Origin of the sequence: Salinispirillum marinum (genome assembly GCF_042650105.1) — a bacterium.
GTDB classification, from domain to species: Bacteria; Pseudomonadota; Gammaproteobacteria; order Pseudomonadales; family Natronospirillaceae; genus Salinispirillum; species Salinispirillum marinum.
This window is the reverse complement of sequence record NZ_JBHSAL010000002.1, coordinates 1-115,343: the sequence shown is the minus strand read 5'-3', so window position 1 is coordinate 115,343 and position 115,343 is coordinate 1. Positions and strand designations below refer to the sequence as shown.

General features: G+C 53.1%; 92 protein-coding genes and 4 tRNA genes. 36 read left to right on the top strand and 60 right to left on the bottom strand.

The window, feature by feature from the left end; genetic code table 11:
* Nucleotides 1-181: 181 nt before the first annotated feature.
* Entirely contained in the window at nt 182-1,156 is a 975-nt protein-coding gene (gene cysB / locus ACFOSD_RS07685; protein ID WP_380695181.1) for an HTH-type transcriptional regulator CysB, read from the bottom strand.
* A gap of 78 nt (nt 1,157-1,234) precedes the next feature.
* Entirely contained in the window at nt 1,235-1,705 is a 471-nt protein-coding gene (locus ACFOSD_RS07680; protein WP_380695179.1) for a hypothetical protein, read from the bottom strand.
* Between the two features lie 350 nt (nt 1,706-2,055).
* On the opposite strand from ACFOSD_RS07680, the gene ACFOSD_RS07675 reads away from it, so the two are divergent.
* The gene (locus tag ACFOSD_RS07675) at nt 2,056-3,126 is read left to right on the top strand and encodes a 3-deoxy-7-phosphoheptulonate synthase (protein WP_380695177.1); all 1,071 of its coding nucleotides are present in this window, start codon (nt 2,056-2,058) and stop codon (nt 3,124-3,126) included.
* Between the two features lie 190 nt (nt 3,127-3,316).
* Here ACFOSD_RS07675 and ACFOSD_RS07670 read toward each other — a convergent pair whose 3' ends face one another.
* Entirely contained in the window at nt 3,317-4,156 is an 840-nt protein-coding gene (locus tag ACFOSD_RS07670; protein WP_380695175.1) for a hypothetical protein, read from the bottom strand.
* A 145-nt stretch (nt 4,157-4,301) separates the two neighbouring features.
* Between ACFOSD_RS07670 and lexA the strand changes: the two genes are divergently transcribed.
* Nucleotides 4,302-4,946, top strand: coding sequence for a transcriptional repressor LexA (gene lexA / locus ACFOSD_RS07665; protein WP_380695173.1), 645 nt, complete (start codon nt 4,302-4,304; stop codon nt 4,944-4,946).
* A 39-nt stretch (nt 4,947-4,985) separates the two neighbouring features.
* Here lexA and dnaQ read toward each other — a convergent pair whose 3' ends face one another.
* The 3 genes from dnaQ to ACFOSD_RS07650 are packed head-to-tail and all read right to left on the bottom strand — an operon-like array spanning nt 4,986 to nt 6,935.
* Complete coding sequence (gene dnaQ / locus ACFOSD_RS07660; protein WP_380695171.1) at nt 4,986-5,690, bottom strand: DNA polymerase III subunit epsilon; 705 nt, start codon at nt 5,688-5,690, stop codon at nt 4,986-4,988.
* A 16-nt stretch (nt 5,691-5,706) separates the two neighbouring features.
* Complete coding sequence (rnhA, locus tag ACFOSD_RS07655) at nt 5,707-6,138, bottom strand: ribonuclease HI (protein WP_380695169.1); 432 nt, start codon at nt 6,136-6,138, stop codon at nt 5,707-5,709.
* Nucleotides 6,138-6,935, bottom strand: coding sequence for a class I SAM-dependent methyltransferase (locus tag ACFOSD_RS07650; RefSeq protein WP_380695167.1), 798 nt, complete (start codon nt 6,933-6,935; stop codon nt 6,138-6,140). The genes rnhA and ACFOSD_RS07650 overlap by 1 nt, the downstream gene beginning before the upstream one ends.
* A 224-nt stretch (nt 6,936-7,159) precedes the next feature.
* On the opposite strand from ACFOSD_RS07650, the gene ACFOSD_RS07645 reads away from it, so the two are divergent.
* Nucleotides 7,160-8,953 (top strand): LysM peptidoglycan-binding domain-containing protein, encoded by a 1,794-nt coding sequence (locus ACFOSD_RS07645; protein ID WP_380695165.1) that lies wholly within the window; start codon nt 7,160-7,162, stop codon nt 8,951-8,953.
* 18 nt (nt 8,954-8,971) lie between these two features.
* Here ACFOSD_RS07645 and sohB read toward each other — a convergent pair whose 3' ends face one another.
* Nucleotides 8,972-9,991 carry a protease SohB gene (sohB, locus tag ACFOSD_RS07640; RefSeq protein ID WP_380695163.1) on the bottom strand — a complete coding sequence of 340 codons (1,020 nt, stop codon included), beginning with the start codon at nt 9,989-9,991 and terminating at the stop codon, nt 8,972-8,974.
* A gap of 103 nt (nt 9,992-10,094) precedes the next feature.
* Between sohB and ACFOSD_RS07635 the strand changes: the two genes are divergently transcribed.
* Nucleotides 10,095-10,406: an SCP2 sterol-binding domain-containing protein gene (locus ACFOSD_RS07635; RefSeq protein WP_380695161.1), complete on the top strand. Its 312-nt coding sequence runs from the start codon at nt 10,095-10,097 to the stop codon at nt 10,404-10,406.
* Nucleotides 10,407-10,480: 74 nt separating this feature from the next.
* Here ACFOSD_RS07635 and ACFOSD_RS07630 read toward each other — a convergent pair whose 3' ends face one another.
* Nucleotides 10,481-11,095: a hypothetical protein gene (locus tag ACFOSD_RS07630; protein ID WP_380695159.1), complete on the bottom strand. Its 615-nt coding sequence runs from the start codon at nt 11,093-11,095 to the stop codon at nt 10,481-10,483.
* Between the two features lie 2 nt (nt 11,096-11,097).
* Nucleotides 11,098-12,759 (bottom strand): hypothetical protein, encoded by a 1,662-nt coding sequence (locus ACFOSD_RS07625; protein WP_380695157.1) that lies wholly within the window; start codon nt 12,757-12,759, stop codon nt 11,098-11,100.
* Nucleotides 12,760-12,947: 188 nt separating this feature from the next.
* Between ACFOSD_RS07625 and dusA the strand changes: the two genes are divergently transcribed.
* Both dusA and ACFOSD_RS07615 read left to right on the top strand, forming a co-directional pair.
* Nucleotides 12,948-13,961: a tRNA dihydrouridine(20/20a) synthase DusA gene (dusA, locus tag ACFOSD_RS07620; RefSeq protein ID WP_380695155.1), complete on the top strand. Its 1,014-nt coding sequence runs from the start codon at nt 12,948-12,950 to the stop codon at nt 13,959-13,961.
* Nucleotides 13,946-14,782, top strand: coding sequence for a DNA replication terminus site-binding protein (locus ACFOSD_RS07615; protein ID WP_380695153.1), 837 nt, complete (start codon nt 13,946-13,948; stop codon nt 14,780-14,782). The genes dusA and ACFOSD_RS07615 overlap by 16 nt, the downstream gene beginning before the upstream one ends.
* Nucleotides 14,783-14,801: 19 nt before the next feature.
* Here ACFOSD_RS07615 and sthA read toward each other — a convergent pair whose 3' ends face one another.
* From sthA to ACFOSD_RS07570, 9 genes are all read right to left on the bottom strand, one after another.
* The gene (gene sthA, locus ACFOSD_RS07610) at nt 14,802-16,199 is read right to left on the bottom strand and encodes a Si-specific NAD(P)(+) transhydrogenase (RefSeq protein WP_380695151.1); all 1,398 of its coding nucleotides are present in this window, start codon (nt 16,197-16,199) and stop codon (nt 14,802-14,804) included.
* A gap of 114 nt (nt 16,200-16,313) precedes the next feature.
* Entirely contained in the window at nt 16,314-16,541 is a 228-nt protein-coding gene (gene nqrM / locus ACFOSD_RS07605) for a (Na+)-NQR maturation NqrM (RefSeq protein WP_380695149.1), read from the bottom strand.
* Between the two features lies 1 nt (nt 16,542).
* Nucleotides 16,543-17,574, bottom strand: a complete 1,032-nt coding sequence (locus ACFOSD_RS07600) for an FAD:protein FMN transferase (protein ID WP_380695147.1) — start codon at nt 17,572-17,574, stop codon at nt 16,543-16,545.
* Between the two features lie 81 nt (nt 17,575-17,655).
* Nucleotides 17,656-18,882 carry an NADH:ubiquinone reductase (Na(+)-transporting) subunit F gene (gene nqrF, locus ACFOSD_RS07595; RefSeq protein ID WP_380695145.1) on the bottom strand — a complete coding sequence of 409 codons (1,227 nt, stop codon included), beginning with the start codon at nt 18,880-18,882 and terminating at the stop codon, nt 17,656-17,658.
* A 15-nt stretch (nt 18,883-18,897) separates the two neighbouring features.
* Nucleotides 18,898-19,512, bottom strand: coding sequence for an NADH:ubiquinone reductase (Na(+)-transporting) subunit E (gene nqrE / locus ACFOSD_RS07590; RefSeq protein WP_380695143.1), 615 nt, complete (start codon nt 19,510-19,512; stop codon nt 18,898-18,900).
* On the bottom strand, nt 19,513-20,175 hold the full coding sequence (locus tag ACFOSD_RS07585) for an NADH:ubiquinone reductase (Na(+)-transporting) subunit D (protein WP_380695141.1): 663 nt from the start codon (nt 20,173-20,175) through the stop codon (nt 19,513-19,515). It lies immediately after the preceding gene.
* Between the two features lie 2 nt (nt 20,176-20,177).
* The gene (locus tag ACFOSD_RS07580) at nt 20,178-20,957 is read right to left on the bottom strand and encodes a Na(+)-translocating NADH-quinone reductase subunit C (RefSeq protein WP_380695139.1); all 780 of its coding nucleotides are present in this window, start codon (nt 20,955-20,957) and stop codon (nt 20,178-20,180) included.
* A complete protein-coding gene (locus ACFOSD_RS07575) occupies nt 20,944-22,152 on the bottom strand; it encodes an NADH:ubiquinone reductase (Na(+)-transporting) subunit B (protein ID WP_380695137.1) in 1,209 nt (402 codons plus the stop codon). Before ACFOSD_RS07575 ends, ACFOSD_RS07580 begins: the two co-directional genes overlap by 14 nt.
* Nucleotides 22,153-22,154: 2 nt before the next feature.
* Nucleotides 22,155-23,492 (bottom strand): Na(+)-translocating NADH-quinone reductase subunit A, encoded by a 1,338-nt coding sequence (locus ACFOSD_RS07570; protein ID WP_380695135.1) that lies wholly within the window; start codon nt 23,490-23,492, stop codon nt 22,155-22,157.
* Nucleotides 23,493-23,786: 294 nt separating this feature from the next.
* Between ACFOSD_RS07570 and mfd the strand changes: the two genes are divergently transcribed.
* Both mfd and ACFOSD_RS07560 read left to right on the top strand, forming a co-directional pair.
* Nucleotides 23,787-27,296, top strand: a complete 3,510-nt coding sequence (gene mfd, locus ACFOSD_RS07565; RefSeq protein ID WP_449329093.1) for a transcription-repair coupling factor — start codon at nt 23,787-23,789, stop codon at nt 27,294-27,296.
* The gene (locus tag ACFOSD_RS07560) at nt 27,293-28,207 is read left to right on the top strand and encodes a CsiV family protein (protein WP_380695131.1); all 915 of its coding nucleotides are present in this window, start codon (nt 27,293-27,295) and stop codon (nt 28,205-28,207) included. The genes mfd and ACFOSD_RS07560 overlap by 4 nt, the downstream gene beginning before the upstream one ends.
* Before the next feature lie 30 nt (nt 28,208-28,237).
* Here the strand turns inward: ACFOSD_RS07560 and ACFOSD_RS07555 are convergent, their stop codons facing one another.
* The 4 genes from ACFOSD_RS07555 to ACFOSD_RS07540 form a co-directional block, all read right to left on the bottom strand.
* Nucleotides 28,238-28,993, bottom strand: coding sequence for an S-methyl-5'-thioinosine phosphorylase (locus ACFOSD_RS07555; protein WP_380695129.1), 756 nt, complete (start codon nt 28,991-28,993; stop codon nt 28,238-28,240).
* A 24-nt stretch (nt 28,994-29,017) separates the two neighbouring features.
* Entirely contained in the window at nt 29,018-30,217 is a 1,200-nt protein-coding gene (locus ACFOSD_RS07550) for a GGDEF domain-containing protein (RefSeq protein WP_380695127.1), read from the bottom strand.
* A 28-nt stretch (nt 30,218-30,245) separates the two neighbouring features.
* On the bottom strand, nt 30,246-31,370 hold the full coding sequence (locus ACFOSD_RS07545; protein ID WP_380695125.1) for a phosphoserine transaminase: 1,125 nt from the start codon (nt 31,368-31,370) through the stop codon (nt 30,246-30,248).
* A 71-nt stretch (nt 31,371-31,441) separates the two neighbouring features.
* Nucleotides 31,442-31,517: transfer RNA gene (locus ACFOSD_RS07540), tRNA-Arg, on the bottom strand.
* A gap of 122 nt (nt 31,518-31,639) precedes the next feature.
* Between ACFOSD_RS07540 and ACFOSD_RS07535 the strand changes: the two genes are divergently transcribed.
* Complete coding sequence (locus ACFOSD_RS07535) at nt 31,640-32,182, top strand: YecA/YgfB family protein (protein WP_380695123.1); 543 nt, start codon at nt 31,640-31,642, stop codon at nt 32,180-32,182.
* 204 nt (nt 32,183-32,386) lie between these two features.
* On the opposite strand, the gene ACFOSD_RS07530 is transcribed toward ACFOSD_RS07535, so the two are convergent.
* The 3 genes from ACFOSD_RS07530 to dsbD all read right to left on the bottom strand — a co-directional run bounded on the left by ACFOSD_RS07530 (nt 32,387) and on the right by dsbD (nt 35,049).
* Nucleotides 32,387-32,689, bottom strand: a complete 303-nt coding sequence (locus tag ACFOSD_RS07530) for a BolA family protein (protein ID WP_380695121.1) — start codon at nt 32,687-32,689, stop codon at nt 32,387-32,389.
* 10 nt (nt 32,690-32,699) lie between these two features.
* Entirely contained in the window at nt 32,700-33,212 is a 513-nt protein-coding gene (locus ACFOSD_RS07525; protein ID WP_380695120.1) for a 3'-5' exonuclease, read from the bottom strand.
* 64 nt (nt 33,213-33,276) lie between these two features.
* Nucleotides 33,277-35,049 carry a protein-disulfide reductase DsbD gene (dsbD, locus tag ACFOSD_RS07520; protein ID WP_380695118.1) on the bottom strand — a complete coding sequence of 591 codons (1,773 nt, stop codon included), beginning with the start codon at nt 35,047-35,049 and terminating at the stop codon, nt 33,277-33,279.
* Between the two features lie 187 nt (nt 35,050-35,236).
* Here dsbD and ACFOSD_RS07515 point away from each other — a divergent pair, with 187 nt between their 5' ends.
* The 7 genes from ACFOSD_RS07515 to ACFOSD_RS07485 all read left to right on the top strand — a co-directional run bounded on the left by ACFOSD_RS07515 (nt 35,237) and on the right by ACFOSD_RS07485 (nt 44,774).
* Nucleotides 35,237-35,584, top strand: coding sequence for a hypothetical protein (locus tag ACFOSD_RS07515; protein WP_380695116.1), 348 nt, complete (start codon nt 35,237-35,239; stop codon nt 35,582-35,584).
* Between the two features lie 75 nt (nt 35,585-35,659).
* Complete coding sequence (locus ACFOSD_RS07510) at nt 35,660-37,510, top strand: sensor histidine kinase (protein WP_380695114.1); 1,851 nt, start codon at nt 35,660-35,662, stop codon at nt 37,508-37,510.
* Nucleotides 37,507-38,868: a sigma-54-dependent transcriptional regulator gene (locus ACFOSD_RS07505; protein WP_380695112.1), complete on the top strand. Its 1,362-nt coding sequence runs from the start codon at nt 37,507-37,509 to the stop codon at nt 38,866-38,868. Before ACFOSD_RS07510 ends, ACFOSD_RS07505 begins: the two co-directional genes overlap by 4 nt.
* Before the next feature lie 219 nt (nt 38,869-39,087).
* Complete coding sequence (locus ACFOSD_RS07500; RefSeq protein WP_380695110.1) at nt 39,088-40,047, top strand: TAXI family TRAP transporter solute-binding subunit; 960 nt, start codon at nt 39,088-39,090, stop codon at nt 40,045-40,047.
* 75 nt (nt 40,048-40,122) lie between these two features.
* Nucleotides 40,123-42,144 (top strand): TRAP transporter permease, encoded by a 2,022-nt coding sequence (locus tag ACFOSD_RS07495; RefSeq protein WP_380695108.1) that lies wholly within the window; start codon nt 40,123-40,125, stop codon nt 42,142-42,144.
* 90 nt (nt 42,145-42,234) lie between these two features.
* On the top strand, nt 42,235-44,232 hold the full coding sequence (locus tag ACFOSD_RS07490; RefSeq protein WP_380695106.1) for a methyl-accepting chemotaxis protein: 1,998 nt from the start codon (nt 42,235-42,237) through the stop codon (nt 44,230-44,232).
* A gap of 20 nt (nt 44,233-44,252) precedes the next feature.
* On the top strand, nt 44,253-44,774 hold the full coding sequence (locus ACFOSD_RS07485; RefSeq protein ID WP_380695104.1) for an Lcl C-terminal domain-containing protein: 522 nt from the start codon (nt 44,253-44,255) through the stop codon (nt 44,772-44,774).
* A gap of 483 nt (nt 44,775-45,257) precedes the next feature.
* Here the strand turns inward: ACFOSD_RS07485 and ACFOSD_RS07480 are convergent.
* Together ACFOSD_RS07480 and ACFOSD_RS07475 are read right to left on the bottom strand one after the other, a co-directional pair.
* Nucleotides 45,258-45,345 (bottom strand) — tRNA-Ser (locus ACFOSD_RS07480).
* 115 nt (nt 45,346-45,460) lie between these two features.
* Nucleotides 45,461-46,024, bottom strand: a complete 564-nt coding sequence (locus tag ACFOSD_RS07475; protein WP_380695102.1) for a nitroreductase family protein — start codon at nt 46,022-46,024, stop codon at nt 45,461-45,463.
* 203 nt (nt 46,025-46,227) lie between these two features.
* Here ACFOSD_RS07475 and ACFOSD_RS07470 point away from each other — a divergent pair, with 203 nt between their 5' ends.
* Nucleotides 46,228-47,634, top strand: coding sequence for an adenylate/guanylate cyclase domain-containing protein (locus ACFOSD_RS07470; protein WP_380695100.1), 1,407 nt, complete (start codon nt 46,228-46,230; stop codon nt 47,632-47,634).
* Between the two features lie 240 nt (nt 47,635-47,874).
* Here ACFOSD_RS07470 and queF read toward each other — a convergent pair whose 3' ends face one another.
* The 7 genes from queF to glk all read right to left on the bottom strand — a co-directional run bounded on the left by queF (nt 47,875) and on the right by glk (nt 56,481).
* Nucleotides 47,875-48,690, bottom strand: a complete 816-nt coding sequence (gene queF, locus ACFOSD_RS07465; RefSeq protein ID WP_380695098.1) for an NADPH-dependent 7-cyano-7-deazaguanine reductase QueF — start codon at nt 48,688-48,690, stop codon at nt 47,875-47,877.
* A gap of 7 nt (nt 48,691-48,697) precedes the next feature.
* Complete coding sequence (locus ACFOSD_RS07460) at nt 48,698-49,468, bottom strand: ABC transporter permease (RefSeq protein WP_380695096.1); 771 nt, start codon at nt 49,466-49,468, stop codon at nt 48,698-48,700.
* Nucleotides 49,468-50,388, bottom strand: a complete 921-nt coding sequence (locus tag ACFOSD_RS07455; protein ID WP_380695094.1) for an ABC transporter ATP-binding protein — start codon at nt 50,386-50,388, stop codon at nt 49,468-49,470. Before ACFOSD_RS07455 ends, ACFOSD_RS07460 begins: the two co-directional genes overlap by 1 nt.
* Nucleotides 50,389-50,413: 25 nt before the next feature.
* Nucleotides 50,414-51,682 (bottom strand): DUF4032 domain-containing protein, encoded by a 1,269-nt coding sequence (locus tag ACFOSD_RS07450; protein ID WP_380695092.1) that lies wholly within the window; start codon nt 51,680-51,682, stop codon nt 50,414-50,416.
* Between the two features lie 128 nt (nt 51,683-51,810).
* Nucleotides 51,811-52,905, bottom strand: coding sequence for an ABC transporter ATP-binding protein (locus tag ACFOSD_RS07445; protein WP_380695090.1), 1,095 nt, complete (start codon nt 52,903-52,905; stop codon nt 51,811-51,813).
* A 364-nt stretch (nt 52,906-53,269) separates the two neighbouring features.
* Nucleotides 53,270-55,468 (bottom strand): 4-alpha-glucanotransferase, encoded by a 2,199-nt coding sequence (malQ, locus tag ACFOSD_RS07440; RefSeq protein WP_380695088.1) that lies wholly within the window; start codon nt 55,466-55,468, stop codon nt 53,270-53,272.
* Nucleotides 55,465-56,481 (bottom strand): glucokinase, encoded by a 1,017-nt coding sequence (glk, locus tag ACFOSD_RS07435; protein ID WP_380695086.1) that lies wholly within the window; start codon nt 56,479-56,481, stop codon nt 55,465-55,467. Before glk ends, malQ begins: the two co-directional genes overlap by 4 nt.
* Before the next feature lie 222 nt (nt 56,482-56,703).
* On the opposite strand from glk, the gene hexR reads away from it, so the two are divergent.
* The 5 genes from hexR (at nt 56,704) to aceF (ending at nt 64,860) form a co-directional block, all read left to right on the top strand.
* Nucleotides 56,704-57,549 carry a transcriptional regulator HexR gene (hexR, locus tag ACFOSD_RS07430; protein ID WP_380695084.1) on the top strand — a complete coding sequence of 282 codons (846 nt, stop codon included), beginning with the start codon at nt 56,704-56,706 and terminating at the stop codon, nt 57,547-57,549.
* Between the two features lie 167 nt (nt 57,550-57,716).
* Entirely contained in the window at nt 57,717-58,745 is a 1,029-nt protein-coding gene (gene gap / locus ACFOSD_RS07425; protein ID WP_380695082.1) for a type I glyceraldehyde-3-phosphate dehydrogenase, read from the top strand.
* A gap of 189 nt (nt 58,746-58,934) precedes the next feature.
* Entirely contained in the window at nt 58,935-60,380 is a 1,446-nt protein-coding gene (gene pyk, locus ACFOSD_RS07420; protein ID WP_380695080.1) for a pyruvate kinase, read from the top strand.
* Between the two features lie 161 nt (nt 60,381-60,541).
* Complete coding sequence (aceE, locus tag ACFOSD_RS07415; protein WP_380695078.1) at nt 60,542-63,199, top strand: pyruvate dehydrogenase (acetyl-transferring), homodimeric type; 2,658 nt, start codon at nt 60,542-60,544, stop codon at nt 63,197-63,199.
* A 44-nt stretch (nt 63,200-63,243) separates the two neighbouring features.
* Entirely contained in the window at nt 63,244-64,860 is a 1,617-nt protein-coding gene (aceF, locus tag ACFOSD_RS07410; protein ID WP_380695076.1) for a dihydrolipoyllysine-residue acetyltransferase, read from the top strand.
* 64 nt (nt 64,861-64,924) lie between these two features.
* Here the strand turns inward: aceF and ACFOSD_RS07405 are convergent, their stop codons facing one another.
* The 8 genes from ACFOSD_RS07405 to ACFOSD_RS07370 form a co-directional block, all read right to left on the bottom strand.
* Nucleotides 64,925-66,244, bottom strand: a complete 1,320-nt coding sequence (locus ACFOSD_RS07405; protein WP_380695074.1) for a M48 family metalloprotease — start codon at nt 66,242-66,244, stop codon at nt 64,925-64,927.
* A 102-nt stretch (nt 66,245-66,346) separates the two neighbouring features.
* Complete coding sequence (locus tag ACFOSD_RS07400) at nt 66,347-66,901, bottom strand: DUF1415 domain-containing protein (RefSeq protein WP_380695072.1); 555 nt, start codon at nt 66,899-66,901, stop codon at nt 66,347-66,349.
* Nucleotides 66,902-66,917: 16 nt separating this feature from the next.
* Nucleotides 66,918-67,535 (bottom strand): PAQR family membrane homeostasis protein TrhA, encoded by a 618-nt coding sequence (trhA, locus tag ACFOSD_RS07395; RefSeq protein WP_380695070.1) that lies wholly within the window; start codon nt 67,533-67,535, stop codon nt 66,918-66,920.
* A 155-nt stretch (nt 67,536-67,690) separates the two neighbouring features.
* On the bottom strand, nt 67,691-68,293 hold the full coding sequence (locus tag ACFOSD_RS07390; protein ID WP_380695068.1) for a hypothetical protein: 603 nt from the start codon (nt 68,291-68,293) through the stop codon (nt 67,691-67,693).
* 63 nt (nt 68,294-68,356) lie between these two features.
* Complete coding sequence (gene recD / locus ACFOSD_RS07385; RefSeq protein ID WP_380695066.1) at nt 68,357-70,444, bottom strand: exodeoxyribonuclease V subunit alpha; 2,088 nt, start codon at nt 70,442-70,444, stop codon at nt 68,357-68,359.
* Nucleotides 70,444-74,028 (bottom strand): exodeoxyribonuclease V subunit beta, encoded by a 3,585-nt coding sequence (recB, locus tag ACFOSD_RS07380; RefSeq protein WP_380695064.1) that lies wholly within the window; start codon nt 74,026-74,028, stop codon nt 70,444-70,446. Before recB ends, recD begins: the two co-directional genes overlap by 1 nt.
* Nucleotides 74,025-77,288 carry an exodeoxyribonuclease V subunit gamma gene (gene recC, locus ACFOSD_RS07375; protein WP_380695062.1) on the bottom strand — a complete coding sequence of 1,088 codons (3,264 nt, stop codon included), beginning with the start codon at nt 77,286-77,288 and terminating at the stop codon, nt 74,025-74,027. The genes recB and recC overlap by 4 nt, the downstream gene beginning before the upstream one ends.
* A 33-nt stretch (nt 77,289-77,321) precedes the next feature.
* Nucleotides 77,322-78,872: a diguanylate cyclase domain-containing protein gene (locus ACFOSD_RS07370; protein ID WP_380695060.1), complete on the bottom strand. Its 1,551-nt coding sequence runs from the start codon at nt 78,870-78,872 to the stop codon at nt 77,322-77,324.
* A 203-nt stretch (nt 78,873-79,075) separates the two neighbouring features.
* Here ACFOSD_RS07370 and ACFOSD_RS07365 point away from each other — a divergent pair, with 203 nt between their 5' ends.
* On the top strand, nt 79,076-79,552 hold the full coding sequence (locus ACFOSD_RS07365; RefSeq protein ID WP_380695058.1) for a DUF4442 domain-containing protein: 477 nt from the start codon (nt 79,076-79,078) through the stop codon (nt 79,550-79,552).
* 11 nt (nt 79,553-79,563) lie between these two features.
* Here ACFOSD_RS07365 and ACFOSD_RS07360 read toward each other — a convergent pair whose 3' ends face one another.
* Nucleotides 79,564-80,001, bottom strand: a complete 438-nt coding sequence (locus tag ACFOSD_RS07360) for an acyl-CoA thioesterase (RefSeq protein ID WP_380695056.1) — start codon at nt 79,999-80,001, stop codon at nt 79,564-79,566.
* A gap of 40 nt (nt 80,002-80,041) precedes the next feature.
* Here ACFOSD_RS07360 and ACFOSD_RS07355 point away from each other — a divergent pair, with 40 nt between their 5' ends.
* Both ACFOSD_RS07355 and ACFOSD_RS07350 read left to right on the top strand, forming a co-directional pair.
* Entirely contained in the window at nt 80,042-80,500 is a 459-nt protein-coding gene (locus ACFOSD_RS07355) for a hypothetical protein (protein WP_380695054.1), read from the top strand.
* A gap of 137 nt (nt 80,501-80,637) precedes the next feature.
* On the top strand, nt 80,638-82,776 hold the full coding sequence (locus tag ACFOSD_RS07350) for a sensor domain-containing phosphodiesterase (protein ID WP_380695052.1): 2,139 nt from the start codon (nt 80,638-80,640) through the stop codon (nt 82,774-82,776).
* Between the two features lie 7 nt (nt 82,777-82,783).
* On the opposite strand, the gene ACFOSD_RS07345 is transcribed toward ACFOSD_RS07350, so the two are convergent.
* On the bottom strand, nt 82,784-83,653 hold the full coding sequence (locus ACFOSD_RS07345; RefSeq protein WP_380695050.1) for a LysR family transcriptional regulator: 870 nt from the start codon (nt 83,651-83,653) through the stop codon (nt 82,784-82,786).
* A 143-nt stretch (nt 83,654-83,796) separates the two neighbouring features.
* Between ACFOSD_RS07345 and ACFOSD_RS07340 the strand changes: the two genes are divergently transcribed.
* Complete coding sequence (locus tag ACFOSD_RS07340) at nt 83,797-84,567, top strand: ferredoxin--NADP reductase (RefSeq protein WP_380695048.1); 771 nt, start codon at nt 83,797-83,799, stop codon at nt 84,565-84,567.
* Nucleotides 84,568-84,724: 157 nt separating this feature from the next.
* On the opposite strand, the gene ACFOSD_RS07335 is transcribed toward ACFOSD_RS07340, so the two are convergent.
* The gene (locus tag ACFOSD_RS07335; protein WP_380695046.1) at nt 84,725-86,137 is read right to left on the bottom strand and encodes an IS1182 family transposase; all 1,413 of its coding nucleotides are present in this window, start codon (nt 86,135-86,137) and stop codon (nt 84,725-84,727) included.
* A gap of 93 nt (nt 86,138-86,230) precedes the next feature.
* Nucleotides 86,231-87,607: a DEAD/DEAH box helicase gene (locus ACFOSD_RS07330; protein WP_380695044.1), complete on the bottom strand. Its 1,377-nt coding sequence runs from the start codon at nt 87,605-87,607 to the stop codon at nt 86,231-86,233.
* Nucleotides 87,608-87,902: 295 nt separating this feature from the next.
* Between ACFOSD_RS07330 and ACFOSD_RS07325 the strand changes: the two genes are divergently transcribed.
* Nucleotides 87,903-88,445: an Lcl C-terminal domain-containing protein gene (locus ACFOSD_RS07325; RefSeq protein WP_380695042.1), complete on the top strand. Its 543-nt coding sequence runs from the start codon at nt 87,903-87,905 to the stop codon at nt 88,443-88,445.
* A gap of 234 nt (nt 88,446-88,679) precedes the next feature.
* Nucleotides 88,680-90,233 (top strand): methyl-accepting chemotaxis protein, encoded by a 1,554-nt coding sequence (locus tag ACFOSD_RS07320; RefSeq protein ID WP_380695040.1) that lies wholly within the window; start codon nt 88,680-88,682, stop codon nt 90,231-90,233.
* Here ACFOSD_RS07320 and ACFOSD_RS07315 read toward each other — a convergent pair.
* Entirely contained in the window at nt 90,205-91,107 is a 903-nt protein-coding gene (locus ACFOSD_RS07315; protein ID WP_380695038.1) for a LysR family transcriptional regulator, read from the bottom strand. The genes ACFOSD_RS07320 and ACFOSD_RS07315 overlap by 29 nt on opposite strands.
* A gap of 98 nt (nt 91,108-91,205) precedes the next feature.
* Here ACFOSD_RS07315 and metE point away from each other — a divergent pair, with 98 nt between their 5' ends.
* Nucleotides 91,206-93,515: a 5-methyltetrahydropteroyltriglutamate--homocysteine S-methyltransferase gene (gene metE / locus ACFOSD_RS07310; protein ID WP_380695036.1), complete on the top strand. Its 2,310-nt coding sequence runs from the start codon at nt 91,206-91,208 to the stop codon at nt 93,513-93,515.
* A 169-nt stretch (nt 93,516-93,684) separates the two neighbouring features.
* Complete coding sequence (locus ACFOSD_RS07305; RefSeq protein ID WP_380695034.1) at nt 93,685-95,448, top strand: sensor domain-containing diguanylate cyclase; 1,764 nt, start codon at nt 93,685-93,687, stop codon at nt 95,446-95,448.
* Here ACFOSD_RS07305 and ACFOSD_RS07300 read toward each other — a convergent pair.
* Genes ACFOSD_RS07300 through ACFOSD_RS07285 form a run of 4 tightly spaced genes read right to left on the bottom strand, consistent with a single transcriptional unit; the run spans nt 95,445 to nt 102,451 of the window.
* Entirely contained in the window at nt 95,445-96,692 is a 1,248-nt protein-coding gene (locus ACFOSD_RS07300) for a mechanosensitive ion channel family protein (RefSeq protein ID WP_380695032.1), read from the bottom strand. The genes ACFOSD_RS07305 and ACFOSD_RS07300 overlap by 4 nt on opposite strands.
* Nucleotides 96,693-96,702: 10 nt before the next feature.
* A complete protein-coding gene (locus ACFOSD_RS07295; RefSeq protein WP_380695030.1) occupies nt 96,703-100,350 on the bottom strand; it encodes an ATP-binding protein in 3,648 nt (1,215 codons plus the stop codon).
* A gap of 2 nt (nt 100,351-100,352) precedes the next feature.
* Nucleotides 100,353-101,069 carry a DUF4194 domain-containing protein gene (locus ACFOSD_RS07290; protein WP_380695029.1) on the bottom strand — a complete coding sequence of 239 codons (717 nt, stop codon included), beginning with the start codon at nt 101,067-101,069 and terminating at the stop codon, nt 100,353-100,355.
* The gene (locus ACFOSD_RS07285) at nt 101,069-102,451 is read right to left on the bottom strand and encodes a Wadjet anti-phage system protein JetA family protein (RefSeq protein ID WP_380695027.1); all 1,383 of its coding nucleotides are present in this window, start codon (nt 102,449-102,451) and stop codon (nt 101,069-101,071) included. Before ACFOSD_RS07285 ends, ACFOSD_RS07290 begins: the two co-directional genes overlap by 1 nt.
* Nucleotides 102,452-102,689: 238 nt before the next feature.
* On the opposite strand from ACFOSD_RS07285, the gene bcp reads away from it, so the two are divergent.
* Nucleotides 102,690-103,166, top strand: a complete 477-nt coding sequence (bcp, locus tag ACFOSD_RS07280) for a thioredoxin-dependent thiol peroxidase (RefSeq protein WP_380695025.1) — start codon at nt 102,690-102,692, stop codon at nt 103,164-103,166.
* Nucleotides 103,163-103,534 (top strand): dihydroneopterin triphosphate 2'-epimerase, encoded by a 372-nt coding sequence (gene folX / locus ACFOSD_RS07275; protein ID WP_380695023.1) that lies wholly within the window; start codon nt 103,163-103,165, stop codon nt 103,532-103,534. The genes bcp and folX overlap by 4 nt, the downstream gene beginning before the upstream one ends.
* Here the strand turns inward: folX and ACFOSD_RS07270 are convergent.
* On the bottom strand, nt 103,531-104,424 hold the full coding sequence (locus ACFOSD_RS07270) for an NAD(P)-dependent oxidoreductase (protein WP_380695021.1): 894 nt from the start codon (nt 104,422-104,424) through the stop codon (nt 103,531-103,533). The genes folX and ACFOSD_RS07270 overlap by 4 nt on opposite strands.
* Nucleotides 104,421-105,809, bottom strand: a complete 1,389-nt coding sequence (rmuC, locus tag ACFOSD_RS07265; protein WP_380695019.1) for a DNA recombination protein RmuC — start codon at nt 105,807-105,809, stop codon at nt 104,421-104,423. The genes ACFOSD_RS07270 and rmuC overlap by 4 nt, the downstream gene beginning before the upstream one ends.
* Nucleotides 105,810-105,909: 100 nt before the next feature.
* Between rmuC and ACFOSD_RS07260 the strand changes: the two genes are divergently transcribed.
* The 4 genes from ACFOSD_RS07260 (at nt 105,910) to ACFOSD_RS07245 (ending at nt 109,471) form a co-directional block, all read left to right on the top strand.
* Nucleotides 105,910-106,236 (top strand): hypothetical protein, encoded by a 327-nt coding sequence (locus ACFOSD_RS07260; RefSeq protein ID WP_380695017.1) that lies wholly within the window; start codon nt 105,910-105,912, stop codon nt 106,234-106,236.
* 1 nt (nt 106,237) lies between these two features.
* Nucleotides 106,238-107,215, top strand: a complete 978-nt coding sequence (locus ACFOSD_RS07255) for an asparaginase (protein ID WP_380695015.1) — start codon at nt 106,238-106,240, stop codon at nt 107,213-107,215.
* A 66-nt stretch (nt 107,216-107,281) separates the two neighbouring features.
* On the top strand, nt 107,282-108,451 hold the full coding sequence (locus ACFOSD_RS07250) for an MFS transporter (protein ID WP_380695013.1): 1,170 nt from the start codon (nt 107,282-107,284) through the stop codon (nt 108,449-108,451).
* Nucleotides 108,452-108,760: 309 nt separating this feature from the next.
* Nucleotides 108,761-109,471, top strand: coding sequence for an SDR family oxidoreductase (locus tag ACFOSD_RS07245; RefSeq protein ID WP_380695011.1), 711 nt, complete (start codon nt 108,761-108,763; stop codon nt 109,469-109,471).
* Here the strand turns inward: ACFOSD_RS07245 and ylqF are convergent.
* The 7 genes from ylqF to ACFOSD_RS07210 form a co-directional block, all read right to left on the bottom strand.
* Entirely contained in the window at nt 109,457-110,368 is a 912-nt protein-coding gene (gene ylqF / locus ACFOSD_RS07240; RefSeq protein WP_380695009.1) for a ribosome biogenesis GTPase YlqF, read from the bottom strand. The genes ACFOSD_RS07245 and ylqF overlap by 15 nt on opposite strands.
* Before the next feature lie 49 nt (nt 110,369-110,417).
* On the bottom strand, nt 110,418-111,302 hold the full coding sequence (locus ACFOSD_RS07235) for a 1-aminocyclopropane-1-carboxylate deaminase/D-cysteine desulfhydrase (protein WP_380695007.1): 885 nt from the start codon (nt 111,300-111,302) through the stop codon (nt 110,418-110,420).
* A 6-nt stretch (nt 111,303-111,308) separates the two neighbouring features.
* Nucleotides 111,309-112,070 carry a hypothetical protein gene (locus ACFOSD_RS07230; protein ID WP_380695005.1) on the bottom strand — a complete coding sequence of 254 codons (762 nt, stop codon included), beginning with the start codon at nt 112,068-112,070 and terminating at the stop codon, nt 111,309-111,311.
* Nucleotides 112,071-112,168: 98 nt separating this feature from the next.
* Nucleotides 112,169-114,184, bottom strand: a complete 2,016-nt coding sequence (locus tag ACFOSD_RS07225; RefSeq protein WP_380695003.1) for an FAD-dependent oxidoreductase — start codon at nt 114,182-114,184, stop codon at nt 112,169-112,171.
* A 143-nt stretch (nt 114,185-114,327) separates the two neighbouring features.
* Entirely contained in the window at nt 114,328-114,888 is a 561-nt protein-coding gene (locus ACFOSD_RS07220; protein ID WP_380695001.1) for an Lcl C-terminal domain-containing protein, read from the bottom strand.
* A 123-nt stretch (nt 114,889-115,011) separates the two neighbouring features.
* Nucleotides 115,012-115,088: transfer RNA gene (locus ACFOSD_RS07215), tRNA-Asp, on the bottom strand.
* 5 nt (nt 115,089-115,093) lie between these two features.
* Nucleotides 115,094-115,169: transfer RNA gene (locus ACFOSD_RS07210), tRNA-Val, on the bottom strand.
* Nucleotides 115,170-115,343: the final 174 nt, after the last annotated feature.

Genomic DNA, 115,343 nt, shown 5'->3' with positions numbered 1-115,343 from the left:
TTTCTCAATCTGTCGGTGTTAAAAATGGTTTCAAAATGCTCACTTACAGTTAGTAAGCTGCGCTTCCTCAGCCATTTTTGCCTAGCCAGATTTTCGCCTTAGTGGTTTTACGAACAATGACTTTTTCTCAATCTGTCGGTGTTAAAAATATTTTCTGAATATTCACCTACTACCAGCAGCGTCAGAAGGTCGGCAAGGACACGTGCTTAAACAGTTCATCGACATCGGCCTTTGTGCTGCAAGCCATAGCCTGATCAATGAGGTTTTTGGTCAGGTGCGGGGCAAAGGCTTCGATGAATTTGTACATGTAGCCGCGTAAAAACACCCCTTTGCGCAACCCGACTTTGGTGACACTGGCTTCAAACAAATGACTGGCGTCCAGGGTGACCAAGTCGCTGTCTTGCTCGTCGTCCATGGCCATACTGGCGACAATACCCACCCCCAAGCCCAGACGAACATAGGTCTTGATGACATCCGCATCGGCGGCGGTGAACACGGTTTTGGTTTCCAAGCCGCGGCTGCTGAAGGCCTCGTCGAGCTTGGAACGTCCGGTAAAACCGAACACATAGGTCACCAACGGAAATGCGGCAATGTCCTCTAAGGTGAGTTGAGGCTTGGTCGCTAACGGGTGTTTTTTCGGTACGATGATGCTCCGGTTCCAGCGGTAACAGGGCAACATGATCAGGTCGTGGAAGTGCTCCATGGCTTCAGTGGCGATCGCGAAATCCGCTGTACCGTTCGACGCCATTTCGGCAATTTGCATCGGCGTACCCTGCTGCATATGCAGGGAAACGTCGGGAAACCGCTTAATAAACCCTTCGATAACGTGCGGCAGTGCATAGCGTGCTTGGGTGTGGGTGGTCGCAATGGACAAACTGCCCTTGCTTTCATCACTGAATTCCTGAGCAACCTGCTTGATGCTTTCCACTTTTTTTAGCACTTCGCCCACCACCTGCAGAATGGCTACTCCGGCCGGCGTGACGCGGGTGAGATGTTTACCGCTGCGCGCGAAGATCTCCACACCCAGCTCATCTTCCAACAGGCGAATTTGCTTCGAAATACCCGGCTGCGAGGTATAGAGCACCTGGGCCGTTGCCGACACGTTTAGATCGTGGTGGGCAACTTCCCAAATGTACCGCAGTTGCTGCAACTTCATGAACCAAGCCCTGTTATAAAAACAGAGTTAAATATGCTTTTTCAGCATACAGAGGTCAACCGCTTTTGTAGGACTCGCCTAAATTCCAAACAAACCAAAGAAGCCTTGGTCGCTGTTCAGGCGAAACTCGGTAATTTCCAGCGTTACGGCCGAAATGTTGCAACGGCTCCACAATTCCAGCGGTACACCGCTGCGATCCGTGGGGCGCATGAACACGTCCATGAAGATCACGTATTCATTTCGGTCTGCATCGAAGCGCGATGAACGCGTATCAAAGCGCGTATTCATCAGTTGACTTCCCGCATCTGACATCACACGGGCTCGGCAGACCACAAAGGCATCCTGCATGGGAATGATATTGGGCGATACCTGTGGTGGCGGGCTAATGCCCAGCATGTCGGTCACAAAATTACCTTTCCCGGTCGATTGCGACAGCGCAATGGAACGGAAAAACAGGGTCAACGCCACGGCAGCAATAATCACAGCGATGAAGGCGCCGATCAAAAACAACAAGTCGCGTCGGGCGTTATTGGCTTTAGCTTTTGACATACTGCTATGGACTCCATCAATACCGATGTATTGAAACAACCGTCAAGTTCCGCAAAGGCAACTTTGTCTGAATTTCTACCTCTATCGATTTTTCCGTTCACTGTTAGAAAATTGATCTATTTTTTCACTATCCAATCGATAGACAGAATTTAGCATATTCCAATGAAATAGCCAGACCATACCCTGTGAGGCATTGAACGATGATGATAAAATGGCCGCTCAAGAGAGCAACAGGCAAGTCGGCAAACGTGTCGATTTCGCCAGTCATTAAAAAAGCCCAGCGATTGAAATGTGTGCACTGAATTATATTCAGCCTGATCCAACTGGTGCGAATAACTATTGGAAGCAAGATGACCGTTATTACCGAAAACCTCAATGTTGAGTCGCAGGAAGTTCTCATAACGCCGGCCGAACTTAAGCGTCGCATCCCCTTGACCGATGCTGCGGCAAATACCATCAATGCCGGTCGAGTCGCCATCAACAACATTTTGAAGCGCGAAGACCATCGTATATTTCTCGTGGTAGGCCCTTGCTCTATCCACGATATTGATGCGGCCAAAGACTACGCCCAGCGCTTCAAGAAGCTGGCCGAAGAAGTCTCTGACACCCTGTTGCTGGTGATGCGGGTGTATTTTGAAAAACCACGGACAACCGTGGGCTGGAAGGGTTTGATCAATGACCCCTACCTGAACGACACCTTCAAAATTGAAGATGGACTCGCCATAGGTCGCCAATTGCTGTCTGACATCGCCGAAATGGGTGTGCCAACCGCGACCGAAGCGCTTGACCCTATTTCGCCACAGTACATGCAGGATTTGATCTCCTGGGCGGCCATCGGCGCACGTACCACCGAATCGCAAACCCACCGCGAGATGGCCAGCGGCTTGTCGTCCGCAGTGGGTTTTAAAAATGGCACTGATGGCGGTTTACAAGTCGCTATTAATGCGCTGATGTCAGTGAGCAAACCACACCGCTTCCTCGGTATTGATGGCGAAGGTCAGGTCGCCATCATTCATACGAAAGGCAACCCGCACGGACACGTTGTACTCCGCGGTGGTAGTGGCAAACCGAACTACGATTCAGTGAGCGTTTCACTGTGCGAACAGGAAATGCGCGCCTCCGGGCTACTACCCAACATCATGGTGGATTGTTCACACGCCAACTCGAATAAAGACCCCGCGCTTCAGACACTGGTAGCCGAGAATGTCGCCAACCAGATTCTAGAAGGCAACCAATCCATCATTGGCTTGATGATTGAAAGCAACATCAATTTTGGCAGCCAGAAGTTGTCGTCCAACCGTGCGGAGATGCAGTATGGCGTGTCGGTGACCGATGGTTGCATTGGCTGGGACGCAACGGAAGACAGCATTCGGAAAATGCATGCCAAGTTGAAGGATGTATTGCCGAAGCGCATGGCCTAGATTCTTCCTGTTCTAGGCAGTAGGTGTACCTAGGGGTATGCCTCAAGGCGCGATCAAATGCGCCAGCATTTGACACCGCCCTTAGGCGCCCACAGGGCGAGAAAAATGCTTAAGCATTTTTCTCGGTCACTCCCGGCCTGCCGTGGAGCGCCGGAGACACACCCCTAGGTACACCTACTGCCTGACATACCTACGGATCCAGCTCATCCAACCAATTGGCCCACAGCGCCGGAGACACCTTACCGGGTGGATAGTAGTCGGCTTTGGTTTGATACTCAGCATCACCCAAGCTGGACATCCACTTGGTCAACGGCTTTTCTAACGCCGGATCTTCAATAACCCGCAAACGACCGGGAAACACGCCGGACTGCCAACGACCCAATAAGGCACGCTGCCCCAACATCAGTTCATCAAAGAGATGACGATTCAAGCTTTCATGCCCGGTTCGATGCTTCACCCCGCCACGCGTTGATTCCAAGGCATGGCTTTCCCAGTTCATGCGCGTGACGTAAGTCGCGCAGCTTAGGCGTCCGAGCGCGGGATACCATAAAAGTGAACCGACAATCGGTAATGTTTTTTCATACGCCATGGCTTTCACCCAGACTTGCGCGGCGGAAGACTCGGCGACAATCTTCACCGGCGAATCACTTTGCTCAACAATGAAATCCAATGCCGCTGGCACATCGCACCACGCCAGCAAATGCAAACGGTTACTTGACCATTGCTCGTTAAACACACTGGCGCCATGGCCCCGCCATTCAAGGAACCATAGATCATAGCCTGCGTTTAATAGGGTCTTTACCCAAAGTTCAGCATAGGCTAACCATTCACCACGACCATGTAAGAAGGGAGGCAACCAAAGAATCGGCTTGCCTTTTTTTGTTGGGTCAACACTGAACCGTGTTAACGCAAAAGACACGGTTGGATCGCCCGAATTATTGGGCTTTAACAGATAGGTATCCTCATTCCACTGCGGCTTAAGCTCCGCAGTGAGCAAAGTCACCGGAAATAAATCAGAACTGCTTTTCATTGCGGGGAACTCACTCCTTCACCTTCACTGCTTGAAAAAACATCCAGGCTATAACGTAGAGACAACCGATTGAACGTTGACATCATTTCGATCAACACTATACTGTATATGCAAACAGATATGGATAAATAAACAGGTCGATAACATGATAAAACTTACCGCACGGCAGCAACAAGTACTCGACTTCATTCGCTCATATATGGACGCGCACAGTATGCCACCGACGCGCGCGGAAATCGCGCGTGAACTCGGCTTTAAGTCAGCGAATGCAGCAGAAGAGCATTTAAAAGCTCTGGCTCGTAAAGGCGCCATTGAAATGATTCCCGGCGCATCACGTGGTTTGCGTTTACCCGCACTCGAAAATGACGAGTCAATCAGCAACACCACAGCCATGGATCCTGCGCATGCTGGCCTGCCCGTGATTGGCCGTGTAGCGGCGGGCAGCCCTACCCTCGCCGCAGAACATATTGATGAATACTGCCCGGTAGCACCTGACTTCTTTTCTCCCCGTGCCGATTTCTTACTGCGGGTAAATGGCATGAGCATGAAAGATATTGGCGTATTTGACGATGATTTGGTGGCAGTCGCGAAAACGGCTCAAGTGAGGGATGGCGATATCATTGTGGCGCGGATCAATGAAGATGTGACCTTGAAGCGATATTTTCGAGAACAACAATGCATCCGTTTGGTGGCAGAAAACGAAGCGTTTGACGACATAATCGTAACCGACGAAGACGTTTTCGCCATTGAAGGCAAGTACGTGGGCGTCATTCGACGCCAACTGCATTGATAGAAGGCAACACGTTATTAGGGATGTGTTCTTTCCGCATCAACGCCAGAGAGCACCTGCGGATTTCTTGTCGATAAGCGATAAGATCCTTTCGTGCTCGGCCAGTTCAGCCGCACTAGCCGTTACCACCCGTAAGTCTTCTTGATTGACGGACGCCTTCAACATTGCTGAACTGGCCGTTTGCTGTGCATCCCCGTGATGCTCGGCCGCCAGTTCAAGAGTGGTTTGACCGCCGGTCATGAACAAATACACGTCCGCCAGAATTTCAGCGTCCAATAACGCCCCATGCAGTGTCCGGTGGCCATTATCGATGCCGTAGCGCTTACATAGTGCATCAAGATTATTCTTCTGGCCGGGGTGTTTTTGCCGCGCCAAATAGAGTGTATCCAGCACTGAACAGGACTTCTGCAAAGGCGCTGCTGAAGATTTTAACAAACGCAATTCATGGTTCAGAAATCCCATATCGAAAGGTGCGTTATGGATCACCAACTCGGCGCCCGACACAAATTCCAAAAACTCATCAACAATGCTGGCAAATCGTGGTTTGTCCTGCAAAAACTCATTGGTAATACCGTGTATGGCAATGGCATCCGCAGGCACGTCACGTTCGGGGTTGATGTAACAATGAAAATGTCGCCCGGTATGTTTTCGACCCACCAGTTCTACGCAGCCTATTTCGATAACGCGGTGCCCTTGTGACGGGTCCAAGCCTGTGGTTTCCGTATCCAGTACAATTTGTCGCATGGTTCAATAATCCCCGTTAGATATATTCTTGCGCACCCATATTCGCCAACGCGTCAGCTTTTTCATTACCCGGATTCCCGGCATGACCCTTCACCCAAAACCACTGCACATCGTGTTGCTGCACCAGAGCATCCAGTTGACGCCATAAATCTTCATTTTTGACAGGTTTCTTCGCCGACGTACGCCAACCGTTTTTCTTCCAGCCGGCCAGCCAACTCTCGATACCGTTTTTTACATACGATGAGTCGGTGTACAGTTTTACTTTACTGGCCCGCTTCAGCACGGCTAGCCCTTCAATGGCGGCGCGCAGTTCCATTCGATTATTGGTGGTTTGAGCTTCCCCGCCGTGCAGCAATTTTTCATGCGCACCGTATTGCAAATAGGCTCCCCAACCGCCGGGCCCTGGATTGCCTTTGCAGGCTCCATCGGTATAGAGCACAACGTCCATTATTGGGTTACCTGACCGCGTCGTTTTGTCATAACTTTATCCTTCATAAACAGTGCTGGTGACCAGCGATGATCATGTAACATTTCTAACTGATTTTTCCGCACCACCAACAAATAACCCGCACCCGCGATGGGTAGGACATTCCGTATCAGCGCATTGAGAAACCGAACTCTACGCTTCCAGGATGCCTGTGTCATGGGTGGCCAGTGGTAGTAGTACTGCGTGTTTAAAGGCTCGCAATCGAGCAACCGACACCAATCAGCCACCCGGTTGGCACTGATAAATTGCCCCGCCCAGGGCATGGGTCGATGCCGTCGGAAAATGCGGGATACCCCCCAAAAGCCGAACGGATTAAACCCCATGATCATCAACTGGCCGCCCGGGCGCAAGGCCTGCACCGCTTCACGCAGAATACGGTGCGGATTTTCCGAATATTCCATAACATGATGCAGAATCAACATATCGACCGAGGACGCCTGTAACGCCAGATGTTCAGGGTCTGACTGAATGACCGGGCACACAGCCCGGTTGTCGTGTCGGGCCAAAATCGCCGCCACTTTGTTTTTGGTTTTCCGCACATCAAATAACGGGCGATATAACCCGCCATCAATTTGCACCAAAAAAGGATGATATCCCGCACTGAGCATCGGCGCTAAAACGCCGCACTCGGTGCGGTAAAGGGCTTCGCCTAACTCTGTTCGATACCAGGCGTTTAATTGTTGTTCAGGGATTTTCGCCTGACCGACCGGTTTAATCCAGCGCTGTTTAAGTGCAGTAAGCCATGTCGAAAAACGCATGTAATGCCCAAGTTGAGTGTAAAATCAATGCGACCGCTTCAGGCTCAACCTTGACGCTCACTGGCCGATACTGAACAATGTAGACCGCATTCAGGTTTATACTTGATGCACTATGGTATACCAGCCAACCGGAAGGCGCATCTGATAATGCCTGCGCACCGGTGGACCTCCATTGAGCATCCTCAAAACGACGCTCAATCCATGTATAAATGAAGGTTGTTTCTGTGCGATTACCCAACACATTTCGCGTTATCCATGTATGGCCGGTTGCCTTTGCACTGACGTTCGTCGGCTGTCAGACCATTTTACCGGATACTGCACAGGTATCCGATGCTTCACCGGCCATAATCGTTGAACCCACTATTTTACCTACCCCGCCAGAACCCGTCGTCACGGAACCGGTGGCTGTCGAACCCATGAAGCCTGTGCCCATCATGGAAATCAATCCACCGGTCATCGAGCGAGCCGTTCTAGCGCCCGCACCGGAATATGCGGAAGACCATATTCTGGAAGACGTTTCCTTGCTGTTTCCAGAACGGTTTAATACGACGTCTGCGTTTGACTGGCCTCGCCAATTATCGGCGTATGAACGCGATCTATGGCACGAAATGCGCTCTCGGTTCACCATGAATCTGGACATCGATGATGCCAGGGTGGACGCCGAACTGCGTTGGTACAGCCGCAATCAGGGCTATTTCGACCGGGTTGCTAATCGTGCGCGCCGTTACCTGCCCTATGTCTATCAAGAAATTCTTAATTCTGGCCTGCCCATTGAAATTGCTTTGCTGCCGGTGGTCGAAAGTGCCTATGACCCTTTCGCCTATTCGCATGGCCGTGCATCCGGCATGTGGCAATTCATTCCCGGCACCGGAACCTATTATGGTTTAAAACAAGACTGGTGGTATGACGGTCGACGCGATGTAGTGGCTTCCACCGGCGCAGCCATCGCGTTCTTGCAAGACCTTGGACGCCAATTTGATGGCGACTGGGAGCTGGCACTTGCCTCTTACAATTCCGGTGCCGGGACAGTACGTCGTGCGCAACGCATCAATCGTGAGCGCGGTCGGCCAACCGATTTCTGGCACTTGAATCTCCCGGCTGAGACACGGGCCTATGTACCCAAAATGATTGCCCTGGCGCGCATTGTGGCTGACCCATCCGCTTACGGACTGACGTTACCCGTGATGAGTACCGATCCTTACTTCGATGTGGTCGATATTGAAGGTCAAATGGATTTAGCCCAAGCCGCTCGTCTGGCGGACATTTCTCTGGATGAACTGTATTTATTGAATCCCGGTTACAACCAATGGGCAACCCACCCCGACGGTCCGCATTATTTGCTCGTACCAAAAGAAGCGGCCCCCATACTGCGTGAAGAGCTGGCGTATTTACCACCCGAGCAACGGGTTAACTGGGCACGGTATCAAATTCGTCCGGGTGATTCGCTCATCACCATAGCACGGGCACATCAAACAACGGTTGAAGTGTTGCAAGATGTGAACAATTTGCGCGGCAGCATCATTCGTGCTGGCGATCATCTTTTCATTCCAACCGCTACGGCGGCCTCCACGGAGTATCGGTTTAGCGCCGATCAACGTCTGGATAGACGGCAAAATCAAGCACCCGGTAATGGTCTGGAACGCATCGACTATGTTGTGCAAGCGGGGGATTCTTTTTGGGAGTTGTCGCGCACCTACAACGTAAACCTGCGACAGCTCGCCCAGTGGAACGGTAAAGCGCCGACGGATCCGATCATTGTCGGTGATACCCTGGTCATATGGACCACACCTGATCGAGCAGCTCAAATGCAAGTAAGCACTGGTCCAGCCAGCAGAAGCGTGATACGCCGGGTAGGCTACACGGTACGAAACGGAGATTCACTGCATCGCATCGCGGATCGATTCAATGTGTCGGTCAATCAAATTCAGCGCTGGAACCCCGATGCCGCAAGCCGCCAGTACCTGCAACCGGGGCAGTCGTTGACACTCTATGTCGATGTCACCAACGGCCCCCAATAACGCAAGGCTTAAACTACGCTACTGAAAGGGCATGGAGCGCCCGGCCAGCTTGCCGTAGAGCTGGTCAACAAACAGCATGGCTGCCGCACTGAGTTTTTTCGCCAAGGGTTGCGGTGTTTCAAAGCTGACGCGATAGACCTGATGGGTTTCATGAAAGCCCTGCAACAAATCGTCGCTGGTCGCCAGTTCATCCACCAATCCACGCGCCAACGCATCGGTGCCAAACCAGAATTCGCCCGTCGATACGGCATTAATGTCCAACGCAGGACGCGCCTTGACAACATGATCTTTAAACAATCGATGTATGTTCTCTAAGTCCTGCTTGAATTTTTCCCGCCCTGCTTCCGTGTTTTCACCCAATACCGTTAAGGTCCGTTTAAACTCCCCGGCAGTATGCAGCTCAATATCAATGTCATTGCGCTTTAGAAAGCGATGCAGGTTAGGCAATTGCGCCACGACACCAATAGACCCCACCACCGCAAAGGGCGCGGCAACAATGCGATCAGCCAAGGCCGCCATCATGTAGCCACCGCTCGCGGCCACTTTATCGACCGCGATGACCAACGATAATTGCTTGGCTTTGAGCCGAGCGAGTTGCGACGCGGCGAGGCCATAGCCATGCACCACACCACCAGGACTTTCCAAACGCAGAACAACGGTATCTTGCGGCGTAGCCATATGCAGTACCGCCGACACGGACTCCGCCAGCGCATGCACCTGTGACGCCTGCATATCGCCTTTAAAGTCCAGTACCCATGCCTTGGGCTTCGCTGGATCTTCTGAGTTTTTCGCCGCGGCTTTTTGCGCTTTTTTCTCTGCCTTGCGCATGTTCTTGAGTGCTTTTTTATCGGTTACCAAGGCTTCTGACAGACGTTGTTTAAGCTTTTCCAACTTTTTGCTGACATTTTCGACCCGAATTTTGCCCTTCTCTTCATCCGACTGACGCCGGGCCATGCCCGCCAGCAACCCGATGAGGAGCGCCAATGCCACCACAATTGTGACGGTTTTCAACAGAAATATCAGATATTCAGACCACATGTTTCCTCCAGTTATTAATCCATCACGTTATTGCACGCATGGCTTGGTATTCGTCTCCCGGTGCGTTTAAACTGGTGTTTAAAACAACCGTATAAGAGGCATTATGACCGATCTCAACGAACAATTTTCCGCCTTCCAATCCCGTTTCAACGCCGATGCGGCCGATGATATGGAAGAAGTGTTCCAGTTTGATGTAGAGGGCACCACCTTTTACCTGGCCATTAAAGACGCCGCCTGCCACATGGGTGAAGGCGAGCACGATGACCCCAGTGTCACCCTACGCCTCAACAGCGACACGATGAAGGACTTGATGGCGGGTGAAACCTCTGGCATGCAAGCCTTTATGAGCGGCAGCCTTAAAGTGGAAGGTAACATGATGCTGGCGACCAAACTGGGCGATTTATTCGGGCTTTAATGCGGCCGAATGTCAGTACCGACGACACGATACTGGCCTTGCGGTGCCGACGCCGCAAGGCCAACGCCAGAAGCTCAGCGCCGCAGTGCCTCCTCAGCCGGCTCATTGACGCCGCGTAACACCAATCGATCACCCTGCCAGTCCAAAGAAAAAATCGCCTGCACCGTTAATGGCAATAAGGGGGTGTAATGTTCCTGACGGACAAACATTTGCCCTAACATCCACTCACCCAAGCGTGTAAACCAAGCCACTCCGGGTGCCTGTCGTTGTGCGGCTAACTCATCTTCCATCAATAGAAAGCGTGCTTCTATACGTGTCAATTGCACCACAGGCAGGGTTTCACCGGCAACAAGCCAGCGCGGTACATCATATTGCACCGCAACGGCGCGCCATAAGTCACCTTCGAGATCATAGCTCTCCGCCAGCCGCTCTTGCGCAACGGTCACTACATACTGTTGCGGAGCTTCATCACGTACCGTAATGGTACCCAGGAAGGTCGATCCTGAAGCCAACTGGTAATGAATTAAAGTCAGGGTTGCTAAACCCAGCAATAAGGCACCGAGCAACAACCCCAAGCCAAACACGCCAATGAAAAACCCTTTCCACCAGGCAAACCGCAGCAATATCCAAACGGCCAACACCAACGCTAAGACCGCCGGTACGACGAAAAGAATGACCAATAAGGTCATGATTAGGCTCCTTTTAAACGGCTGGGCAATTGCACTACACTGGCTCGTGCCATGCGCAAGAGGTCCGGGTTGTCCTGCCCATTCAGTAAACTTTCTAAATAAAGTTCCAGGCTGCTCAATGCATCAGCAAAGGCTTCCAATTGATCGTTGGTGACCCGAATGTGATTGTTCTGCAAACCCACCACAAAGCGCATACATTGCTCAACGATCATCACAGCATCGGCTGCCTGCAGGAACATCAACGCACCTCTTATGCCGCTCAACGTGCTGGGCACATTCGCCAGGTGCATGCTGTCGTGATCGTTTTCCATATAGGCTGTAATGGCTCGTTTAGCCACTGTGAGTCCCGCCTCCGTTTCGTCGAGTACGGCGGCTTGCGCCGACTCCAACATAACGCTACGTGCACCGGTTGCTTCATCCGCAGCAGAATCTCTAATGCCTTTTTTGGTCAACCTATCCAAGGCTGATTCCGCGTAGAGTACGGCATTGGCAATGGTCATCAAGTCTTCGTGTTGTGCGGCGATATTATCCGGCCAGTCCTTAACCATCGTCCACATACGCCGGATAACATTAGCCGGGCTCATTAACCCCACCATTTCCAATGTGTCGGCAACTCGCACCAAATGGTCACGCAAGGTATGTGCCGAGAACGCTCCTTCAGGACGCGCCGCACTGTCCACCATATCCTGCACCTTCATGAATTCTTCGTGCAAGGCGAGAGAGACGCTGTGCAACACGGAGGTACCTGGCGCCGTCAATAATTCACGTTGCTCGGCAAGGTGACGGGCGCTGTAAGGTAAGGCAATGTGCGGGTGCTGTTGCTGGAATGTCATACAAGCGGGCGAGGCATCGGCGGATAAGGCAATGAAATACAGGCTATCCTGCACTAATGCATTAATGGGCGTCGCGGTCAACTCGGGTACTTCGCCGCTGATCAGTTTGCGCAATTCACGATCCAGTTGACCATACCAGCGACGGCGGACCGCTGATAACGTGGTCAACTCTTGACTGGCCAAGCCTTCGGCGGCTAATGCTGCCAACTCCCAGAAGCTCTGCAGCGGCGTGTCCAACATTTGCTTTTGGACTCTCGTCAATGCCAGAGCCATGTACTTGAGGGCTCGTCGCGGCTGTTGTTCCCGTAGGGCATACAACAGTCCTGCCTGAAACATGTGTCGATAGGTGCGCAGACTACCTCGGCCTTCATCCGACAATGCAAACACCGTAGGGGCGTCATTCGTCGGTTCAAAGCGAAAACGGTGAAAACAACCTTCACGCAATAGAGATGCATTTCGGGCGCGCCGAAGCTCATTCAGCATTGGCAGTAGAATTTCTGGCAGAGGTGCTTTATTGAGTTCTTGGAATTCCAAATATTTCTGCAGAATGACCAACGTCCGGGTAATGACGTCATACGCCTGTTCCTGACCTTCTAGACGGTCAACCGGCAAGAACTGCATCAGGTGCACACTTTCTTCACACAACAACGAGGCACCTTGATGCTCCAGCATAATAAATATGCCGCGTAATTGTTGAAATGCATCAACCGTGCTTTGCCAGTCTTGCAAACTGTGTGAATACGACAGGTATTGCTCTAAGGAACGCTGTGCTTCCTCGACGGTTTTTGTCAGTTCTGTTTTGAGCGCCAAAAAGGTCGCACTGTTTGCCATATTCTAGATTCCATTACCACGCGTGTCGCTCAGGCATCGTACCATGTTGAGCTGAAAGTCTGTCAGTATGTTGACCTGTCTTATCGGTGTTGTGAAGCGCTGTAGGCCAAAATAGGCATATCTACCCTATGCCCTAAGGCCACTAAGCATTAGAATAGCCGACTTAGCGAAAAATTACCGAGATCAACGTGCCCCAAGCTATAAATCGTCGTTTTGCCACCGCCCCTATGATGGATTGGTCCGATCGGCATTGCCGATATTTTTGGCGTCAATTCAGCCAGCATACCTTGTTGTACACGGAAATGGTGACCACTGGCGCCCTCATTCATGGCACCGACATTGAACGTTTTCTGGCCTACGATGAAGCAGAGCACCCTATTGCTCTGCAACTCGGTGGTCATGCTGCCGATGACCTTGCCCATTGTGCACGCCTTGCCGAGCAGTGGGGCTACGACGAAGTGAACCTCAACGTCGGCTGCCCCAGTGACCGGGTACAAAACGGCCTGATCGGTGCCGTATTGATGGGACATGCCAACTTGGTCCGTGATGGCGTAAAGGCTATGCGCGATGCGGTCTCCCTGCCGGTTACCGTCAAACACCGCATCGGCATCGATGATCTCGACAGCTATGAATTCCTGTGCGACTTTATTGGCACGGTGGCTGATGGCGGTTGCGACACCTTTATTGTGCATGCACGGAAAGCCCTGTTGCAGGGGTTAAGTCCCAAACAGAATCGTGAAATTCCACCACTGGATTACGCCAGGGTGTATCAACTGAAACGCGACTTCCCACATTTGACCTTTGTGTTGAATGGGGGCATTGCAACCTTAGAGGACAGTAAACGTCATCTGGATCATGTTGACGGCGTTATGATGGGGCGCGCCGCCTGGCATAACCCCATGCTGTTGGCGCAGGTTGACCAAGCGTTAATGGGCAGCACACAGCCTTCACCGAGCGCGCACACCGTAGCGGAGCGCATGCTTCCGTATCTAGAACAACAACTGGCGTCCGGGGTGCGACTCAATCACTTGCTCAAGCCCTTATTCAACCTGTTTCATGACCGGCCAGGGGCCCGACAATACCGGCGCTATTTGAGCGAACATGCGCACCAGAAAGATGCGACGTTGGATGTTTTCCTCAGCGCCTTGGCGAAGGTACCTGAAACGTTTTCAGAACCACTAGAACCATGTCCCGCGAACTGACCTACTTGTTTGATGACTGGCTGGTCGTTACCCAGCAATTAACGTTAAAAATCCGGCAAGAAGTCCCACAAAGCTGGATGTGGGGCACCGTGCACCACAACGAAACCATCAAACGGCTGTGTCAGGCGTTGGAAGATATTTGGTATTTGGATGGGCAAGACGGTCGGGCCACCCGACACCACATCGGTGTGGTTAAAGTGAGTCCGGCAATTATGCGTATGGTGGTACGGAGCAACGACTTGAAGGCTCGCTTCCATCAACACTTGCTGGAACTGAAGAAAAATAAACCGGAGTTGTGGCCGGAAACCTCCGCCCGTTTGGTCAAGCGCTCCAGCCATGTGCAGGGCGCTCTAGAAAAAGAAGGCATGGTCCGCCTTCACCTAAAACAATTTAGCCGCAGCCTGCCCGTCGTGACCGAGGTACCCAAAAAAATCACCTTCAACTGGTACAGCAGCGGGCGCAGCATTAAGCGGGTCACGCGCGATCAAGTGTTGGAAAAATTGTTTAAACTGGGCCTGGAAAAAACCCATATCCGGTTGGAATATCAACGCGTCGCAAGCCTTCCCGAACACGAGCCTCTAGCGCAAGTACAACAGCAAGCGCCGCTGATTCGCGCCAACCTACGGTACAACAGTGACGCCCGCGAAGCGTTCAATGTCGCCATGCCAATTTTTATGCCGACGGACGACACCTTCGCCTTTCCTGACATAACACAACCCCCCGATACACCGCCAAAGCAGCGGCAACGGGCCGTGCGCAGTGACCAGAAACTGGATCTCGAACCCTTTGTTTCCAGTCTACGCGTGCATCGTTATCGTTAGGCTTTCGGCCAACACCAGTTTAGTCTTCCAGCCGGTTCAAACCGTTGAGTGCCGCCACCCGATACGCCTCAGCCATGGTCGGATAGTTGAAGGTATGGCTGACGAAATATTCCAGGGTATTGCCGCCGTCCTTCTGCTCCATGATGGCTTGCCCGATGTGCAAAATTTCGGCGGCCTGTTCACCAAAACAATGAATCCCAAGCAACTCCAGCGTGTCACGATGAAACAGGATTTTTAACACCCCAGTGTCTTCGCCTGTGATCTGGGCACGCGCGGTGTCCTTAAAGTACGCTTTACCCACCTCATAAGGCACCTTGGCTTCGGTGAGTTCGCGTTCATTTTTGCCCACCGAACTGATTTCGGGAATCGTGTAGATGCCCGTCGGAATGTCCGTAAAATAGGTTGCGGTGAAGTCATTCACAATGGCTCCGGCAGCGCTCCGGCCTTGATCGTAAGCGGCGCTGGCAAGACTGGGCCAACCGATCACATCACCCACCGCAAAGATGTTGTCTATGCTGGTACGGTATTCTTTATCAACCACTAACTGGCCTCGCGAGTTCGCTTCCAAGCCAATGGATTCAAGATTTAAACCATCGGTATTACCGGTTCGGCCGTTCGCCCACATAAAGGCTTCAGCTTTCAATACCTTGCCACTTTCAAGCGTAAGTTCGATGTGGTCGTCTAGACCCTTCACACTTTTGAAGGTTTCATTATGACGAATCAAAACGCCATGGTTGCGCATGTGATAGCTCAAGGCATCGGAGATTTCATCGTCCATAAAAGCCAACAACCGCGCGCCGGGGTTAACCAGATCCACTTTGACACCCAGGCCGCTGAAGATCGACGCGTACTCACAACCGATGACCCCAGCACCATAAATTACAATGCGACGGGGCGTTTCCGTCATCGTCAAGATGGTATCGCTGTCGAGCATGCGTGGATGGCTAAAGTCAACTTCCGGCGGACGATAAGGGCGTGAACCGGTAGCAATTACGATGTGCTCGGCGCGCAGGATGTCATTGGCATGCTCACCGTCGCGCAATAGCAGGGTGTTCTTATCGACAAAACTGGCATCGCCGTGAAACATGGCAACATGGTTGCGCGCATAGAACCGCGCCCGCATAGCAACCTGTTTGCTGATCACCTGATTGGCACTGCGCAACATGGTTTGGTAATCCAACACCTTAGGCTCAGAAATAGCACGAAACATGGGGTTTCGATTGTATTTCATCAAGGAATCAACCGCATGACGGAGAGCTTTCGACGGGATTGTGCCTTGGTGGGTACAGTTACCACCCACATCAGCCCGACGATCAACAATCGCCACCTTTCTTCCTTTCTTTGCCGCATTCATGGCAGCACTTTCCCCAGCGGGGCCGCTACCAATTACAATGACGTCATACTGATGTTTTGCCATGCTGTCCTCAATGCCTTTTCCAGTTGTCAGGTTCGGTCAGGTCACTGCCCGGAGTGCTTGTACACTCTGAAGGCGTGCCAATCCTTGTTTTTATCTAACGCGTTAAACTCACTTCTACTTCTTGCTTGCGTCGTAGAACTCGCCATTCTGCGGAGTATTCGGACTATCGTCCGCTTCACAAAGCTCGGGATTGCCGCCGCAGATTTCACATTTGCCTTCGATACCGACCGCGGCCAATCCGCCACAACTGCCCGCAATCGGCTTACGCCCGAACATCACACCGACCGCCATAGCACCGACAATCAACAACATAAACGCGAACACCACCAAAAATAACGTCATATCACTCTACTCCCGCACCCAAAAGGTGCTTAAATTCGCCCGTCATTCGTTCTTCAAACCCGTTAGCGCCACGCTCAATCAAATACACCGATAGACCGATGGTTTCCGCCAATGCAAAGGCATCATCCGGTTGCATGACCGTGAGCGCCGTCGCCCAACCGTCAGCCAGCATGGCATTTTCCGCCAGCACTGACACCGAAGCCAGGCGGTGTGTCACCGGAAAGCCTGTGGCCGGGTCTAACGTATGGGCATACCGTTGCCCGTCCACTTCAAAATAATTCCGGTAGTCGCCACTGGTCACGATGGCGGTATCTTCGACCAGCTCAACAATACGATACGCTTGTCGGGATATACCCGGCTCCGGCGTTTCAATACCTACCCGCCAGCCTGTACCGTCGGGTTTTATACCCGATGTGCGCATGTCGCCGCCAATCTCTACCAGAAAGCGATTATAACCCAGCTCTAATAGATATTCAGCGACACGATCAGCACCAAAGCCTTTCGCAATCGCAGAAAGATCGATTTCACGCGGGGCTCGTTTCCGTAAAGCCGGGGGGTCAACCTGCACGTCAATGGCCTCCCAGCCGACCATTGCCAAAGCTTCGGTCAATTCAGCCTCAGTAGGAATTTCTTCCGGGCGGGCGAGCGGTCCAAAACCCCAAATATTGACCAGCGGCAAAATGCTGGGCTCAAAGGCGCCTTGGGTCTGCGCAGCCAAATCCAAGCTGGCTTGCACAACCTTCACCACATCTGCACTGACCGGCACCCACAAGTCAGTCGGGGCACGGTTAAAGCGCGAAACATCGGATTCCGGTTCATAGGTGGACATGGTTGACACCACATCCGCCAAGCGCCGTTGAATGCCCACTTCGAGGCGCAATTTTTCGCGCTCGGGGGCATACACGATGACGGAATAGGAAGTGCCCATCGCCTGACCTTGAAACCGCAGGGGCTCGTCTACCGGGTTTTGACCACAACCCGCCACGATACCCAGAAGACAGACGAGTACAGCGCTACGCAAAAATTTACTCATGATAAGGAAAAATCGATGCTGCGATAGAAAGAGAAAAGCCAGACCCGTTACCGAGTCTGGCTTCGAAGGACAGAAGATCCATCAACCGCCGAAGTCATCCAAGAGGATGTTATCGTCTTCGACACCCAGATCTTTCAGCATTTTGATACAGGCTGCGTTCATCATCGGCGGCCCACACATGTAATATTCAACATCTTCTGGCGCTTCGTGGTCGCGCAAGTAGTTTTCATACAACACATTGTGGATAAAGCCGGTTTTACCCGTCCAGTTATCTTCTGGCAAGGCATCACTTAACGCCAAATGCCAGGTGAAGTTTTCGTTGTCGGCCGCTAATTGGTCGAATTCTTCTACATAGAAGGCTTCACGCAATGACCGGGCACCGTACCAGAACGAAATCTTCCGCTTGGAGTTCAGGCGCTTCAACTGGTCAAAAATGTGTGAACGCATGGGGGCCATACCCGCACCGCCACCGATGAACACCATTTCTGCCTCGGTATCTTTAGCGAAGAACTCACCAAAGGGACCATAAATGGCCATTTTATCGCCGGGCTTCAAGCTGAACACATACGATGACATCTGCCCTGGTGGAAAGTCAGTGCCCGGTGGTGGCGAAGCAATACGAATATTGAATTTCACCAAGCCACGCTCTTCCGGATAGTTGGCCATCGAGTACGCACGGATGACGGTTTCGTCCACCTTGGAGACATACTTGAATACACCAAATTTGTCCCAATCACCGCGGTATTCTTCTTCAATATCAAAGTCAGAATATTTAACGGTGTGCGGCGGAGCTTCCAACTGCACATAACCACCTGCCCGGAAGTCTACATTCTCACCTTCCGGTAATTTTAAGGTCAGTTCTTTAATGAACGTCGCCACGTTAGGGTTGGACACCACCTCACATTCCCAGCGTTTAACACCGAAGAATTCCGGCTCAACCTCAATTTTCATGTTTTGCTTAACGGGCACCTGACACGCCAAACGCCAGCCTTCTTTCAACTGACCTTTGGTGAACGCTGAAGCTTCGGTTGGCAGAGCTTCACCGCCACCTTCCATGACGATACAGCGACATTGCGCACAAGAACCACCACCACCACAAGCCGAGCTCAGGAAGATGCCATTCGCCGCCAAGGTGTTCAGCAATTTGCCGCCCGCCTCGGTTTTGATGGCTTTGTCGTGATCTTCGTTAATTTCAATGGTCACTTCGCCGGTGTTTACCAATTGTGACCGAGCGCTAAGGATGATCCCCACCAAGACAAATACGGCCAGGATAAAAACAGCAACGCCCAAAATAATTTCTAAAGCCATTATGTTGCTCCTCTGTTACAGCGATACGCCGGAGAATGACATAAAGCCCAGAGACATCAGACCCACGGTGATGAAGGTGATACCTAAACCACGCAGCCCCTTGGGAACGTCACTGTACTTCAATTTTTCGCGGATGCCTGCCAAAGCGGCGATGGCTAACGCCCAGCCAACCCCAGCACCCACGCCATAGACCACAGACTCGGAGAAGCTGTAATCGCGTTCCACCATAAACAATGACGCACCTAAAATGGCGCAGTTCACAGTAATCAACGGCAAAAATACCCCTAACGCGTTGTACAGCGCTGGCACGTACTTATCCAGGAACATTTCCATGATCTGCACGATGGCAGCAATAACGCCGATGTAGGTCAGATAACCCAAGAAACTCAGGTCGACACTGGCCAGCTCAGGGCTGATCCATGCCAACGCACCTTCACGCAGTACGCCATTGAAAATCAAGTTGTTGACCGGCACGGTGATCGCTTGTACGACGATAACCGCAATGCCCAAGCCAATGGCTGCATCGACCTTCTTTGAAATCGCAATAAAGGTACACATGCCCAAGAAGAAGGCTAACGCCATGTTTTCAACAAACACGGCCTTAATAAACAGACTGATTAAGGCTTCCATTTAGAGGGCCTCCTTGTTCATGTTAGGCTTAATTTTGAATTCCGCCTCTTCCACTTGATCAGACTTCCACTCGCGCAAGGCCCAAATCAAGAAGCCGATGATGAAGAACGCACTGGGAGGTAATAACATCATACCATTGGCGACGTACCAACCGCCTTCAGATGTCAGAGATAGAATCTCAACCCCAAACAGCTTGCCCGCTCCAAACAATTCACGGAATACGGCCACAATAATCAACACCACGGAATAGCCCAAGCCATTACCGATGCCGTCAAGGAAGGCCATACCGGGCGGGTTTTGCATGGCGTAAGCTTCCGCACGACCCATTACGATACAGTTGGTGATGATCAAGCCCACAAACACCGACAATTGCTTTGAAATGTCGTACGCGACCGCTTTCAAAACCTGATCCACCACGATGACCAAGGAGGCAATGATGGTCATCTGGACGATGATCCGAATGCTTGATGGAATCTGGTTACGAATGGTGGCGATGAACAGGTTTGAGAACGCTGTCACCGTGGTCAGAGCAATACTCATAACGAAAGCCACTTGCAGGCTGGTAGTAACCGCCAGAGCAGAACAAATACCGAGAATCTGCAAGCCTATCGGGTTTTCGTTAAAAATGGGGTTCAGTAATACTTTTTTCACTTGTGGTGACATGATTAAGCCTCCCCTGCTTGCAGGTTATCGAGGAAAGTACGGAAACCGTCTTCACCCATCCAAAATTGAATGAGACCGTCGACCCCACGGCTGGTCAGGGTTGCGCCCGACAAGCCGTCAATGTAGTGATCACGCTCGTAATCGTTGGTACGTTCCACAACACCACGACGAACCGACAAGCCCAGATCACCGTTTTCATCGAACACCTTGCGGCCTACCCACTGCTGCTTCCAGCGTGGATTATCCACTTCACCACCCAACCCAGGGGTTTCGGCGTGTTCATAGAAGCCCAAGCCAGCAACGGTGTTGAGGTCACCTTCTAAGGCGAGGAAACCGTACAGTGTGGACCACAAGCCATAACCACGTACCGGCAGAATCAGCGTTTCTATGCTGTTATCTGCACCGCGCACGATGTAGACCAGTGATTGCTCTTCTAGGCGACGAATGCTCGCCAAGTCTTCACTGGGGTCCAAGCGACGCGATTGCGCAGGGTCTTGTGCTGCTTTGCGTTGATCGAAGGTATCAGGATCGACGTCGACGAATTCGCCGGACGAAAGATCGATAACACGCGTCTCCACTGATTCGAACTGATCTGCAACAGAACGACCGGTTTCGAGCATACCCGCCGCTGACAAGATGTTACGCTTCATGTCTATTTCGACGTTTTGTTGCTGCATGGGGCGCAAGGAAACTGCCGCAGCAGAAACCACGATGGCGCACACCAAACACACCAGAAAAGCAATTTTCAGGGTGTGTTGAATAGAGTCTTTACGCTTGGACACGAGCAGCCCTCCGCTTGATGTTGGCCTGAACTACGTAGTAGTCAATGAGCGGTGCGAATAGGTTAGCGAACAAAATCGCCAACATGATGCCTTCGGGGAACGCGGGGTTTACCACCCGAATCAATACGGTCATGACACCGATCAAGGCACCAAACCAGTATTTACCCATGTTGGTCATGGATGCCGATATCGGATCGGTAGCCATGAACATCATACCGAAAGCAAAACCACCGATGACCAAATGCCAGTACCATGGCAGCGCCAATAATGGATTGGTTTCGGAGCCGATCATGTTGAAGACGGTCGACATCAAAATCATACCGATCATCACCCCGGCCACGATACGCCAGTTAGCAATTCCCATCACCAGCAGCACTGCGCCACCTAACAAGATCAGTAAGGTTGAAGTTTCGCCCATAGAACCTTGCATGACGCCGAAGAATGCATCAAACCAAGTAATGTTATTGGCAAGAATTTCTTGCACGCCACCTTGTTGCGCCAGACTCAAGGGCGTTGCGCCACTGAAACCATCGACCGCTGTCCATACTTCGTTACCGGACATGCTTGCCGGATAGGCGAAGTACAAGAAAGCACGGCCAGTCAGCGCCGGGTTCAGGAAGTTTTTACCCGTTCCACCGAACACTTCTTTACCGACCACAACACCGAACGTGATACCCAAAGCGACTTGCCACAACGGAATAGATGGTGGGCAAATCAAGGCAAACAGCACAGAAGTCACAAAGAACCCTTCGTTCACTTCGTGCTTACGTACGGCGGCAAACAACACTTCCCAGAAGCCACCGACCAAAAAGGTCACCGCATAGACAGGAACAAAGTGCCAGAAACCGTACCAGAAGTTATCCCAGATACTGCTCGGGTCATTACCGGCCAACAGGCCAATGAAAAATTCCCGCCAGCCATCACCCATGCTCAAACCACCGGCAATGGCCGTATTGGCTTGATAACCGATGTTCCACATACCGAAGAACATCGCGGGGAACGTACAGATCCACACCGTAATCATGATGCGCTTCAAGTCCATACCGTCGCGCACATGCGCCGTGGTTCCGGTCACTTTACTGGGCATATAGAGTGCGGTATCGACCGCTTCATATAACGCATAGAACTTTTGCAACTTACCGCCGGGTTCAAAGTGGTGTTCCACTTTATCCAGCATGCTTCTTAATGCCTTCATGCTTAGCTCTCCTGCTCAATTCGAGTGAGGTTCTCACGCAGAATTGGGCCGTATTCATATTTACCGGCACAAACGAACGAACACAACGCCAGATCTTCTTCATCCAGCTCCAGTGCACCTAATTGTTCAGCCTGATCCAAATCACCTACCGCCAAGGCACGCAACAGCTGCGTGGGCAGAATATCCAGTGGCATGATTTTTTCGAACTGACCGAGCGGCAGCATGGCGCGTTCCGATCCGTTGGTTGAGGTGTTGAACGCAAATTTCTTACCGCTGAACAATTTGGATACATAAATGTTCAATACGGAAAAACGATCCACGCCGGCACGGAGATAATGCAGCATAGGACGTTCACGACCTTCAGCCAATACACTGACTTGAGAGTGATAACGGCCTAAAAAGCCCACTTCTGCGAAGGTGGCACGGCCGCCGAACACAGACCCGGAAATCAACCGGCTCTCGCCATCGTGCAGTTCACCCGCAGCCAAATCCACCAGATTGGCGCCGACACAGGTTTTCACCAAGCGTGGCGATTTAACTTGCGGACCAGCCAAAGCAACAATGCGCTCATTGTTCAAACGACCGGTAGTGAACAATTTGGCCATGGCGATCACATCCTGGTAACCCATGGTCCATACGGTTTTCTTGGCCGAAACAGGCTCCAGGAAGTGAATGTGCGTACCCACGTTACCCGCCGGGTGCACCCCGCCGAATTCTTCAACCACAATACCTTCAGGCACAGTGATAGAAGCGCCGGGCTTCTTGCACACGTAAGTTTTACCTTCCGTCAATTTGGCCAACAACGACAAGCCTTGTTGAAACGCTTCGGCGTCATGTGCAATGACAATGGCCGGATCGGCCGCTAACGGATTGGTATCCATTGCACTGACAAAAATTGCCGCAGGCTGGCTTTCTGGGCTCGGCACCTTGCTGTACGGCCGTGTGCGCAGAGCCGTCCACAAACCGCTGTGTACCAAGTTTTCGACAATCTGCTCGCGCGTCAGGCCAGACAACGCACCCGCGTCGTATTGCGCGAACTGCTCTGCCGCATCGCCGTTAATCTCGACAACTAAGGATTGAAAAACCCGGCGAAGCCCACGATTGACAGCCTTAACCTCACCCGCCACCGGCGACGTGTAGGTCACCCCCGGTGTCTTCTTGTCGGTAAACAATGGCGTGCCGATTTTCACCGTATCGCCAACTTTTACCAACATGGTGGGTTTCATGCCGGGGTAGTCATACCCAACCAAGGCGGCTGATTTAACAGCATTGCCCGGTTCAACGGTTTGCTTGGGATCACCAGTAATGGGAAGGTCTAAGCCTTTTTTGATTGTGATCATAGTGTTGCCCGTTAGTGAATGTAAAACGGTAACGACTGGCTGCCGTGGCACTTTATCGGCTTAAGCAGTCTGTCGCGAAATATGTGTGTCGAAGGACGCCGTGCAAGGATCGATGGCACCGAACGTGGGCCAGAAAAACCCTATCCCTCACCCGAAAATTGGGCGTAAGTATAATGGCGCGCGCAGCTATTTGCTACATCGGTTCCGGTCTATTTGCGCGCGAGTGAACCGATTAAGTTACAGGTTAGGCTACAAGCCTGAACATAGGTGCCTTCAGCACTTCGCCCTGTTAGAATGCCCGTCTTTTTTATGCACCTACTACAGCAGCCAAGAGATCACACTGTGCAGATTGACTTACCCACCGCACCTGGCGACCGCCGTCACTGGGGCAATCTACCCGCCAGTGCAGACGCATTGGTGTTGGCCCACATTATCGCTACCCATCCCGGGCAGGTCTTGGTGCTCGGCAGCGATGCGAGCGACCTGCAAAGATTACACAACGAAGTGCGGCTTTTCATGTCGCCGATCGCCGCGCAGCCCGCATGGTTCCCGGATTGGGAAATGCTGCCCTATGATAATTTTTCGCCGCATCAGGATATCATCTCGGATCGCATTGCCACACTCTATCGTCTATTAAACAATGCTTCACGCCCTTCTGTACCGCCCATTTTTACGCCCTTGGCCAGTGCCATGCACCGTTTGCCACCGAAGGTCTATATAGAAGGCAGTGCGTTTATGGTCGCCGTCGGAGACCGTTTGGACGTAGAAGCGCTGCGTCACCGACTGACCGGCGCAGGTTACCAAGCCGTCAGTACGGTCGCTGAACATGGGGAATTTACGCTCCGTGGCGGCTTGGTTGATTTATACCCTATGGGTGCCGATGCGCCCTTACGCGTTGAATTGTTTGACGATGAAGTAGAATCCATTCGGGTATTCGACCCGGACACCCAACGCACCTTGCGTCCTATCGAGCACTTTGAGTTGTTACCGGGGCGGGAATTCCCGACGGACGACGCAGGCATTGCGCATTTTCGCAGTGCGTTTCGGGAACATTTTGAGGTGGATACACGGCGCTGTGATCTCTATCAAGACATGTCGAATGGCCTGCTACCGGCGGGTATAGAATTCTATCTACCCTTGTTTTTTAACGAATTAAACACGCTGTTTGATTACTTGCCAGCCAACACCTTGATCGTGACCTGCGGTGACTTGACCAACGATACCTCGCACTTTCTGACCGATGTCGCGCAGCGCTATGAAAACCGGCGCCACGACACCACACGACCCGTGCTGGCGCCAGAACATATTTATTTACGTCAAGACGAGCTGTTTGGTCAGCTCAAGCAGTTTCCACATATTCGTTTATCGGCGCACGCCAGCGAAGGCGCCGGGCATCGCGCCTTTGACTTTGCGCTGCCGCACCGCTATCTCGTCGATCACCGCGCCACCTCGCCCATGCTCGCCGTGGAAGCCATGTTAATGGAAACCGAGGCACGCGTGCTGTTTTGCGCGGATTCACAAGGTCGCCGAGAGAGTCTGCTGGACTTACTCAGCACCATTCGCGTAACGCCTGCCCTATTTTCCCGTATTGACGACTTCCTGGCCGCCAAAGACCCGATTGGCATCGTCGTCGCGCCCCTAGCGAATGGGATTGAATGGCCAGCGAAACGGTTGCGCCTGATCAGTGAAAGCCAGCTGTTCGGCGACCAAACCGTTACCATGGCGCAGCGGCGGGCGCGGTCCGAAGCCCAGAATGCCGAACTGTTGATTCGAAACCTCACCGAACTGAAACCGCTGCAGCCCGTGGTGCACTTGGACCATGGCGTTGGCCGTTATCTTGGTTTGGAAACCCTTGAAGTCGATGGACAGGCCAACGAATTTTTGATGCTGGAGTACGCTGGGAACGCCAAGCTCTACGTCCCCGTGACCAGCCTGCACTTGATCAGTCGTTATTCGGGTGGCGAAGAAAGCAACGCACCGCTGCACAAGCTGGGCACCGACCGCTGGAGCGTGGCGAAGAAACGTGCGGCGGAAAAAGTGCGCGATGCGGCCGCCGAGTTGCTCGATATTTATGCCCGTCGGGAGGCACAAAAGGGCTTTGCCTTCCCCGCGCCCGGCGAAGATTATCGGCGTTTTGCTGCCAGTTTCCCGTTTGAAGAAACCGATGACCAAAGCATCGCCATCAATGCCGTGATGCAAGACATGATGCGCGCACAACCCATGGATAGGCTCGTTTGCGGCGATGTAGGCTTTGGCAAGACCGAAGTGGCGATGCGCGCCGCGTTTGTGGCCGCGCATGCAGGTAAGCAAGTGGCTGTGCTGGTGCCGACCACCCTGTTGGCCCAACAGCATTTCGACAGTTTTGTCGACCGCTTCGCCGACTGGCCGTTGCGCGTTGAAAGCCTCTCGCGTTTTCGCACCGGCAAAGAAACTGATGCGGTACTGGAAGGGCTGGCCAATGGGCGCGTGGACATTGTCATCGCCACCCACAAGCTGTTATCGAAAGATGTGAAGTTCAACGATCTTGGCCTGTTGATCATCGATGAAGAGCACCGTTTCGGTGTGCAACAAAAGGAACGGATTAAGGCCCTGCGCGCCAATGTCGACATTCTCGCCATGACCGCCACGCCGATTCCGCGCACGCTGAACATGGCCATGTCCAACATTCGCGACCTGTCCATCATTGCTACTCCGCCGGCCCGCCGCCTTTCGGTCAAGACCTTTGTCCGGGAACGTGATACCGCGCAAATTAAGGAAGCGATCTATCGTGAGCTACTGCGTGGTGGTCAGGTTTACTTCCTGCACAACGAAGTGAAAGACATTGATCGTATTGCAGAAGAAATTGCCGCGACCATTCCCGAGGCTCGGGTCACCGTCGGGCATGGTCAAATGCGTGAGCGTGACCTGGAACGCGTGATGTCGGATTTCTACCACAAACGCTATAACGTGCTGGTGTGTACCACCATCATAGAAACGGGCATCGACGTGCCTTCTGCCAATACCATCATCATTGATCGGGCGGATAAATTTGGCTTGGCACAATTGCACCAACTTCGTGGCCGGGTTGGTCGGTCACACCACCAAGCGTACGCTTATCTGATGACGCCGCCGTGGAAAAGCCTGACCGATGATGCCCAAAAGCGTCTGGAGGCCATTACCGAAGCACAAGATCTGGGGGCTGGTTTTATGCTGGCAACGCACGATCTGGAAATTCGCGGGGCAGGCGAACTGCTGGGCGAGGAACAAAGCGGGCATATTGAATCCATCGGCTTTACGCTGTACATGGAAATGCTCGATCAGGCCGTTAAAGCGATGAAATCCGGCAAGTCGCCGCACATCTCGCTCGATCAATCGCATCATGTGGAAGTGAATCTGAATATTCCGACGCTGATCCCGGAGGATTACATACCGGACGTGAACAGCCGCCTCATTCTTTATAAGCGCATCGCCAGTGCAGTGGATGATGCCGCACTGCGCGAATTGAAAGTTGAAATGATTGACCGTTTTGGCCTTTTGCCCGAACCTTTAAAAAATCTTTTCACCGTAACCGCCTTGCGGCACAGACTCGAAGACATGGGTATTGCTAAACTGTCCTTTGGATCGTCCGGTGGGCAAATAGAATTTGCTGCGCAAACCCGAGTGAACCCGATGACCCTTGTGCAACTGGTGCAGACCATGCCCGCCACCTATCGCATGAAACAGGGCGACAAGCTCAACGTTTTGCAGGCCTCGGACGGCGCCGCGCAACGTTTTGCCATCGTCGATGAGGTCTTAGACCGACTCAGCAAAGAGCTGCAACCATGACCTTGAAAACACAGCTATTAGGCACCAGTTTGCTGGCCGCACTCATTTCTTCACCCGTAGGTGCACAAACAGCGCCCACTGAAGACAACCCCAATGCCGGACGTTGGTATCAGGTAGAGATCATCGTGTTTACCCAACGAGCACCTGAGGGCGATAATGAATTATGGCCTACCTTTCCCAACCTTGATTACGGCCTCCCCGCAGCTCAATTGACGATGGCCGATGAGGGCGTGATGGCTTCAACGGAGCTCGCTAACGACACATCTAGTGGTCCGCTCCCGCCCAGCCAGCCAGCGGTCATTTGGCCCAAGATTGACTTAACCACCGGCCAGGAAGTGCCCTTTGTTGAACTACCGGAAACGTTGCTGACCTTAACGGAATCGGCACAAGCCATTGATGCGTCGGCCGGGCGACGCGTGTTGCTGCATACGGGTTGGAACATGCCAGTCTACGGCGAACAGGATAGAACGTCACTGCGCCTGCAAGGCGGGGAAAGATATGGCACCCACCCAGAACTGGATGGCTTTATCCATTTTCATATCGGCCGGTTCTTGCACGTTGAAACCGACCTTTATCACAGTCGTTATGTGCTGACCGACGAGCCACTGGGCGCATTTTTCAGCGAATCCACACCGGCCTTGAGGCCACAGTATTCAACGCACGAAAATTGGCAAGGTTTTACCGATTGGCAACCAACAATTGACAGCAACAACGCAGATCGTTTTACGTTACGTCGCCCAACCTACTATGTACCCGAAGAAAGCGTGCATCTCGCCGAGCGTCGCCGCATGCCAAGTAATGAAATTCATTACTTGGACAGCCCGCGTTTAGGACTGGTTATTCAGTTTACACCCTACACGCCGGTCGAAATTTTCACGCTGAATCCGGACATCACCGTACCCGGCCCCTAGAAAAACAAGGCCGGGTAGCCCGGCGCGACGTCAGTCTTGATGGAACAAACGAACCGCTTGCGCGATCACATCCCGCACATCGGTCATGCCCACATCCAATGCGGCCTGAATTTCCTTCAAGGTAATGACCGAACTGCTTTTACCGGCCGCCGGATTCACGACCAAGCCCAATGAGGCGTAATTGATTTGCAGCTCACGGGCCAAGGCCGCTTCTGGCATACCCGTCATACCGACGATGTCACAACCATCGCGTTCCATACGGGTGATTTCAGCGGCCGTTTCCAAGCGCGGGCCCTGGGTAATGCCGTAAACTGCTCCGTTAACGACTTTCTTGCCGGCATGGTGCGCCGCTTGGAGCAACAATTCACGCAGGCTTTCAGTATAGGGGAACGAGAAATCGACGTGTTTCACGGCCTCCATATCACCTTGGAAATAGGTGTGAATGCGCCCCCATGTGTAGTCAATGATTTGATCCGGCACGACCATCGCGCGGGTAGGCATTGCATCTATAGCAATACTGCCGACGGCATTGATGGAAATAATGTCGGTGACGTACAACTTTTGCAGTGCCCAAATGTTAGCGCGGTAGTTAACCTGATGCGGTGGAATACGGTGCGGATGTCCGTGGCGGGCCAAAAACAAGACGCGATACCCGGCCATTTCGCCTTCAAGGATCGGTGCAGAGGTACTGCCGTACGGCGTTTGGATATCGTGCGCGGTCAGCACCCGGAGTTGTTTCGGCTCGGTTAATCCCGTTCCACCAATGATCGCAATGGTTTTTGTCATCTGTGTTCTCCTGAACAGTCCTGGCTACTGAGCCATCTTAACTTGATTTCGACCCGCTTGTTTAGCACTGTAAAGTGCCTCGTCGGCGCGTTTGAGCAACGATTCTGCGTTATCACCCGACTGACGCAACGCACAACCTAAACTGATGGTGATGTGAACCGTTTTTGGCCCGCCGCCCTTACCCCGCCGGGATTTACCTTCACGAATGTTTTCCGGGCGGTCCAAGCGGCGCAACGCCAGAGGATAGGCTTCTACGCGCTGCCTAGCCTCCTCCAGCTTTTCTTTGATGGCATCAACGCGGTTATGATTAAACACCAAGGTAAATTCTTCGCCGCCATAACGGTACGCGGACACCCCCCGCAGTTCAGCCAAAATACTGCCCAGCAGACGCAGCACTTGGTCGCCGACCTCATGCCCCCAAGTATCGTTGAATTGTTTGAAATGGTCGACATCCAACATGCATACGGCAGAGCGCCGCCCTAAATGCTTTAAATGCCGTTCTAAGGCCCGACGCTGGGGCAACTGGGTCAGCTCATCGACGTAGGCCAAGCGCAGCATTTCATAGGCCAACGTTAACAACAACGTAAGACAAGCCGCCAACACAATCCAACCGGACGCATTCGGACGATCCAACATGACATAGAAAAGTAAGATCGCCAGCCAGACGCCAAACTGCCCCCACACGGCCGCCCGTGCGTAACGAAAGCTAACCAAGCCCAACCACAAAAAGAGCGATGCACTGAACCACCAGATTTGTCCCCAAGTAACATAACCCGTTGTTAACGGGCGCGCGAACAGGAAGTCAGGGATATTCAAGGCACCAAGCCATAGCGCTAAAGGCGCTTCAACCAACGCAATCGGTAAAAAGAAACAGGCAAACACCAGAAGGACGCCGGGAATGGATATCGCATGCGGTACCGGCAAAACCGTTAGCACCAACATAAGAAAGGTCACCAACAGCGGCAACACAAAAAACAGCGCGGCAACCGCGGGTTCCGACATGGGTTGCTGCAAGCCCAGCAAAGCTGCCCAATAATGCCCGGCCACCAATGCCAACCAGACCATCCAGTGCCACTGCCGCATTAACGCGGCGACGCCCGCTACCAAAAACAGAATAACAAAGGGCGTTTCAGGAAATGGTAAGGCCGTAAACAGGGCGTGCGTAGGCCACCCCCATTGCAGGGTAGCCAGCGCCAATACGGGCAAGAGAATAAAAACCGGCAATGCAACTCCTCTTTAATCGTTCACGCGCTTAAGGACGCGCCTGTACTTCTTGATACGCCCAGTCGAGCCATGGCAATAAGATTCGCAGGTCTTGCGCTTCTACAGTTGCGCCACACCAAATACGCAACCCCGGCGGCGCATCACGGTACATCTGAATATCATAGGCCACGTTTTCTTGTTCCAACAGTTTCACCATGCTTTTTATCTGCTCGGCAGCACTGTCCAAGATCAAACAAACCGACGTATTCGAGCGTACACGCGGATCGGTCGCTAAAAAATTGATCCAAGGTCGGATTGCCACAAATTCTTCTAAAACCGCCAAATTTGCCATTGAACGGTCGATTAAACCACGCAGGCCTCCAATGGATTGTGCCCAATTTAAGGCATCCAGATAATCCACCACGCACAACATGGACGGCGTATTGATCGTCGAGCCGCGGAACACGCCTTCCAGCAGTTTACCGCCTTCGGTTAACCTGAAAATCTTCGGCATAGGCCACGCTGGCGTATAGCTTTCCAATCGTTCAACGGCACGCGGCGATAAGATCAACACGCCGTGCGCGCCTTCCCCGCCCAATACCTTTTGCCAACTGTAGGTGACCACATCGAGCTTGTCCCAGGGCATGTCCATGGCAAACACGGCTGAAGTTGCGTCACAAATGGTTAATCCCGCGCGGTCATCAGCTATCCAATCACCATCCGGCACCTTTACCCCGGAGGTCGTGCCATTCCACGTGAACACCACATCATGGTCAAAATTGACGGTCGTCAAATCTGGCAAGGCACCATATTCTGCCGTAATAGCACGCACATTCGACAACTTGAGCTGCTGTTGAATGTCATTGATCCAACCAGCGCCAAAAGATTCCCACGCCAGAACATCCACCGGACGCGGCCCCAACAAGGACCACATGGCCATTTCCATCGCCCCGGTATCCGACGCGGGCACAATGCCCACACGGTAGCCTTCTGGCAACCCCAACAAGGCATGCGTTTTGTCGATGGCCTCGGCCAGAATGGATGCTCCCAGGGTGGAGCGGTGCGACCGCCCGAGACTGCGAGTATCAAGTTCAGATAGCGCATAACCTGGCCGTTTACTGCATGGGCCTGAGGAAAAGTTGGGATTCTGGGGACGAACACTGGGTTTCATCATGTCCTCGTTAGGTGTCAATTGCGTGAACCCGATATACCGGCTTAACGGTTTCACGCATACGGGAAAGCGGATGGTCTCCCCGCCAGGACTCGAACCTGGATTTAACCCTTAGGAGGGGCTCGTTCTGTCCAGTTGAACTACGGGGAGACGTGCAAGGCTGCGAATTCTAGTCGGTATTTTTCGCACATACAAATAGAATACCCCGCGCGATGCGACTACTATAGGCCACCCGAATTTTCACAGCGCCGCTGGCGCGAGGATACCAACCCATGACCGATTTACTCGACGCAATGACCGATGCCCTGGATGACTTGGCCGGGGACGACACACTTGACGGTATTTGTGTCCATGGTGCGCTGACGGCATGGGCCATCAGCGGTGGACAGGCCTTACCCGACAACTTTGCAGAACACGTTTTCGGTGAAGACTTAAGTACCGTGCCCACTGAGGCCTTGCATGCACTGAGTGCGCAATGGCGCGCCATGCTGAACCATATTCATGCGGCCTTGTACGACGACACCGACCTGGAGTTGCCGTTCGACATCACCCTGGACTGGGAAGATTCCGAACAACAGGCATGGGCCATCGGTTTTATGGAAATTGTGTTCTCGCATGAGCAAGCTTTTGCCGACGCCGATGAAGATGAACTGGCCGAGCTCTTACTGCCGATTCAGGTGGCTTCTGGCTTGTTCACAGAGGAGAAAGAATTCGCCGACCTGTATGAAGACGACGACTTGTTGATCAGCTTTCTGAATCAAGTGCCCGAAGTGCTGGTTGACCTGTACCTGCTGTTCAACTCGCCTGAAAAGTAACAGGTGACCAGAAACCTATAGGTATCCGGTACCTAAAAACATCAAAGGCGATAAGCTGGCTAGGCAGAAATGGCCGAAAAAGCGCAGTTTACTGAAGGTAAATATTCGCTTCGCTCACCCTTCGGGCCGACCCATGGTCGTTCTGGCAAGCCAGTGAGCATCTTGCGGCCATTTTTAACACCCCCAGCTTGAGAAAAAGAGGTTTTACGCCCCGCCGCCCATGCAGTTGGGGGACAGGGGCACCTTCCCCTCCCACTCCTGCGGCGCATACGCATGTATCGCCAACGCATGCACCGGCCCTGCCAGTTCCTGTTGTAACGCGGCATAGACCATCTGGTGGCGGCGCACCGGTGTTTGGCCGTGCAAGGCGTCTGCAACAATGGTCACTTTGAAGTGCGTTTCTGAATTTGCTGGCACGTTATGCTTATGACTCTCGTTTTCCACGGTCAGATGCTGGGGATGCAAAGCGTCTTGCAACTTTTCAATAATGCGGTCTTGTACGGACATACTCACTGCCTCAGCGGCCCTGCAATTGCTGCCGGCGCGCCATTTCATGGGTTTGAATGTAAGTTTCTTGCAGCATTTTGGCATCGTGTCCGGCACGGTGCCGACGGCCATCATGGCCTTTGAATAAGGTATCTCGTGTGCTGTCCCACAACACCAGTTGTTCTTCAGACAGAATACGGGTGATGGTGTCGAGCTGAAACGCCTGTCGCCATCCGGCATAGTAAAACAATAAGGATAACCAACTGCTGTCGACACCCCAACCGTCAGAGTATACCGTTTGCCCTTCCAGCAGGATGTTGAGTCGTTCAGCGACTTCCCGTGGCGTGGCCCCATGGGCGTGCAAATACTCTTGACTGATCCCATGCAGGGCTTCCGCATCCTGACTCCAATGGGTCCAGTCCGGGTGCGGTTTGATTAAGAAACTGGACACACTGCCGTCCGGGAGCGCTACACCCACCTCAATCGGATAACTGCCTTTGCCAAAGCCCGATGCTTCTATGTCCAATATGGCGGGTACACGCAACGCCCACTACTCCTCAACATCGATTAATCAGCAAGTATTCGCGTTGAAGGCGTTGAGATCAAGTCTAGAGTGCTTCAATGTGCCGCAAAAATTGTGGTTTGGTCACTTCACCTTGAATGGTTAGGGCATTTAACCATTGCCCTGACGGTGTAAAAAACAACACCGCTGGTGGGCCAAACAGACCGTATTCATCGAGCAGTGCCTGTTGGTCACGCGTATTGTCGGTGACATCAATCTGCACCCACCGGTAGCCGGACAGCAACCCCTGCACATCTTCTTGGGTGAAAATGGTGCGTTTCATCACTTTACATGACACACACCAGTCGGCGTAAAAATCGAGCATAACCGGCTGGTTACTGTTTGCCGCGTCACGCAACTGAGTGCGCAACTCGGCGACATCCTGTACGCGATAAAAGGGGTTTTGTTGTTCTTGGACGGCTTCCGTACCGCCCGCCATTAAGGTTCGAGCCACCGGCCGCAAGGGATCGGTTGCACCGCCTAAAGCCCCCCAAAGCGCAGCGACACCATAGACCAGAATAACCACACCTAAAAATTGACGAACGGGATGTACGGGGGCACGCAACGCCGCGAAGACACCCAAACTGATGGCATAGCCCAGTGCCAAAAAGCCCCATAACGCCAAGGTCAAGACGGGCGATATCCACCGGCTAAGCAGCCAAACCGACACACCCAATAACAATACGCCAAAAAAATTCTTAACTTGATTCATCCACGGCCCGGTACGTGGCAGAAATTTAGCACCACCCACTGCCACCAGAATTAAGGGCACGCCCATACCCAAGCCTAGGGCCAGCAAGGCAAAAAACCCCAGCGCCATATCGCCCGTGGCTGAAATGTATATGAGTGCACCGGCCAAAGGCGCGCTCACGCAGGGTGACACCACGAGAGCCGACAAACTGCCGACGGCGGCCACACTGGCCAAGTGGCCACGTTGAATTCGATTTTGCACGCCTTGAATGGCCGTCGCTATCCCGGCGGGCAATTGCATATTGAACAGGCCGAACATCGCTAACGCCAGCAACGCAAACAGCGCGGCAAACAAGGTAACGACCCACGGCGTTTGCATTGCCGCCTGCACATTGCCTGCTGCCCCCAGTGAGGCGACCAATAATCCAGCCAATGCATAGGTCAGCGCCATCGCGATTACATAGGTCACAGCAATGACTGCCGCTCGAGGCGTGCTGGGCCGCTGTTCACCCATCACCAAGGCCGACATAATGGGTAGCATGGGCAACACACAGGGGGTGAACGTCAACCCAAGCCCAAGCAGAAAGAATAAACCGATGGCCAACACAACCGATCCTTCGGACAGCCAGGTCGCCAAGCCACTGCCGGTTAAATCGGTCGGCAGCGCAGCAGCGGAGGTTTGGGGACGCTCCGGCAACGGATTCACAGTACCAGACGGATCAAAGGTGACCGTTCGGGTTTGTGGCGGGTAACATAACCCGGCTTCGGCGCAGCCTTGATAACGCACAGAAAAGGTCACCGGGCCGGACGACTCGACGGGCAAACGAAGGGTCAAGTAGTCGTAATAGACCAATAAGGTTTCATCAAAAAATTCATCGTATTTTTCGACGACATGGTTGGGCATCTTGGGCGTACCGAGCGTTGCCTCTTGCCCTTCATCCAAGGTGATTTGCGTCGCTTCTTGGTACATGTAGTGGCCGGGTTCAATCAACCAATCCACGACCAATTCGCCGGGCTCCGAATAGTGTGACAGCCGCAAGGCTTCATCGACCGGCAAAAATTGATGGGTTTGCGCCCACGCCCCGGAGAGAGCACTGAAATAAACCAGCAAAAACGCTAAAAATCTCACAATTGACCTCTGGACTGGAAAACGCTGCCTTTCTCGATTGCTGCAATGCTGGCATGACACGCTTTTTAAGGCGAGCATTCTAGCCTAAAATCGTGAACTGGGTCTTAAAGAGGCTTTGTAAATCTGCTGTCAGCGCATACTCTATGGCTCTGGCACCTCACTGGCTGGTAGGAACCCTGTCGATATTATGAGCATGAAAAACCTGAATCCTTTGCGGACCCTGTTACAAGGCGTCGCCGGACAACAAACCACGCTGCCCTACCAAGCGGTGATTAAAGCACTGCAATTGCCGACCCCGGCGATGCGCACCTTAACGCAAGGCTTGGAAATACTGGCATGGGAAGATGCCGTTAATCAACGCCCACTGGTATCTGCCGTGGTGGTGCAAAAAGGCAAGCCCTATCCTCGCCCCGGCTTTTTCGGTACGGCCTATGCCCTGTCGTTGTATGATGGCCCGGATGAAGGTGCCGAAGCGGAAATGTGGCATCAAGACCAGCTAGAAAAAGTGTGGTCTTACTATTCGACCCCGGCTTAGAGAACGTTAGCGCACGCCTAACCGTGAGCTTTGCGATGTTTTCGCGTAGCATGGTCAACATAACGATAACAACGCATGTCGACGATCATGAACAAACAGACGTTTTTGCGTCGCCCATTAAGCGACAGCTATCATCATCTACCCCGCGTCCTATTGGTAACGCTCGCGTTATCGGTGGTCTTGTTGGTGCTTACTAACCGTTGGCTAACCGAAATTCAGGTTGCGCAGACATCCGAGCAAGCCTTACAACGCATGGGGGCTTTTAAGACGTCGTTAGAAGCCACCATTGAACGACATACGTATCTGCCTCGTATTCTCGCCAGTGACCCGCGCATCGTGAATGCGCTAACAACAGATACTGCCTTCGCGCCGGGAGATGCCCGCACCGTGGGCACTTCGCGACTACTGCAAGCGTTTAATCGTGAAGCCCAATCGGACGAAGTATTTTTAATGGATGAAGCCGGCATGACCTATTGGTCGAGCAATTACGATACCGTGAACAGTTTTGTGGGCAGCAATTACGCGTTCCGACCTTATTTCATTTCCGCCATGCGGGGTGAACAAGGGTTTTATTTTGCCGTGGGCGCAACCTCCGGGGAACCGGGCTTGTTTCTCACTGCACCGGTGCGCAGTGACGCGGGGGTAACGCTCGGCGTCGTAGTGGTAAAAATTGACCTGCGGCCCTTGGAGCGCAGTTGGGCGAATTCCGGCGACCCGGTTTGGGTTACCGATCAAGAAGGCATTATTTTTCTGTCATCTTCGCCGCAGTGGCATTATATGGCAACCCGCGCCCTAACCGATGATCATTTGGAGCTGTTGGCCAACACACGGCAATATGGCAGTGCCTCGGTGAAGGAATTGCGTCGGGTCGATGAGTGGACCAGTGAACACTGGCGCGCCTTTGATGTGGGTGAGGATGCGTTAAAAATGGCCTTTGCGGGCGCCATTGAGCAGTACCCTTGGACCATGTATATCCACATGTCCATGGCCGATATCCGCCAACAGGTACGTTTAAAACAGGCCCTCTTGTTGCTCGTCGTGTTCGTTGCTGCGGGCATTTTGCTTTACTCGCGCGAACGCCATCGCCGCCATGAAGCGCAGCGCGCCCTTCAGCAGGCCAATGAAGTTTTGGAACACAGAGTGGAAGAACGCACGCGAGATCTAAAAGAAGCGCAACTGGCCCTGGCGCAAAACCAAAAGCTGGCTGCCTTAGGCCGCATGTCGTCGGCCATTGCCCATGAAATCAATCAGCCAATCACCGCCTTGCGTAATTACACCGCCAGCAGCCAATTGTTATTGGCTCGCAATGCGTTTGATGTGGTGCAACGAAACTTGCAAAAGATGGAAGGCTTAACCGACCGGCTTTCAGCGCTCTCTCGGCAGTTGCGTGTGTTCTCTGGCAAGCGCAACAGCGGCAGTTCCCTCGTATCCTTGCACGCTCCCGTGCACTATGCGCTGGATGTTTTGCAGTCCCGGCTCGAAGAGGGCGGCATTGACTGTCAACTGGCATTGGGCGACGACCAGCATGTACAGGCCAATGCCATGATGTTGGAGCAAATCCTGGTGAACTTGTTGAGCAACGCCATCGATGCGGTAAAAGATCAACCCGAAGGCCGGATCGACATTGCCCTGTTCCGCTCACCGGAAGGTCACAGCACGCTATCTATTCAAGATAATGGCACCGGTATGGATACGGAAATTCAGGCGAAAGTCTTCGAGCCTTTCTACACCACAAAATCGGTCGGCGACGGCATGGGGCTGGGGCTCGCCATCAGCTACAGCTTGGCCCACGACATGGGCGCTGAATTAACCCTGTCGAGTGCCCCGGGACAAGGCGCCTGTTTCACGCTGATGTTTAAATCTTCGGCAGTGTCCGCCACGGATGCCTCAGAGCACGACTCATCTTCTACAGGCCATGCCGCATGAACAGCACGTTACACACCATTATCATTGACGATGATCCGCACGCCCTCGAGTCGCTGGAACAATGGCTGTTTTTGGCGGACATTCAGGTACAGGCATTCACTAATGCACGGGATGCCTTGGCAGTGATCAATGCCGACTTTCCGGGTGTCGTAATCAGTGATATCCGTATGCCCGGCATGGACGGTATGGATCTACTGCGCACGGTCGACAAGCGTATACCGGTGATTCTAATTACCGGTCACGGCGGTATCGCACAGGCCGTAGAAGCCATGAAACTCGGCGCCTATGACTTCATTGAAAAGCCATACAAGCCCGACCGATTGGTGGACATGGTGCACCGTGCCTGTGAACAACGACGGGTTTCGCTGGCCTTAGCACCGCAACAGCCCAATGCCGATGGTGATGCCCTGGCCAATGTCTTAATCGGCCAGTCCGACGCCATGCAACATTTACGACAACAAATTCACTCGCTGGCGCGCGTTAATGCAGATGTGATCGTCTTCGGTGAGACCGGCACCGGAAAAGAAAAAGTGGCGCGCAGCCTGCACGACTTAAGCATTCGTCGCGACCATCCGTTCGTGGCCATCAACGTTGCCGCCGTGCCGGAAAATCTGCTCGAAAGCGAACTCTTCGGACATGAAGCAGGGTCCTTTACCGGGGCGGTAAAAAGCCAGGCAGGCATTTTGGAATCCGCCAACAAAGGTACGCTGTTTCTGGATGAAATTGAAAGTATGCCCATGTCGTTCCAGATAAAGTTGCTGCGTGTATTGCAGGAACGGGAAGTTACGCGCGTTGGCTCACGCAAGTCGACTCCCCTGAACGTCCGCATTATTTCAGCAACAAAAGAAGATCTCCGGAAAGCGGCTACCGCGGGGCACTTCCGTGAAGACCTATACTACCGCCTAATGGTCGCCGACATTCATTTGCCGCCGTTGCGGGAGCGTCCGGGCGATATTCCTTTGTTATTCGGCCATTTTATGCGCGAAGCCGGTACCGCCAACGACTTACCGGTGCCCGACTTGAGCTATGAAGATCTGGTTGCGCTGGAACTTCATGACTGGCCGGGCAATGTGCGCGAACTAAGACATACCGCTGAACGCTACTTATTGACCCACAGCTTTAATGACATTTCTGTACAAGAGCTGCTGCAACTGGGCTCAACCAACCGTTTGGCACCGAGCAGTGAAGAAGGTTCATTGAGTGCCCGCTTGGAGCAAGTAGAGAAAGCCCTCCTGAGTGCGGAATTAGCGCATCACAAGGGCTCTATCAAAGAAGTGATGGAAGTACTGGACTTGCCACGCCGCACGCTCAATCAAAAAATGCAGAAGTACGGCTTACGACGCGAAGACTTTGTATAGCGAGTAATGCCATCCATGAATGAGCAATTTTTTGCTTATTGGCACATCGTAAATAAGCCATTTTTTGCCTACTTTTTCTTCCTATACGCCGTGCAGGCCCGAAATACCCGACTATACTCATTGGCATAGCCTTTGCTATGTACACTGTGGAGGCGGATGACTTGTGCAGGTCAACCGTCCAAGCTTACAAAAACAACAACAATCTTATGGAGACATCCTATGCGCAAATTAAGCGTAGCTCTGTGTGCAGCTCTGGCCATCGGCGTATCGACCGCCCAGGCTCAAACAACCCTGTCCATCGCAACAGGCGGAACTGGCGGCGTTTACTACCCTATCGGTGGTGGCTTCGCTGAATTGATTGATCAACACATCTCCGGCTATACCGGGGCGGTTGAGGTCACCGGTGCATCCGTCGAGAACATGGGCTTAATTCACCGTGAAGACTCGGATATCGCTATTGCATTAGCCGATACCGTGTATCAAGCGTACAACGGCACGGGTCGTTTTGATGGTCGCCCCCTCGATGTATTGGCCATCGCTTCAATCTACCCCAATGCCGTGCAAATCGTTACCTTGGCTGACTCTGGCATATCTTCACTCGAAGACTTGCGTGGCAAACGCGTTTCTGTAGGCGCCCCCGGTAGTGGTACTGAAGTCAATGCACGTGCTCTTTTGGAATCAAACGGCCTGACCTTTGATGACATTACAGCGCAGCGTTTGAATTTCAACGAAACCGCTGATGCCTTGCGTGATGGTGATATTGATGCTGGCTTCTGGAGCGTTGGACCACCAACCAGCTCCATTTTGAGTTTGGCAACGCAACGTGATATCCGTTTGGTCAGCTTAACGACGTCACAAATTCGTAATGCCCAAGGTGTAGAGCCAGTGTTTGCGCCCTACGTACTGAGAGCTGGTTTGTATGAAGGCGTTACCCGACCAACGCAATCGGTTGGTATTCCGAACGTAATGGTGGTTAACCCTGCCATGTCGGATGACCTGGTATATGAACTGACGAAACTGTTGTTCGAAGAAGTCGAGTATCTGCGCTCTATTCACCCAGCCGCTAACGATACCACGGTAGACTTCAGCCTGACGTCAACCCCGATCCCAATGCACCCTGGCGCATTGCGGTACTACGAAGAAATTGGTGCCATCATCCCAGATCGCTTACGCGAGTGATGACACCTGAGCCGACCCTAGGGTCGGCTCTCTGCCCTACCCTTCTTCGCACTATGACCCTTGTGTATTGGGAACATGACCACCATGACAAACTCATCCGTAGTAACTGATCAGGCAGAAGCGGCTTGGCAACCCCCTCAACGCTCTGGTCCAAAACCGATTTTGTGGCTCACGGCCATTTTGGCTGTAGGGCTCTCGTTATTCCAATTGTACAGTGCCGGGATTCAACCCTTAGGCTTGTTCTATCAACGCAGCATTCATTTAGCGTTGATCATGATGTTGGCGTTTCTGATTTTTACACCCTTCGGCAAGCCCCGCGGCCCCATCGGCGCGCTGGTCGATACCGTTTTCTTCTGTGCCGCCGCCTATTCCGGGTTTTATTTGGTCTACAATCTGGATGCTATTTTTGCGCGTGCGGGTTTTTGGTCCCAGACTGACATCATCGTTGGCATCATCACCACCATTACCTTATTAGAGGCGAGCCGTCGTGCGGTAGGCTTGGGCCTGACCATCATCGGTTCCGTCGCCATTATTTATGCACTTGCCGGCGCGCGCGGCACATTACCTTGGATTGGGGAATTCTTACCCGGTATTTTGAACCACCGAGGCTATACGTTAGAGCGACTCGCGGCACAACTGTATTTGGGTCAGGAAGGTATTTTCGGACTGCCGCTGGGCGTCGCGGCGACCTTCGTGTTCATATTTGTATTATTTGGTGCCATGTTGGAAGTCACTGGTGCCGGTAAGTTTTTTATTGATATGGCCTTTGCCGCAACCGGCCGTCAACGGGGCGGCCCCGCTAAAGCCGCAGTGCTCGCGTCTGCCAGCATGGGATCAATTTCAGGCAGTTCCATTGCTAACGTGGTCACCACGGGTGCGTTCACCATCCCCCTAATGAAAAGACTAGGCTTTAAACCGGCTCAAGCCGGTGGTATTGAAGCCGCAGCCAGTACCGGTGGGCAAATTATGCCGCCGCTTATGGGTGCAGGCGCATTCCTTATCGCCGAATATACTCGCGTCCCGTATTTGGATATTGTAAAAGTATCCGTTTTCCCGGCATTGCTGTATTTCGCTACCGTCTATCTTTTCGTGCACATCATTGCCATTAAGCAAGGCATGAAGGGTTTGGAAAGAAATGAATTACCCGTATTGCGTGATGTCATGGCGCGCGGCTGGTTCTTTCTGGCGCCCCTTTTAATGCTGGTGGTGTTATTGGTGATGGGGCTCTCTCCCATGCGCGTCGGTTTCTATGCCGTCACCAGCATCATCCTCGTGGCGGGCCTAAACGGACTTTGGTTAGCTTACCTACGTGGTCAGGCTTCCGGGCAAATCGCTACAGAGCTGGTAGCGGCCATAAAATTAGGCGTAGTGCGCTTGTTCCAAGGCCTTGAACTGGGTGCTCGTAATGCCATTGCGGTGAGTATTGCCTGTGGTGTAGCCGGTATCGTTGTCGCGGTTGTCGGCCTTACCGGCTTAGGCTTGAAGTTCTCATCCATGATGATTGCGTTTTCGGGCGGTAACATCCTGCTGGCCTTGCTCTTGGTGATCATTGCCAGTTTGATCTTGGGCCTCGGTTTACCCGTAACCGCCAGCTACATTGTGTTGATCGTGCTGGTCGGCCCAGCCTTGACCAACGAGTTTGGCATTCCGTTATTGATTGCGCATCTATTGGTGTTCTGGTACTCGCAAGACTCCAATGTCACACCCCCGGTGGCGCTCGCCGCCTTTGCGGCGGCGGCGATTGCGGGCAGTAAAACCATGGAAACCAGCGTGCAGTCGTGGAAATTTGCCAAAGGACTGTATTTGATTCCTCTGTTCATGGTGTTTAACCCTGAAATCATTATGGGTGGCACGTTGCCTGTGCTGCTCTGGAACGGATTCCTGATCATTACGGCCTTGGCAGCCTTTGCCGCGTCTATTGAAGGTTTCCTGTTCACTTGGATGAAACCATGGATGCGCGCCCTATTGGCTCTGGCCGTGATCGGCGTGTTCTATCCATCCTTTATCTCTGAAGTGATTAGCGTCACCGTGATGTTGGTGTTGTTAGCCATTAACTTTGTGCAGCATCGTCGACACCCAGAGGAGGTTACCGCTTAATTTTGTGTTGTGTGTTACCCACCCAATGCCATGCATTGGGTGGGCATTTTTTGCCGAACCAATAACGATAACAATATTGAGGCTATCACTATGTCACTGTCTGTCATTCAGAGGGTGGGGCTGGGCTTCGCTGTTTTGGTGGTCATCAGTCTACTCAACTCCGTGTTTGCCTGGCGCGGTCAACTGGCCATACGTGACCAGTTCAACACCATCGACCAAGTCATCGTCCCGACCCGCAGCGCGATCAATCAACAATTGGAAAGTTTGTTGTTGATGAATCGTATCACCAATCAGTATTTAGCCGAGGACGATGCCGAACGGCTGGTGCCGTTAAATGACGCATTGGAATTGCGCATTGGTGAATGGCAAAACACCCGTGATCAACTCAACGCCGGTGTTCGCCCTGATGCACTGGATCCGGCGTTATATGAACTCGCTACCGCTCAGGTTGAACAGGTGCTTGCCATCACCCGTAATCAGCTTGCGGCGCATCGGCAGCGTTTGGAACAGGAACAAAGTCTGCGCCGCGGTTTAGCCGCCTTCACCGCACAATGGGCGCAGTTCGATAACGGCATGCAAAACCTCCAACGCCTGCTGAATGATAACGACACCATTGGTTTCTTTGTCCCTTATGTGCGTGAGCTGGGGGCAAATATGGATGCGTCCGTAGCCCGTCTGCTTACGGTAGAAAATCTCGATGAAGTGCTGGCCGAAGCCGAAGCCCAAGCGCAACGCGTGGAAGAAATCATTGGCACCCTAGAAGTGATCATTGAAGATGAAGCGCGGGTCGAACGTGACTTGATGCCCTATATCACCGCTTTACGCCAGCTCGTTGACCCCGAACAAGGGGCCTATGCGTTGCAGACCCAACTTATTTCGGACGCCACCGAACGACGTCTTGCCCTGAACTCCCTAGAGGTCGGTGTTGACACGGCGTTGAACGCGTACAGTGAGCTGAACACAGCTCTCTTGCAGGCCAACACCTCCGCGAGTCAAGAAGCGCTAACCAGCCAAAACCGCGTGCAATCCGTTATGTGGTTATTAACAGCGGTATCGACCGGCATCGCACTCTTGGTGGCGTTTGGCGTTGCCCGTGTGATTCGACGGCCGCTCAAAGGCATCATGGCCGGACTGCACCATTTACAGCAAGGCGACTTGACCGAACCACAATTTGGCCGCATCCACCGCGATGAATTTGGCACCATTCAACAAGGCGTTGCTGCTGTTGCTGGTAGCTTTCGGACCATTGTGCAAGGCATTCGTGCCAGTACCGATGCGGTCGACGAGGCGCTCCGTGCCTTGGTGCAACGCAGCCGTGACACCCAAATAATGGTGCAGGACCAACAAGACCAAACCGGTCAAATGGCCACCGAAGTCACCGAAATGGAAGCCGCCATTCGGGAAGTGGCGCGCGCCGCTTTGACGTCGCAAGAAGAAGTGGGTTCCGTCAACGCTATGGCACAAGCCAGCCATGAACAGATGTCGGCCGCCGTAGAATCCATCACGGCATTGAAACGCTCATTGGCTGAATCTTCGGACGTAATTGCGTCGGTCAGCACAGAAAGTGAACAAATTCGTGAAATCGTCACCGTTATCCACGGCATTGCCGAGCAAACGAACTTGTTGGCCCTCAATGCCGCCATCGAAGCCGCTCGTGCGGGCGAACAAGGCCGTGGTTTTGCGGTGGTCGCCGATGAGGTGCGTTCGTTGGCCGAACGTACCCGTCAGTCCACCGAGGACATCGATGCCATGGTGCAACGTCTGCGTGAAAAGGCCAGTGCTGCGGTAGAGCACATGACCACCAACGACACGCAAGCGGATACGGTGGTGACGCAAGCCGAAACCACGGCCCAGTCTTTATTGACCATGCGCCAGGGCCTGTCTCGCATTAACGATATGGCACAGCAGATTGCCACTGCCGCCGAAGAACAAAGCTCGGTGGCCCAGTCGGTCAGTCAACATGTCGTCGGCATCGCAGAGTCAGCATCCAAAGTGGCCGGAAATGCGAACGACAACATCACAGCTTTTGAAGAAGTCGTCACCATCACCGTCGAGTTGAAAGGTGGTGTGGCACACTTTCAGGTATAACGTCGCTCCCGGAGGCTCTTATGTTTGCTGCTTATCCTCGATCGATTATGTTCTGCGGTGTGTTTTTGCTCCATGGCGCGGTATATGCGCAGATCTGTACGCAGGAAAATCCGGATGCGGCGATCACCACACCCACCGAGGATTTCATCCTTCACGACAATGGCACCGTTACCCATATCACCACAGGACTGACCTGGATGCGCTGTAGCCTGGGCCAGACATGGGATGGCTCTACCTGTACCGGATTTCCAGATTCGTTCAACTGGGAAGGATCGATTGCTCGGGCAATGGACGTTACGTTCGCGGGGTACGGTGATTGGCGCGTCCCGACTCGAGAAGAACTCATCAGTCTGATTGAAGAGCGCTGCAATGCACCGGCCATCAACAGTGAAGTGTTTCCCAACACCTCCAGCAGTCGGTATTGGACTTCAACCCCGAACTTGCACAGTGAGCTGAGTGCATGGGATGTGAACTTTTTGAACGGTTATTCTTCGAGCTATTTTCGACGATTGAACTATAAGGTGCGGTTAGTGCGGGACTAATTGACCGCATTAGAGATGAATTTTGGCAAAATGCGGGCGCGCTGTGCGCGGTCTTAGTGGCTGCGCCACTGATCGAACCAGAGGGTTCTTTCCAAGCTCTGCGTGATATTAATAAAAAAGGGTTACCCTAACGGAATTGGGTTATGAATTAACGTTCGAGATTGACCAAGACAATCGCTCACGATTGTCTTGCCCTGCGGGCGCGCTGTGCGCGGTCTTAGTGGCTGCGCCACTGATCGAACCAGAGGGTTCTTTCCACGCTCTGCGTGATATTAATAAAAAAGGGCTACCCTTACGGAATTGGGTTATGAATTAACGTTCGGGATTGACCAAGACAATCGCGTACGATTGTCTTGCCCTGCGGGCGCACTGGCGTGCGGTCCCAATCGCTTTGCGATTGGTCGAACCGGAGGGTTCTTTCCACGCTCTGCGTGATATTAATAAAAAAGGGCAGCCCGTAAGGGCTGCCCTTTTTTATTAATATGGCGGTGAGAGAGGGATTCGAACCCTCGATACGTTGCCGTATACACACTTTCCAGGCGTGCTCCTTCAGCCACTCGGACACCTCACCGGGCGATACAGGTTTGTGCTGAATCGGGCGTGGACTTTACTGGAAGCGCTGCAGAAAAGCAATAATGAACTGCCTTTTGCTTGTTAAATCAGATGTTTAGGTCATCCATGTGCCATCATTCTGCAAACGGTTTGACACAGTCCTGCCACGCAAACGCATCCCGGTTCTTAGCATTGCCCAGTGGTGTGCCGACGTATAAAAAGGCCAGCAAGTGATCGTTTTCGGTCAATCCGAACGCTTCTTTGACCAGAGGATGATAGGCCATGTCACCAGTACGCCACATGCTGCCATAACCCATGGCATCAATAGCCGTTTGCATTAGGCTAACGGCGGCGGCAGTGGAGGCTATTTGTTCAATCTCCGGCACTTTGTCATGCACTTGTGGACAGCAAGCCGCCACAATAATCGTTGGCGCCCGCAACGGGTTTTGGCGCATCTTTTGTCGTTTATCTTCCGCCAAGGGCGTACCGGATGCCTCGGCTGCCTGGACAAATAATTCACCCAATCGCTCGCGCGCTGCACCCGCCACAACGGTCAGTCGCGTGGGTCGAAGATAGGCATGGTCGGGCGCCAACAAGCCTGCGCGTAAAATACGGTTGAGTTGTTCGGTATCCGGCGCCGGTTCGGCCAAGCGGGGCATGGAACTGCGGTTCAGTAATTGCGTTAAGGTATCGTTCATAGTCTCTTTTTCAAATCATTGAGCGGTGTATTCATCCTACCCTATTCCGGTTCTGTCGTTCGAGTGGATATGCTATAAAGACATCATTCAGTAGCGATCATCTTGGCTCATTTTCGCACATCACAGGACGAGACTGCGTTTCTATGAATTCCAAAAGCATGAATTCCAAAAGCACAATTTCCAAGAGCACCGAATCTAAGACAATGGCATCCCAGAACATTGATGAAAAACGGACAGCATCATCCCTGCTTTGGTCATTCACGCTCACCGCATCGACGTTACTTTTCAGCATCCGCCTGTATGCCTATGTTACATTGGCGACCCTCTGGGTCATCGACTGCCTCTCGGCGGAGCGCAATCTGACCTGGCTCGCCTTGTCCGGCGGCTTAATCCTCATTCCCTTGTTGACGCAGCGACTGACGCAAAGGTTACAAACCCATTATCCGAAAGCACGCGCTTCAGGCTTTGCCATCACAGATGCTGCCGTGATGGGCACATTAATCGGACTCTTTAACTTCGACCCAGCACCCACCTTACTGATCGGCGTTCTGGCCAGTGGTATTTTTCTTACCGCCGGTCGCCTGACCACCGTTGCCTGCGCCTATTTGATTTTGGGTGTCAGCGCCCTGTTGGTTCAGCATTTTCTTAACATGGCGTTGTACGACACGCCAACGGCATCTTGGGCAGTATTGAATACCCTGACACTTGGGCTGCTGAGCCTCGGCATCTTGTTGCTGTTGCGTCGTCAAACCACCCAATTGAATGCGGCCCAAGATGCCGCCGTACGCAGCCATGCTGACTACCGCGCGATTTCGCAAAAGCTGGCCAAGTACATTGCACCGCAAGTGTGGCAAACCATCTTTTCCGGGCAACAAGATGCGCGACTGGAAACCACCCGCAAGCCATTGGTGGTCTTTTTTTCCGACATTCAAGGTTTTACCGAGCTGTCCGAGCGCGTCGAACCCGAAGTGCTTACCCAAATTCTGAATGAATATTTTGAAGAAATGACTCGTATCATTGTCACAACGGGCGGTACGTTGGATAAATTTATCGGCGACAGCCTGATGGTGTTTTTCGGTGATCCCGAATCAAAAGGCTCGGCACAAGATGCGCAGGCGTGCATCCACATGGCCATTGCGATGCGCAAACGCATGACGGAATTACGCCGCCGTTGGAAAAAACGCGGCATTGATGCCGAACTGAACGTGCGCATGGGCGTCAACATGGGCTATTGCACGGTAGGCAATTTCGGTTCAGACACCCGCATGGACTACACCATCATTGGCAAGGAGGTGAACCTCGCCAGCCGCTTGGAAAACAGCGCCGGCCCGAACGAAATTTTGATCAGTCAAAGCGTCCATGATTTGATCAAACCCATCGCCGCCTGTCGGCCAAAAGGTGAAATTCGCGCTCGCGGGTTTGCCAAACCGGTGCCCGTTTTCGAAGTGGTAGGCTTGCGCAGAGACTTGGGTGAACAGTCGACCTTTGCCGAGCTGGAGGTTGATGGTTTCAGCCTGCAATTGGACGTGGACAAACTGAAGCATTACGACCGTGAGCGCATCCTTGCGGCCTTGGTGAAAGCGCATAAACATATCAAAGGTAGCGTCTGAGACAGCATTTCGAGACCGTTTTTAACAACGCCAGATTGAGAAAAAGCAGGTTGAATCAGGCACTCAAAACCTCAGAGGCGATAATCTGGCTAGGCAAAAATGGTGGAGGAAGCGCAGCCTACTGATAGTAGGTATTCGCTTCGCTCACCCTTCGGGCCGACCCGTGGTCGTTCTGGCAAGCCAGTGAGCATTTCGAGACCATTTTTAACAACGCCAGATTGAGAAAAAGAGGTTTTGAGCTTATTGACGTGGTAGCCGCCCCATATCGGGCCTGTGCTCCTGCAAACTCCGGCACGGATTTATATCCAACCCCCCGCGTCGCACATACTTGGCCGTTACAGTCAACTGTTCGAAGCTTCCCAGCGCCATCACGTCCATAAAGATGCGTTCTACGCAGTGCTCATGGAACTCGGTATGGTTGCGGAAGGAACACAAGTATTTGAGCAAGGCGGCATGGTCTAGGCCGGGGCCGGCATAGGCAATAAATACCGAGCCCCAATCCGGCTGCCCGGTCACCGGGCAATTTGAACGCAACAGATGGCTGTACAGCATTTCGGCACGATATTCGGGCTGAACTTTCAGCATACTCGAATCGACATCGTAGCTATCCATTTCGATATCCAGGGTATCCAATAAAATACCGGTTGTCGCATCCAGGGGAGCTGCCAGCAAGGGATCATCGACACTGTGCAGGCGCACCTGCACCGGGGCACCACTGACGCGACTCAGATCCTGCACCAACAAATCGTGCAGTTCTTGCGTGCCGGACAAACGCGTCATATTGAACGAATTGAGATACAGCTTGAGCGATTTCGACTCAATGATGTTGGGAGAATGGGCGGGCAATTCAATAATCGCCATAGCGACCTGTGGCTTGCCCTTGGCGTTCAACCAAGACAGTTCATAGGCATGCCACCAGTCAAAGCCATGATAAGGCCATTCGGTGATGCCCAAGGTACGACGATTATCCACCCGAGGTACGGGAAATAACACATCGGGCGCATATTGCTGTGGGTATTCCACCGTTTTGCCCAGCGTACTCTGTTCTACACTCATTGATTGATTATCCTTTTAGACCCTTGCCGCGCTGCAATAACCACAAGGCCCAGGTGATCAAGACTGCCAGAAATACAAACACCATGCTGAAGGCGATCCAGATATTTATGTCACTCACACCCAATACGCCATAGCGAAATGCGTTCACCATGTACAGTATGGGGTTGAACTTACTGAGCGACTGCCAAACGTCTGGCAGCAAATCAATGGAATAGAATACGCCGCCCAAATAGGTCAGTGGCGTTAGAATAAATGTGGGCACAATGGACACATCGTCAAACTTAGTGGCATACATCGCATTGATAAAGCCCCCTACGGAAAACAGTGCCGAGGTCATAATGATGACACTGACCACCACCCAAATATTGTTGATGCTGAGCTGCGTAAACGCTAAGGACAGCAAGGTTACAATGATGCCTACCATGATACCGCGTGCCATGCCACCCGCCACAAAGCCCGCCAATATGATGTAATTTGGTACTGGCGCGACCAGAATTTCTTCAATGCTACGTTGGAACTTGTTGCTGAAGAATGACGAGCTGACGTTACCGTAGGACGTTGTAATGATCGACATCATGATCAATCCGGGCACAATAAACGCCATGTAATCATAGCCACCCATCTGACCAATTCGGCTACCAATCAGGTTGCCGAAAATAACGAAATACAAGACCATGGTGACCGCTGGAGGCAACAAGGTTTGTTGCCAAATACGCATGAAGCGTTTGACTTCTTTGTACACAATCGCACTAAAGGCGACCCAATAATCAGTAAACATCAGAGCGCATCTCCTTGTACGATATCGACAAATAATTCTTCCAGCCGATTGGTCTTTGGCCGGATACTGCTCACTTCCAGACCCAACTCACCCAACAGGGTAAATACATCGTTCAGGCTCTCACTCTTCAAAATCTGGAATTCGAGGCTGTGTTCATCACTGCGTTGCATATGAAAGCGGTCCGGCAACACCAGATCATCCAACGGGGTCTTGATCTCGGCAATGAACGACGCTTTGTTCATCTGACGTAAGAGTGCTTTAACCGTAGTATTGGCAATGATCTCACCACGGTTGATGATGGCAATGTTGCGACACAGACTTTCCGCTTCCTCCAGGTAGTGCGTGGTCAGAATAATGGTCGTACCTTCAGCGTTAATACGCTTTAAGAACTCCCACATGGTCCGCCGAATTTCAATATCAACACCGGCGGTGGGCTCGTCCAGAATGAGCAGCTCCGGTTCATGCAATAAGGCGCGGGCAATCATCAACCGGCGCTTCATGCCACCCGACAACATACGGCCTTGTACATCCCGCTTGTCCCAAAGCTCTAATTGACGCAGATATTTCTCAACGTTCTGTTTCGCCTGTGCACGCGGCATGCCGTAATATCCTGCTTGCTGCATCAAGATATCCCATACCTTTTCAAAGGTGTTGAAATTGAACTCTTGTGGCACCACGCCCAGCTTTTTCTTTACCTCTTCCGGCTGCGTTGCCTGATCCAGGCCACATACCTGCACCTGCCCTGCCGTTTTATTCACCAAAGCAGAAACAATGCCCAAGGTCGTGGACTTTCCAGCCCCATTCGGGCCCAGTAGTGCGAAGAAGTCACCTTTCTTCACGGTTAAATCGATACCTTTCAAAGCGACAAAACCATTATCGTAGGTTTTGGTTAAGCCTCGAATCTCTAATGCGTTTGTCATAGCTACCTGTAATAGTTGCCCGTTTTTAACGGCTTTCTTGAAAAAGATGGGTATCCGATGTCGGTTGAGTCAAACGTGCACGCAATACATTGTTGATGTACGACAGTACCGATGTTTGTAACCCGACGTCAGACTTGGTGCTTTCCGAAATAAACCAGCGGTGTTCTAGTATCTCGTGGTACAGCTCGGCGTCGTCCAAATCACCCCGCAAGGCTTTTGGAATCATATTGATGGACGGCTGAAAGATCTCCGACAACCAGCGATACGCCGCCAGCATTTCCGGCACATTGTGCCCCTGTTCGCCCGACCACCAGGCGCGATAACGGTTTAAGTCGTTCAGTAAGCGGCGCGCTTGGTTCTCTTCCACGCGCAGCCCGGTCAAGTTGTGCAGAATACGCTTGTGATGCCAGGGTTCGACCACTTTGGCGCGCATGCGGATGCGCTGCCCTTCCTCAACCGATTCCAGTTGAATTTCTTCCACATCAAAGCCCATATTGTTAAGGCGCTGAATGCGTTGTTCAACCAAGTACTGTTCATCCCGCCCGAACACTTGCACCGAGGTCAACTCCTCCCACAGCGTGTTGTAGCTGGTCACCAAGGACTCGGCAAGTTCAACAGGGTCGAGCCCGCCCGGCAAGCCCTCGAGCAAAGCCTCAATGTCCATGAGGTCACCCGCCAAATTCGTGAACGCAATATCCAGATCATACTGGCGTCGGCCATCACTGAGTTCGGGCAATAGCTCGCCGGTTTCTGCATCGACCAGATAGGCCGCTAATTGGCCAGCATCGCGCCGGAACAATGCGTTCGACAATGAGCAATCACCCCAGTAAAACCCCGAAAGATGCAAACGGACCAACAATTCGGCCAGCGCATCCAACATGTGATACAACCGTTTTTCAGTGGTACCGCGTTCAATGATGATGCGATAAGGCAGAGCACCTTCAAGATATTCGGTGATCAACAACGCTCGCCCGGTCATGTCCATGCCGTCATTGGGGCGGGTTTTGCCCGACAACGACTTGTCACGTTCCGTCACCACAGCAATGGGTTCCACCACCGGCAGGCCGAGCTCGTTTAACTCACGCAGCAGGCGGTATTCTTTTTCCGCTATATGTTGTGCTAATTCCTTGAGCGCGTATACCTTGTCGCCGCGCGGTACAAAACGCACTACATTGCGGTGGATGCCCCGAACCACGGGCACAAAGAGTTCATCCGGCCATTCAGTAAGGTGTTTTGCCCATGGCAAATCCAGATCCGTAAAATAATGCGCGGGTGAAGATATTTGAAACTTCATAGGGAGTCCCTGCGAGAACCGAGACATAAGATGGGGTAGGACAGTGCGAAAATCAACCCAATCAACGAGGCTTCTTGGTGCACAACAAAAAAGCCGGTCCTATTGACCGGCTTTTGCCAAAGAACTTATTACATGCGCTCTTGCGTATCACCATCGAACAGATGAATGCGTTCCAGGTTGATCTCCACCTTGATTCGATCGCCGTGCGAAGGCACTTTGTGCGCGTCCATTTTAGCAATAACACGCTCTTCCATGCCTTCAACCGCCACATAAACCACCACTTCGTGGCCAAGGGTTTCAACGATTTCCACCGAACCCTCTAGTGTTGCGGTATTTTTCCACTCATGCTCGTCGCCAGGACGCGTGTGCTCGGGACGGAAACCCACATAAACCGATTTACCTGCCGCGCCTTTTGCCGCCTCTTTCCACGCATCCGGCACGGCAAATTTGCCACTTGGCAACTGGATTTCAGCACCATCTGCCGATAGTGTACCCTTGGCGATGTTCATGTTTGGCGTACCAATGAACTGCGCCACAAAGAGGTTGGCCGGGGTATCGTACAATTCCAGCGGTGTACCGACTTGGCGGAGGTTACCATCGTGCAACACGGCGATACGGTCACCCATGGTCATGGCTTCGACCTGGTCGTGCGTTACATAGACCGACGTAATGGCCAAACGTTTCTGCAACTTGCCGATTTCGGCCCGCATTTGTACGCGCAACTCGGCATCTAAGTTAGACAACGGCTCATCGAACAGGAAAACCGAAGGTTTGCGCACGATGGCCCGACCCAGAGCAACACGTTGACGCTGACCACCCGACAAGGCTTTCGGCTTACGATCGAGCAAGTGAGCCATGCCCAAGGTTTGGGCAGCCTCGTTGACCAAACGATCGATTTCATCTTTTGGCAGTTTACGCAGGCGCAGACCAAAGGCGATGTTTTCGCGCACGGTCATGTGCGGATAGAGTGCGTAGCTTTGGAACACCATGGCCACATCACGGTCTTTCGGGTGTACATTATTTACCCGACGTTCACCGATGAACAAATCGCCGGTGGTGATTTCTTCCAGACCGGCAATCATCCGCAAGGTGGTTGATTTACCACAGCCTGATGGCCCAACAAGCACCATGAACTCTTTATCTTTAATTTCAAGATCAAGACCCTTGATGATGTTCACATCGCCGTAACTTTTTACTACTTTATCGAATTTGATACTGGCCATTAGCGTCCACTCATTATTCTTATGTGAATGACGGTGAAACCCATGAATGTCTTCGACATCGGCATTTGGACTTCACCCACTTAACCCTGTGGGCAAGAAAACCCCGGAGGATGCAGCGCTAGCGCACCCTAACGCGGGGTGCCAACTGTGATAAGGACTATGCGCAAAGGGGGTGGGCAATTCAAGTTGATTGAGCCTAAAACCGATCAACCCTGAAAACATCTCCACCCTTTCTGGAACTCCCTCCACCCAAGAAATAAAATCAACCCCGAAAAATTATGCCTTGGCCTGCAATGCCATTAACGTAAGAAAACTCTACACAGGATGTCCGGCCTTCAGTTAATGGCATTAGTTCAACTTTCGCCTATTCAGTCTCCCGCACAACCGTTAAACGGCGACAGAATGCTTGAATATCTGTCTCGGCAAACAAGCTGTCCGTATTGGCCGTTAGCTTGCGGCGCCAGTTAGGGTATTCCGTACTGGTGCCAGGCACGTTAACCGGACGGTCAATCAACAACATATCCTCTAACTGCACCACCACCATTTGCGATGCACCCGAAGCCAAATATTCATGCATCGCAAAACTGAGTGGACGAGTCATTTCTGGCACCGCCTCCAGCTGCCCGGAGACTTCGTCAGGGAGGCGATCATCCGCTGCTAAAGCCTCCAAAATACGCTGTTTAGTTTCATCACGCGCCACCATTTCTACATCATAGGATTCGGGCGTGGGAAACATATTCAATGTACGTCGGAGTGCCAAATCACTCTTGTTCCAATACGCCGCCACCGTGGGCATATCATGATTGGCCACGATGGCCAGAGCCTTGGGAGCGTAATCTTTCGGCGGTGTCACGCCCGCCGGATTGGCTTCAAAATAAAAGACCTTATTCGAGTACAGTTGTGCGGCAGGAAACAACTCAACCACTTCGTCCGGCACGGTGCCCAAGTCTTCGGCAATCACCATGCATTGATTGCGCTGGCTCTCCAAATTCAAGATCCCCAACAGGTCATCAACGTTGTAATGCACGTAAACACCCTGCGAAGCATCTTCACCGGGTGGACACCACCACAAGCGAAACAACGCCATGGCATGATCAATCCGCAACGCCCCGCAGCCCTGCATATTGTTGCGCACTAAGGTAATGAATGTACCGTAGGCGTCCTGCTGCAACTTAACCGGGTCCAGTGGCGGTAAGCCCCAGTTTTGTCCCGTCGGCCCTAGCGCATCGGGCGGTGCGCCTACACTGGCATTGATGCAGTAGCGTTCTTTGTTGGTCCAGATTTCCGCGCCGCCCCGATCGGCTCCTACGGCCAAATCCCGATACAACCCGACCGGCATCCCCTGCGCATCAGCGGCTGCATTGACCGCGCGTAACTGCTCGTCGGCAATAAACTGCAAATACATGGCATAGTTCACGGCCGATTCATGGGTGGCCGCGAATTCTGTCACGGCAGGTGAATGATGATCCCGATAGGCTTCCGGCCACACCGGCCAACCCCAGGCATTGATGTCCAAGGCTTTGAAATGACGCAATAGAGCCTCAAATACCGCATGCTGCCGCAACGGTTCACCGTTGCGCGCCACGAATTCGTGAAAGGCTTGTGCCCGAGCGGTGTTCTTCGCCAAATGGTGGCGCTCAAACAGCGCAAACATGGCTTCGAACAGGCCGTATTTCAATGCACTGACTTGCGGGTAGTCGACCTCTGACTGCTCGCGACAGGCGGCCAAGGCCTGTTGAAACGCTTTTGCATTCACCTTACGTTGTAAGGCTTTCGATGTCTGAAACTCCGGCACGCGTGTCACATCAACATAGAGTGGATTGATGAAGCTGCGGTTGGACGGGCTATAAGGGCTTGCATGCTCCGGGCTGATCGGATACAGGGCGTGAATGGGATTCAACCCAATGACCCCGGCGCCAAGCTGCCCCATGGCGACGATCAGCTCTTCTAAATCCGTGAAATCTCCCATTCCCCAGTTGCGTTCGGAACGCAACGTATAAAGCTGAATAGCCGTACCCCAGACTTTCTTGCCACGCGCCATCTCGGCGTTTTGATAACTGGCAGCGGGCGCGATAATGAGCGATGTGGTGGCCTGCTTGCCGCCGTGCTCAACGGCAAGGTGGTGATAGCCTAACGGCAGATCATGCGACAGGGGTAAAACACGGCGCACATAACGCCGGTCATCGATCCAATATTCACCGGTTTCTTGCCACTGTTCTAGGGTTTCCTGTCCACTGCCACCATCCCTGCCATCTTCCAACGTCAGTTGCCAGCGCACGGGTGACATGACATCCATATCCCAACAATACACCTCAACGCCCCAGTGCAGCGAGCGGGGTGATACAACATACACGGGGCGTAGAAGCCCTTGCCAGGGCGCAGCGTCCAAGGCAAAAATCGCGTCTCGAATGACGTCATCATTGCTTAAGTCGTAGCCCATGGCCCGCAGTATTTTGGCTTGCCGCTCCGCCGGGATAGTTTCTTCATGGCCCAGATAATTGGCGAAACGCTGCGCAATACCGCGATGAAAGGCTAACTTACTGATCAGCTCTGCGTTCGTCATACATTGCCCTCACGCTGGTGCCAGTCGTAGTTCAACACCGCTGCGGCACCCAATAAGCCAGGCTGTTTGGAGACGATGACGTAGGTTGGAATGGCGGCGTTATAGGATTGAAAACGTGCCTTATCTTCAAACCGCTGCCGAAACGGACTGGCACGAAAGAAGTCCATGAAACGTGGCACTATACCACCGGCAATAAACACGCCGCCTTTAGCGCCGAACATCAACGCAACGTCACCGGCGTAGCTACCGACCACGGCGCAAAACCGCGTGAGGGCTTCAACACACACCGGGTCGGATTGAGCCATAGCGGCCTGACTGATGTCGGGGGCGCGCAAGGGTTGGGCCGTCACGCCGCGTAAATCACACAACGCACGATATATATTTTCCAGGCCCATACCGGAGATCAAGCGCTCCGACGAGACCCGCGACAGCTCTTTGCGCAGAAACTGAACAATATGTATTTCAACGTCATCGGTAGCGGCAAAGTGGCTGTGTCCACCCTCGGTTTCCAGGGTTACCGGGCCCGCCGCACCAAACGCTAGGGCGCCTAAACCCAACCCGGTACCGGGTCCAGTGACGACCATCGGTTTACCCACCACAGGCTCTCCGCCACCGATCTTTACCGCTCCTGAAGCCCCTAAATAAGGAATGGAGTTGGCCAATGCGTGGTAGTCATTAATAAAACGCAAGCCAGCAAAACCCAATGCGCGCTGCAACGCACTGACCGAAAACGCCCACGTATGATTGGTCATTTTGATGCTGTCTTGATCGGTTGGGCAAGCTATGGCAATACAACCCTGCGTCGGGCGAGTGTATTGTGCAGGCAATTGAGCTAAGTACGCGTTGATCGCATCCTCTATGGTGACATAGTCCGCACCGTTCAATGTTTGCTCCGCCACCACAGATTGCTCATCCAGTGCGAGCGTTCCGTTTTCCAATGCGACCTTGGGCGCCAATGCAAAGCGCGCATTGGTGCCACCGATATCGGCGATTAAACCGTATTGTCCTGTCATCCTAAGACTCCTGCAGCCTACCTTAATAGTATGCAGGCATCATAGCGACATGCAGCACGCTTCCCAAGGCGGAATTCTCGCCCCACGCCTCCACCCTCAAAGGTTTGAAAAAATGGGCTGTAATTCACTTTCAAAAGACATCACAAACGCCGACAATGTTTCACCGAACCTGAAAGTTAACTACAATTCAGAGGCTACTTACCTCAAACTGGACTATCTGGCATGACCGACGTGATAGAGCTGATCCAAACGCACTTTGCCCAGCTCTCAAAATCAGAAAAGAAGGTGGCTGAAGCCATCCTAGCCGCACCCGAAAACGCCATCCACACCAGTATCGCCAGCATGGCCATACTGGCCGGCGTCAGTGAACCCACCGTCAATCGTTTTTGTCGCAGCATCCAGTGCAAAGGCTTTCCCGATTTCAAGTTACGCCTCGCGCAAAGCCTGGCCAGCACAGGCTCCTTTGTGCGCCGGGAAATTTCAGCGCAAGACGATATGGGTACGGTGGTGGAGAAAGTCATTCACTCCACCATCTCCAGCTTGCAAGAACTGGAGAAACAAATCGATCATCATGCATTGCGGCAATCCGTAGACATTCTGTCTCATGCCAGTCGCATTCATTTCTACGGTCTGGGCGCGTCCGGCCCGGTAGCACACGATGCGTTGAATAAGTTTTTCCGCTTGGGCATGCCGGTGGACGCAACAACCGATTATTTGATGCAAAAAATGACCGCCGCCATGGCGCAGCCGGATTCAGCGTTTGTGGTGATTTCCTACACCGGGCGAACCCAACCCTTAATTGAGGTCGCCGCTGAAGCCGCCACTAATGGCGGCAAGGTCATCGCCCTAACGACACCCGGCTCACCATTATCAGAAGTGGCTACGGTGACGGTCGGTGTGCCGACACGCGAAAATACCGACCTCTTTACCCCCATGGTCAGTCGCATGCTGCACTTGACCCTGATCGATATTTTGATGACTGGCGTGACGCTCGCTAAAGGTGAATCAGTGGAAGAAAACTTCCGCAAGGTCAAAGGGGCGCTGTCCTCCACCCGGCGCATGAGTTGATACAAAAATGTAACAAAACTACATTTATAACGATTAAGACACAGCAGATGTTGGAAATCAGCCGCAGTGAGCGTATGATTATGTAACTAACTTACAAAGTTACACATAACTACAGTCACGGTGCGACCAGCATAAACAGCTCAACGCACCCACAATGGGAGCTCAACATGTCTAACATTCGCGTTGCAATCAATGGCTATGGCCGGATCGGCCGCAACATCCTGAAAGCCCTTTATGAAGCCAAAGCAGCGGGCAAAGATTACCCCATCGAAATCGTTGCGATTAACGATCTGGGTGATTCTAAAATCAACGCTCACTTGACCAAATACGATACCGTGCATGGCCGTTTCGGCTTTCCAGTCGACTTCGACAGCGAAGCTTTGTACGTCAATGGCGACAAAATCCGTACCTTCTCACAGCGCAACCCGGCCGACTTGCCGTGGGGCGAGTTGAACGTCGATGTCGTCTATGAGTGCACCGGCTTCTTCACATCAAAAGAAACCGCTTCAGCACACATCAAAGCCGGGGCGAAAAAAGTCATCATTTCTGCTCCAGGCACCGATGTTGACGCCACAGTCGTTTATGGTGTGAACCAAAGCGTACTGACCAAAGACATGACCGTTATTTCTAACGCATCATGCACGACCAACTGCTTAGCGCCCGTAGCGAAAGTATTGAACGACGCCTTGGGCATTGAAGCGGGTGTAATGACCACCATTCACGCTTACACCAACGATCAACGCCTGTCGGACGTGTATCACTCTGACCTGTACCGCGCCCGTGCTGCCGCGATGAACATGATCCCCACCAAAACCGGCGCTGCTGCTGCCGTGGGCTTGGTTGTGCCTGAATTGAAAGGCAAGTTTGACGGCATGGCGGTGCGAGTACCGACCGTGAACGTTTCTTTGGTGGATTTGTCGTTCATTGCGAAGAAAGCACCGAAAGATGCCGCCGAAGTAAACCAGATCATTGTTGACGCGCTGGCGAAAGACCCTGTCTTGGCCGAGGCCATGATGGTGAACAACGAGCCATTGGTCAGCATTGACTTTAACCACAGTACCTTTACCTCTAACTACGATGCCACCCAAACTCGGGTGCAAGGCAACTTGGTAAAAGTGATGTCTTGGTACGATAACGAGTGGGGCTTCTCGAACAAGATGCTCGACAACACCGTTGCGTTAATGAACGCGAAGTAAGACCAAAAGCCGGCATCGAACAGATGTCGGCTTTTTCTTTTTATTGATTGTGTTTTTCTGTAATCGACAGAATCACGTCTGTCGTTGGCTTAATTCCCAAGCCGCTTTTTTATACACTAGCGCGGGTTTCAGTTCGGCCAGCAACAGAAGTACACGCCATCGTTACTTGATAGAGCGAGTTTGTTTACCATGATGCGTAGAACTAAAATCGTCACCACGCTAGGCCCCGCCACCGACAAACCAGAAATGCTGGAAAAGCTGATTCTGGCTGGTGCCAACGTTGTTCGCCTGAACTTTTCCCATGGCAGCCCTGAAGATCACAAACAGCGCGCTGACTTGGTGCGAAGCATAGCGTCCAAGCACAACCGATTCGTGGGAATTTTGGGCGACTTGCAAGGGCCAAAGATACGCATTGCCCGGTTCAAAGACGGCAAGATCATGGTGAAAACCGGTCAACCCTTTTTGCTCGACCTCGACCTGCCAAAAGATGCCGGAGATGACACCAAGGTCGGTATCGATTACTCTGCGTTGGCGCAAGATTGTGTACCCGGTGACATCTTGCTGTTGGATGATGGTCGCGTCCTCCTTGAAGTAACGCAAGTCGATGGCAATAAAGTGCATACCATCGTCACCCAAGGTGGGCCGTTATCGAACAATAAAGGTATCAACAAGTTAGGTGGTGGCTTAAGTGCCAAGGCACTCACCGACAAAGACAAAGCAGACATCCTGACCGCGGCCGCCATTGGCGTTGATTACATCGCGGTATCCTTCCCACGGAATGCGGAAGATATGGAAGAAGCTCGTGCCCTACTGACAGCGGCAGGTTCTAACGCACAACTGATCGCCAAAGTAGAGCGTGCCGAGGCAGTCAATGATCACGCCGTGTTGGACGGCATTATTCTGGCCTCGGACGGGGTCATGGTAGCCCGCGGTGACCTGGGCGTAGAAATCGGCGACGCGCAACTGATTGGCGTGCAGAAACACTTGATCTCACGCGCTCGTGAATTGGATCGTGTGGTCATCACCGCCACCCAGATGATGGAGTCGATGATCTCTAACCCGTTCCCGACACGCGCCGAAGTGTTCGATGTAGCGAACGCAGTGCTCGATGGCACCGACGCCGTTATGTGCTCCGCTGAAACAGCGGCCGGTGACTACCCGATCGAAACCGTGAACACCATGGTCAGCGTGTGTCTCGGAGCGGAAAAACACCGCAAAGCAACCCGCTCGCGGCACCGTTTGGACCAAGAATTTACCCAGATCGACGAAGCCATTGCGATGTCGACTATGTACGCCGCCAACCACCTGAAAGGTGTCAAGGCGATTGTATGTGTGACTGAATCCGGTTCGACACCATTATGGATGTCACGGATCAGCTCTGGTATACCTATTTTTGCGATGACACGGCACGTAGAAACAGCGCGCAAAGTCACCCTTTACCGGGGTGTTGAGCCTTTGTTCTTAGATGTGACCAGTGTCGCGCCAGACCAAGTGAACCGCTTGGCAATAGACGAACTCAAGAAGCGCGGCGTGGTGAGCGACGGCGACCTGGTATTGATCACCAAAGGTGATCACCTGGGTGTGCATGGCGGCACCAACCGCATGAAAATCGTGAGCGTTGGTAACATTCTGTAAAAACAACAACTAGACTCCTCGGGCATCCTAGTCGCCTTGCGCAACGTGTAGATGCCTTAAAGGAAAGCAGACTGACTACCGATTTTTTCAGAGGCCGAACACACCCTGTGTGCTCGGTCATAGTGGTTTAAAACCCCGCCAACGACGAGGTTAAGCGGAATATGGAACGAGATATTGATCCTATTGAAACGCAGGAATGGCTGGATGCTCTAGCATCGGTTGTTCGTCATGAAGGTCCAGATCGAGCGCAGTATCTGTTGAAACAACTCTCTAATGAGGTGTCCAACACATCGCGGTCCGATGTACCCTTCGCGATCAACACGCCCTTCCGCAACACCATCCCGGTCACCGATGAGGCGAAATACCCTGGTGATTTGGAAATGGAACGCAAAATCCAGGGCTACATCAACTGGAATGCCGTGGCCATGGTGGTTCGTGCCAACAAATCCGGCGATGACTTGGGTGGGCACATTTCGTCCTTCCAATCATCTGCCTTGCTGTACGATATAGGCTTCAACCATTTCTGGCGCGCGCCCAACAACGAGTTCGGCGGCGACCTGATTTACTATCAAGGCCATATTTCGCCCGGTATCTATGCCCGGTCTTTCATTGAAGGCCGCTTGACGGAAGACCATTTGGACAACTTCCGCCGTGAAGTAGATGGCAAAGGCTTATCGTCTTACCCGCACCCTTGGTTAATGCCTGAATACTGGCAATTCCCGACGGTCTCTATGGGTTTAGGCCCGATCCAAGCCATTTATCAAGCGCACGTAATGCGCTATCTGGAAAATCGCGGCAAGATCGAACCCGGCCGTCAGGTATGGGCGTTCTTGGGTGACGGTGAATGTGACGAACCGGAAAGCCTGGGTGCCATTTCATTGGCCGCTCGTGAAAAACTGAACAATTTGAATTTTGTCATCAACTGCAACCTGCAACGTCTTGACGGACCGGTGCGTGGTAACGGCAAAATTATCCAGGAATTGGAAGGCGTCTTCCGTGGCGCGGGCTGGAACGTAATCAAGGTTCTTTGGGGTGCTGGTTGGGACAAACTGCTGGCCCGCGACAAATCTGGCCTCCTGCAGAAGCGCATGAATGAAGTGGTGGATGGTGAGATGCAAGCGTATAAGGCCCATGGTGGTGCTTATACACGCGAACATTTCTTCGGCAAATACCCTGAAACCGCCGAGTTGGTCAAAGACATGACCGATGACGAAATCTATCATTTGGCGCGCGGTGGTCACGATCCTTACAAGGTCTACAGCGCATATAAACAAGCCGCTGAGCACACCGACCAGCCTACGGTTATTCTGGCGCACACCGTTAAAGGCTATGGTGTAGCGGCGGGTGAAGCACAAAATGCGACGCACCAGTTGAAGAAACTGGATGTTGAAGACTTGAAAGTCTTCCGTGATCGTTGTGGTGTGCCGGTCAGTGATGCCGATTTGGAAGCGGGTAAAATCCCCTTCTTCCGCCCGGACGAAAACTCACCTGAATTGCAGTACATGAAGAAGCGTCGTCTGTCGTTGGGTGGATATCTGCCACAACGTCGTCCGAACGCCGATAAAACGCCAAACGTGCCGTCATTGGAGTCCTTCGAAGCCTTGTTGAAAGACACCGGCAAGCGGGAAATCTCTACCACCATGGCGCTGGTGCGCATGTTAGGCACCTTGGCAAAAGACAAAGACATTGGTGAACACATCGTGCCCATCGTACCCGATGAAGCGCGGACCTTCGGTATGGAAGGCATGTTCCGTCAAGTTGGTATTTATTCCGCGTCCGGTCAGCTCTATGTCCCACAGGATAAGAGCCAGGTCATGTGGTACAAGGAAGACAAAACCGGTCAGATCCTGCAAGAAGGCATCAACGAAGCCGGTGCATTCAGCTCTTGGTTAGCGGCGGCAACGTCGTACAGCACCAACAACCTGACCTTAGTGCCCTTCTACATCTACTACTCCATGTTCGGTTTCCAACGTATTGGCGACTTGGCATGGGCCGCTGGGGATATGCAGGCGCGCGGTTTCTTGGTCGGTGGAACATCCGGTCGCACCACGCTGAATGGTGAAGGTTTGCAGCACCAAGATGGCCACAGCCACATTTTGGCCGGTACCATCCCGAACTGTGTAACCTATGACGCTACCTACTCCTATGAAGTCGCGGTAATCGTCCAGGACGGTATGCGTCGCATGGTGACCGAACAGGAAAATGTGTTCTATTACCTGACCACCTTGAACGAAAACTACCAGCATCCGGAAATGCCAAAAGGTGCCGAAGAAGGCATTGTACGTGGTATGTACTTGCTAGAAGACAACGTCGGCAAGGCGAAGAAAGCTGTGCAACTGCTGGGCAGTGGTTCAATTTTGAACGAAGTCCGTGCCGCCGCGAAAATCCTGAAGGACGACTTCGGCGTAAGCGCCGATGTTTGGGCCGTCACCAGCTACAACGAACTGACGCGTGATGGCTTGGCCATTGATCGTCAAAACCTGTTGCACCCTGAAGCTCCGGCACAAGAAGCCTATGTTACTAAGGCGTTGAAAGGTCGTAAGGGTCCGGTTATCGCCTCTTCTGATTACATGAAGAACTACGCGAACCAGATTCGTTCATGGGTTCCTGGCAGCTATACCGTGTTGGGTGCTGATGGCTTTGGCCGCAGTGACAGCCGCAAAAAACTGCGCCACTTCTTTGAAGTGGATCGCTATTGGGTCACGGTAGCAGCGCTCAAAGCGCTGGCCGACGACGGCGTGATTCCTGCGTCCGACGTAACCAAAGCGATTAAACAGTTTGGTCTGGACACAGACAAGCCTAACCCAGTGACAGTTTAACTCTCTGTCGGCCCGCTCGACGGGCCTTCAGTTAAGGAGCTTTTATGGCGACTGAAATTATTAAAGTCCCCGACATCGGTACCAGCGATAAGGTCACCGTGGTTGAGGTAAGTGTTAAGGTCGGTGATGTCATTGCCGAAGATGATACGCTGATCGTATTGGAAACAGACAAGGCCTCAATGGATGTACCCGCCCCCATGGCCGGTAAAGTCACCAAGCTGAAAATCGCCGAAGGCGATGAAATCGGCGAAGGCGATGAGATCCTGTATCTAGAGGTCGAAAGTGCAAGTGCTGCTCCGGCAACAACGCCTGCAGCCGAAAAGCCTGCAGAAAAAGAGCAAGCTGCGCAGCCTGAAACAAAACCGGCAGCGACCAGCAGCAGTGCGGTGAAGCCGGTACAGGTGCCTGACATTGGTACCTCGGACGCGGTCGAGATCATTGAAGTCCACGTGAAAGTGGGCGACATGATTGCCGCCGACGATGCCATTGTCACCTTGGAAACCGATAAGGCTTCCATGGAAGTCCCAGCACCCGAAGGCGGTGAAGTGGTTTCTGTGAAGGTGAACGTGGGTGACAGCGTTAGCCAGGGTGACCTGTTGATTGAAATACGCGGCGCCAGCGAAGGCGCTGCGCCAGTGGACGAAAAACCTGCACCCGTCGCAGCCGTCAAAGACCCCGAACCGGAAGTGCCAGCCGCGGCGAAGGACGTTCATGCGCCTTCTATCGTGTCGAGCGAAGGTGACGAGTTAATTCGCCCCTCCAAGCCTGTACATGCAGGACCTGCGGTGCGTTTACTGGCGCGTGAACTGGGAGTCGATTTGGCACAGGTACGGGGCAGCGGCCCACGCGAGCGTATTCTGAAGGAAGACCTCACGGCCTTTGTGAAGAAGAAAATGCGTGAGCCTGAGCGCGTGTCAGCGGGTGCCGGTATTCCTGCCGTGCCGGATCAGGATTTCAGCAAGTTTGGTTCGGTCGACATCGTTGAGATGGGTCGTATTCAGCAGCTTACCGCGGCCAACATGACGCGTAACTGGCTGAACATTCCACACGTTACGCAGTTTGACGAAGCTGACGTAACCGAGTTAGAGAACTTCCGCAACTCGCTGAAACCGCAAATGGAAAAACGCGGTGTGAAGATTTCACCGCTGGCCTTCTTGGTGAAAGCCTGTGCGGCGGCACTGCATGAGTTCCCGAACTTCAACGTGTCGTTGATGGCCGATGGCAAACACATGGTACAAAAGCACTATGTGAACATCGGTATCGCCGTGGATACACCAAATGGCTTGATTGTTCCCGTGATCAAAGACGCGGACAAGAAGTCTATTTGGCAGATCGCGGAAGAGATCATCGACTTCGCACAGCGGGGCCGTAAAGGGCAGATTAAGAGCAATGAGATGCAAGGTGGCTGTTTCACCATTTCCAGTTTGGGTGGTTTAGGCGGTACGGCGTTCACGCCGATCGTTAATGCGCCCGAAGTGGCAATTCTCGGTGTATCCAAGAATCAGGTGAAACCGTTCTGGACCGGCAAAGAGTTTGTGCCGCGTACCTTCACGCCGTTGTCGTTATCGTACGATCACCGTGCGGTGAATGGTGCAGACGCCGCTAAATTCACCACCTACGTGTGTGAAGCCTTAGCTGATTTGCGCCGTATCTTGCTGTAATAGGCTACGTTAACTCTAATCCGTTGTCGCCCGACAGCGGATTAGAGTGTTTATCTTTTTCCCCTTAGATATAACCCCATTCAGCAAGGCGTGCATAGGCATATTCCGCCTGCTCCCCCTGTTGCACCCGACCTAAGAACGCTTGATAGCGCTGGGCGGCCGCCGGACGTTCACCCTCTTGGTCATGTGTGTAGCCGATCAGGAAATCCGTTCCCGGATTGCCGGGTAGCACCGCCTCATAGGCTAAAAAATCTTCGCGTGCAGCACCAAACTGTTTTAGCCCCAAATGGGCCAAACCACGATATTGTATCGCCTGCCCTTCACCCGGGTAGGCGGCGCGCGCGCGATCAAAATACTCGACAGCTCGCTGCTCACGTTCTTGCATGAGGTAGAACTTGCCGCACAATACCAACCCCGTATAGTCGTTCGGCGCTAGGCGTTCAGCGTCTAACAACCGACTTTCTGCTTGCGTTGGTTCATTCTGTGCCAGTAATCGCTCACCCTCTTGCATGGCCTCTATGGCGGGTTTCAGGGCCCGTACTCGAGCGGTCATATCCATGTAGCGTTCCCGGCCTTCTGATCGGCTCTTAACGCTCGCACTCAAGCCACCATACTGTGCTTGCACATTGGCGTAGCGTTCATCACTCATGGGGTGGCTGGAAAACATCAATTCAATGGCGTTCGGTTTGCGGCTCGACAGCGACCGCAGCATATCCATCAACTCCACCATACCCTTCGGGTTATGATCGGCAAGCACCATGTAATCCATCCCTAACTGATCCGCCTGCCGCTCATTGTCGCGGCTATAGCGTGCCAACAAAGCGCCTGCACCGATTTGCCCGACCATACCGACGGCACCACCCAACGCCGAATCGCCCAGCCCGGCCACGGCTGTGCCGACGGCGGCCTGTGCAAGCATGCCCTGGGTCATGCGCGCGGCCGAATGCCGTGCCGTGACATGGCCAATTTCATGGCCCAATAACGCTGCCAATTCGGCTTCACTCTCTAACTCCAACAAGATGCCTCGGGTAACCGCAATACTGCCACCGGGAAAAGCATAAGCATTAACGTAGTTAGCGTTCACTACCTGGTAGTTGTAGGGCATATTGGGGCGATGCGAGCGGGCATGAATACCACGACCTAACTGACTGACGTATTGATTTAAAGCAGCATCCTGGCTAACGCCATAATCGGCGGAAAATTGCAGTGGGGTTTGTTGCTGGTCAATCGCCACCTCGTCGTCTTCACTCAGCATCATCAACGTTGGTTTACCGGTTATAGGATCAACCGCACAACCCGATAACCAAAGCGGTGTGCTTAATCCTAATGACGCCAGCGATATGGAATGGATGAGACGACGGCGCGACAAAATGATGTTTGACATAGGAACATGGCTTCACTGTGACCTTGATGCCTAGCATCATAGCAAAGTCCTCTGCCCATGCTAGACCGAGCTGGGGTGCCGTGCGAAAAGATGGTCAAAAACCTACGAAAGCCAGGGAAACAGGCGCTGTACTTCTGCCTTAGACAAGCCCTCAACACGGGCAATATTGTGTTCGGGAATATCCAATGTATCGGGATGCCGGGCAATGGCTTCCGCCACACTGGCCGCACGCAACACATGCAAAATGGGGTATGGGGCGCGATTGGTTAAATTTTCGGCATCATCGGGAGCCGTTCCACCAAACTGATAGTGCGGATGGAAACTGGCCAGTTGGTAGGTGTCTGCACGTTCTAGGTGCTCTAGCGCTTCTTCGGCGACATCCAGAAAATCGTTGTAGTCGAGAAAGTCGGGCCACAAATAGGGCAAGACAAGCAATACCGTGTCCAGATCCTGCGCACCGGTATCGTCCAACCGCGTTATTTCCGCCTGCAAATCGGCCAACGCCTCGTCTTCTGAACGCGCCGCACTGACGCGGATACTGACTTGCCCGTCACGCCAGGGCTTATGGGCAAAAGGGCATAAATTCAAACCCAATACCACCTGCGTGAGCCACGCTTCAACGCGCTGCTCTACCAAGGGTTCGTGCTGCGTGATCATCGAAGTTTAGTAAACTCTATAGGACGAAGAAAAGGATCGTAAAGTAATGAAACAAGCTGCCACCCAAGACAAAGAAATGCCAAATACCATGACCGTGCGGAATACGATCACCGAACGCATAAAAAATCACGCCCAGGGTGTAGGTTACACCGCCGGCAACTAGCCCCCAAATACCCAGTTGGGGGAGCGCCGTTAATAGGGGATCTAGCGCAAACACGATACTCCACCCCATGGCCAGGTAGATGATCACTGGCAGAATGCGTTTCCGGTCAAAGGGTAAAAATTCAATCACCATACCCAATACCGCCAAGCCCCAAACAACGCCGAAAAGCGTCCAGCCGGACGGGCCCTGCAAAGTGATCAGGGTAAAGGGCGTATAGGTGCCGGCAATAAGCCCATAAATGGCGAGATGGTCGATCTTTTGAAATAAGGGCTTTAAGCGGCCCTTGACGCTGTGATAGAGCGTTGAAGCCGTATACAACAAAACCAGCGTACTGCCGTAAACACTGACACTGACCACCGCAATGGCCGAGGTTTTCACGGCAGCACTTACCAACAACACCACCAGCCCAATAACGGCCGCAATGGCACCAATCAAATGACTGAAGGTATTCAGCCGCTCACCGTGATACATGTTCGTGTTCTACATTCAGAAAAAGTTGGGGTCTATCATAGAACCCTCTGGGTCAAGTGTCCGTCAATCGCTCGCATTACCAGACGAAATAACTTGTCGTCGCATCACACGCGGCATTTCATGCCGTTAAATCAACAATGACTTCGGCATAGGTATCAAGAGCCCAGCAAGAAGTCGAGAACGCCGCGCTCCTTCGGCGCATCCGTAGAGGCCTCTGGCACTTCGCCAATAGGGGTCAGATTTACCGTCCATTCCGGGCCAACCTCGGCCGCTCGGCTCGCCAAGGCGTCACGACGGCGTTCATCCAGAGGCACGAACGATACACGCATTTGCGTTAAGCCATAATCGCCTTCTCGATGATCCAAGCGCATTTGCTGTGATAACAAGCTGACTTCACCCGCTGGCAAGGCAAACCGAATGTCCAAGGGTTGAATACGCAGTGAATGATCGTTAAAACCAGTGACCCCTGGGGCGGAGCGTGCAGCCCAGCCCACCAATTGATATTCGGCCGGCGGCAAATCCGTGATGACAACATACTGGTCGTTACTGCGCGGTCGCACGATGCTTTGGCGCCGCTCTCCGTCCGCTTGCTCAAAGTGCAACACAAAATAGTAGCCTAAGGTGCCCGGCGTGAATCCGGTTAGCTCCAGCCCCATCAACAAAACAGCATCGGCCGTCTCCTCACGTTCAATCAACGCTTGTCCAGCACAACCGGTCAGGCTCAAACCCATACCGAGCAAAAATAACCAACGCAACATAACACTACCTATAAGACGTTTCTGACTGCGCGCCATACTAGGCGGCGCGTGCGCGCAATTCAATCATTCAGCGGAAAATAGTCGTTCGCCCAATCCTGAGTAACGCCGAACAGGCGTATTCACAGCGGTTTCCCATACCCGGTGCGGACACCAAATATAAAGTTTCTCTTTACTGCGCGTGATGCCGGTATAGACCAGTTCGCGGGACACCAGCCGCTGCGGGCGTTCGGGCATTACCACCGCCACCCGGGTAAACTCCGATCCCTGTGTTTTGTGAATGGTCATCGCATAAACCGTTTCATGCGCTGGCAGTCGGCCGGGTGACAAAATACGAAATTGAGCTTGCTCCGCTGCACCCTGTTCGCCACGGTCAAAATACACCCCCAAACTGCCATCTTCCGTTAGCCAACACAGCCCGACATCGCCATTGAACAGGCGCAAACCATAGTGGTTCTGCGTCACCATGACCGGCCTTCCGGGATACCATTCATTCACTCGCGCGGGAATCAAGCCCAAATATCGTAGGCGCGATTCTACATGCTCATTTAACGCCCCCACCCCTTCAGGGCCGATCCGAGTTGCTGCGAGAATTCGGAACTGCCCCAGCGCATGCCAGGCAGCCTCGATGCTTCTTGCCTGTATGATCGGGCGATAGTAACGCTCGATTAAGTCGTCCAACCAGGCCGACAAACCTCCGACATGATAGGCATGCTGTATGTCATCGTCGTTATGGGTGAGGTTTTGCCAACTGGTTTTGGTGTCTCCAGCAATCACACTTTTTGCCAACCGACCTATCGCACTTTGATCACTGAAGCGATGACTCTTTGTTAAGAACACTACATGATCCAGCGGCAGATGTTGCCCCAGTGCCGCACGTATTTCAGCTGGCGTATTCAGGTCGACCGCCACGGGCTGAACGGGAACTCGGTAACCCGTAAGGTGTTCAATCCATTGAGCATTCTCAACGCTGAACCGAAGGTCCGCCTGTCCACTGCGATCTCGCGGAGCCATATCAGCCAGCACGCTGCCAGCCGCCACGGAAGGCAACTGATCAGCGTCCCCCAGCATGATCACACGGGCGTTTTCCGGCAGGGCCTCCATCAGCCGGGTCATCATCGGCAGATCAACCATGGACACCTCATCCACCAACAGAATATCCAAAGCCAATGGTCGGTCGGCATGATGGCGGAAGCGATAGTCGTTCGGGATAACGCCTAGCAAGCGATGCAAGGTGGTGGCGACATTCGGGATTTGGTCTAACACGCTGTGCCGAATACCGGGCAGTTCCGCCAAACGGCTTTTGGCTTGGTTGATGGATTCGGTTAAGCGCTGCGCTGCCTTGCCGGTGGGGGCCGCCAAACGCACTCGCAACGGCTCGTCGCTCTTGTGCAGGGCCACCATGGCATACAGTATTTTTAAGACCGAGGTGGTTTTTCCCGTTCCCGGCCCACCAGCGATCACGCTCCATTGCCGCCGCACCGCATTGGCGACCGCAATTTTTTGCCAATCCAACGCGGCCGAACCAGGTGCCGTTGGGAAAGCCTCCGCCCCGCCATCCGTCTCGGCATCAAGTTCATCAAACAGTGTCGCTTGCTGCGAAAGTGCCGGGTGTGCTTCGGCTTTTTGCGCTGCGGTTGAGGGAAACAAGAGCGCCAATGTCTCCCGGGCACGCTGGCTATCAATAAAACGTACCGATGTACGCAAGCGCCGGAAATGCTGCGCCAACCGTACCTCGTATTGAAAATAACGGCGTAAATACAACCGGTGTCGATCAAGTACGACAGGCCATTCACCACGTTCAAGCAACCAACCTGCAAGCAGCCCACGCCACGCCACAAACTCCGGTGCAACCCAAGGTGGTTGTGGCGTCTGCTCCGACGCCTGCGTGCGCGGTTCCCACAACACTTGCCCCGCGAGAAGCTGCAAATCCAAACAGGAGTGACCATCACGCAAGGCCCGGCTTAATGCAGCCAGGGTATAAAACAGGATTTCATGGTCGCCTGACGACAAAGACTCCACACCATGACCAGGCAGGGTAAAGAGTTGCTCGGCGAGGTAGTAGTCGATCGCCGCCCAATCTTCGTATTGCGCGCTGAGCTGGTCTAAGGACGGCACATTAAACAGGGCAGAATGGGTGTAAACAGGCTGCATTAAACCACCTCCTCGCCATGCATTAACGCATCAAGCGCCTCAATCATGGACTCGTCTGGGCGGGTGAAGTACACGCCAGACCCCGGTGCTTCGGTACTCATGCCACGTAAATACAGGTAGTACACGCCACCCAAATGTCGTTCCGGACGATAGTCCGGTAGGCGCTGCGCTAAATAGCGATGCAACGCCAAGGTGTAAATCAGATACTGCAGGTCGTACCAGTGACGTTGGATGTTCTCGTGCAACGCGACCGGGTGATAATGCTCCCAACGTTCGCCCAGCCAAGTTGACTTATAATCGCACACAAAATACTGACCGTTATGTTCAAAAATCAGATCAATATAGCCATGCATCATACCTTCCAAGCGCCGCATGGGCATATCGGCCCAAAGCTGCTCTGCCTCTCGGTTTCCCCCGCTACGGTAAGTCCGCAGAAGCCGCATTAAGGCCCGATTCTGGCTGCCCACCAAGGGGAAATAGAATTCGGTTTCACGCAGCGTGGCGCCATAATCGAGTTGTTGCAGAGCCAAGCCATTGGCGTTCAGCGGGGTTGCCAAGACGTCCAAAAGCCAAGTCTGGAGTGCTTCGCTCCGCTCCGGCGAAGCGAAGAAGTGACCAAAATGTGTTTGCGCTCGTTCCGTCACCGCAGTCCAGTTCGGATCGGTGAAATTCAAGTGCTCTAACACATCATGCAAAAAATTACCGGCGCGCGCACCTTTCGGCAGCGCAAAACGCACCGGCACTGATTCGCTGCCCATTGGACGCGCATTGCCTGAGGTGGCATCCAGCGACTCCGATAACGCGTCCTCCGCATCCCGATCGCGCTGGCTTAAGCCGGTATAACCCACCCGTCGCTGCGTCAGCTGTCGGGCCAAGGCCGAAAATGAGTGCAGGCCCCACGACCGATCAATCTGGCTATTAAACACGGATACCTCGGCGCTGTTATCATCCAAGCTATCCATCTTCGGTACGATGACCGGAATGTCGCTGCTGGCGACTTCCAAGCCAATCGATGCTGGCTCTTCTGCAGACCCATTATTGCCCGAATTAGTGGCACGCGCCCCTATGGCACTCGGCTGCAGTTGATGCTCTTTCAGTTGTTGTACCATGGTCGGCCAAGGGTCGGCCTCAGTACCCGCACCGGTACCAGACAGCAAGCCCAAGGCCGAGCGTTCAGGATGCGCAAAGGGTGCCATGCACAAATAACAACGTTGTTCCGCACGGGTAATTGCGACATACAATAAGCGTGCTCGCTCGGCGTTTTCTTCTTCCAGAGCACGCGCTTTGACACTCGCCGCCGTGCCCAGATACCAAACCATCTGTTCATTATCATCATGAAACGCTTGCACGATAGGGCTGCGTGGCTTTCCGGCGTAAGTGGAAAACGGCACAAACACCACAGGGTATTCCAAACCTTTGGCGCTGTGCTGCGTCAGAATCCGAATCAGGTTGGCATCACTCTCGAGACGCAGTTCCGCTTCGGGCCGTGCCACCTCCGAGGCTTGTTGCAAACGCAACCACTCCAACAGTTGCCTCGGCTCGCGGGCTTGCACACTGGCTTGTTGCAACAACTCGATAAGATGGAGCATGTTCGTTAACGCCCGTTCCCGCCGCTGTGCCGGTGGACGGAAACGCTCATGCACCAGAGCCATAGCCATAGCAATAAAGCCCTGCCGCTGCCATTGTTCGCGCCACTTTAACAAGGCTTGGCGCTCTTCTTCCCACGCCGACTCATCCTGTTGCAACAGCAATAGATGCGCCGGACTGCGACCTAACAAGGGTGACACCAAAGCGCGCAATAACCATCGATCGTCTTCCGCATGCAGAATGCCGCTCAAGGCTTGTTCCATCTGCATGGCCTCCGCACTCAACAGTACGTTGTCTCTCGCACTGAGGTACACCGCCGCCAATCCACATTCGCGCAAGGCCTGCTGAACGATCTCAGCTTCGCCGCTACTCCGGACTAATAAGGCAATATCTCGGGCTTCCAGTGGGGTCTCCCCACGTTTTACGCCAGAATTCAGCAGTCGTTGAATTTCGGTAGCACACCAACGTGCCATGGTGAGCCTGAATTCGGCCGTCATGGTTGAGGCTTCACCATCCGCCAGCGACGCTGGGAAATGCACAAATTGCAGGGCGGCTCGAGCTGCTGGATCCGACAGCGGATGTTTAAATGCTTTACTGTTCTCTCCACCAAAGGCCACCGGCAAATAGTCGATACCTGGCCCAAAAGGCGATGGCGCTGTTTCCAATGGGTTGTCAGGCGTTGCAGGCATAGAAAACAGAGGATTGTATCCATTCACCATGGCGGCCGACGAACGGTAGTTGGTCGCCAGATTCCAGCGATAGTCGGCGCTGCGTGCAGCAGCCAGATAGGCAAACACGTCGCCACCACGAAAACTGTAGATGGCTTGCTTGGGATCGCCAATCATAAACAACGTATGTTCTGCGTCTTGATACACTCGGTCGAATATGGCGTATTGCTGCGGGTCGGTGTCCTGAAACTCATCCACCAGTGCGGCTGGAAAACTCGCCCCCAATGCGGCCGCCAGCGCATCGCCCTGATCGCCTTGCAGGGCACTGTACAATTGCCGAATCAGATCATTAAAATCCAGTACCCGCTGTGCCGCTTTGGCTTGTCGAAAATCGTCTCGCAGTTGGTGCAATAGGCCGCCCAAAGCCTCAAATTCGGCAGCCTGTGCCGCATCTTGTGCCAACGACTTTAAGTCTTTGACGGGATTCAACACCGCTTGTATGTCGGTGCGCCCGCGATACCGATTGCCGTTGATGAAATCATTGACCGCCTTCGGCATCGGCTCATCGAGCGGTGCCGCCAACCAGTCCTGCAAAGTGGCCAATTCGTGCGCGCGGAGATCGATTTCACTCTGTTTTTTGCGGTTAGTCACCAACTGTTCGCGCAGAAAATCGGTGTTCTGACTAATCTGGGCGGCCACCTGCGCTTTCTGTTCAGTTAACGCCTGCACCGAGTCGGTCAGAATGGGGGCATCGGACGTCATCAACCGACCAAAAGCCCGATAAAAGGCTTCTGGTGTTGGGTAGCGCCGCGTGAGCAAGCGATAGCGTTCCGGCTCCACGGTCAGACGACGAAAACAATCCGCGATGGTTTGCACGGCTAATTCTGTAGTGTCAGCTTCCATGGTGACATCAAAAGGCATTCCACTGGCGAAGGCTTGTTGAGTGAGTACCCGCTTACAATACCCGTGAATGGTATAAATGGCCGCTTCGTCCAGATGTAACAAGGCATCATGCAAGCGAGCCTGCACTTCTTGGTCATTGAGCCGTTGCCGCAAGGCCTGCACCAAGGGGTCTCGCTGTGTGTTTGTCCACGTTTGTTGCAGTTCCCGCAAATAATCACCGATTCGTCCGCGCAGTTCTTCCGTCGCCGCCCGGGTAAAGGTGACCACCAAAATCTGCTGCACAGACAGTTTTCGCTCCAAGAGCAAGCGCGCATAGAGCCGGGTGATGCTGTAGGTTTTTCCGGTACCGGCGCTGGCCTCGATTAAATGCCGTCCCGTTAGCGCTATCGACTCGACCACTAAGGGCTGCATGGATTGCTTCATCATTGCCTTGCCTCATCGGCCTTAACACGCGGCACGGGTCCATAGGTTTGGTGGGCCAGCATCGGCTGATAAAGTGGCTGCAACAGGGTGTCATCTGTCACAGTCCATTCCGGACTCTCCGCTGGCCAGAATACGTCGAGATACGGGTTAAATTCGGCAGCCTTCTGCCATGCCAGGATGAGGGCATCCGGTTTTGCTTCGGTGTCAGAATACCGCGCCAACGCCAGCGCCGCGAGCAAATGTGACGGCGCTTGTGTCAGCCGTTGCCAAACGTCATACCACGCCTGTAATTGCTGTTCGGCATCGGCCACGGGTGAAAACGTCAAACAATCTGCGACGTCCATGCCATGCTTCGCTTGCGCACGAAAATAGCCTTTGGTGGTGATCGCCGCGCTGCAATTAGCAATGAGGTGATGTAACCACAAACGCAGGGTGTCTTTGGGTTTACAGGTCGCAAAACGCCAAAACACGTTTTGCTGCTCAAGGCGGATGGTTTCACCCTGCAGAGTCAGGTTCTGGTGTGACCAGGAAAGCGTCGTAACGGTGGCATGCTGAACGCCTTCACGACACAGCAATTCGGCAAAGATCTGGGCCTCCTCCGTCCAGGCCATCAACTCATCGTCAAACGTCGGGTTGCTCGGTAAGTGTTGACCCAGTTGATGCCTTTCGAGTACGGGTATGACGTCCTCACCCTGCACATGGGCCTGAATCACATCATCCTGTACGCCATAGCGGGCAAGGTAGTCGGCGACAAAGGGTTCGGTATCGTCCAACTCGTCATCCGCACGCTCCAAATACAAACCAAGACGTTCCTGCGCAAAGGCTTGGGGTGGGTTAGTAAACCAGCGTACCCAATACTCTATGGGCTCCTGCCGTGGTTCGGGCCAGTCGTCCGCTAAGGGTGTCAATTCAGGCAAGTTATCTGAGGCGACCTGTTCTGTTGCTTTGAGTAGGGCAAACCACTGCGCGTCGTAGCTGAACAGCGGTGCACGATAATTGTCCAAGCTGAAAGGCTGCAAAGGCAGTTGGCGTGCCAGCACATTGGGTGCCACGCCATAACCTTGCGCCAGATAGCGCAACAGCTCCCGCAAGACCAGAGAGGGTTGCTGTTCTTCATTATTCTTGGCGCTACGCCCCTGATAACTGAGGTACAGAGACTGTCGTGCCGATACCATCGCTTCCAGAAACAGATAGCGGTCGTCGCCGCGCCGTGAGCGATCACCCAAGCGCGGCCGGGCATGGGCCATTAAGTCAAAGCCTAAGGGCTGGCGTTGACGCGGGAACTGACCATCATTCAACCCGAGAACAGCGATGACCTTAAACGGAATGCTGCGCATCGGCACCATAGAGCAAAAAGTAACTTGCCCGGTCATAAAGCGTTGCCGTTGTTCCGGTTGCTGGAATGCCTGACGAAAATAATCTTGCACGACGGCCAGCGGCAGCGCATGTTCCGCGCTACCGGCACGGTGGGTAAAGGCAACGAGGTCATGCAGGGCCATTAACACACGGTCGTAACCATCGCGCTCGTCATCGTCCGGGTCATAGAGACGCTCCAGCAATCGTACCAGCCTAGCTTGCCATTGTATGGCGGTAAGTTGGCTCATCCATTGTTGACTTTCTTCCTGCATAACCCGCAATACATGCATCAGTTTGCCGAGCAAATCGGCTTGATCACCTTCCACCCAAGGCAACAGCAATTGACCGTCAAATACCGCTTCGGCATCGCCCCACATGAAACCGAACAACAAGCGCTGCAGCCCTTGATGCCACGTGTAATGGGCATCCGCAGGCAACCCCAGAGCACGCTTGTGTTCGGCATCCAGCCCCCAATGCACCGCCGCGGCCTTTAACCACTGGGTTAGCCGAGGCAAGTCGGCGGCGTCTATACCAAACCGTCGTTGAACCGCTGGCAAGCGCAAATGCGCGAGCACACTGTTGACGGAGAAACGGCTGTCGGGTAGCGCCATCAGCGCCATAAAAGATTGCACTAGCGGGAGGCTGTCGTGTAATGAACGGTCGGCAATGGAACAAGGTAAGCGTACCGAGGCATGGGCTTCCACACTGCTCATCCCATGGCTGTCAAATACGGCTTCAATGTAGGGTGCGTAGTCTTCCACTGCTGGACACATCACCACGATGTCACGCGGCTGTAAACGGGGGTCGGCCGCCATTTGATGCAACAACCAGTCATGTAACCCCTGAACTTCACGCAGTGCACTGTGGGCATTGGTCACTACAATGCTGTCATCTACCGCCTGCGTTTGGGGCTCGGTGGTCGCATCGTGTAAATGCAAAATATCACGCTGTATCCTGCCCAGCAGGGTGTCCTGGGGAGGCGGGCTAAAAACCGATATTTCGCCCTGCTCGGTGGCGTACATTAAGCGAATGAATTCCTGCCCTTGCCTGCCCCACGCCGCCAGCAAGGGATTGCCGACCTCCGGCGCCAGCCACACGTCTTCTGTCTGCTGCTCCGCCAGCCATTGGGCACGCTGCCTGGCCTGCCGTTCCGGGCTTTGAATGTCGCCCCAATACTCATCCGACGGATTGAGGGTAAAGATGTGCAAATTCATGTGGGTACTGAGTTGACGCAAAAAGTCCCACCACACGGGGGCCATGGTGTTAATACCAAACACATACACCGTATCGGGCAAATGAATTTGACCCGGTGTCACCTCCATCAGCCGGGTACGAGCCTGATGCAGCCAATATAAGGGGTGTCTTGGTTCTTGCTGCGTCAAATGATGCCAGAGCACGGCTTGCCAACGCACGCTTTCTGCCGGGGCATCCTGAACGCCATCAAACTGTCCTTGATCCCATTGCTCGATCCAATCCGGGCGATAGATTAAATACTGCTCATATAGGTCGGCTTGGGTGTGCGCCAATTGATAACGCTTGAGGGCATCCGGCTGGTCGTTCAGCCAGTAGGCAGTGGGTGCAGTAAAATCGGGATGTTCACTCAGCGTTGCCAATGCGTTGTAGATCCGCCACACCAAGACTTCCCGCGCATAAGGCGATTCATCCGGCACACTGGGGTCGAGCCGACGCATCATCTTCCAAATAAACCGGGACAGCAGCGGAAATTCGATGTTCATGGCAACGCCATTATGCTGCGCCATCTCCATGGACAGCCAATGTTGCATGCCGGGGTTTTGCACCACGATCAGATCGGTCGAGAGCGCATGCGGGCGGTCGTTCTGCTGCATCAGATGCAACATCAGCTGCACCAGTTCTTCCATGCGATTACCTGGATAGAGCGTGAGCATAGCCATCCCTTTTTACTGTTTTTTTGTACAGTATCACGAAGCCAATGGCGCGACAACGCTCGTGCGATCCGCGATGCAGTTTTTGCCTGCATTTTTGGCCCGATACATCGCTCGGTCTGCCGCGTTCATTAAGGTATCCATATCGGAGCCGTCTTCAGACACCACCACATAGCCCAGACTGGCAGACATGGGAATGGTTTCGCCACCGGTAATCAACGGGTCCATCAATGTTCGACGCAACTTTTCGGCCAAGGCTTTGGCTTGTGCCCGGTCACATTGTTCCGCCAACACCACGAACTCATCGCCCGCCAAGCGCGCAACTGTGTCACTGGACCGCACAGCTTTCAACAACCGGCGTGCTACATCCATGAGCAGGGCATCCCCCATGGCATGACCCCAGCGGTCATTGACGGCCTTAAAGCCGTCCAAATCAATGTAGATCAGCGCCGCACCATATTGATAACGTTCGCAACGTTGCAGGGTCATAGTAAAACGGTCATAGAACAATTTTCGGTTCGGCAATTCGGTCAAGGCATCATGATTGGCCTGCCATTCAAGCCGTTTCTCAATAGCCTGCCGTTGGATGATGTCATCGATCAAACGCTGCTCTGATTGCATGCGACGCCACGTCAACCAACCCAAGAAGCCCATCAGAACAGTTACCAAGGCGATCGACACGGCCAACCGAATGGCTTCCGCTCGCGCGTATCGCGCAATGTCCGCATAAACCGCCGATAGGTCACTGCCCACAAAGGCTAGCCATGGCCAGTCCTGCACGCGCTCAAAGGAAACGCGTCGCTCATTACCATCAAAGGGTGATACCAGCACAAAGCTATCCCGGTCAGGAACGTTGCCGCGATAGGCGGCGATCGATTCGAGCACTTGGCCCGGTTGGTACGGCACGAAGGGGCGGCGCAGAATCAAGCGCCCATGTTGGTCTGCCAGCACGGTGGTCATGCCGGTTTCCCATTCGGTCACACCACCGAGAAGTTCGGCCAACTCCTCCAGCCGAATGGCTACCGCGATCACCCCTAAAAACTGCCCCTCAGGTGATCGAATCGCGCGACTCATGGCGACAAACGTCGGGCCGTCGGTGATGCGCGCAACATCGGGTGATGAAAGAAATGGTTTGTCGTCTGTGACCCAAACATGGGCTTGAAAATAACCACGATCGTTCAAATGCGGTTTGGGTTCCGCCGGATCGCGGGTCCAGGCCACAATGCTGCCACTCGCATCCAAAACCACAAAGTCCGCCACTTCCGGACTGTAGGTTTTGCGCAACGTCAGGAGTTCACTCATCACATTCGGTGGGATATCCCGCTGGGCCAGAATCGCCCGTGTCGAGAGTAACATCCCGTCCAGTTCGTTTAACTTTGCATTGAGCAAGGCACTTTGATTGTACGCGTGATAGCGGGTATTCAAGAATACCCGATCATGGGCATCCGCACGGTAGCTGGCCACGCTGTCAACATAGAAGGCGTATAGCCCGACCGCCGACAACACCCACAGCAGCACCAACCCACAAAATATTAGAGCCACGGAGCGCCGATGATTTGAACGAGTCGCGGTGTTTGAAAGGGTCATAGCTGGACAATTTTCCGAGTCATGATAGGCAGTATAGCGAACCCTGACGACATGCGTGATAGCTTATATTGTACTTTGTCGCATTAACCAAGAGCTTACAGCAGTGACTGCTGGCTGCAGCGCCCTTAAACCTGAGGTCAAGTTGACCAGTAGGGGGCCTATCGGGGTATGCTGCGCGCTTCCAAAAAATGGACATTAATTTCATGGTCGCCTTCGCTTTTCGCCACGCGTGGTTGTTTAAATGGTTACTCAACGCATGGCCGCCCTTCTTTTTTTCCGGCATCCGGATACGCGACATCAGCGCAGATTACCGCTATGCGAGGGTTGATCTACTGTGGCGCCCTTGGACCCGCAACATCAATAACTCACAATTTGGCGGCAGTTTGTTCGCCATGACAGACCCGATCTTTGCCCTCTTGCTGTACGGGTCACTGGGTATTGAACGCTATGTTATTTGGGACAAGTCAGCGGATATCGACTTTATAGCGCCAGGCATCGGTCGTTTAACGGCCGAGTTTCATATGGATGATGCCGACGTACAGCGCATCAAGCAGGCGACCGAACAGGGTGCACCTTACTTTCCCGAATTTGAAATACACATCAAAGACCTGTCCGGTCAGCTTGTGAGTACCCTGAAGCGTCGATTGTACGTCCGCCTCAGGCCGCAATACCGCCCCTAGTTGATGATTTTTTAACGTCGCGCTTCGATCGCCTCGATCTGCGCAACAACGGAGTCAGGCAAGGCGGCTTTGGCACCCGTGCTCAAGTCCACGACCACAATCCGCGCAGATCCCAAGGTAGTAATGGCCTGCTGGGCCTGACTGAAAATGGCGTATTCCTGCACAAAGCCATGCGCTTGCACGGCACTGACACGACACCCCAAGGTTAAGGTATCCGGGAAGGTAACCGGACGCTTGTAACGACATTCTGTTTCAGCCAACACGGGACCTACGCCCTGTTTCCCTTGCAGCAACGACGTTTGCATCATGTATTGAATACGCACCGTTTCAAAATAGCGAAAATAATTCACGTTGTTAACATGCTGCAAAGCATCCATCTCGCCCCACTGCACCACCAAGTCTGTGACAACGGGGTAGTTACTCCTGAATTGCGCGGCCGTATCGGTCATTTCTTTTCCTATTGCGTTAAGGAGGTTCTGAATTAAGGTCGTGCACAGCAGTGTAGGCAGCTCAACAGGGTTGCTCAATGGTAAACGGTTTATTACTGAACCCACGGAACAGGTACAGTATTTGCTTCGCAATTGCCAACACTTAACCAAATGGGTAATTACTTTGACGGATCGGCAGTGGCTTCTTAACATCGACGCCGTGCGTGCGGCGCAACTGTGTGCGCGTTGCATCGAAGAAGAATTCAACGTCCGGATGCCCCTCGCCCGCACCGACTTTCTCGCCAAAGTTCAGCTCTACGCTGATCAAAGCAGCTCAATACGCCTGAAAAATGCGGTTTCGACCTTGCATGAACGGATATACGGTGCCGAGCCGTTAGTAACCGATGAACAAGATATGCTGGTCTACATGGGTAAAACCTACCCGCGCTGGCGCGATGGCAAGATATTTTCCGGGGTCTATCGTGGCGCTCCTGTCTATTCGGAACATCGGACGTCCTAGCCGCAGTTTGCCGTGCCATGGTGCACAATACCCTTCCTATGCTCTTTGATGATGCATAAATACTTTCTAATGAAAGACAACCAAAGTTGAAAGCGAGACGTATGTAGGAACACTATCTCTACTTCGTGACGCCTGACATGACAGATCAATCGATGGTTCACCCGACTTTTGGGCGTCCTACCCTAAGCCAACAAAGCCTAACCACGCTCCTACTGGCTGTTGCGTTATACGCTTTGTTGTCGTTAGCGCGAAGTTTTTCGCCAGCGGATAGCACGGCGTTTTTATTTTGGCCCGTCAGTGCTTTTGCCATCGCCGCGCTGCGTTATGCACCACAAAGCCTGTGGGGTGTGGTGATCAGCTATTGGCTCTGGGGCTATAACATGGGCATGACGGCGCTCCAGGCGACGTTACAACTGACGACGCTGGTTGGCCCCGTGATCTACGTTCTGGTTAAACATCGGTGGCCGTTGCACGGCACTCAGGTGAACCGGCGCTTGACGGATCTGTTGCGTATCTTTTTGTTGGCGGTGGTGCCCTCCACGATCATCGGGACAGTCCTGCTGAAACAGATGTTGGGCACGGATTTTGGGTCCGGTAGTTTAATCGCTCTGATTTGGTCCATCTACCTGCTCAGTGAGTTCAGCGGCATTGTCCTGTTCTTGCCGGTGATTCAGTATTGGATACGACGCTTTAACCGGCAGCCGGAGTCCGACGGATCACTGCAACTTTCTCTGCTAGGTTTTACGCTGTTGGTATTGTCCATTCCGCTGCTTCTAGAGTGGCTCCAGCAAGCCCCATTTGTACAACCCGCGTTGTTCATGGCCCTGCCCTTCATGACCTGGCTTGCCCAAAAATCTAATCGTGCCACGCTGGCGCATGGGTTAATGCTGATGTACTTCGGGCATTTGAGCATGGCCTATTTCGGCATGGGGGGTTACAACCTCGCTAATGATCTTGGCAGTCTGGTAGCGCTCAGCATGTTGTTGATCAGTGCGTTGCTAACTGTCGATGTGCTACACGCCACGCGCAGCGACCGTGACAGCGCGCTGGCGCAAACGGAATGGCTTTCGTTACAAGATAATCGTGCGTTGGCGCTGAACGAACGGGGATTGCTGAACTGGGCCACTCGGACACCTCAATTGAAGCAACGTTCTGGCGTGCTATGGCGGCCGATCAATTTAGACATTTACCTTGAAACGCTGTCTTGGGCACAGATGGCGGAAACCGAGCGGCAAATGCTTGAGCACCTCTACAGCACCTGCCAACCGGAGCAAATTGCCAAGGTCAGCGACTTATCCTTTGTGGTGGTTCTGGAACCCGAAGCATTGGCACCTGAAACACTCGCTAACCTGCAACATATACGAGTTGATTTGAGCGACACCACGGTGGTCATTGACTGTGCGGTGGCTGCCATTCGTTCGTTGGGGAACGACATGGGTACCAACATCGCCAAACTGAACTCACTGTGGGCCAAGGCGCGCCTGCAACCTTTCGAGCGCCTGGCGCAGGCGACGGACGACAAAGACATCAGCGCCAGAAACGACCTATTACCGCGCTTTCAACGTTATCGCAGCGCGGTCGATGAAGGTCAGTTAAGTTTATGGCTACAACCTATCCTAAACCTGCGCAGTAATGAGATCGACAAGGTGGAGGTATTGGCCCGGCTTTCGGTCGACGAAGAAACCTTGTCACCCGCGCTGTTTCTGCCGATTTTTCAACGCTTCAATTTCCTCACCGAGTTTGACCGTCGGGTATTGTCCAAAGCCTTTTTGGATATCGACGATATATGCCAACGTTGGCCCACCATACAGACGATCAACATCAACATCAGTGGGGCCACCTTAGGCGATCCCACGTTCTTGCCTTGGCTTGAAGATCAAATCAACCTTGCCCGCCCTTCCGTGGCGAATCTTTGCATTGAAATCACTGAGTCGGACCTGATACTCGATCGACAAACCGCCATCGAAAATGTGCAAGGGATGCGACGTTTGGGGCTTTCGGTGGCCATTGACGATTTCGGTGCCGGGCTGGCAGGTTTTGAATATCTCAATCAATTTGCGGTCGATGTGCTCAAGCTCGATGGCCAATTCATCCGCGACATAGCACAGAACCCGAAACACCAGGCCATCGTTAAGTCCATGGTGGATGTCGCACGAACGTACAATCTCCAACTGGTGGGTGAGTTTGTCGACAGCATCGAGTGCCAGGAATGTTTGCGTCAACTTGGGGTGGATTATGCGCAGGGCTACTTTATTGGCGCCCCGCGCTTGGATTGATTCCTGGTTAGCAGTAAGCAATCCATTGTGCAATCGCCCGGCTACGGAATTTGTTGCGGTGCAACACCAAGTAAAATTGCCGATCAAAGGCGCGTTGCGGCACCGGGATAGGTACTAAACTACCGCGCCGAAAAGCATCCTCCATGCAGAGGTTTGACAGGCATCCCAGTCCTAGACCGGCCTCCACGGCCCGCTTAATGGCTTCGGTGTGCTGCAGCTCCAATGGCGATTTCATGCCCGCCAGCAAACCATGCATCGCCCGATCAAAGGTTTGTCGGGTGCCTGAACCGGGTTCTCGTAGTATCCAATCCGCCGCCAACACATCCTCATCGGACAGCCAAGGCTTGCCCGCCCAAGGATGATCCGGGGCACAGAACACCACCAAAGCATCCTGACGCCATGGAATGAGCTCCAGTTCGGGGTGGTTTAATTCGCCTTCGATCATGCCGATATCCAAGTCGAAATTAACCAACTTCTCAACAATTTGCGAGGTATTCGCCACTTCCAAAGCGACGTCGGCATCTTTGTGCGCTTGCCGGTATCGGGTGAGTATGCCCACCGCCAAATAATTGCCAATGGTTAATGTCGCTCCGACTTTCAGCGCACCAATATCCGACCGTTGCAACAAGTCTTGCTCCAGCTCACGGGCCTGATCCAACAGCGCCTGCGCCCGTGGTTTGATGGCGCGCCCGAAATCATTCAAGACCAAGCGCTTACCAAGGCGATCGAAGAGCTGAATGTCGTACATCTTCTCCAGCTCCTTTAACGCACTGCTGGCCGCCGACTGTGACAAGTGCAGAGCTTCCGCTGCCCGGCTGATGTTCTGCGCTCGTGCGGTTTCCAAGAAGACATCCAATTGACGCAAAGTGAATTTCACAGGGCTGGCCTCCCAATGGCTGGCAAGAGGTCCATATAGTGACAAATCCGATAATGATTATCTATACAAGTCATTTTATTAATATACCAACCGCACGTATCCTTCGTAGTCATTCGGATTATCACTCGTGGAGACAGTATTAAATGGGCACCTTGGTTAAAGAGCGCGTTCTGGACGTTAAGCATTGGAATGACACCCTGTTCAGCTTCCGTACCACGCGGGACCCCGGCTTCCGCTACAAGAACGGCCACTTCACCATGATCGGCTTGGAGGTCGAAGGTAAACCTCTTTTGCGCGCTTACAGCATCGCCAGCGCCAACTATGAAGAGGAATTAGAGTTCTTCAGCATCAAGGTTCAAGACGGCCCGTTGACGTCCCGCTTGCAACGCATTCAGCCAGGCGACGAAGTCTACGTCGGTTGGAAACCCACCGGCACCTTGGTTACCGACAATCTTTTGCCGGGAAAAAACCTGTATTTGTTGTCAACCGGAACCGGCTTGGCACCGTTCTTGAGTATCATTAAAGACCCCGAAGCCTATGATCTCTACGAACACATCATCCTCGTGCACGGCACACGTTTTGTGTCCGAACTGGCCTATCAAGACAGCATCAAAGACGAATTACCGAACAATGAATTTTTTGGCGACATGGTGCAAGACAAACTGATTTACTACCCTACGGTCACCCGCGAACCCTTTACCAATCAGGGTCGCCTAACCGATTTAATGAGTTCCGGTAAATTGTTCGAAGACATCGGTTTGCCACCGCCGAGTTTAGAAGACGATCGTTTCATGATCTGTGGCAGCCCGTCCATGCTGAAGGACACGACAGCCATTTTGGATAAATGGGGTTTTAAAGAAACACGGCATGGCGTACACGGCCATTACGTGATCGAGCGGGCATTTGTTGAATAGCCCAAGCCATACAATAAAAAAGGGCCATAACGAGGCTGTGTGAAAACTAGTTTTCACACACTCCAAGTCGGCTAGCAAAATGCCTCGGACAACGTGTCTGGGGCATTTTTGTTTGTGCCGTTCTCTTTTTCTAGGCAATAAAATGCCAACGATGGGCTCAGGCAAGCCTTGCCAACATCCCCTTCACCCCTATCACATTGATCGCCCGCATCAGGTTGTAACTCAGAACGCCCAGATTGTACTCACTGCTCGGAGAACTTAGGCCCCAGCAGGTAAATCGCCCTTTATTCAGCAGTCTCTTGAGCGTGGCGAAGGTGGGCTCAACCGTTGCCATGCGTCGGATCATCCGCTCGGGTGTTGCCGCGTCGTTTGCTTTCACCAGCGCTTCCTCATCAAAGTGTCGCGAGACCCAACGCCGATCCGCCTTTGTGCACTTGACCTGAAGTGGGCATTGATCGCAACCGGTGCGCGCATAGAGATGCATCCGATTCTTTTTGCTCACCGTCTTGTGAGGTAATAACTGCCCGGCCGGGCAGCGATACGCGTCTTCTTCCGGCAGGTAAGTGAAATCGCTTTTCTGGAAGTACTCGCCTGTGCCTTGATTGTTGATGGCTCGATTCGATGGCACCGCCACGTCGTAATCGGTGGATTGAAGGTCGCTGATTTGTGCACCATTGGAATAGCCTGCATCGGCAACGACCGTCTCTATTTTGCCTTCCAATGCCTCATGGGCACCTTGTGCCATAGACTTTAGTTGTTGATTATCGTTGCCCGCCTGAGTTAACTCGTGATGCACGATCAGTTGGTGTGCTTCATCAACGGCATTTTGTGCGTTATAACCCACCACCATTCCTTCCCGGCCAGATCTCATCAGTTTGGCATCCGGCTCGGTACGGCAGCGCTGGGTTTTATCTTCATCGATCAGCGACTTCAGCTCATCCTGTAATTCCGCCTTATGGGCTTTTAGGTAGGTTAAGGCTTCGGACACCTTGTCACGGTTCAGATCTGCCTCTCCCTCTTGTTCTGACGCTGCCAGCTGTGAAAGATAGCGATCGATTTTTTGGTCCAGTTTACCCAACTGTTTCTCCAACTGCTTGCGGGTAATGACCTGATCTTTACTGGCGGCTGCTTTGAACTTGCTGCCATCAATGGCCACCAACTGGCCGCTGACCAAGCCCGCCTGTTTGCAGAAGACAACAAAGTGGCGACACACCTTCTTGATCGCGTCACCGTTATCCTTACGAAAGTCCGCAATGGTCTTGAAATCGGGTGCCAGCTGCTTCATGAGCCACAGCACTTCCAGATTGCGATGACATTCCTTTTCCAGTCGTCGGGTGCTGCTGGTCTGATTGAGGTAGGCGTAGATATAGAGTTTGAGCAGATCACCGGGGTGATAGGGGCGGCGGCCTGTGTGAGCCGTATCAGCCCTCCTGAATCCCATCTCAGAAAGATTTAATGAATCCACAAAGGCATCTATGACGCGAATGGGGTGATCTTCCGGAACGTAATCTTCAACGCTGGGCGGGAGTAGCCGTGTCTGACTTCGAGGGGTGCCTTCCAGATGTCTCATAAAAAATAACCGCGAACCATGTCGCGGTTATTTTGCCAGCTTTAGAAGCTGTTTTCACACAGCCTCATAACGGCCCTTTTTTGTGCAAATTAACTAAGCGGGACGACGTTGCGCCGGTGGCCGACGTGCGCCGGACTTACCGTTGCCTGAACTGCCCTGTCCGCCACCGGGCTTACGCGGCCCGCGCGGTGCATTGGCACCCGGACCGCCGCTGCGAGCCGGGCGCGCGTCGTTATTGCGTCGCTGGCCTTGACCGCCCCCATTGTTACCCGTCGGTGGTTTTTTTGCTTTACGCGGGGCGTTACCCGGCCGCGGTGTTGGCGAGTCCGGCACCACATGCTGGGCCTCAAAACCTTCTATTTCTTCGCGCTTGAGCACGCGTTGAATCAAATGCTCAATTCCTTTCAAATCGTCAAACTCATCGGCACTCACCAAAGAATAGGCCTTCCCGGTAGCACCTGCTCGACCAGTACGGCCGATGCGGTGGACATAATCTTCGGCAACGTTGGGCAAGTCAAAATTCACCACTTGCGGCAATTGGGCAATGTCGATACCACGGGCCGCAATGTCTGTCGCTACCAAGGTTGACACCTTACCTGACTTAAAGTCAGCCAGTGCCTTAGTGCGTGCACCCTGGCTTTTATTGCCATGGATAGCGGCGGCTTTAATGCCGTCTTTCTCCAACAACGTAACCAGTTTATTCGCGCCATGTTTGGTGCGTGAAAACACCAACACCTGGTGCCACTGACGCTCTTTGATTAAGTGACTGAGCAAGGCAGGTTTGCTCTTCTTATCCACCGTAAAGATCGTCTGCTCTACCGTTACAGCGGTTGAGTTACGTGGGCTAACGTCGATCTCTAACGGATTGTCCAAAATGCCCCGAGCCAGTTGCCGGATATCGCCAGAGAAGGTGGCTGAGAACAACAGATTCTGCCGCTGCGCAGGCAAAATCTTCAATATGCGTTTGATGTCATGAATGAAACCCATGTCCAGCATGCGGTCTGCTTCATCCAATACCAGGATTTCCAACTGCTTAAAATGCAGCGCTTTTTGATTGTACAGGTCCAACAAGCGCCCAGGGGTCGCAACCAAAATATCCACCCCACGACGCAAGCGCATCATTTGCGGGTTGATACCAACACCGCCAAACACCACCGCCGAACTTAAGGGTAAGTTTTTACCGTAGGTGTGCACACTTTCTTGTACCTGCGCGGCCAACTCACGGGTCGGCGTTAAGACCAACGCACGCACGCTGTTTGCCGAGGCTTTATTGCCGGTCGACAAGCGTTGCAGCAGGGGTAAAGTAAAACCGGCTGTTTTACCGGTTCCCGTTTGCGCAGCGGCCATCACATCACGGCCCTGTAGTACGGCAGGTATGGCTTGAGCTTGAATGGGTGACGGTTGGGTATAGCCTTTCTCTTTTACAGCGGACAACAGGTTTGCAGACAAACCAAGGGAATCAAACGACATAGGAATCTCAAAATAATGCAGGAGTGCCCGCGCGGGAACGATCGTTCATGCCACGATGGCTGTGCCTGACAGCAAATGGGTCCGCACGGATACGGAAAGCTGTACTCGGCGGCGATAAAACGCGCGCACTATACCCCATGCCAACCGGATTTACCATGTGCACTCTGAAAGCATACCGTTTTACACCTGTTACGCAGTGCATACAGGATGACTTCGACGTATACTCAGCGTTGGCACGATAATTGGTTAAAAAAACCACCTGTAATATAACAACGTGACCGGAGTCAGCACTAACATGACAAAACAGACTACTCAACAAGCGATCCTGGCTACTCTGATCGGTTTCAGCGTACCGATGGCCTTTGCCCAACAAGCGGCCCATTGTACCTACCCTGGGAATGCGCGAAATCCAGACAATGCGTACATTATCTATAATTCCGGCACCGTGACCGACACCCGCACCGATTTAATGTGGGACCGCTGTTCTTGGGGCCAAAGTGGCGCAGCGTGTGATGGTTTGAGTGCCTCGTTCAATTGGAGTCAGATGAATGAGGCGGTGGTGGCCGCCAACGCCCAAAACTATAAAGGTTATTCCGATTGGCGTGTGCCGAATTTTGACGAAATCAAAACCTTGGTGGAAAGCTGCCGCATGAATCCTGCCATTAACAATAATGTATTTCCGAATACGCCGCCGAATTGGTATTGGTCTATGCCGGTCGTCCCAACGGAAGTTGAAGACACGGCGGGCGTGTATTTTTTTGACGGTTACGCCTATGGCTATGGACATCGCAACAACCAGGGCTTTGGCCGGATACGGTTGGTGCGCGACGCCCGCTAGACGCTTACCCCAGTGAAAGAGCGCAGTGCTACTGCGCTCCACGGCTGCCTGTCAAAGGTTAGACTTTGGTCTGAGATCGCCACAAATTTGATTTCCGAGTTTTTAAAGCTGTTAGACTTTCCGCTGAAAAAAAAACAATAACACCTAATGACGTTTTGAAGTGCCTCGATTCCCCTGAACCGTGGCTTAGATGGCACTTGCAAGGCGCAGCTAAGTCTTGATGGAAAATCGGATATGCGTAACTTTGCCCTTCCTGCGACCACCCTTACCCTTGTCGCTGCATTTCAAGTGGCCTTACTGTTGCAGCTATTGCCCACCGGGCTGAGTATCGTTGGAACCTTGATGGTAGCCGCCATAGGTCTCTTTTTCATCGCTCGATCACAACCGACACTCGCGCAACCCGAGGCGCCAGAGAATGAAGGTTTAGAGACCACTCTAACCACGGTCACCAGCGCGACATCCAACATGGCCATCGGTGCGGCCGAGGTGTCTTTTTTGATCGACGGATTAAACCGTGACATTGCACACAGCGGCGAGCAGGTTGAGTGTATCGTTCAAGCGAGTGGTGGACTGACGGAAGCCAGCGCCACCCTGAGCACGAATTTGAGTACCATTACTGAGCGCTTACGGCGCACGGCAGAGGCGACAACGGCGTCATTTGAAGGGTTGCAAACCGGCGTATCCAGCATGACAACTCTGGCCAGCGAAATCAGTACCGCTGCGACCAGCTTAAACGCCTTAACCGAACGTACGGAAAAAATCGAACAGGTCACCAGCGTCATCAATGGCGTCGCCGAACAGACCAACCTGCTCGCCTTGAATGCAGCCATAGAGGCCGCACGCGCCGGAGAACAAGGGCGTGGTTTTGCCGTAGTGGCCGACGAAGTGCGCGCCCTAGCCGCCAAAACCGCTTCGGCGACCGATGACATCGCCAATATGCTGCATGCTATCCGCGAACAGTCGCGCAGTACCGGCCAAGCCATGTCAAGTCTCGTCGATTTGAGTGAACAGGTAAGCGCTCAACTTTCCGGGTTGGTGGCACATTTTGAAGCCATCAACGAAGATATGACGGCGACGTCCGCCAATGTTGGCGACATGAAGCAAATCAGCGAGGATGTCAGTGCGTCCAGCCAGACCATGCGGGGTGCCATTGAGCAGATCAATATTGCACTGCATCGCACCCAAGAGCATGGCACATCGGTCGCTCAACAAGCCATCGAGGTATCACAAGAAACGGAAGTGATTTATCGGGAACTCGCACCGTTGCAAAGCACGTCGTTTTACAGCGCCTTGTGGCAAGAGGCGGTTGAGGCAGCTCAAAACATCGGCCAGATTTTAGAAGACCTGATCGAACAGGGCACCCTCAGTACTCAGCAGGTGTTTTCGACACAATACGATCCCATTCCTAACACGCAACCTACTAAATACCACACACCGTACGACGAACTGACTGATCGTTTGTTTCCGTCGATTCAAGAGCCTATTTTAACGCGCCACCCCGATGTACTCTACGCAGGTGCGGTAGACATCAATGGCTACTTCCCCACCCACAATAAGAAATACAGCCAGCCGTTGACGGGTGATGCAGAGCGTGACTTGCTGCACAACCGTACCAAACGTATTTTCAGCGACCGCACCGGTCAGCGTTGTGGCAGCAATACAGAAAGTCTACTGCTGCAAACCTATAAGCGGGATACCGGTGAAGTGTTGCACGACCTGTCCGTACCCATTGTGGTCAAAGGTAAACACTGGGGCGGGTTCAGGATTGGCTTTTCACGGCCTCGCTGATCGCCCCGGCGCGCACAAAGTCGGCCAAGTAAGCCAACCCGGAATCGGCTTCGCGGTAGACCAAATACAGGGTTTTAAACACGCCGGCATCTCCCAAGCGCAGATGCTGAATAGGGTATTGCGCCTGATAACGTTCCGCCAACCAGTCGGGCAGTGTGCACACGCCGCGCCGGGCCGCCACCAATTGAATCATAATATCCATGGCTTCAATTTCTTGGTGCTGTCTTGGTTCTACCCCTCTGGGCAGCAGAAACTGCGTGAACACATCCAAACGCTCACGTGCTACCGGAAACGTAATGAGATGCTCGGTACTCAGGGCGCTGGCCGAAACCGTTGTACGCTCGGCCAAGGCGTGGGTGTTACCCACCACCAAGCGCAGTTCATATTGCAATACAGGCACATGCACCAACGGTTCTTTTAACACCGGATCACTGGTGATCAACACATCAATCTGATGCTGTTCCAAGGCCTCCAAGCCATTGAAGCGAAAGCGCTGTACCACATCCAAATCCACATCCGGCCAACGTTGCAAATAGGGTTGAACCACCGTCAACAGCCATTCATAGCAAGGGTGGCACTCCATCCCAATGCGTAACTTGCCACGCCGACCTTCGCCAAGTGCACGCAATACCGCCTCAGCCTGCGCCAACTGGGGCAATACCGTATGGCTCACCTGCAACAAGTGCTCTCCTGACGGGGTCAGGCGCAAACCACGACCTTGCTTTTCCCACAGCGTGGTATTGAGCTGATCCTCGAGTTTCTTGATGGAGTGTGACAAGGCGGACTGGGTAAGAAAAAGTGCATTGGCGGCCTCGCCCAGAGTGCCTTTCTCTGCCAAGGCTTGCAGGATTTCCAAATGAATGCGCTGAATCATTAACATTACTCATGGTTTGATTATTAATGATCATTTTTACTCATGATATTTGCCCTGTAAAGTCCACCCTATTCATTAACAGCGACAGGCAGATAATCATGGCATTAACCCATAATCTCGGTTTTCCGCGCATTGGCGCGCACCGCGAACTCAAATTTGCGCAAGAAAGCTATTGGCAAGGCGACAGTACCGCCGATTCACTGAACATCACCGCCTCGGCACTGCGCAAGCGGCACCTGACCTTGCAGCACGACAGTGGTTTGGACTGGCTGCCGGTAGGCGACTTCTCTTTTTACGATCATGTTCTGGACACCAGCCTGTTGGTCGGCAATATTCCGTCACGCTATCGCGCAGAGCAGGACAACCTAAGCACGTTGGATCAATACTTCCGCATCGCCCGAGGTCGCGCCCCGCAGGGCACGCCCGCGATCGCCGGTGAAATGACCAAATGGTTTGACACCAATTACCATTACATTGTGCCCGAATTCGATCACACCACCACGTTCAACCTAAATGCCAGCAAACTGCTCGCTGAGATAGAAGAAGCAAAAGCCTTGGGCATCGCATTCAAGCCCGTCATCTTGGGCCCGTTGAGCTACCTCTACTTAGGCAAGTGCCATTCAACAGACGTTGATACCTTAACTTGGTTGGATGCCTTGCTCCCGGTGTATGAACGCTTACTGGACAGGTTGCAAAAAGCCGGTATTGAATGGTTGCAAATCGACGAACCCATTCTGGCGCTGGACTTAAACAAGGCATGGCAAGGCGCGTTTTCCCGCACCTACCAACGCTTTGCGGCGCTTGAACACACACCAAAACGGCTGTTAACGGTGTATTTTGGTCCCCTGTTAAACAACCTTAAAACCGCGTTAGCCTTACCCGTAGAAGGCTTACACATAGATGCCGTGCGCGGGCGCGCTGAAATTGAGACCGTACATGCCCAGTGGCCGGTGGATAAAGTTCTATCGTTAGGGGTTGTAGATGGCCGCAATATTTGGCGCAGTGATCTCAACGCCCTTCTAGACCTTCTGGAGCCTTTCCACGAAATACGAGGCGACCGTCTCTGGCTGGCACCATCCTGCTCGCTGTTGCATGTCCCGGTATCCTTGCAAGATGAACTTACCCTAGACCCGGAACTAAAAACCTGGCTGGCCTTCGCCACCGAAAAGCTGGCCGAGTTGGATCTACTGAAACGCGCGCTGCAGCAGGGGCGTACCAAGGTAGCAACAGAATTGGCCCAGCAAGCACAGGCCATTGCGGCCCGCCGCTGTTCAAACCGCGTCACACGTGCAGACGTACAAGCGCGTGTGCAGGCACTGCACCGTTCACCGGCAGACGCGCATCTGCGAGCACCCTACCAAGTGCGGGCCGCCGCGCAGCGCCAGCGCTTTGCATTACCTTTGTTTCCCACCACCACCATTGGTTCGTTCCCGCAAACACGGGATATCCGGCAAGCACGTAGCCGCTTCAAGGCGGGAGAGCTGGAGAAGGCACAGTATGAGGCCATCATGGCGGAACATATTGCGTATGCCGTGACAGCACAGGAGCGCTACGGCTTGGATGTATTGGTGCATGGTGAGGCCGAACGCAACGACATGGTGGAGTATTTTGGTGAACAACTGGATGGCTATGCGTTCACCCGTTTCGGTTGGGTGCAGTCATACGGTAGCCGATGTGTAAAACCGCCCATCATCTATGGCGACGTTGCACGTCCTAATGCCATGACGGTGCACTGGACCACCTATGCACAATCCCTTACCGACAAACCGATGAAAGGTATGCTGACCGGTCCCATTACCATGCTGCAATGGGCCTTTGTCCGCGACGACCAACCACGGCGACAGACGGCGGAACAGATCGCCTTGGCCCTACAGGATGAGATTAAAGATTTAGAAGCAGCGGGCATAGGCATGATTCAAGTTGATGAACCCGCCTTCCGTGAAGGCTTGCCATTGCGCCAGCAGGACTGGGACGACTATTTGCAGTGGGCCGTCCAAGCCTTTCGTATCGCCACCGCACAGGTACGCAACGACACGCAAATTCATACTCACATGTGCTATTCGGAATTTAACGACATTATGCCAGCCATCGCCGCCTTAGACGCCGATGTCATTACCATTGAAACGTCGCGTTCGAACATGGAATTACTGGCAGCGTTCACCCATTTTGCGTACCCCAACGACATTGGGCCAGGAGTCTATGACATTCATACCCCTAACCTGCCGACGGTTGAGCGCATGGTCGAGCTCATGTCCCTCGCGGCAGAGAGCATCCCCGTTGAACGTTTGTGGGTGAACCCCGACTGTGGTCTAAAAACCCGGCGTTGGGAGGAAGTTGAACCTGCATTGGTGCGTATGGTGGAGGCGGCTCAAATGTTGCGCGCCCGCGCAATCCATAAAGCCAGCTAAGCCCGTCTTATCGACGGCTCACCCTTCGCCGTGATTGTCGAGACCTCCCCCCAATAATGGGGGTAGGTCGATTATTTTTCTGGGCAAATCGACTATCTGCGACTACTCTAATATGCATGAGTCTATAATTCTGTGATTTACGCAATTATTCGAGTGGTAGCAAGCGGCTATGCGCATTTTATTGTTGTTGCTAGGGATGGTAGGGCTAACACTGGCTGCACAGGCTGACTACCTCGACAATACTCGCATCGCTAAAGAATCGAGTATCGACCTTAGTCAACAGTGGGAATACCGCTGGGGCGATTCACCGTTCACCGCCGATGGCAGGCCCCTGTGGACGTTAGAAGACAATCCAGCCGCTTGGGCACCCATCGACTTCCCCAGTAATCCGCCAAACCGTGACGGGCAAACCAATGCTTGGTATCGCCTGACCCTGCCAGACAATCAATGGCGTGACCCTGCGCTGTATATCTTCAGTATTGATTTGATCGCCGAGTTTTATCTGGAAGATGAACTGATCTACCGATTCGGTGACTTCGACGCCTCCGGCCAGGGTCGTTTTATCGGTTGGCCATGGCATATTGTGTTGTTACCGGATGACTTTGCGGGCAAAACGCTCTACGCGCGGGTATATTCCGACTACCCCGACATCGGCCTCTGGGGAGAAGTGTCCCTTGGCCCACACATCGGGCATCTACAACGCATGGTAAAGGACGATGCCGGAACCCTGTTCATCAGCGCCCTGTTGTTATTGGTCACGATGTTTTCGCTTATATTCTGGTTCGCCAATCGTCGGTTAAAGGCCAACCTCTATCTGTCGCTTTTTGCTCTGTGCATGGCCTTTGTGGTGCTACGCCAAACTGAACTACGCCTACTGCTCGCCTACACCCCTCTCACATGGGAGTTTTTAGGGGGTATGGCGTACTTTGCCATACCCTTGGCTTTGGCAGGATACATGGAACAGGTTTTTAACCACGCCCGACGGTGGATGCGTTACTTGCGCTGGAGCCTGAGTGCCGCGGTGGTCATTGCCTTTAGCTTGGCCATACTGGACATCATCAGCATCGCCAACCTGTATCCAGCGTTCGATATTATTTTGCTCGTCAGTCTCCTGTTCATTGCCGCTCACCTGGCGTTCGCCGTGATCCTGCAACAAACCGGCGCGCGCCTTGTGTTGACCGGCATGCTTATTCTGGGTGGTTTCTATGTGTATGACATGGCCACAGCTCACGGCTTCCTACCGTGGGATCGACAACGCGCCGAATGGGGCGCGTTGATTTTCGTGATTCTTCTGGCGATTCAGGCGTTTCGGATGTTTGTCGGGCTGCAGGGTCAATTACTGGAACTTACCAGTGAACTGGAACGCAAAGTCACCGCTCGCACTTTGGAGCTGGCGCGGCGTAATGACGAACTTTTCCATGCCAATCAACAATTGCATAACCTGGCTACCACGGACCCACTGACCGGTCTGCACAACCGGCGCTACTTTTTCGATAGCGCTTCTGTAGAGATCAAGCGAACACTGCGCTCCCAAGCGCCTTTGGCACTTTTGGTTATGGATGCCGATAACTTTAAACGCATCAATGACAACTTCGGACATGCAGCGGGGGATGCAGTTCTGCGCGAAGCAACACAAATATGTCGCTCGGTGGTAAGAGATACCGACATCTTTGGCCGCATCGGCGGAGAAGAATTTGCCTTATGCCTACCCGGCACCGACATACAGGGAGCGGTGGAATTGGCCGAGCGGCTCTTGGTGGCTCTGCGCGACTCCCCGATCTATTTTCACGACCAAGAGATTAATTTCACCATGAGCATTGGTGTCGCCATGTTCGAACCGACCGATCGTGACGTGGACTCCGTTTATCAGCGGGCCGATGCGGCCATGTATGATGCTAAACACCAAGGCCGTAATCGGGTTGCTAAACGCTAACGGGAATCTTTTACCCATGCTTGGAAGTCCGAGCCGGTCGGGCTTTGATGCAGACGTAAACCAAATTCCGGTAATACGGCAAAAATGTGGTCGAACAGGTCGGCTTGTATGCCTTCATACTCTACCCAACCCGTTTTGTTGCTGAACGCATAGATCTCTAGGGGAATACCGTTCGTATCGGGCTCTAATTGCCGCACCATCTGCGTCATCTCAGGATGAATATGCTGATGGGTTTTCAAATAGGCCGTTAGATAGGCTCTAAAAGTACCTATGTTAGTCAGTCGGCGGCCATTCACTGGCGATGACAAGTCTGCGCCCTGCGCGGCATTATCAGCAGCGATATCCGCAATTTTTTGCTCAATATAGGTCGACAGCAATTTCGCTTTGCGTAATCGCGTGAGCTCCTCATCCGTTAAAAAGTGCACACTGGTGCCGTCGATCCGCAACGCACGTTTGATTCTGCGCCCACCGGAATCCGTCATCCCTCGCCAGTTTTTAAATGAATCGGAAATCAGTGCATAGGTGGGGATGGTGGTAATGGTATTGTCCCAATTCCGCACCTTGACCGTGGTCAAAGTGATGTCCTGAACGTCCCCATCCGCCCCATACTTAGGCATCTCTAACCAGTCACCCACCGCCAACATCTTATTGGCCGATAGCTGAATACCTGCCACCAAACCTAAAATGGGGTCTTTAAACACCAGCAGCAGGACTGCCGTCATAGCGCCCAGACCACTGAACAGAATAACAGGTGACTTACCAATGAGAATGGAGATCAACAAAATGGTGATCAGGATGGCCGCCGCTAACTTCAAGCCCTGAAATATGCCACGCAACGGCAAATTACGACCAAGCCGGCTGGACTTCGAGAAGCTGAGCAAGGTGTCCAAAAAGGCAAAAAAGGTCAACAGCGTGAGCACAAGTATCCAGACTTGCGTTAGCAGCTGCACAGCTTGCCGGACAAAGCTGTCCTCCGGCAACCACAAACCCGCCTGCACATAGATCACTACCCCTTGAAAGGTAAACGCTAGACGATTGAATAAGCTGCGCTCGAACAACGCCGTATGCCAAAGGTGTTGATTGCTCTTGGTCAAGGAGTGCAGCACACGCACGGCACCACGGTGTAACAGCAGATGGATTAACACCGATATAACGGCAATCAATCCGAGCATGATCATCACCGCAACCCAATCCGGATTAGGGATATCATAGTCCACCAGCCAAGCCATCAAACGTTGTTGCATAAACACTCCTCTATGCGAATTCAGCCATGAAATCCAACTCGGCCTGATGGCGTATGATGCGTCGATGATTCGCCCACAAGGCCTGGATTTGCTCCCGATTACACTGTTGCCGATCCACCAGCACCCGGCTGCTTAATTCGCCAATGCGCAGACCTTGGGTCAACGGCACTTTAGAGAATACGAACTGGTTGCTGATCAAGTCCATAAAGGGGCCGGACTTGCTGGTGGGCATAATAAACAGTAACTGCAAACCTAAGGATTCCGTCAGGTACTCAATGACTTCTTTCGAACGCGCTTCGTCCATTTTTGAAAAGGCTTCATCCACCAACACCATGCGTAAGTGCGCGTCGCCCTCGTTAAAGCGGAAAGCACTGGTGATGGCCGCTGAACGAATAATGTAGGCCGGGGTTTCCAACTGCCCGCCCGACCCGGTGCCATACTGGCTCAGGGCAATGGGTTCTTTATTGGCGGGTTGCTTATAAATTTCGTAGTTGCGGTAGTTACGGTAATCCGAAATACGTTCCAGTTCACGCAGCGCGCGCTGTTCGTCCTCGTCCAACAACATGCTCATGATCTGATCCCGCACGCGCTGCGACTTGGCGGACAGTTCCAGGGTAAATAAGGTATGTTTTTCGCCCAGGCCGGGCGACCGCGTGACTTCCTCAAAGAACTGCCAGTATTCTTGGTATTCCGGCACCCAGGACCAATCGAACCAATAGCGCTCTTGATCAGCGCCAAACCGGTGGTGCTCCAACTCCTGGTTCAGTTCTTCCAGTATCCGCTTGCCATCGTTGATGGCGTGATAAATCGCATGACACAGGTTAGTGACAAAGGTGTCATTAAAGCTGTCCCGCAGCCGGGTAAGTTGATCCTGCTTCTCCACCAGCACATTGTTTTTCAGGCGGGTATATATGCGCCCAATTTCCAAATTTAAACCGGCAATTTGGCTGAAAAACTCCACGCTGTGGGCTTGCCCGAAATCGGCTGCGAACACCATGGCATCACTGGGTTGGCAATGTTGGTTGTGCTCTAACACATGGCGTTCTAAGTCGTGCGCCAGTGCATTGAGTTCATTGAGTAAATTTGCATGCCGCGATTCGAGGCTGTCAGGGTCGGCTGTTTCGGCTTCCTGATCGGCCAAATTCAACCGCTCGTCGACCGAGAAGTCTGGCCAGATATGCGTCAGATCTTCCAGGTAGTTTTCATGGTCTTCTACCGCTTGTTGTGTTTTTTCTTGCTGGTCGCTTAACCGAGCACACAAACGATCGCACTGTTCACGTTGCTCTTGCAGCTTGCCCAAATCGGCATCCAAGGTTTGGATCTGGTCATCCAACCGTTTGGCACTGTCGCGCAAGCGTTCGTGTTCGTCATCCAAGGAGGTAAATTGCGTCAGGTCCAAGTCGGCCAGCTTGCGCTCGGCAGACTGCAAATCTCGCTGCGCTTGCAGCAACATTTGATAGGGCTCACTGACCTCCAGGGTGGTGAGTTGGTCCACCGCATGAAACAACGTATGCAAGCGCTCACATTCGCGTTCGTGCTGCACGATGTCGACCCGCAGTTGTTGCAACTCTTGCGTGCGCGCTTTGGCCGCGCGTTCCCGCGCACCTTGCCCGAACACCAAATCGCTGTCGTCGATTTCACAGCGATACATGGCATACCCACCGCTGCCCATGCCCTCGGCACAGATACCCCGGCGGGTGTGGCGCAGGGCATCAATGGAGTCCACGCGCTGGACGTTGCCATAGCTGGCCAGCACGTAATCTTTCGCTGTCGCATGACCAAACGATAACACATCAATCAGTGAATCTTTCACGGGCGACAAACGCGCGGCGTCTTCTTTCGCCCGCGCACCCTGTATGACCCGTGCCCGACCATCTCGTCCGGGTAATTGGCGAACAATACGCGCCGCTTCGGCTTCAAACTCGGGCGCTACCACAATACCAAACCGCGCCATGCCCAAATAAGCTTCGATAACGTTCTGCCATTGTGGGTCGGTGACACTGACATGGTCACACAACACGGTTGCATCGGCGTCCGGCAATTGCCGGCGAATGGCATCCAACGCGGCGCGAACGGACGGCGGATAGTGCACGCGCTCTTGTTCCAACGCTTGTGTGTCCGCGGCTTTCTGCTGCCATTGACGTTCCAACTGTTGGGCGCGCTGCTGTCGTCGGTCCAACATACGTGCTAACCAATCGCGGAGACTGGCTTGTTCGACATAGCGGCCTCTTTCCAACCAACGTTTCACCCATTGGTTGATCTGCCCTTCCAAATCCAGCGTGACTTGCACGCTGTTTTCCATGGCATCTAAATCGACCCAGTCGCGGTTTAGCAACCGTGCTAAGGCGTCCCCCAGTTTGGCTAAGGCCTGCTGTAATTTCGGTGCATCGTCGGCCAAGCGTTCGGCTTGTTTGTTCAGCCCTTCGGCCAATAACCGGGCGCGCTCTTCGCCCCACAAGGCTTGAATATCATTCAAGGCGCGCGCCAACACGACGCGGGTTTGGTCAGTCTGCAGTAACGTCTGGGTGGTAAATTGTAAGCGCTGACTGGCTTGGTCACGCGCCTGTTCTAACGCGGACTTGTCCTGTAGTTCACGAATACCCATGCGCCGGGCTTCGAGCGCAATTTGGTCTTGGCGCACTTGTTGGCGCTGGCTTTCGGCCAAGTCGCGTTCTTTAGTGCGCTGGGTCAACTGATCAACCAAATCCGTTTGCGCTTGTTTGGCGGTGAGATACGCGTCCTGATCCCGTTTGTAACGCGCTTGGGCCAAGGTGTAAGCCAAGACATTGCGCTCTATCCATTGTTCAACATAGAGGTCAGCTTGATGCTTGCTGGCACTGAGCCGCGCGATGTTGCGGCTCAGGCGATTCGCCTCCCCTTCCATCGCATTGATGGTCTTCATTAAATCCGAGACGGTACGAATGGCTTCGCCGAGGTCTTTCGGTTCGAGAATCTCATTCGCCACAAAGCCATTGATGCTGCGTACCGGCTTGTAGGCCATAAAGCGAGAAAAAGCGCGTGCTGCGTTAAGCGCCTCGCGTTCGGAAATCGCATCATCTCGGCCCCGCAGTGCGGCATAGAGGCGGCGCAGGTATTGTTTTTTGGTTTCGTATTTTTCTACTACATGTGGCCCCAGGCGCTTTTCCAGTTGCTTGTGCAGCTTACCTAGAGGCGTCACGCTACGGCCGGTTTCTGCCTCATGGACAAAATCACTTAACGCCAACTCATGTCCGGGCAGCAAATAATACTGTTGATCGGTCAGCCGCGCAGTCTGCTGTTGACCGTTTTTCTCGATCCGCGCCGACAGGCCCATAACCGCCGTAAAGGGCTCACCGCTTTCCCCCTGTGTGGGGTGAAAAATGGCCGCGAGATAGCCGACGGTGGGTTCCGGACGGGCGTAGCTGCCATCGTCACAGCCCAACACATAGGACGCCAACGTACGAACTTGTTTACCACGGCCACGTTGAGTGGCCTCTTCTTGCCCAGGATTGAATTGGAACAAGGTGTCGTGCGCCGCTGTCATGATGGTTTGAATGGCATCCGCAGCGGTGGTTTTACCCGACCCATTGCCGCCACTGAACAAATTGATCGGACCGAAGTCAAACTCTTGCGCGGGGATATTGCCCCAATTGACGAACACAAATTTCTTTAAAAACATGGTTACTGGCTCTCTTGCGCGATGTCTTGCGCGTCCTGTCCGACGTTGCTCTGCTCTGGTGTTCCCTCGGTCGGTTCTGGTTCCTCCATGGGTGGCTGCGCGGGCTGTTCCAGCTGCTGCAGTACCGCATCGCTGACCAAACTGACAATGGTGGGCCGGATATGCAATACCGCGTCTATTGGGTCTAACACGGCGTCTTCTGCCATCCGAATCAAGCGCCATTGGCGCAGCCGACGCCAAAGCTGTCGCCGCTCGGTGATGTTCTCAGGCAAGCTACGGCCCATCAAATTACGCAGCGTGATACCCACATTCTCGACCGTGGTGGCCACCACACCCTGTTCATCCATTCGGGCTTCGCGTAGGCCCTGATCGTACAGCGTGCGCAAAACCAAGATCAGCGCCACTTCATGTTGCGATGGTCGTTGACGTAACGGTGCGCCTTGCAGTGCATCCTGACTCGGCTGCCCCGGCACCTCGGCACCGGGCGGGTACAGGCGCACAAAATGAAATTGTTTGTCGTGCAGTATCCGGATACGCAGAACGGCAAAATAGTCCACCAGCAAGGCTTCACAGCGCACCAAGCGGTCGTAATATTGTTGTTCTATCTGGCTGTCGTCGCGGCTGATGATGCCGTAGTCCAGCAAGCGAATGGTCAATTCCGAGAATTCATCCAAGGTAATGCCTAAGGCATCCAGTTGTTGCTCCAAGGCCTCCAACATCAAGGCGTCTCCCTAACAGAAGGTTCCGGCGACAGCGTGCGGCGTGACAGCACAAACTCATCGCGTTGATAAAAATAGTCATCCTGTAACCGTCGACCGGTAGGTTCTACCACCCAGTCCGCCAGTTGACCCGCGCTGATCAGGTGGGCGACGGCCATAAAGTCTTCCGCGCTGTCGATCGGCAGGTCGGCGCTGCTCAACTGCTCTTGCTGCGCTAAACGCTCAGCAATGTAGTGCTGGAGTTTTTGCTGGCTGATGTAAAAAGCCTGATCTAAAGCTTGCTGCACATACACCGCTTGTCGGGCACTTTGGTCGCCCTCGGGCTCGGTGGTCAACTGATGGTTGATGGCCGCACTGCGGGCACGCTCCGGTAGCCGAATGTGTTCCGGGTCCATTAAGCCCACCTGACAACGTGCCAGCACCGCGCCAGCGGCCGCGAGGCGTCGGTCTTGCTCAGCGCTCGGTAGGTTGGTCAGACGGCTCAGTGCTGCCGCGACATCGGCGTGCTTTTGCGTGGCCAGATAATTCATTTGCCGAATGATGATGTCGGCACGCTTGGTAAAATGCTGCAAAGAACGTCGCAACGCGGGCAACATAATATCGGCTGCGTTTTTTAGCCGACGCTCTATGCCATCCAATACGGCCCACAAAACAGAACGGCCAGGCTGCACCCAATCCGGCATGAGTTCACGCAAACGCTGCTCCGCCTCGACCTTGAAAGCCTTGGGCTTGCGCCGAATACGCTGGATAACAGCACTGATTTGCTCGCGGTATTTTTCGACGCTGTCTGCCGATAGCCGAATGGCAATGTCGGGTTGAAACCGTTGCTCCATAAATTCAAAGAACTCGGCGGTTACCCGCTGGACATCGAATTCATTTTGCATTTCACGCACCAGCGCCCGGCGGCGCTCGTTCAATTCTTCTATGACATCGGTGAAATCACTGATGATGCGCTCGGAATAGTCGTACGCGTCCAACAAATCGTACACTTCACCGTGCGCCAAAAAGCTTTGTAATGCATTACGCGTGTTACGGGTATTGCGGTGCCGTGAACGTTGCTGATTGCGCCGTTTGTCGTCAATAAAAGCTTCCGTAAAACGCCGCCCGGCACGGGTAAAACCCAGAGTTGATTGTAGGGTGGCGTCATCCACCATACGCGCCAGCCAACCGGCATCCAACAGTTGGTTCACCAGCCAATTGGCGTGCTCACGCGCATCGCGGAACCGTGTTTCATTGTCGTCAAATTCCGGTTCTGGCGTCGTCTGATCGGCCAGCAACGGCGTGCGCACCAAGGCTTCCTGAAAGGTTTCTACCACTTGCGAGCGCTCAACGGCCTGCCCATAATCAGCCTCCGCACCGTAGCTGCGCTGGTACAAAGCCATTAGGCACTCTGCGGCTTGAGCACGGTATTTACTCACCAGAGGGCGGAAAAACTGGCTTTGTTTGTCCTCAAAAAACATGACGTGTTAGCAAACCTGTCGCTCGAATATGGGTCGGCAAGTCTACCACAGCGGGCGGCACAGAGAACCAATTTAGCATACCGCTCGTATCACATGACGATGACAAACTCTGGCCCGCGCGCTAGAGTGCTCCCTTCAACTTTTTCACAAGGAAAACACGATGGCTGAAGCAAAACTGTTGACCGAGGGCGCCCCGGCACCGGCGTTCACCGCACTGAATCAACATGGCGAATCCGTGTCGTTGGCGGATTTCAAAGGCAAAAAAGTTGTGCTGTATTTCTACCCCAAGGCCATGACGCCCGGCTGCACCACGCAAGCCTGTGGTATTCGGGATACCCGTGCCGACTTCGAGCAACGCAATACGGTCGTGCTGGGCGTGAGCCCGGATGCACCCAAGCGCCTGCAGAAATTCATCGAGAAAGAAAATCTGAATTTCGACTTGTTGAGTGATGAAGATCTCACCCTCTGCAACGCTTATGGTGTTTGGGGATTGAAGAAATTCATGGGTAAAGAATACGATGGCGTGCATCGTGTTACCTACATCATTGATGAAGATGGTGTGATTCGCCATGTGATGGGCAAGGTGACCACCAAGTCGCACCATGATGATGTACTGGCCGTGGTGGATAGCCTGTGATTCAACAATCCGATCAGCAGGCAAAAATTCAAATCAAGAACCTTCGGTTACGTACCTATGTGGGCATCAAAGAAGAGGAGATCAAGAACAAGCAGGATGTCGTGCTGAATCTGGTGATTCTGTTTGATGGCACCGGTGCGTGGAATGCGGAAGAAATTGAGAAGACCCTGAACTACCGTACAATCTGCAAAGAAGTCATCAATTTCGTCGAGGGCAACCGCTTTGCTCTGTTGGAAAAGATGACCCGTGAGGTGCTGAATCTGGTAATGTCGCACCCCGAAGTGCAGTATGCCTCGGTCGAGATCGACAAAGTAGCAGCGCTGCGGTTTGCCGATTCAGTGTCGATGACGTTGCAGGCTACGCGTTAGGCGTTAGGCTTCAGTGCCTTGATCAGCACCGACGTATCCATACGCCCCAGCCCTTCTGCTTGCAGTCGGGCATAGCGCGCATCGGTCTCTTTTGCCAATGGCAAATGGACACCCAGCCGCTTGGCTTCGTCCAGTACGATCCCCAAATCCTTGCGCATCCAATCAATAGCAAAACCGAAGTTGAATTCGCCTTTTGCCATGGTGCTGGCCCGATTATTGAGCTGCCAAGAGCCTGCCGCCCCTTGTTGTAATGCGGTGATCACTTCATCCATGTCCAACCCAGCGGCTTGCGCCAGGGTCACTCCCTCACTGAGCCCCTGTAGAATACCGGCGATCAGCACTTGGTTCACCATCTTACAGCGCTGCCCTTGTCCGTGTCCGCCCATCAACTGAAGGTGTGCCGCATAAGCAGCCAATGAGGGTTCCACGCGAGCAAACACGTCCGGCTCACCGCCACACATAATGGTCAGCCGACCATTTTCAGCACCGACTTGCCCACCCGACACCGGTGCATCCATAAAATGCACGCCCCGTTCAGCGCAGGCAGCGGCCAGCTCTTCCGCTAAGGTTGCACTGGTGGTGGTATGGTCCACCAGCACCGTACCGGGCACCATTCGACTCAATACGCCATGATCGCCGTACACGACACTGCGCACGTCGTCGTCATTACCGACGCACAAACAGACCACCGCGGCGCCGTCAGCGGCCAGCGCGGGTGTCGGTGCAGAGCGACCACCGTATTCGGCCACCCAGTGCTGGGACTTTTCGGTCGTGCGGTTGTAAACACAGGTATCTTGACCTGCCCGCTGCAGGTGGCCCGCCATGGGATACCCCATGACGCCCATGCCGATAAAGGCTACCTTATTGGATGCAGTGGTTGCGTCATTCATTCGCTGTCTTCCTCCAGTGGCAAACCGTCTGGCGATTCATCGGCCAAAGCCAGTTGTTTTTTATTTCGTGCACCCAGCTTGCGCAGATTCTCGACTCGTCCGACCAAGTTGCCGCGCCCGCTGGACAGACGATTCATGGATTGATCCATACTTTCTTGCGTTTTACGCAGATGTTTTTGCACGTCTTGCAGGGATTCGGTGAAGCGTACAAAGTGGTCGTAAAGCTTGCCCGCTTCTTCGGCAATGGTCTGGGCATTGCGATTCTGTTGTTCATTACGCCAGATGTTATGGATAGTCTTCAACACCGCCAAGAGCGTACTCGGGCTGACTAAAATGATGTTGCGGTCGAACGCATCCCGAAACAGTTGCGGGTCGTTTTCCATCGCCAGCAGGAACGCCGCTTCGATGGGCACAAACATCAACACAAAATCCAGTGTCTTTAACTCGGCGATGTCTTCGTAATTCTTGGCGGTCAGATTCTCCATCTGATTGCGAACCGCCTTCAAGTGGCCTTTAAGGTGCAGCGCGCGTTCGTCATCTTCGGTATTGCAATAGCGCTCGAAACTGACCAACGACACCTTGGCATCGACAATCACATCTTTCTGGTCGGGCAGGTGAATCACCGCATCCGGCTGCTGACGACTGCCATCTTTACCCGTAAAGCTTAACTGTGTGTCGTATTCGTGGCCCTTCCGCAGCCCACTTTCTTCCAAAATGCGCTCTAACAGCATTTCGCCCCAGTTGCCTTGCAACTTCTTCTCGCCTTTCAAGGCGTTGGTCAAAGCGCGCGCTTCCTGGTTCATTTCTTCGTTGAGCTGACGAAGGCTGGCCAGTTGCAGGCGTAACTCGCGGCGGTCGTCGGTGTCTTTCTCGTAGACCTGCTCTACCCGTTGGCGAAAGTCTTTCAGTTGTTCACGCATGGGCTGCATTAAATGATTAAGACTTTCCTGACTGGTTTTGCTGAAGGCTTGTTGCTTCTGCTCAAAAATCCGGTTGGCCAGATTTTCAAACTGGCTGTTGAGCCGTTGTTCCGAATTTTCCAGCAAGCTGATCTTTTCCGCCATTTGTCGCCGCTCGCTGTCCAACGTACTGCGCGCCAACGCCAGCTCACGCTCTAACTGGTTGCGGGTGTTCATCCAACTGCGTTCGGCATTGCGCCCTTCATCTTCTAAACGCTCTCGGTCTTCCTGCAATTGCGCTACCCTTTCGAGTTGTTGCGCTTGTTGGCGTTCTAACGCCTCACACTCTGCGCGCAGACGCACGGTGTCCAAGGTTAAGCGCTGCGCACGCAGGAAAAAAAAGAGGGTCGATGCCAAAAAAGAAACCAAGAGCATGGAGGTCACGATGGTCATCGGGGTGAGCAGGGCGAGCAGTTCAGCGGGCATGCCTTTTCCTTGTTTTTTCTACACACAACGGTGCTTGGAATGAGAATTCTGGTATCTTACACCCACAACATTGTGGTGACACCCAACATATAGAGGAACCATGACCAGAATAACCATTCTCGAAGCGACTGAAAAACTGGATATCTTCATCAAGATGTTGGATGACCTGTATTGGGAAACAGCGTCCATGGACCATAAAGACATTTTGCACAACCTATCGCGCAACCTAACCGATGAACTGATTGAACTCCATAAGGTCAGCATCCAAGATGGTCACTTCAAATATGAACCCATCAGCGAGCAACTGCGCTCCATCAGCCCGCAACTGGGCTGGTTGGCCGATAATCTGAGCCAGGTGGCGCGCCGGACTCGAACCTATAATGAGGCGCACAAATTGGTGCGCGAAATACAATTACTGATTAACTGATATGAAATTACTGCTCATCTACACCGGCGGCACCATTGGTATGGTGCCATCAGACCGTGGTTGGCGACCACAACCCGGCTATCTCGAATCACGAATTCGATCCCACGTACGCCAAGAAGATATGGACGTAGAATTTGACTGGCTGGAATACAACCCGTTGATCGACTCCTCTCATATCAATATTGCGCACTGGAATACGCTGGCCGAAGACATCGTAGCCCATTATCACGATTACGATGGCTTCGTGGTCTTGCATGGTACCGATACCATGGCGTACACCAGTTCTATACTCAACTTTATGCTACGCGGAACCCGCAAGCCGGTGATTCTGACAGGCAGCCAAATACCGGTATGGGAGAGCCACACCGATGGTCTAGACAACGTTGCGTTAGCGTTGCAGCACGCGCAGCGGCGTGACCTGCACGAAGTCTATCTAGCGTTTAACCAGACGTTGTTTCATGGTGCGCATGTCACCAAAATCGACACGGACGGACTCAAGACCTTTGCCGCGCCACACGGTGTACATCTGGCCGCAACAGGAGAAAAGGAGGCGAGTCAACCGCGCTGCATTCCTGCCAGCGATGCTGCCATTGAGGTATATTATTGCTTGCCGGGCAACAGCCTGCAGGGCTTGTCTGCGCTGTTGAAAACGCAACCCCGTGCCTTGATCATGTCGACCTATGGCAGTGGCAATGCTCCCGACTCGCCTGAACTGCGCGAGATGCTGAAAGTGGCCCAAAACCAGGGCACATTGCTCATTAATCGCAGCCAATGCTATCGCGCCAATGTTGATATGGATCGCTATGAGGCGGCGGCGGCCCTGCGAGAAACCGGACTGATTGGCAGCGGCACAATGACTTTAGAGGCATTAACCGCCAAACTCCGCGTGCTGCTCACCTTGTTCGACAATGATGTCGATATCGCGCAACAGCTCTTGTTGCCATGGACACAAGAGCTGCCGCCAATCAACGCCAGTTAGCCTGAGCCTCACGGTAAGCCTTTATCGGCTTACCGTTTTTATTTTTATTGCCCATAACAGAACACTATGACCTCCACCGTATCACAACATGGAGTGGCCTTCTGGCTTTCACCTAAAATTCTGCGTCTGCTCACTCTCGCTTTAATGCTCGGCTTGGCCGGAGCCGCCGTGTTTCCCGTGCTCAGTACCCACTTGGCAACTGGCTTGGGTATCTCACCTTTTTGGATTGGGATCTTTTTCCTACTCAATACTGCCGCTGGCATCGGCGTGAGCCATGGACTTGCCCTAGCATCAGACCGCGGCCTCAGTAGGGTTCGAATCCTGTGGGTCGCCGTGACCATCAGCGCACTGGGAGCCCTGGCAATGGGCTACACCACCCATTACGGGCTATTGCTGATGATCGGCATGCTGTGGTTTGGCTTGTCAGCAACCGCGCAACCGCAATTGTTTGCCTTGGCGCGCGAGCAGATCAGCAGCGCCGAAGCGGCGCTGTTTCAGTCAGTGTTGCGCGCCAGCATTTCATTCAGTTGGATTATCGGCCCTCCACTCGCCTACCTGCTGTTTGAACGCATTGGTTTCACCTACTTGATGTGGATCACCAGCGCTATGTTTGGCTTGGCGCTGTTGTTGCTGCCGGGGTTAAAAGACGCGCCCTATCAACCACCATCAGCTGTCAAGATACCCACCAATCGGCGGATAAAGTGGCTGTTCTTAATGATGGCGGCCATTTTCGCGGCGAACAGTATGTACATCGTCTACATGCCTTTGTATGTGCGCGAAACGCTGGGCATTGCGGGTATTGCTCCCGGCGTATTGATGGGTTTGGCCGCAGGCTTAGAAATTCCCTTGATGGTAGGCGCCGGTGCCATGGCTCATCGCTGGCCTTTGTTTCGACCACTCTGGGTAGCCGTGGCTGGAGGCTTGGTGTTTTACGCCGGGATTTTCCTGTTTTCCAGCTTCACACTCTTGATGGTCTGGCAAATATTCAACGCATTGCTGATTGGCTTGGCGGCGGGCATGGGCATCAGTGTCTTCCAATCATTAATGCAAGATCGCTTAGGCATGGCCTCTACGTTGTATTCCAACGCAATCAAAACCGGCGGGTTAGTCGGCGCAGCGGCAGGTGGTTTGATTGCCGAATGGCTAGGCTACGAACAGGTGTTTCTGGGCAGTTTTTTCGCCATGGTCATCGCCTTTGTGGCGCTCTGGCAATGTGCTCATAAACGCCATAATTGAGGGCAAAGTGCACCAATTTGGTTTCTTGTCCGTATTTAATTTTGTGAATTGGTTACCGCAAGAACCAAAAGAGCCTCGACTAATTTGGCCAGAAGTACTGACGTTACAGGGGTTTGGCAGAAAGTTTTGAGAATAGAGATTTGTTGGCACGACCTGTGCTTCATTAGAAGTGCACTCGCTGAGTTCAGGATGAAGTCAGAAAGGATTATGGACGATCTATTGCTGGGCAATCTTTCCCCCGCGGCCTTAACAGGTCGCGGGGTTCTTTTTTGCGCGGTGTTTTTTACGTTATCAAAAGGGGTGTGAATTATGAAGGTGGTTATTACCGGTGTGGGACGTCGCTTAGGATTCGAACTTGCGCAGCATTTTCTGACCCAAGGGCATCAGGTGATAGGCACCTATCGGCAGTCGTACCCCGAAATCGCCACGCTCGATTCCATGGGTGCCGAATTGTACCCACTTGAACTGACGGACCGCACAGCCGTACAACAGTTTGCGGACGACATAGCACACAAACACCCAAGCATTGATGTGCTCATCCACAATGCCTCCGCATTTTCACCTACGCCGGATGATCGCACCCAAGCATTAACCGATTTCGATACTTTTTCTTCAGTGCACATTCAGGTCCCATTTATACTCAATGAAACCTTACGCGACAACCTTGCCAACTCGACATACCAACACGGTAACATCATTCACCTGACCGACATCTATGTACAAAAGCCGAGTCCCAAGTTTCGTCTCTATTGCGCCAGTAAGGCCGCCTTGCAGAGCTTGAACGACAGTTATGCGATCAGCCTGGCCCCGAAAATTCGCGTTAATGCCATTTTACCTGGCCCTTTAGCCTTTCTTCCGGAGCATTCCGAGGCGGCGAAAAAACAGGTATTGGCAGCCACCCCTTTGCAGACATTAGGTGGCTTTTCACCCGTCATACAAACCGTAGACTATATTATTAACAACCCCTATTTAACCGGTGCCAGTATTCGGGTCGATGGTGGACGGTCACTGGCGATGTAAGCCAGTTGGAGGTTCGCTGTCGTCAGACTCGTCGTGCACCGGTTCCGGGGGCAGCAACCGATACGGCAGTTCGCGTTGCGGCTCTTCCAAGGTGATTCGACCAAGTTTCCCGGCACGGAATTCATTGAGCACAATTTCACTGGCTTTATGCAAATCCAGCTCGCCGTCACGGATACACCCACGGCGCTCGGCAATGGCCGGCAGTATCTGCGCTGCGTCGTCACTGTCTTCTGAAATACCATAGCGTTTAGCCAGAGCACCGCGATAACGTTGCAGCAGATAGTCAATGGCAAATAAAGCCACCTCTTCGTACTCCATGGCGGTGGAGCGAATGGCGCCACTGGTTGCCAAACGATAACCCGCCAACACATCGCCTGGCGAGGGTTGCATGATGCCCGGGGTATCCAATAGTTGAAAATATTTTCCGGCATCGACCTTCTGCTGGTTCTTGGTCACCGCGGGTTCATTACCGGTGTGTGCTACCTTACGTCCGGCTAAAGAATTGATCAGCGTTGACTTGCCGACGTTGGGAATACCCGCAATCAATGCTCGTACCGGTTTTCCTGGAATGCCCCGACGCGGCACCATGTCGCGGCACAGTTGCGGTATGTCTTGCAGTCGTTTGCGCTCGCCATTGTGGGTGGCGTAGGCGGTTACGCCCTCTTGCGCGTTGTACCACGCCAGCCATTTTTTGGTTACCGAGCTATCGGCCAAATCGGTTTTGTTCAGCACCATCAAGCAGGGCTTGGTACCACGAATTTCGGCGAGCAAGGTATTGCGGCTGGACAACGGCAATCGTGCGTCCAAAACTTCGATCATGACGTCGACTTGATGAAAAACTTCTCGTATTTTGCGTTGGGCTTTGTGCATATGGCCCGGATACCAATGAATTTGCACGCTACTGGCTACCTAATAAGATGTGCGTGCTATTGTACGTTAAGCATCACTAGCTTGCAGACAATTCTGTTCCGCGACGGCCCTGTAAGCCACCGGTATGCAACAATACCCACTGGCTGCCGGTGGGTAACTCATTACGCATCAAGCGCTGCCAAAATACATAGGCGACTTTCAAGTTATACACCGGCTCTAACGGCACACCAAAATGGGTTTGAAAGAATCGACCGAACGCTATTTCCTCCGCGCTGTTGCGCCCGAAGCCGCGCCCTGCCGCAGGCCAACATTGCCCGCCGGGCAAATCGTAATGATGTTGCAGGCTACGTAACGTAGCCTCAGGTTGCTTAAAGACAGGCACCGCTATGATACGCTGCACGGAAGGTGCGCTGAGCGCCAACCCGGCATAGGTGCCACCGGACCCGACCGGCACCAACAAGGTTGTGCCGCTCGGTAATTTTCCCCATAACTCAAGCCCCCATTGGCGCACAGCTTCTACGGCAATAGGTGAGGTACCTCCTTCCGGAATGAACACAAAATCGGGCCATTGCTGTTCGGCACACCGTCGCCATTCTGGTCCATGACGTTGGCGATAACGTGCCCGGGACACAAAAATAACCTCCATTCCCCAGCGCAAACAATCGGCCAAGGTTGGGCTCATGCCTTCTGCCGGATGCCCACGCACCCAGCCCTTGGTAGTAAAACCGCAATGGTGTCCAGCATACGCTAACGCGTGCAAATGATTGGAGTGGCGCCCACCGAAAGACATAAGCCCACGCTTATTTTGCTCGGCTGCTAGCGCCAACCAAGGTGCCAGTTTGTGCCATTTATTTCCAGAAATCACCGGGTGGTTGAGGTCCTCCCGCCACACCGAGCAGCGAATATTTCGTGCAACAAGTTCTGGATGATTGAGGCGTTGCAGCAGGAGAGGTTGAACCATAAAACTCTATTTCAATGGTTCAACGGGACGTTGAACGCGCTTGGCAACTGCCACTTTGAGTTGTCTGACGTACTGAGTTAGTCGCTGATTCAGCGTCGTCGCCTTACTCAGTTCATGGCGTGCCGTCTCTAAATCGTGTTGTAAGGCTCGTACTTTGCGCTGCCACTGTTCATCGCGTTGTTGATAATGTCCCACTTTTTCACGCGCTGACTGCAATTGCCGCTCTAACTCAGCCAGGCGCTGCGAGCCCGTCGAAGAAGGATCGGTTACCGCCGTCGAGGTAAGGGTTGGCACATCATTGTCTGAGGGCTCTATAGAAGCCAGAGACTCGACTTGGGACAACTTGTGCGCCGAAAAGCCCAGTTTGTTGCGCTTCAACATGCGCGATATTTCCCAATAGGGATCATGTACCGTACGCCGAAAAGGCTCCCATAGTTGCTCGGTATAGCGCATAGGTCCTTGCGTACGACAGACCATTTTAGGGTACACATCTCCCAGTTTTGGTCCCGGCTTACCCCGATCCGCAAGGTCACGCAGCGGCAGGTTCCATTTGGCACTGACCATACCGCGAGCATCGAACTCCACGATGAAAAATACAACCGCCACTACGATCAATTGCTCGTCCAACTGCACATACGCGGTGCCCAATCGCCGGTCTGCGAACGACATCATAGGCACCATACCATCCAGTACGGCATCAAACTCTGCAAAGCGCATTTCCTTGCAGATTCGACCTTCATCGAAAAAAAAGATGGCTTCCGCGTGCACACAGGCTCCTTCGACGACTCACGATGCATATCATTATGCATCAACCCACTGAACGTACAATGATTGACGTGGAAATAGCATTGGAATGACGACGCAGGTCAGAGTGTCATCGCTGCATCCACGCCTTGTCGAATCGCCCGCTTTGCATCCAACTCCGCCGCCTTCTCGGCACCACCGATTACTTTCACGTCGAAACCGGCTGCTTGTAAGTCGTGCATTAATCCGAGTTCGGATTCCTGCCCGCTGCACAGAACTATCTGGTCAACCGCTAAACACTGTAACGTATCGTCTTTTCGGTACCACAACCCGGCGTCATCAATGCGTTCGTACTCGATGCCGACCAGATGCTCGACCCCGCCCATTTTCAGCGCCGTGCGGTGAATCCAGCCCGTGGTTTTACCCAACGTCTTGCCCGGCTTATGGGTAGAACGTTGGCAGAGTGTTATATGCCGCGTGGCGTGGTGCGGTTGTGGCTGTGCCAACCCACCCTGCGCATTACCCTCACCGACAATCCCCCAGTGGCGTAAGAAAGCCGCTTTGTCGGTGACGGGAGCATCACAGTGCAATAAGAACTCACACACGTCGAAGCCGATCCCACCGGCACCGATGACGGCTATGCGCTGGCCCGGCGCTACTTCACCACGCAAGAGTTGGTCATAGCGCACAACATTGGGCAGATCGACACCCGGCAAGTCCGGGACGCGAGGATTGACGCCGGTAGCGAGAATAACGCTGGAAATTTGTGCCGTAGTCAGATCTTCCACGGTCACGGGTCGGTTCAACTGTACACGCACACCAAGGGCAGCTAGCCGGGTTTCAAAATAGCGGAGTGTTTGCGCGTAATCTTCTTTACCGGGGATAGCGGCGGCCAACTGAAATTGCCCACCGAGACGATCGCGCTTCTCATACAGTGTGACACTGTGGCCACGTTGCGCCGCCTCGACAGCGGCCGACATACCTGCCACCCCACCACCAATGACGGCGACATGGCGCGGTTTTTCCGCTGGAATAATCTTTAGCTTATGCTCGTTCAAAGCATAGGGGTTGACTAAGCAGGTGACTGCTTTACCGACAAACACATGATCCAGACAGGCTTGATTGCAACCTATACAGGTATTGATATCGGCAACCTGATTGTTTTGCGCTTTCTTCCCCCAGTCGGCGTCGGCCAACCAAGGACGCGCCATAGTGACGAGATCCGCTACGTTATCGCGCAGCAACGTTTCGGCCTGCTCAGGCATGTTGATACGATTGGTCACCGCGACGGGAATCCGCACAAGTTTGCGCAACCGGGCTGTGGCATCAGAAAAAGCCGCCGACGGCACCATTGAAGCGATCGTGGGCAGGCGAGATTCATGCCAACCTATACCTGAGTTGAACAGGTGCACACCCTCCGCTTCCAAGGCCAATGCTAAGGTTTCTACCTCTTCCCATGGTGTACCATTCGGAACCAGATCCAACAAAGAAATCCGAAAAATAATTAGAAACTGAGGACTCACGACATCTTTGATTGCACGAACAATCTCTATGGCTAACCGGTGCCGATTTTCTGCCGCCCCACCCCACTGATCTGTCCGATTATTCAGTGCTGGCGAGGTGAACTGATTAATAAAGTAACCTTCGGAACCCATGATCTCGATGCCATCATAACCGGCCAACTCGGCTAAACGCGAAGCTTCCGCGAAACCCGCAATTTCGCGCTGAATTTCATAGTCGGTTAAAGCATGCGGTGCAAAGGGTGAAATGGGTGCCTGCTGCTCCGTTGCACTCACTACATTGGGGTGAAACCCATATCGGCCAGTATGCAAAAGCTGCAAACAAATGCGCCCACCGACCGCGTGCACAGCTTCCGGAATGCATCGATGACAGTCTGCATCCTCTTGAGTCAGCATCGCGGCACCACCCGGCATCGCTCGACCTGCATCGGTCGGTGCTACGCCGCCGGTAATGATCAACCCAGCGCCACCTTCTGCGCGACGCTGAAAGAACGTCGCCAGCCGGTCAAAATGCTTTGGCGACTCTTCAAGCCCAGTATGCATAGACCCCATGATCAAGCGATTGGGGACTGTGAACGGGCCTAAATCAAGGGGCGAAAATACAGCTGGAAAAGACATGAGCGGCGTCCTTTTAGACGTTATTCAAACAAGCGTTTAAATTATCACCTAAAACACGCGGGGCGATACACTAACCAACATCGGCGCAGAATTAATGAAAAAAATGATGGGAATCACAATCTAAGATTCCCATATCTGATGATTTAGTCAGCTACACGTACTAAGCGCACACTTTCTCGCAGTGTTTTCTGATCGTTATCTGCATAACCATAATGAAAAGCAATACTCCATGCCAGAGTGGAAGATTCAGACGTCGTTGTCCAATACCAGCCGCTGGTGGTATTCGGGAAAACACTAGCGACAATCGTCGGCGTGGTATAACGCCCTCGACACCCTGCTGTATTATTGCCTTTAAAACGCGCCGGTTGGTTACTTGAGCAATAAACCAACGACAGTAGCTCTTCCAGCGTTGGGAGCCGCCAGTCGGTAAACCCTTCGAAACCCGGGATATCTTGTTGGTTCAATAACGGACCAGCCCTGACAGCATCGATCCAGGTCAACTGTGTGGCGTCGCCTTGGCAGCTAGAGCCTGACCATGTTTGACCAATAGAGCAACGCATCCATTGCAGCCCGGTCGAGGTATCGACCACAGTGGCTCCGCGCAATTCAAAACGTTGTTCGATCAGCTGGGCATTGGCCAAGACAGGCAAAGAAAGGAATAGGAAGATAGTGATAAGACGGAGGCGTGACGCAAACCGTAGCATTATGTTTTCCGTGTACCTGTGGTTAGACATAAGTTACAGGAAAGAATAACACAATCGTCAGTGAGCTAAAGCGTTTGTCACAAGATTGCTTAAATAAAGCTTATATGGAGGTCTACTTAAAGTTGGCGGACCGGACGGGGCTCGAACCCGCGACCTCCGGCGTGACAGGCCGGCATTCTAACCAACTGAACTACCGGTCCGCGAATGGTGGGTGTGAACGGGATCGAACCGCTGACCCTCGCCTTGTAAGGGCGATGCTCTCCCAGCTGAGCTACACACCCAAGCTACTCGGTAAATCATCAATCAGTGCTTCACTTTAACGCGGCGGTCAGTCAGGCACTTCGTGCCCCAGCTGTACCCATCCGGGCATAAAAGCTACACACCCAAGCTACTCGGTAAATCATAAAACACTGCTTCACTTTAACTCGGTGGTCAGTCAGGCACTTTGTGCCTCA

Coding starts and splice junctions, on each gene's coding strand:
- ACFOSD_RS07295 (WP_380695030.1), bottom strand. CDS start 100,350: ATGTTTTTAAAGAAATTTGTGTTCGTCAATTGGGGCAATATCCCCGCG.
- hexR (WP_380695084.1), top strand. CDS start 56,704: ATGACCGACGTGATAGAGCTGATCCAAACGCACTTTGCCCAGCTCTCA.
- ACFOSD_RS07615 (WP_380695153.1), top strand. CDS start 13,946: ATGTCCCGCGAACTGACCTACTTGTTTGATGACTGGCTGGTCGTTACC.
- ACFOSD_RS07500 (WP_380695110.1), top strand. CDS start 39,088: ATGCGCAAATTAAGCGTAGCTCTGTGTGCAGCTCTGGCCATCGGCGTA.
- ACFOSD_RS07370 (WP_380695060.1), bottom strand. CDS start 78,872: ATGACCCTTTCAAACACCGCGACTCGTTCAAATCATCGGCGCTCCGTG.
- aceF (WP_380695076.1), top strand. CDS start 63,244: ATGGCGACTGAAATTATTAAAGTCCCCGACATCGGTACCAGCGATAAG.
- ACFOSD_RS07455 (WP_380695094.1), bottom strand. CDS start 50,388: ATGACAAACGCATTAGAGATTCGAGGCTTAACCAAAACCTACGATAAT.
- ACFOSD_RS07530 (WP_380695121.1), bottom strand. CDS start 32,689: ATGTCCGTACAAGACCGCATTATTGAAAAGTTGCAAGACGCTTTGCAT.
- ACFOSD_RS07325 (WP_380695042.1), top strand. CDS start 87,903: ATGACAAAACAGACTACTCAACAAGCGATCCTGGCTACTCTGATCGGT.
- ACFOSD_RS07340 (WP_380695048.1), top strand. CDS start 83,797: ATGGGCACCTTGGTTAAAGAGCGCGTTCTGGACGTTAAGCATTGGAAT.
- ACFOSD_RS07510 (WP_380695114.1), top strand. CDS start 35,660: ATGTCGACGATCATGAACAAACAGACGTTTTTGCGTCGCCCATTAAGC.
- ACFOSD_RS07250 (WP_380695013.1), top strand. CDS start 107,282: ATGACCTCCACCGTATCACAACATGGAGTGGCCTTCTGGCTTTCACCT.
- ACFOSD_RS07405 (WP_380695074.1), bottom strand. CDS start 66,244: ATGTCAAACATCATTTTGTCGCGCCGTCGTCTCATCCATTCCATATCG.
- ACFOSD_RS07255 (WP_380695015.1), top strand. CDS start 106,238: ATGAAATTACTGCTCATCTACACCGGCGGCACCATTGGTATGGTGCCA.
- ACFOSD_RS07515 (WP_380695116.1), top strand. CDS start 35,237: ATGAGCATGAAAAACCTGAATCCTTTGCGGACCCTGTTACAAGGCGTC.
- ACFOSD_RS07490 (WP_380695106.1), top strand. CDS start 42,235: ATGTCACTGTCTGTCATTCAGAGGGTGGGGCTGGGCTTCGCTGTTTTG.
- glk (WP_380695086.1), bottom strand. CDS start 56,481: ATGACAGGACAATACGGTTTAATCGCCGATATCGGTGGCACCAATGCG.
- rnhA (WP_380695169.1), bottom strand. CDS start 6,138: ATGGACGTTGTGCTCTATACCGATGGAGCCTGCAAAGGCAATCCAGGG.
- ACFOSD_RS07225 (WP_380695003.1), bottom strand. CDS start 114,184: ATGTCTTTTCCAGCTGTATTTTCGCCCCTTGATTTAGGCCCGTTCACA.
- dnaQ (WP_380695171.1), bottom strand. CDS start 5,690: ATGCGACAAATTGTACTGGATACGGAAACCACAGGCTTGGACCCGTCA.
- ACFOSD_RS07315 (WP_380695038.1), bottom strand. CDS start 91,107: ATGATTCAGCGCATTCATTTGGAAATCCTGCAAGCCTTGGCAGAGAAA.
- ACFOSD_RS07335 (WP_380695046.1), bottom strand. CDS start 86,137: ATGAGACATCTGGAAGGCACCCCTCGAAGTCAGACACGGCTACTCCCG.
- ACFOSD_RS07390 (WP_380695068.1), bottom strand. CDS start 68,293: ATGTTGCGTTGGTTATTTTTGCTCGGTATGGGTTTGAGCCTGACCGGT.
- ACFOSD_RS07545 (WP_380695125.1), bottom strand. CDS start 31,370: ATGATGAAACCCAGTGTTCGTCCCCAGAATCCCAACTTTTCCTCAGGC.
- trhA (WP_380695070.1), bottom strand. CDS start 67,535: ATGTATCACGGTGAGCGGCTGAATACCTTCAGTCATTTGATTGGTGCC.
- nqrM (WP_380695149.1), bottom strand. CDS start 16,541: ATGACGTTATTTTTGGTGGTGTTCGCGTTTATGTTGTTGATTGTCGGT.
- ACFOSD_RS07585 (WP_380695141.1), bottom strand. CDS start 20,175: ATGTCACCACAAGTGAAAAAAGTATTACTGAACCCCATTTTTAACGAA.
- queF (WP_380695098.1), bottom strand. CDS start 48,690: ATGAGTGTAGAACAGAGTACGCTGGGCAAAACGGTGGAATACCCACAG.
- ACFOSD_RS07220 (WP_380695001.1), bottom strand. CDS start 114,888: ATGCTACGGTTTGCGTCACGCCTCCGTCTTATCACTATCTTCCTATTC.
- ACFOSD_RS07505 (WP_380695112.1), top strand. CDS start 37,507: ATGAACAGCACGTTACACACCATTATCATTGACGATGATCCGCACGCC.
- nqrF (WP_380695145.1), bottom strand. CDS start 18,882: ATGGCTTTAGAAATTATTTTGGGCGTTGCTGTTTTTATCCTGGCCGTA.
- ACFOSD_RS07330 (WP_380695044.1), bottom strand. CDS start 87,607: ATGTCGTTTGATTCCCTTGGTTTGTCTGCAAACCTGTTGTCCGCTGTA.
- recB (WP_380695064.1), bottom strand. CDS start 74,028: ATGATGAAGCAATCCATGCAGCCCTTAGTGGTCGAGTCGATAGCGCTA.
- ACFOSD_RS07300 (WP_380695032.1), bottom strand. CDS start 96,692: ATGCAACAACGTTTGATGGCTTGGCTGGTGGACTATGATATCCCTAAT.
- ACFOSD_RS07670 (WP_380695175.1), bottom strand. CDS start 4,156: ATGAAAAGCAGTTCTGATTTATTTCCGGTGACTTTGCTCACTGCGGAG.
- ACFOSD_RS07285 (WP_380695027.1), bottom strand. CDS start 102,451: ATGGCTTTGTACCAGCGCAGCTACGGTGCGGAGGCTGATTATGGGCAG.
- nqrE (WP_380695143.1), bottom strand. CDS start 19,512: ATGGAAGCCTTAATCAGTCTGTTTATTAAGGCCGTGTTTGTTGAAAAC.
- malQ (WP_380695088.1), bottom strand. CDS start 55,468: ATGACGAACGCAGAGCTGATCAGTAAGTTAGCCTTTCATCGCGGTATT.
- ACFOSD_RS07235 (WP_380695007.1), bottom strand. CDS start 111,302: ATGGTTCAACCTCTCCTGCTGCAACGCCTCAATCATCCAGAACTTGTT.
- ACFOSD_RS07650 (WP_380695167.1), bottom strand. CDS start 6,935: ATGCGTTTTTCGACATGGCTTACTGCACTTAAACAGCGCTGGATTAAA.
- ACFOSD_RS07600 (WP_380695147.1), bottom strand. CDS start 17,574: ATGAGTAAATTTTTGCGTAGCGCTGTACTCGTCTGTCTTCTGGGTATC.
- ACFOSD_RS07535 (WP_380695123.1), top strand. CDS start 31,640: ATGACCGATTTACTCGACGCAATGACCGATGCCCTGGATGACTTGGCC.
- ACFOSD_RS07680 (WP_380695179.1), bottom strand. CDS start 1,705: ATGTCAAAAGCTAAAGCCAATAACGCCCGACGCGACTTGTTGTTTTTG.
- ACFOSD_RS07635 (WP_380695161.1), top strand. CDS start 10,095: ATGACCGATCTCAACGAACAATTTTCCGCCTTCCAATCCCGTTTCAAC.
- recC (WP_380695062.1), bottom strand. CDS start 77,288: ATGCTCACGCTCTATCCAGGTAATCGCATGGAAGAACTGGTGCAGCTG.
- ACFOSD_RS07625 (WP_380695157.1), bottom strand. CDS start 12,759: ATGGCAAACAGTGCGACCTTTTTGGCGCTCAAAACAGAACTGACAAAA.
- ACFOSD_RS07470 (WP_380695100.1), top strand. CDS start 46,228: ATGGCATCCCAGAACATTGATGAAAAACGGACAGCATCATCCCTGCTT.
- ACFOSD_RS07445 (WP_380695090.1), bottom strand. CDS start 52,905: ATGGCCAGTATCAAATTCGATAAAGTAGTAAAAAGTTACGGCGATGTG.
- ACFOSD_RS07460 (WP_380695096.1), bottom strand. CDS start 49,468: ATGTTTACTGATTATTGGGTCGCCTTTAGTGCGATTGTGTACAAAGAA.
- ACFOSD_RS07320 (WP_380695040.1), top strand. CDS start 88,680: ATGCGTAACTTTGCCCTTCCTGCGACCACCCTTACCCTTGTCGCTGCA.
- ACFOSD_RS07350 (WP_380695052.1), top strand. CDS start 80,638: ATGACAGATCAATCGATGGTTCACCCGACTTTTGGGCGTCCTACCCTA.
- ACFOSD_RS07290 (WP_380695029.1), bottom strand. CDS start 101,069: ATGTTGGAGGCCTTGGAGCAACAACTGGATGCCTTAGGCATTACCTTG.
- ACFOSD_RS07675 (WP_380695177.1), top strand. CDS start 2,056: ATGACCGTTATTACCGAAAACCTCAATGTTGAGTCGCAGGAAGTTCTC.
- ACFOSD_RS07400 (WP_380695072.1), bottom strand. CDS start 66,901: ATGATCACGCAGCACGAACCCTTGGTAGAGCAGCGCGTTGAAGCGTGG.
- rmuC (WP_380695019.1), bottom strand. CDS start 105,809: ATGCCCGCTGAACTGCTCGCCCTGCTCACCCCGATGACCATCGTGACC.
- sohB (WP_380695163.1), bottom strand. CDS start 9,991: ATGTGGTCTGAATATCTGATATTTCTGTTGAAAACCGTCACAATTGTG.
- ACFOSD_RS07475 (WP_380695102.1), bottom strand. CDS start 46,024: ATGAACGATACCTTAACGCAATTACTGAACCGCAGTTCCATGCCCCGC.
- ACFOSD_RS07575 (WP_380695137.1), bottom strand. CDS start 22,152: ATGAAGGCATTAAGAAGCATGCTGGATAAAGTGGAACACCACTTTGAA.
- ACFOSD_RS07270 (WP_380695021.1), bottom strand. CDS start 104,424: ATGAATGACGCAACCACTGCATCCAATAAGGTAGCCTTTATCGGCATG.
- sthA (WP_380695151.1), bottom strand. CDS start 16,199: ATGGCAAAACATCAGTATGACGTCATTGTAATTGGTAGCGGCCCCGCT.
- ACFOSD_RS07495 (WP_380695108.1), top strand. CDS start 40,123: ATGACCACCATGACAAACTCATCCGTAGTAACTGATCAGGCAGAAGCG.
- ACFOSD_RS07305 (WP_380695034.1), top strand. CDS start 93,685: ATGCGCATTTTATTGTTGTTGCTAGGGATGGTAGGGCTAACACTGGCT.
- gap (WP_380695082.1), top strand. CDS start 57,717: ATGTCTAACATTCGCGTTGCAATCAATGGCTATGGCCGGATCGGCCGC.
- ACFOSD_RS07365 (WP_380695058.1), top strand. CDS start 79,076: ATGGTCGCCTTCGCTTTTCGCCACGCGTGGTTGTTTAAATGGTTACTC.
- bcp (WP_380695025.1), top strand. CDS start 102,690: ATGGCTGAAGCAAAACTGTTGACCGAGGGCGCCCCGGCACCGGCGTTC.
- cysB (WP_380695181.1), bottom strand. CDS start 1,156: ATGAAGTTGCAGCAACTGCGGTACATTTGGGAAGTTGCCCACCACGAT.
- aceE (WP_380695078.1), top strand. CDS start 60,542: ATGGAACGAGATATTGATCCTATTGAAACGCAGGAATGGCTGGATGCT.
- ACFOSD_RS07360 (WP_380695056.1), bottom strand. CDS start 80,001: ATGACCGATACGGCCGCGCAATTCAGGAGTAACTACCCCGTTGTCACA.
- metE (WP_380695036.1), top strand. CDS start 91,206: ATGGCATTAACCCATAATCTCGGTTTTCCGCGCATTGGCGCGCACCGC.
- mfd (WP_449329093.1), top strand. CDS start 23,787: ATGCCCGTCTTTTTTATGCACCTACTACAGCAGCCAAGAGATCACACT.
- ACFOSD_RS07260 (WP_380695017.1), top strand. CDS start 105,910: ATGACCAGAATAACCATTCTCGAAGCGACTGAAAAACTGGATATCTTC.
- ACFOSD_RS07485 (WP_380695104.1), top strand. CDS start 44,253: ATGTTTGCTGCTTATCCTCGATCGATTATGTTCTGCGGTGTGTTTTTG.
- recD (WP_380695066.1), bottom strand. CDS start 70,444: ATGCAGCCTGTTTACACCCATTCTGCCCTGTTTAATGTGCCGTCCTTA.
- ACFOSD_RS07630 (WP_380695159.1), bottom strand. CDS start 11,095: ATGACCTTATTGGTCATTCTTTTCGTCGTACCGGCGGTCTTAGCGTTG.
- ACFOSD_RS07570 (WP_380695135.1), bottom strand. CDS start 23,492: ATGATCACAATCAAAAAAGGCTTAGACCTTCCCATTACTGGTGATCCC.
- ACFOSD_RS07555 (WP_380695129.1), bottom strand. CDS start 28,993: ATGACAAAAACCATTGCGATCATTGGTGGAACGGGATTAACCGAGCCG.
- ACFOSD_RS07560 (WP_380695131.1), top strand. CDS start 27,293: ATGACCTTGAAAACACAGCTATTAGGCACCAGTTTGCTGGCCGCACTC.
- ACFOSD_RS07450 (WP_380695092.1), bottom strand. CDS start 51,682: ATGAAGTTTCAAATATCTTCACCCGCGCATTATTTTACGGATCTGGAT.
- pyk (WP_380695080.1), top strand. CDS start 58,935: ATGATGCGTAGAACTAAAATCGTCACCACGCTAGGCCCCGCCACCGAC.
- lexA (WP_380695173.1), top strand. CDS start 4,302: ATGATAAAACTTACCGCACGGCAGCAACAAGTACTCGACTTCATTCGC.
- ACFOSD_RS07245 (WP_380695011.1), top strand. CDS start 108,761: ATGAAGGTGGTTATTACCGGTGTGGGACGTCGCTTAGGATTCGAACTT.